Raw genomic sequence first — 114285 nt, 5'->3', positions numbered from 1 at the left:
TGATCCGGGTGCCCGGCATCATCATGCTGGTGCCCGGCAGCGCCAGCCTGCGTAGCCTGCTGACCCTGCTGCAGCAACAGGATGTGGGTGCCGGCCATGCCGCGATACTGGCGGTGCTCAATATCATCCTGGCCCTGGTTGCGGGTCTGCTGATCGGCAACCTGCTGTTGCCGTCTCGGCGGAATCTGTAAGGCGGGAATGGGCGAACTACTAAAGTTCGCCCCAGCGCTGGGGGGCGGGCTTTCTTTTGGTTCTTCGCCCAATCGAGGGGAAAGCGCCGGGTCTGTTGGATGACCGGGGCGCCGGGGGCGAAGGCCCTTGGATGCGAATGTCCCCCGGCACCGGCCAGGGCCGGCGCCTCCTCCTTGATTTCGCCGTCAAGGCCGGCAGGTCGCGTCGGGACAGCCAGACAGCGGCGAGAAACGGCGATCGAACGCAAGCGGCAGTGCCCACGTCTTCGCTGAACGAGCTCCCCCTCACCTGGGAGAAGGATCGTTTTCTGTGCCCCGGAAACAAAAACGCCGGCCTGGTGGCCGGCGTTCTGTCGTCCAGAAATCCCGATCACTTGATCAGGAAATCCTCCAGTTTGCGTCCCTCGCCGGTATAGGCGGCGAGCCAGCGCGGCTGCTTGCCACGCCCGGTCCAGGTGTTGGCGCCGTTGGCCGGGTCGCGATACTTCGGGGCGACCTTGCCGGCGGCCTTGCGGGTCTTGCGCGGGGTGGCGGCACGGCCAGTGGACTTGCCACCGAACAGCTCATCGATGGTGTAACCCTCGGCCTTGGCCAGCGCGGTGAGTTTCTTGCGCACCGCGGCGACCGGCTTGCGCTTGGCCAGCGTCGATTTGCGCTTCTTGGCCTTGCTGATCAGGTTTTCGAGTTCTTTCGTGGACAGGGCATTGATATCGATCGACATGCAGCCTCCGGAACAGGTTCGGAATACGTGAAAAAGGGGATGAATATACGGCCCATTCCATGGGAAACGCGCAGATCATAAAGGGCGTGTATTGATTCGTAAACCTGATGGCATCGTCATCCCGGCTATTTTCCGGGATGACGGGTCTGCATGCGCTTCAAGCCCCGAGTCGCGCCATCAAGGCCGCGTGGTCGAGATTCTCCGATTCCACCGCGTCGCGGGCGCGATATTCGAAGGTGCCGGCGGCCAGACCGCGTTCGGATACCACGACCCGGTGCGGGATGCCGATCAGTTCGATATCGGCAAACATCGCGCCAGGGCGCAGGCCGCGGTCGTCGAGGACGGTTTCGATGCCGGCGGCATTCAATTCGCGGTACAGGTTTTCCGCGGCCCCGGAAACGGCGGCGTCCTTCTTCGGATTGATCATGCATACCGCGACCCGCCACGGCGCCATCGTTTCGGGCCAGCGGATGCCGTTGTCGTCGAAGTTCTGCTCGATCGCGGCAGCGACGATGCGCGAGACGCCGACGCCGTAGCAGCCCATCGTCGGTACCGCGGCCTTGCCGTTCTCGTCGAGCACGGTGCACTTCATCGCCTCGGCGTAGCGGCGGCCGAGCTGGAACACATGGCCGACCTCGATGCCGCGGGCGATGCCGAGCGTGCCGTGGCCGTCCGGCGAGGGGTCGCCCTCGACCACGTTGCGGATGTCGGCGACCTCGGGCTCGGGCAGGTCGCGGCCCCAGTTGGCCCCGGCCAGGTGGTAGCCGGCCTCGTTGGCGCCGACCACGAAATCGGCCATCGTCGCGACGCTGCGGTCGGCGATGACCCGGATCGGCCTGCGCGGATTGACCGGGCCGAGGAAGCCCGGCTCGCTGCCGAGGTGGTCGGCGATCTCGGCCTCGGTCGCCAGCCGGTATTCGCCCAGACCGGGCAGCTTGGCCAGCTTGATCTCGTTGACGACGTGGTCGCCGCGGACCAGAGCCAGCACGAATTGCTCGTTGCCGTCGGCATCGGTGCCGATGATCGCGATCGACTTGACGGTGCGCTGCAGCGCGATGCCCATCAGCGCTGCGACCTCCTCGCAGGTCTTCTGGGTCGGAGTGTCGATCTTGCGCATGGCCTCGCCGGCGTCAGGGCGTTGCCCCGGCGACACCGCTTCGGCCAGCTCGACGTTGGCCGCGTAGTCCGAGCCGGAAGCGAACGCGATCGCGTCCTCGCCGGAATCGGCGAGCACGTGGAACTCGTGCGAGGCGCTGCCGCCGATCGCGCCGGTGTCGGCGAACACGGCGCGGTATTTCAGTCCGAGCCGCTCGAAGATCCGGCAATAGGCGTCGAACATGTTGCGGTACTCGCGGTCCAGGTCCTCGTCGGTGAGGTGGAACGAGTAGGCGTCCTTCATCAGGAATTCGCGCGCACGCATCACCCCGAAGCGCGGGCGGATCTCGTCGCGGAACTTGGTCTGGATGTTGTAGAAGTTGACCGGCAGCTGCTTGTAGCTCGACAGCTCGCTGCGGGCGAAATCGGTGATGACTTCCTCGGCGGTGGGGCCGTAGCAGTAGCCGGCCTCCTTTCGGTCCTTGATCTTGAGCAGCTGGCCGCCGAACTTCTCCCAGCGACCGGTCTCCTCCCACAGCTCCTGCGGCTGGATCGTCGGCATCAGCAGTTCGATCGCGCCAGCGGCATCCATCTCCTCGCGTACCACGCGCTCGACCTTGCGCAGCACGCGCAGGCCCAGCGGCGACCAGGTATAGAGGCCGGCGGCGAGCTTGCGGATCATGCCGGCCTTGAGCATCAGCCTGTGGCTGGCGAGCTCGGCTTCGGCGGGGGTTTCCTTGCTGGTGTGGAGGTGGAACTGCGACAGGCGCATCGGCGGGCTTTCTGGCGTGGGAAAGCGGCCATTCTGCCGTGCGCGGCGGCGTGGCGCGAGCCGTTGGTGGTGTTCAGCCGTCCGGATGCGGGTCGCAGGCCGAAGTGCCGCGCAACAGCAGCAGGCTGGTCATCCGGGCTGGGAGGAGGTCATACGTGGATATTCCGCATCGCCGAACCCGGATCCGCCGCGCTCCATCCGACCTGCGCGCTACGCATTAGTCGTCGGCCGCCGCCGCCGTGGTGCAGTGGACGCCGATCGCGGCCTCGGCCAGCTTCTTCTGTGCAGCGCGCTGGTCGGCATCCAGGGTGTCGTCGGGTTTGCCGTCGCCGTCGGTATCCACGCCCACCGGGGCGTCGCCGCTGAGCAGGGCCAGGTTGCCGCGGGCCTGGGTGCACTGCGCGTTCTCGGCCGGGGCGTCCTCCCCGGCGGTTTCCACCGCCATGCCTTGCGAGGTCTTGACGTTGCGGTTGCGGTAATCGTGGTCCGGCGGCGGCGAGTCGGAATAGTGGGTGACGCCGTTGGCATCCTTCCACTGGTACACCTGGGCGGCCGCAGGCAGGGCCACGAGCAGCATGGCTACCGCGGGCAGGGCCATCGCCAACAGGGCGCGGCCGGCAGGACGGGACGAGGTCGGACGGGTCATTGGATACTCCGCTCGCGGCAGGATCGCCTGGCAGGCCGTGATTGCAACACCGCTCCGACGGGCAGGCAAGCGATACACTCCCGCACATGTCAGAAACCCAAACTCCATCACGGCCACCCCCGCGCCCGCGCGGCCGCGGCATCTACCTGCTGCCCAACCTGTTCACCACCGGCGGCCTGTTTGCGGGCTTCTACGCGATCATCGCCGCCTCGCAGGGGCGTTTCGGCGCCGCTTGCGTGGCCGTGTTCGTGGCCGCGCTCCTCGACGGTATCGACGGCCGGGTCGCACGGCTGACCAATACCCAGAGCGAATTCGGCGTGCAGTACGACTCGCTGGCCGACCTGATCAGCTTCGGCCTGGCCCCGGCGATGGTGATGTACCACTGGGCGCTGGTGACGATGAAGTTCGACAGCGATACCGCCGGCAAGGTCGGCTGGATCGCGGCGTTCCTGTACGCGGCCTGCGCGGCGTTGCGGCTGGCACGGTTCAATTCGCAGGTCGGCGTGGTCGACAAGCGCTGGTTCATCGGCCTGGCCAGTCCGGCCGCGGCCGGACTGATGGCCAGCTTCGTCTGGACCGCGCACGAGGCCGGCTATAGCGGCGAGGAACTGCGTTACGTCGCCCTCGGCGTGACCGTGGCGGCGGCGCTGCTGATGGTCAGCGGGATCCGATATTTCAGCTTCAAGGGCGGTCCGCGCAACGATCGGGTGCCGTTTCTCGCGATCATGGTGGTGGTGGCGGTGCTGGTGGCGGTCGCGGTCGATCCGCCCAGCATGCTGCTGGTAGTGACCACGCTATATGCGCTGTCCGGGCCCGGGTACTGGGCCTGGCGCAGGCTGCGTCGCGGCAGCGACGACAGCGGCAGTGGAGGGCAGGGCGTGCAATGAGCGGCCTGTGGACGCCCGAACAGCGTGAATGGCTGCAGGCGCTTGGCCATCCGGCGTTGGCGCTTGCGGGGGTGGACGAGCCGGTGCCGCTGGCGGGTATTGCCCCGGTTGCCGGGGAGGCTCCGGAGTCGGACGCGGCTCAGGCCACGCCTTCGATGCCGGATCGGCCGCCACGGACGCCGCCCGCGGCTCCCGCTCCGGTCACCCCCGATGACGTGGAGCCCGGCCGTGCCCGGACAGCGGTGCCAGGACGGATGTCCGATCGCCTCTACCGCGCCCTGTTGCGCGCGACCGCCCGACGTACCCCGCACGAAGGCGAGGCGGTACTGGAATCACTGGCCATCGATCTGGATGCGCTGCGCGACGAACCGGCGCGCAAGCGCGCGCTGTGGGTGCGACTGCGGGCTGTCCGCAAGGTTGGGCGTCGATGAGCGCGCGGCGACAGGACGTGCGACCGACCGATGCCGTGCATCCCGCGGCCTCGTTGCGGCCGATGCGCGAGGCCGACCTCGACGAGGTCTACGAGATCGAACTGCGGGCCTATCCGCACCCGTGGACGCTCGGGATCTTCCGCGACTGCCTGCGCGCGGACTACCCGGCCTGGGTGCTCCACGAGGCTGGCCGGATCGTCGGTTATTTCCTGATGAGCCTGGCCGCCGGCGAGGCCCATGTGCTCAATATCTGCATCGATCCCGAGCGGCAGGGCCAAGGTTTTGGCCGGCGCCTGCTGCAGGCGCTGATGCACGTTGCCCGCGGCCGTGGCGTGGAGCGCATTTTCCTGGAAGTGCGGCCGTCCAATGCCGGCGCGATCCGGCTCTACGAGCGGGAGGGTTTCAACGAAATCGGCCGCCGTCCGCGCTACTACCCGGCCGACGACGGTCGCGAGGATGCGCTGGTGATGGCGATCGAGTTGCTGTCGCCAGAGTAGGCCGAGGTTCCCCGGCCTCGTCATCTCGAGCGCAGCGAGGGATCTGTTCTGAAAGTTGGCAAGGGACGTAGGCGGGCATCGCTTTGCAGGACACGCCGTGAACCCCCGCAGGCGGGTCCGGCCCTCGCGCGTAGCGCTCGGGCGTTCGGCAACGCACGAAGCAGTGCTTCGCAAACGCGTTGCCTAACCCATGGGGGCTCATCCGAAACGTCCATGTTTCGGAAGGTCCTGCAAAGCGATGCCCGCCTGCGTCTGGACAGTTGGCAGGAGAACAGATCCCTCGCTGCGCTCGGGATGACGATGATTGCGGGTCTCGTCAGCCCAGCTTCGCGCGTTGCGCGGTCAATCCCTCATGCTGGCGGGTCCAGTCGGCCAAGCGCTGGCGCTCTTGTTCGACCACCGCCGGCGGCACCTTGTCGCTGAACTTCGACAACTTGGTTTCGCTCTTGGCCTTCTCCGCGCCGACCCTGGCGATTTCCTTGTCCAGGCGGGCGCGCTCGGCGTCGAGGTCGACCAGGCCTTCCAGCGGCACCAGCAGGTGCAGCTCGCCGACCACCGCGGTTGCGGCGGCCGGGGCTTCGCTGCCCGCAGCCAGGGTGTCGATGCTTTCGAGGCGGACCAGGAAGCGCAACTGCGACGCAAAGCGGCTGACGCGAGGGTGGTCGGCCTCGCCACCACCGGCCAGCAGCAGGCGGACCTGTTTGGACGGCGCGACGTTGAGTTCGCTGCGCACGCGACGCAGCGCGGAAACCATCGCCTTGAGCCATTCGATGTCGGCTTCGGCGGAGCGGTAGTCAATGCCGCCGGCCTGTGGGTAGGCGCGGGTCATGATCGTGCCGCCCTCGATGCCGAGCCGCGGCGCAACCGCCTGCCACAGCTCTTCGGTCACGAACGGTACCAGCGGGTGCAGCAGGCTCAGCAGGCGTTCGAGCACGTACAGCAGTGTGTGGCGGGTGCTGTCGGCGGCGGCTGTGTCGTTGCCGTTGAGCGCCGGCTTGGCCAGTTCGACGAACCAGTCGCAGAACGCGTTCCATGCGAATTCGTACAACGCCTGGCCGAGCAGGTCGAAGCGGTAGTCGGCGAAGTGCTTCCCGGCCTCGGCGGCGGCATGGTCGAGACGGGCGAGGATCCACTTCTCGGCGTCGGTGCGTGGTTGCGGCGCGCCCTTGAAGCTTGCGCCCTCGGTGTTCATCAGCACGAAGCGGGTCGCGTTCCACAGCTTGTTGCAGAAGTTCTTGTAGCCCTCGGCGCGGCCGAGGTCGAACTTGATGTCGCGGCCCGGGCCGGCCAGCGCGGCGAGGGTGAAGCGCAGCGCGTCGGCGCCGAAGGCCGGGATACCGTCCGGGAATTCCTTGCGGGTGGCCTTCTCGATCTTCTCGGCCATCTTCGGCTGCATCAGGCCGGTGGTGCGCTTGGCGACCAGGGCGTCGGCGCTGATGCCGTCGATCAGGTCGAGCGGATCGAGCACGTTGCCCTTGGACTTGGACATCTTCTGGCCGTGCGCATCGCGGACCAGGCCGGTGATGTAGACGTCGCGGAACGGCACCTCGCCGGTGAAGTGGTCGGTCATCATGATCATCCGGGCGACCCAGAAGAAGATGATGTCGAAGCCGGTGACCAGCACGCTCGACGGCAGGTAGCGGTCGCAGCCGCGCGCGGCCATCGTGCCCTCGTCGGGCCAGCCCTGGGTGCTGAACGGCCACAGCGCCGAGGAGAACCAGGTTTCCAGCACGTCGCTGTCCTGCTTCAACACGACGTCGTCGCCGAGGCCGTGCTTCGCCCGCACTTCCGCCTCGTCGCGGCCGACGAAGATGTTGCCGGCCTCGTCGTACCAGGCCGGGATGCGATGCCCCCACCACAGCTGGCGGCTGATGCACCAGTCCTGGATGTTCTCCATCCAGTGGCGGTAGGTGTTGATCCAGTTCGGCGGGACGAACTTCACTTGCCCCGGCTTTCCATCGGCATGCTCAACGAGCTCCATGCCGCGCTTGGCGAGGCCGTCCATCTTCACGAACCACTGGTCGGTCAGGTACGGCTCGATCACGGTGCCGGAGCGGTCGCCGAAGGGCTGCATGATCGGCTTGTGGTCGACGACCGGGTTGCCTTCGGCATCGGTCACGGCCAGGCCTTCGGCGGTGATCGCCTCGACCACGCGTTCGCGGGCCGCGTAGCGGTCCAGGCCGCGCAGTTCCTCGGGCACCAGGTTGATCTCGGTCACGTCGCCGGCTTCGCGTTCGCCGCGTGCGATCTGGCCGGCAATGCGCGCGCTTTCCTCGTACGCCAGGCCATCGGTGCGCATGCGCGCGCCATCGTCCATCAGCGCATACATCGGGATGCCGTTGCGTGCGGCGACCGCGTAGTCGTTGAAGTCGTGCGCGCCGGTGATCTTCACCGCGCCGGAGCCGAAGTCGGGGTCCGGGTAGCTGTCGGTGATGATCGGGATCAGGCGGCGGTGTTCCTTCGGACCGACCGGGATCTCGCACAGCTTGCCGATGATCGGCGCATAGCGCGCGTCGGAGGGGTGCACCGCGACCGCGCCGTCGCCGAGCATGGTTTCCGGGCGGGTGGTCGCGATCGATATGTAGTCGCGCGTTTCGCGCAGGGTGACGTTGCCTTCGGCGTCGCGCTCGATGTACTCGTAGGTTTCGCCGCCGGCCAGCGGGTACTTGAAGTGCCACATGTGGCCCGGGACTTCGCGGTTCTCGACCTCCAGGTCGGAGATCGCGGTCTTCAGCACCGGGTCCCAGTTGACCAGGCGCTGGCCGCGGTAGATCAGCCCCTCTTCGTGCAGGCGGATGAAGGCCTCGACCACGGCCTTGGCCGGCATCTCGTCCATCGTGAACACGCTGCGGCTCCAGTCGCCCGACGCGCCGAGCCGGCGCATCTGCCGCTCGATGGTGTCGCCGGAGTGGGCCTTCCACTCCCAGACCTTCTCGATGAAGCCGTCGCGGCCGAGCGAGTCGCGGGTCTCGCCCTTGCCCTCGATCGCGAGGTTGCGGCTGACCACCATCTCGGTCGCGATGCCGGCATGGTCGCTGCCCATCTGCCACAGCACGTCGCGGCCCCGCATGCGCTGATAGCGCACCAGCGCATCCATCAGGGTGTGCTGGAACGCGTGTCCCATATGCAGGGTGCCGGTGACGTTCGGCGGCGGCAGCAGGATGCAATAGGGCTCGCCCTTGCCGGTCGGCGTGAACACGCCGCTGGCCTCCCACTGCTGATAGAGGCGCGATTCGAACTGGGTGGGGTCGTAACTGGGAGCGAGGGTGGTCATGGTTTCAAGGTTGTCTTCTTTGCCCCCTCTCCCGCGTGCGGGAGAGGGTTGGGGTGAGGGCGAAAGCGCCCCATCCGCCCTTCGGACACGTGGATTCGCCACATCCATGTGGCTCACCCTTCGGGCGCCTTCGGCGTCCAAACCGGCAGTCCCTGCCGGTTTGTCCCCCGCAAGCAGGGGAAGGGAGTCAAAAGTCACATGTCGTATTTGTTCACATCGATGCCGCGCGCCTGGTAGTGCTTCCAGCGCTCGCGCAGCGGGCCGCGCGCGTCCTGGTCGGCCGGGACCACTTCAAGCACCCGCTCGAAGTCGCCCTCGACCGCGCCGTCGCGCAGGTTGATCACGATCGGCCGCAACGGCACGTCGGCATCGGGCGCGGCGATCAGCACTTCGGCCTCGTCCTCGTCGGCATCCACGCCGACGATCTGGTGCGGGATGAACGCGTCCGGGTCGAACGCCCACAACAGATCGTCGAGCTGCTCGGCCTGCGCGGCGTCGCGCGCCAGCACCAGGGTCGGGGTGCCGGTCTCGTAGGCCTTGCGGGCCAGCTCGCAGACCAGCCGCAGCGGCTCCTCGCGGAACCGCGGCTTGGCGATCAGGTAGAAGTCGGCGCGCATGGGGCGGGGCAGGTCAACCGGCCTGGTCCAGCAGCCACTGGCTCAGCAGGCCGACCGGACGACCGGTGGCCATGCCCTTGCGGCCTTCGTCGGAAGCCGAGCCGGCGATGTCCAGGTGCGCCCAGCGCTGGCCTTCGGTGAACCGCGACAGGAAGCAGCCGGCGGTGATCGCGCCGGCCCAGCGGCCGCCGATGTTGTAGACGTCGGCATAGGTCGAGTCGAGCATCGGCTGGTATTCGTCCCACAGCGGCAGGCGCCAGGCGCGGTCGAAGACGTGCTCGCCGGCGGCCAGCAACTCATCTGCAAGGTCGTCGTGCTTGCTCATCAGGCCGCTTGCGTGCTTGCCCAGCGCGATCATGCAGGCGCCGGTGAGCGTGGCCACGTCGACCAGCGCGGCCGGTTCGAAGCGCTGCGTGTAGGTCAGCGCATCGCACAGGATCAGGCGGCCCTCGGCGTCGGTGTTGCCGACCTCGATGGTCTTGCCGGACATGCTGGTCAGCACATCGGAGGGGCGGTAGGCATCGGCGTCGACCATGTTTTCCACCGCCGGCACCACCACCACCAGGTTGACCGGCAGCGCCATGTTCACCGCGGACACGAAGGTGCCCAGCACGGTGGCGGCGCCGCACATGTCGAACTTCATCTCCTCGATGCCGCCCTGCACCTTGAGATTGACGCCGCCGGTGTCGAAGGTGATGCCCTTGCCGACCAGCACGTAGGGCTTGCTGTCCCCACCATTGTTGTATCTGAGCACGATCAGGCGCGGGGGGTTGGCCGAGCCGCGGCCCACGGCCAGCAGCGAGCCCATGCCGAGTTTCTCCATGTCGGCGCGCTCGAGCACCTCGCATTCGGTGTTGTCGTAGCGGTCGGCGAATTTCTGCGCCTGCTCGGCCAGGTAGCCCGGGTTGCAGATGTTCGGCGGCAGGTTGCCCAGTTCGCGGGCGAACTCGACGCCGGCCGCGGTGCCCTTGCCCAGCTCCAATGCCTTGTCGTCGTCGCCGCTGATCGACAGCCGCGCCAGGCCCTTGTGTTCGCGCGCCTTGTTGGCCGCGCCCAGGGTCGCGGTGTAGCGGTAGGCAGCATGGTCGGCGACGATCACGGCCTGGCGGATGTTCCAGGCCGCGTCGCGGCCGGCGACCGCCAGTTCGGTCAGGGTCAGCAGGGCGTGTTCGACCGGGCCGGTCTTGAGTGCGCGGATCGTGTCGGCGATCGCCTTGAGGTACTGCGGCACCCCGAACTTGGCCGCGTCGCCGAGGCCGACGACCAGCACCCGCGGCGCGGCCACGCCGTCGAGATCATGCAACAGGGCGGTCTTGCCGGTCTTGCCGCTGACGTCGCCGCGCTCTGCCAGGGCCTTGATCCGGCCGTTGCCGGCGGCGTCGATCGCGGCGCCAGCGGGCGACAGGGTCTGGTCGGCGAACATGCCGACCACGATGCAGTCGGCTGCTGATGCGGGGGCAGCGGCGGCGGGGGCGTCGCGGTTCAGGTCGAATTCGAGGGCCATGAAACAGATTCCCGGGAGTTATGCGATGAATGGTTCCGTACAATCGACGGTCTGGATGCCGGGGCGATGCGTTGCCCGGCGTGTGGCGGTGGCACGGACATGTGCGCCGGCCATTGACACAGAGAACCCCCGATTCTAAAGCAAGCCCGCCTGATGCCGAAGCTCGACCGATACCTGCTGGGTGAATTCGCCCAGGCTGTCCTGGCCACCCTGACGGTGCTGCTGATCGTCTGCGTGGGCGGCGCCCTGACCGACGTGCTTGGCGACATCGCCCGTGGCCGAGTGCCGGCGGGGCTGTTGCTGGCCCAGCTTGGCCTGGTGCTGTTGAACTGGTTGCCGGTGATCATGCCGTTGGCACTGATGCTGGGCTTGATGATGGCCATGGGGCGGCTCTACCGCGATGCCGAGATGCCGGTGATCGCCTCGATCGGGGTCGGCCCGCGACGCATGCTCAAGCCGCTGCTGTGGGTGATGGTGCCGCTGGTGGCCGTGGTCGCGGCCTGTTCGCTGTGGCTGGGGCCGTGGGCCGAGCGGCTGTCGCGGGAGCTGATCAACGAGGCCAACCGCAACACCCTCGTCGCCGGACTGGAGCCGGGGCGCTTCACCGAGCTGCCGGGCGGTGGCGGGGTCGCCTTCGTCGGTGAGATGACCGGCGACGGCAGGCGCTTCGACCGGGTCTTCGTCTACCGCCAGTCCGACGACCGCATCAACGTGACTACCTCCAACGAGGGCCTGCTCAAGGCAGGCGAGGATGGCGAGCGCTATCTGGTGCTGAACAACGGCTTCGAGGTCGAGGGCCCCCGCAATGGTGGCCAGGACTACCGGCTGATGCGCTACGCCAGCAATGAGGTGCGGATGCCGCCCGGCAAGGAGAAGTTCGACCTCGATGAGCCCAAGGCGCTGCCGACCGTTGCCCTGGTCGGCGACCCGCGGCCGGAGGCGGTGGCCCAGCTGCATCGCCGGCTGGCACCGCCGCTGCTGGCACTGGCCTTCGCCCTGATGGCGATTCCGCTGGCGCGCAGCATGCCGCGTCAGGCCCGCTACGGGCCGATGCTGATGGGCTTCCTCGGTTACCTGATCGGCGTCAACCTGATGCTGGTGGGGTCCGGCTGGCTGGCCAAGGGCACGATCCCGCCGGTGCTCGGCCTGTGGTGGCTGGTGCTGCCGCTGCTTGTGGTCGGGGTCTGGCTGTATTCCACCGACGGCCGCATGCGCCGGCCGAGGGTCCGCGCATGAAAATAGGTCCCCGGATCCACGACCTGTACGTGGCCCGCGTGGTGCTGGCTTCGGTGACGCTGAGCTGGGCGGTGCTGCTGGGGCTGGACGTGATGCTGGCTCTGGTCGGCGAGCTCGGTGACCTTGGCAAGGGCCGCTATGGCTTCGTCCAGGCACTGGCCCATGTCGGCCTGACCGTGCCGCGGCGGGCCCATTACCTGTTCCCGTACGCGGCGGTGATCGGCTCGCTGATGGGGCTGGGCCAGCTGTCGGCGACCTCGGAGCTGACCGCGCTGCGCGCGATCGGCCTGTCGCGGCGGCGGATCAGCATGGCGGTGGCCGGTGCGGTGGCGGTGCTGACCCTGCTGATGGTGATCAGCGGCGAGACTGCCGGGCCGAACGGACAGCGTCGCGCCGACGCGCTCAAGAGCTCGGCCAAGTCCGACAACATGATCGTCGCCCGCTATTCCGGCGTATGGGCGCGCGAGGGCGATACCATCCTCAACGCCGCCGGCGGCCAGGAACGTGCCGAGGGCGGCGACAGCTGGATCGAGTTGCACGACGTGTGGCTGTACGAGTTTGCCGATGACGGCCGGCTGCAGTCGATGGCGCAGGCCAAGGTCGCCGAGCACCGGCCGGGCGGCTGGTTGTTGCGCGACGTGACCCGGACCTTCTTCGACGCGCGCTCGGTCAGCGAGACCCATGTCGACGAGGAGCGCTGGGAGTCGCGCCTGGACGCCACCGCGCTGTCGGCTGGCACCGACCGGCCGCGCTACCTGTCCGCAAGCGACCTGCGCCAGGCGATCGACTACCGCGAGCGCAACGACCTCGATGCCGGCGACTTCAAGGAGCATTACTGGGGCCGCTGGTTCTACCCGTTCAACGTGCTGGCGCTGTGCCTGGCGGCGATCCCGTTCGCGTTCGGCATGCTGCGCAGTGGCGGTACCGGCAGGCGGCTGTTCATCGGCATCGTGTTCGGGCTCGGCTTCTACCTGCTGCAGGCGCAGTTCGTGCAGTTGGCCAAGGTGCTCAAGTTCGACTTCCGCATCGCCTACCTGCTGCCGACCCTGATCATGGTCGGGGTGTCGGTGTGGCTGTTCCGGCGGCGGTCGGGGTAGAAAGCAGTGGAGAGTGAAGAAGGAGTGAGAAAAGAGATGGAACCACCCATCGCTCCCACTCTTTTCTCACTCCTCTCCACTATTTCCTCGCTTTTGGTGTCCGTACCAGCCGTGTGCCGCTCGCGCGGTCGTGCCAGGTCAGGCGGTCGCGGTCGAGCCAGGCCCACCAGAAGCCCAGCCCCGCGGCCAGCAGCGACAGGCTGCCGACCGCATAGCGCAGCCATAGCGCGCGCATGTCGGGGCGGCTGCCGTCGGCCGCGACCACCCGCAGCCGCCACGGTCGCATGCCCAGGGTCTGCCCGCCGCGGCGCCAGCTGATGGTTGCGTACAGCCCGGCCACGCCCCAGCACGCCAGCCACAGCAGCCAGCCAAGCAGGGTGAACGGGGCGATGTACTCGCGTTCGCCGTGCCCGGCCAGCAGATAGCCGAGGTTGAACAGCAGCGACAGCAGCATCCAGATCGCCACCGTCGGCCACACGTCGTAGAACAGGGCGAGCAGGCGGCGACCGACCAGCGCGGCCGGTGTGGCGGGAGAGGGCGGAACAGATTCGGTCATCGCGTCAGGATAGCGTGGGGCGGGTTCTGCAAGGATCTTCGCCAAGCGACGGAGGTCTCTACGGGGGAAGCCGGTGGCCATGGGTTTGCGGGACCTTCCGAAACATGGACGTTTCGGATGAGCCTCCATGGATGTATTCACGGCGTGTCCCGCAAACCCATGGCCACCGGCTTCCGGAAACATGCCTGGCGCCCGAAGTTTGCAGCGCAAACTTTGGGAGCTTCATGGGCGCATGCGCCCATGTAAGCTGGTCCGCATGCCACGCAAATCCCCCGCCGACCGCCGCCAGTACGTGATGCAGATGCCACCGGTGCCGGAGCCCGACCAGCGTGGCATCGAGGCCTTCCTCGACGCGATCTGGGCCGAAAACGGCTTGGCGCAGGCGACCCTGGCCAGTTACCGGCGTGACCTGGAGGGGTTCGCCCGCTGGCGCAACCTGCGCGATGGCGGGCTGGAAAAAGCCGACCGCGAAACCCTGTTCCGCTACCTCGCCTGGCGCGCCGAGCAGGGCTACTCGCCGCGTAGCACGGCCCGCCTGCTGTCCTCGCTGCGGGCGTACTACGCCTGGTGCGTGCGCCAGGGCACGCGCGGCGACGACCCGACCGCGTTGCTGGAGCCCCCGAGACTGCCGCGTTCGCTGCCCAAGGCGATCACCGAGAGCCAGGTCGATGCCCTGCTGGCGGCGCCCGACACCGATAACCCGCTCGGCCTGCGCGACCGCGCGATGCTGGAGCTGATGTATGCCTGCGGCCTGCGCGTCAGCGAACTGGTCGACCTGCCGGCGACCGCGGTCAACCTGCGCCAGGGCGTGCTGCGGGTGACCGGCAAGGGAAGCAAGGAACGACTGGTGCCGTTGGGCGAGGAGGCCCGGCACTGGCTGGAACGCTATCTCGGCGAGGCTCGGCCGCAACTGGCCGGCAAGCGCGCGCTGCCGGCCCTGTTCCTCGACCCCAAGGGACAGGCGCCGAGCCGGCAACAATTCTGGCAGCTGGTCAAGCGCTACGCCGGGGTGGCCGGCATCGACCCGGCCCGGATCAGTCCCCATGGCCTGCGTCACAGCTTCGCCACCCACCTGCTCAACCACGGTGCCGATCTGCGTTCGCTGCAGATGCTGCTCGGCCACAGCTCGCTCTCGACCACCCAGATCTACACCCTGGTCGCGCGCGAGCAGCTCAAGCAGCTGCATGCGAAGCACCACCCCCGAGGGTGACGCCCGCTCCCTTGGTGCGCGCGCCAATGAAGCTCCCGAAGTTTGCGTTGCGGATCTCTCGCCCCGGGCCGTGCTTCCAACTCCCGCTAGCGCCTAAGGCGCCCTGTCCCAGCGCCAAGAAAGCTTGAACCGCTTGGGTGTTTCCGGCCGTGCCTGGGTAGCCCTGCGTCAAACCTGAACCACGTCGCCTGCTCCTGCCCGTACGACGTGCCACAATCCGTTCCCCCCTTAACCTATGTGCCCGGGACTCGCCCGGAACCAAGGACCCAGACTTGATGAAGCGCATCCTCATTGCCGTGCTCGGCGCCATCAGCCTTTCCGCCTGCGCCCAGTCGCCCCAGGACGACGCCCCGGCCGCCCGGTCCTCGCAGACCGCCCAGCCGCCGGCAGGCGTCCAGCCCGCCGAGGGCACGCCTGAAGAGCGCGCACTCGCGGCCGTACGCATTCTCAGCCCGAATCTGAACGCCGACCACATCGGTGCGGCGCCGCTGCCGGGCTTCCGCGAGGTCATCGTCGGCGGCCAGATCGTCTACGTCAGCGATGATGGCCGCTACATGTTCCTGCCCGGCCAGGGCGGTGCGCTGTTCGACGCGGTCGCCGAGCGCAACCTCAGCGAGGACAGTCTGTCGACGATGCGTCGCGACCTGCTCAAGACCATTCCGGCCGGCGAGCGCATCGTGTTCGCTCCGGCCAAGCCCGTGCACACCGTCACCGTCTTCACCGACGTCGAATGCGGCTACTGCCGCCGCATGCACGACGAGATCGCCGAGTACAACAAGCAAGGCATCGCGATCGAATACCTGGCGTTCCCGCGCATGGGAATCGGCAGCGAGGACTACCGGAAGATGGTCTCGGTCTGGTGCGCGTCGGATCGTCGCAAGGCGATGACCGACGCCAAGGCAGAGAGGCCGGTGCCGGACCGCGACTGCAAGACCACCGTGAACATGCAGTACAACGTCGGCCAGCGTGCCGGGCTGACCGGTACCCCGATGATCCTGACCGAGGACGGTATCCAGGTCGGTGGCTATGTGCCGCCGCAGGCCCTGCGCCAGACCCTCGACAAGCTGGCTGCGGACAAGGCTGGGCGGATGGAAACGGCGGCGCAGCAGGCCCAGCCTGCCGGTGATGCCTGAGCCCTGAGCCAGCGCCGCAGAAGGCGCCCGGGCTCGATCCATTCGGCCCGGACGCACCCCATCCGGTGCGGGGGTGGGGTGTTGGTTACGGGTGTGTTGGTTACAATCGGCGCCCCCGATGTCGCACGGTTCCCCGGACATGATCGTCCTCGAGGGCCCCCAGGCCCTGTCTGCGTTCCGACGTGAACGCCTCCAAGCCCGTCTCCAGGCCCTCCATCCCGAACTGCGCCTGATCGGCGCATGGCCGGTCTACTGGGTCCAGCCCGAGCCGGACGCGGTACCGGACATCGGCATCCTGTGCCGGATTCTGCAGGCCCGGCCGGAGTTCGAGCCGGCCGCCGACGGCACCACCGCCCGCTATGCGACCCCGCGTCTGGGCACGCTGTCGCCGTGGTCGAGCAAGGCCACCGAGCTGCTGCATGGCGCCGAATTGCCGGTGAAGCGGGTCGAGCGCGGCTTCCGCTACGACCTTGCCGGCTGGCCCGCCGATCCTGCGACGCAGGCCGCCGTGGCCAAGGTCCTGCACGATCCGATGACGCAATCGCTGCTCGAGTCCTGCGAGGCCGGCGAGGCGCTGTTCAACGCCCCCGCGCGCGGGGAGCTGGAGCGGATCGCGCTCGATGACCTCGACGACGCCAACGGCCGCCTCGGCCTGGCCCTGGCCGGGGACGAGATCGATTACCTGCGCGAGCGCTACGCCGAGCTCGATCGGCAGCCGGCCGACGTCGAGCTGATGATGTTCGCGCAGGCCAACTCCGAGCATTGCCGGCACAAGATATTCAACGCCAGCTGGACCATCGAGGGGCGTGAGCAGCCTCTGTCGCTGTTCCGGATGATCCGCAACACCCACGCGCAGACGCCGGAACACACGCTGTCGGCCTACAGCGACAACGCTGCAGTGGTTGCGGGCTACACGAGCCAACGTTTCCGCCCGGACCCGGCAACCGGTGCCTGGCGCAGCGAGGGCGTGGCCGATTCGGCGTTCTGCATCAAGGTCGAGACCCACAACCATCCGACCGCGATCGCCCCGTTCCCCGGCGCATCGACCGGCAATGGCGGCGAGATCCGAGACGAGGGCGCGACCGGCCGCGGCGGCAAGCCCAAGGCCGGCCTGAGCGGTTTCTCGGTCTCGCACCTGCGCATACCCGGCCTGCCGCAGCCGTGGGAGCGCGAGCGGCCATTGAACCCGCGCATGGCCTCGGCACTGGAGATCATGATCGAGGGGCCGATCGGTGGCGCCGCGTTCAACAACGAGTTCGGCCGCCCGAACCTGGCCGGCTATTTCCGCAGCTTCGAGCTCGACCAGGGCCAGGTCGACGGCACCGTGCTGACCCGCGCCTACGACAAACCGATCATGCTGGCCGGCGGCCTCGGTGCGATCGACCGGGTGCAGGTCGACAAGCATGGGCTCAAGCCCGGTCATGCCGTGATCGTGCTCGGCGGCCCGGCGATGCTGATCGGGCTGGGTGGGGGCGCCGCCAGTTCGGTCGCGTCCGGGACCAGTTCCGAGGAGCTTGATTTCGCCAGCGTGCAGCGCGACAACCCGGAGATGGAGCGCCGCTGCCAGGAGGTGATCGACCACTGTGTCGCGCTCGGCGACGCCAACCCGATCGCCAGCGTCCACGATGTCGGTGCCGGCGGCCTGTCCAACGCGATCCCCGAGTTGCTGCACGACTCCGGTGTCGGTGGCGTGATCGACCTCGACAAGGTGCCCAGCGACGATCCGTCGCTGTCGCCGATGCAACTGTGGTGCAACGAATCGCAGGAGCGCTACGTGATCGGCCTGCCGGCAGATCGCGTCGACGAGTTCGCCGCGATCTGCGAGCGCGAGCGCTGTCCGTTCGCGGTGGTCGGTCATGCGACCGCCGAGGAGCGACTGGTGGTGGGTCATGGCGCCACGGTCGGGAACGCGGGCGAACCCGGCCGCGACTGGTCGATCGACATCCCGATGGACGTGCTGTTCGGCAAGGCGCCGAAGATGCATCGCGATACCGCCAGGCCGGTCGACGCCCCGTGGCCGTCGCTGGACTGGAGCGAGCTGTCGCTGCATGACGCCGCACTGCGGGTGATGGCGCATCCGAGCGTGGCGTCGAAGAACTTCCTGGTCACCATCGGCGATCGCAGTGTCGGCGGCCTGACCGCACGCGACCAGATGGTCGGCCCATGGCAGCTGCCGGTGGCCGACTGCGCGATCACCCTGACCGGCTTCGACGGTTTCACCGGTGAGGCGATGTCGATCGGCGAGCGTACCCCGCTGGCCCTGCTCGATGCCCAGGCCGCCGCGCGGATGGCGGTCGGCGAGGCGATCACCAATCTGTGCGCAGCGCCGGTGGAATCGCTCAACCGCATCAAGCTTTCGGCCAACTGGATGGCGGCCGCCTCCCACGACGGCGAGGATGCGTTGCTATTCGACGCGGTCCGTGCGGTCGGCATGGAACTGTGCCCGGAACTGGAGCTGAGCATTCCGGTCGGCAAGGACTCGCTGTCGATGCAGGCGCAGTGGCAGGCCGGCGACGATGTACACAAATCAGTGTCGCCGGTTTCGCTGATCGTCAGTGCGTTCACTCCGGTGGTCGACGTGCGCCGGCAGTTGACTCCGTTGCTCGAGCGCGAGGAAGAGTCCGAGCTGTGGCTGATCGGCCTGGGCGCGGGCAAGCAACGCCTCGGTGCTTCGGTGCTGGCGCAGTGCCACCCCGACGCGGTGCTGGCCGGCGCCAGCGGCAGCGAGTTGCCGGCCTTCGCCGGACAGCCCTCGGAGGACGGCCGCCGAAATGTCGGCGTGCCCGATCTCGACGATCCGCAACGCCTGCGCGACTTCTTCGAACTGATCCGCGACGCCCGTGAGGCGAGCCTGCTCAAGGCCTACCACGACCGTTCCGACGGCGGCGCCTTTGTCACCCTGTGCGAGATGGCATTCGCTTCGCACCTCGGCCTCGACATCAACCTCGACGGCTGGGGCGACGACCCGTTCCGGACCCTGTTCAACGAGGAACTCGGTGCGGTCGTGCAGATATCCACCGAGGATCGCGCTGCCTTCGCCGACCTGGTGGCCCGCCACGGCCTGATCGACTGCGCGCAGCGCATCGCCCGCCCGACCACCGCAGCGGCAATCCGTGTGCACGAGGAGGGCAAGGTGCTCGCCCAATGGCGCTGGGACGAGCTGTTCGATGCCTGGTGGTCGACCACCCATGCGATGCAGAAACTGCGCGACAACCCCGAATGCGCCGACCAGGAGCGCGAAGTGTCGCGCCGGTTCGCGGCACCGGGCCTGCGCCCGAAGCTTGCGTTCGACCCGGTCGAGGACATCGCCGCGCCATTCATCGCGACCGGCAAGCGGCCGAAGGTGGCGATCCTGCGCGAGCAGGGCGTCAACGGCCAGGTCGAGATGGCGCGTGCGTTCGACAGGGCAGGCTTCGAGGCTTTCGATGTGCACATGAGCGACCTGATCGCCGGTCGTTTCGCGCTGTCCGATTTCGTCGGCCTCGCCGCCTGCGGCGGTTTCAGTTATGGCGACGTGCTCGGTGCCGGCCGCGGCTGGGCGACATCGGTTCTCGAACGCTCCGTCCTGCGCGACATGTTCGCCGCGTTCTTCGAGCGCGACGGTACTTTTGCCTTGGGTGTTTGCAACGGCTGCCAGATGTTGAGCCAACTCAAGCCGATCATCCCCGGTGCCGGGCACTGGCCCGAGTTCCTGCGCAACGCCAGCGAGCAGTATGAGGCGCGTCTGTCCCAGGTCGAGGTGGTCGAGTCGCCGTCAGTGCTGCTGCGCGGCATGGCCGGTTCGCGGCTGCCAGTGGTGGTCGCGCATGGCGAGGGCCGCGCGATGTTCTCCGACAGTCTCGATCCCGCTGCAGCGCGCGTTGCTCTGCGCTATGTCGACGGCGACGGCGAGATCGCCCGCATCTATCCGCTCAATCCGAACGGTTCCCCTGATGGCATCACCGGCCTGTCCAGCGACGATGGCCGGGTCACGATCATGATGCCGCATCCCGAACGCACCCTGCTCAGCGCCAACCTGAGCTGGGCGCCGAAGGACTGGGGCGACGACTCGCCGTGGCTGCGCATGTTCCGCAACGCGCGGGTGTTCGTGGGTTGAGGGGCGGGGCCGGCTGGCGGCCCCGCGGTTCTACCGTCAGTTGCTCAGGTTGCTGCCGTCGGCGGCATCGCAGTTCTGGAAGGCGGTACTAAAGCCGGCAACCGTATTGCCCGTGCAGAACGAACCGCTGCCGCCCGCTATTCCGACGCCGGTGGCAGATGGAGAAACGACCGCATGGTTGTCGCTGATTCTCGCTGCCTCGGCACCTGACGATATTCCCCGCGCCTGGCCGGTTGTCCCGGTCGGTACCAACCCGCGAACCCGGTTGCCACTGATGGTGATGCCTGTTCCGAACGACTGAATTCCGTAAACATCTTCGTTGTCTACGACAGCAAAAACCCCTGAGATGCTGTTGTTCAAAACGTCGGCACCGTCACTGTAGATCCCCCACGGGACGGTGTCCGGGTTCCCGCCGGTGTCAATTACCTGGTTGTTCTGGATCAGGCTGTTCTCACCAGCTACTTCAATCGCGGTTTGCAGATTATTGTCCAGACGGTTGTTCTCGATCAGGTGTCCGCTGGAGTTGGTACCGGATAGCAAGATGCCCCTGTAGAAGCCCCGGATACTGCAATTGCGCACAGTGATGTTTTGCCGTGTGAAGGCACGGATGCCATTGGTTGCCGAGCTCGGGCCAGCGGCCAATCCACCGATCTTGAAGTCGTTGCAATCGATGGTGACGTTGTTGGTGGTGATCTCGATCGCGTGGCCGCTGGCCATACCGGTGGACAGGTTCTTGCGCAGGCACCAGGTGCCTTGGGTGCCGATGGTGGCGGGCAACGAGTCGATGAAGCCGGTGCAGTTGTCGTAGCTTTCGGCCGCCTGGACTGGGTTGGCGGCCCACAGACTGGCCACCACCAGAGTGATGGTAACGAGGCGTTTCATGTAATTTCCCCTATAAGGTTGATTCCCCGCATGGATCATAGCGCACGGGGATTGAACCTACTCCATCCAAGGGCCTCGCTCGATGGCATCACCGGTTTTATCCAGCGACGATGGCCGGGTTACGATCATGATGCCGCACCCAGAACGCACCTTGCTCAGCGCCAACCTGAGCTGGGCACCGAAGGACTGGGGCGACGACTCGCCGTGGCTGCGCATGTTCCGCAACGCGCGGGTGTTCGTGGGGTGATCGCGAGCCGATTGGGGGCATGCATCGCTCCCACCCCGGTGGTTACGTTTTGGACAGGTTTATAGCGCGCTGCGGATTACGTTCCCGCCATCGTTCGCGCAGGACTGAATGCCGGTTGCGAAATTCAGGATGACATTGTCCTTGACGCTGTCGATACCGCTCTGATTGCACTGGATGCCGGCTCCGGCGGCTGCGCCGATCAGTTCGTTGCGAGCGATCACCGCGAAGCTGCCGGAAGATCGCCGAATGCCGTAGGTCTGGCCTGTGCCGTCGGCAACGAGATTGCGGATGCGGTTGCCGGAGATCGTGACTGGCAGGCCACCAGCATTGCTCTGGATGCCTACCGCCCATCCATTGTTCCCGGCCGCGGCGGCGACGCCGTCGATCACGTTGTTGAGGATGTCCGTCCCGCCGTCCTGGTCGAAGATGGCCCAGGCATTCGGGGAAACCGTGCTTCCGCCTGTATCGGTGAACTGGTTGTCACGAACGACTGACCCGCGGCCGCTGACCGCGGCTCCGATGAAGTTGTTGCCGTCGAAGCGGTTGCTTTCTACTCGATGGCCCCCGCTGTTGATGCCGAGCATGTATACCCCTATCCAAAAGCCGCGGATATTGCAGTTGCGGACCGTGACGTTGGAGCGGCCAGATGCGTAGATGCCGGTCGCCTCGCTGCCCAGGCCCGCCGCCAGCCCGCCGAGTTTGAAGTCGTTGCAGTCGATGGTGACGTTGTTGGTGGCCACGGTGATGGCGTTGCCGCTGGCCATGGCCGTACTCAGGTCCTTGCGCAGGCACCAGGTTCCCTGGGCATTGATCGTGGCCGGTAGTGAATCGATGAAGCCCTTGCAGCTGTCGTAGCTTTCGGCCGCTCGGGCATGGGGTGTTGTCAAAAGGGTGGCGAGCAGGAGGATGACGAAGGCAAAACGATGCATGGTGGTTCTCCGTTGGTGCCGGCAGTGGATCGAGATCGGGATCGGCGGGCCACTCCGGTAGTTCACTCCACCTTTACGCGAAAAGCGGGCAAGGTAGGCCAGCGCCGACGCCGGTGCGGTTCGGGCCATGGTTTTGTGCTTTGGATTGCTCCCAATCCACGTCACTGCTGACCGAGTGTCGACGGAATGGGTGGAGACTCCACTCAGATGGAAATGCGCATGCGAGGCCCGGAGGCACTTGTCGATTGGCAGGGATCGGCGATGAATGCGTGTATGCCGCGTTGCCGGAACTGCGGATTTCGGGACCCCCCGTCTGTCGGCAAGTGCGGTGGCTGGAGTACCGATATCGCCGACGCGTTTACTACGGCACCTCGATGGCCTCGCCCCACGTCGCCGGCGTGGCGGCACTGGTCCTGAGCGCTTCGCCGGAGCCGCTGGCCCCGGCCGATGTCAAGGCGATCCTCAAGGACAGCACGCGCGCATTCCCCGAGGCGGTGGACAAGCCGATCGGCGTGGGCGTTCTCGATGCCGACGCTGCTGTCACGCTGGTGATCGAAGGGCCGCCCGAACCTTGCGATCCGGAGGTGGAGCAGTGTGAACCCGATGCCATCGCCCTGGTCAACAAGGTGCCTTTGTCGGGTCAGAGCGGCGCGGCCGGCGGCGTGTACTACATCAAGCTCGTTGGCGAGCGCGCTTATGGCAACGTCATCGTGCGGGCCCGCCACAACTGACAGTCGCGATATCCGATGGATCATCCGAACCCCGGCCCAGGCCGGGGTTCACTTCCGATAGGGACCAGGAGGCAGGTTCCCTTACCCCGTCACACAAGGCATGCTGAAGCTGCACGGGATCTACCCTGGGCCACACACCGCACACAATGGAGAACACATGCTTTCGCCACTTCAAACCATCGATTTGCGCCGTCGCATCACGGAAGAAGGCAGGGTCGATCGGGGCTATGGTTTTGCCTTGGCGCATTCGGTAAACCCTCCCGTCGACTGGGGGGAAGTGGTCGTGTCGGAACCGTCCCTGCAGGTGGAATTCCAGACGCCCGAGTTCGTACTTGGCGACCCCGAGGATCCTTCCTGCCTTGCCGACGTCTTGGATCCCAAGGTGCTGAAGATTCCGACAAAGGCGGTCCGGGCTTTCCGCGGAGTTCGCATCGTGGGCTGGCGATCCATGTTCACGCGGGATGGGTTCTACTCTTCGGCAAGCGAGTTCCGTGACGCTGGAGGCAACCCGGATGCACTCGTCGACAGCCGTTGGGACGGGCTTGTCGTCCACGATGGTGTACTGACGTACGTGGCGGGGCACAAGGACAGGATCGAAATCAAAGGAAACACCCTGTTCCTTCCGGCGCTCGAGCCGGCCAACTACGGCTCGTTCGTGATCCGGGTCCTTCCGAAATTGCTGTACTTCGTCGAGCAGGGCATCCGAATCGATCAGATCGTGGTACCCCAGAGAATCCTGGCTACTGCCGAAGCAATGGCGATGACGGGTTTGGGTGCGCTGCCCGTCTATTCTGTGCCCGAGGCCAGTGCCCTGGAATTCGAGCGGCTCTACGTCATCGACGATTTCGAGCTGAAGGGATGCATGTGCTCGGGCACCATGTCCAGACTGCGCTCGCTGCCTGGGGTGCACTCCAATCTCAAACGAATTTACGTGTCCCGCCGATTGAATGCGCATCGTCCCCTGCGCCGACCTCTACTGAACGAAGCGAAAATCGAGCGGGAAGCAGAAAAGATGGGTTTCCAGGCCGTATTCCCAGAATCCCTATCCTTCCGCCAGCAGATCGGTCTTTTCGCCGGCGCTGATTTCATCGTGGGACCGTCGGGGTCTGGGATGCTCAATTCCCTGTTTTCAGCGCCGGGCGCCAAAGTTCTTGACATCGAGAGCTTTCACAGCACCGTGCGCCAGCACGCCCGGATTTACAGCAGTGGTGGGCACCGCTACGCATTTGCGTTTGGAAAGTTCGATCCCAGCGACAAGCGGGAGCCGCCTCACTTGCGGCGCTGGACCGCGTCCCCTGGCATGATCGTAGAGGGTATCGAGAAACTGCAAGCTGGCTGACGCCGTCGGATGGCGCGTGTAGATGAAGTGTCGTTCATCGGCACCTAAGTGATTGTTCCTGAACTGATGTGTCCGGCTGCGTCGGACCTGGAGGTATATGTTGATTGCTGAACCATCCACTCCGTCGGTGTTCCTTCTTCACGGGATGAAACGAAGCGGAAACCATGCGCTGGTTCGCTGGCTCCTCCCGCAGATCGATGGAACGTTCGTCAACAACGCCATTCCTATCGGCCCGATTCTGCGTGGAGTGGAGACCATGCCGGATCCGGCGCCGTTCATTGCATGGCAAGCCAGTAGGCCGGAGTTGCGGAAGGAAAAGCCGGGAGGCAAACTTTTGGTGGGTCTTGAAGACCTAGAGTTGTCCGTGTCCCCATGGCAGGTCGAGGGGGTCCGCATGCACCGGTTGCTGATCCTGCGCAGGCCGGAGCAGATGTTCAGTAGTCGGGTGCGCCATGCCTCTCGGGTGGAAATGGTGGCGTTCCCGAAGGACAACAACCATGTCATGCAGCGTGTTTCGACGGTCTGGAAGCAACATGCCCGCTGCTTCCTGGGGCTGGAGGACACCTACCCGGGAAGAGTGGCGATTTCCTTCGAGGCTTGGGTCACCTGCCGCGACTATCGCCACGCCATTTCCGAGGCGCTCGGCCTCGTTTTTGACGACAGCGCTTTTGGCAAGGTTGGCCTGCAAGGTGGAGGAAGCTCTTTCGATGGCATGGCGTACGAAGGGCGCGGCCACGAAATGAATGTGCTCGACAGGGTTTCGCAGCTCAAGGCTCCGGAGCGCGCAGTGCTGGACGAGATTTTCCTTGATACGGAACTACGGGAGCTGTCTGAGGCCGTACACCAAGCCGATCCATTCAAGCTGCTGACGACGACCTCGCCCCACGCGCTGGGAGATCGTCGGCCAAAGGATCTTCAGGACCCCGGCACTCCCCGTAGTCCGGCTCAATCTGCACCGTAGTGCCGATCTCCCATCGGAACTGGGTGCGGCAAAAGAAAGCGTTTTCGAGCTGAAGCACGCGTATTTCTCATGGCTTGTACCGCCCATGCATGGCGGCATGAAACCGGTAGAAACTGGCCGTGCGGCGGATCAAGATTGGGCGATGGCGTATCCCAGTGAGCGGACATAGGCGAGATTTGCGGGATGTAGATCGGACAGATCTCTGCCGGCATGTCGAGCGGGACCGGGGGGAAGTACGCTAGTCAGTTGCGGACGCATCTGTGCCAGGTCGCATCGCATGAATTCGCAAAGCTTCCGGGCCTCGCCCAGCGGATCGCGACACAACGCATCGTAATCCAGCCAATACATGCGTTGCGGATTGTCCGCCAGCAGGCGTTGCATGCGTTGGTGCAACTTGCACCAGTAGGCGAGTGAGCGGGCTGGTGTGACCGGACCATCCTCGCCCAATACATGTGGTCCCCACAGGCGTAGCTGGTTTTGATTCTGGCTATAAGCCATATCCACGCCGTTACGCACCACATGCACGTAACGCAGTTGCGGTAGGCGTTGCCAGAGGCGTTCGATCACGACGTGAGTGTTCGGCTCCTTCCAACCCAGTGTGTTGGCGACTGGCGGTTGCAAAGTTGATGCAAGGAGCGACTCGGCGCGTTTGCCAAGCCAATCGGCCAAGTGTTGTGGTCGATCGGCAACTGCAAGGGAGCGCACCAGCGCTTCGTCATCGGAATCGAGCTGTCGGCCTCGCTGCAGTGCAGTGATCAGGATCCGGGTCAGTTGGTCGAACTCATCGTCATCGACACGCAGGATCTCCTCGCGTTTGAACAACAGAGTGAACCAAAGCGTGTCGGACGACTCATTGATATCGTCGCCAAGGTGGAAGCCGGCGGCCTGTAGCAACTGCGCGACCAAACGGGTGCCGCTACCGCCGACGCCGCCAACGGCGGCGGGTGCCTGGGGCACGAGGGAAGGGCTCATCGGACCTCGAACTTCACGCTGCGCTCGGTCTTCCCGTTGATGGCCAGTTCGATCGAATGGGCGCCTTCGGACCAGCCATCGGGTTTGCTGAGGCTGATGACCGTTCGCCTGGGACCGGCTTCGCCGACGCGCATGCCATAGTCGGCGAGTACCGTTCCATCCGGGCTCATCCATTTCGCATAGAGGGTGTACTCGTAGGCGGTGCCGTTGGTTTCGACCTCGGCGTAGACGGTGTCGGTGGGCTTGAACGTGGTGGCGGGAGCGCCGAGGGTGTTGTTCTCGGTGTCGCCACTGCTGCTGAAGCGGACTCCGACCACGCTCGCGTCAACCGGTGTGGTGTCGCGCTGCGGCATGGATGCTTCCGGGGACTCTTCCGGACGCGGTCGGAGGCTTCCCTCTTCGTCGTGAGCTTGGGTAGTGCCGGTGCCGGGCTGGGGGGCGACTTCGGACTGGGCTGCTTCCGGTGCCTGGGGTGAGGAGCAGGCCGCGATGGCCAGGGCAAGAGCCGCGAGGCAGTAGGTGCGGATTTTCAAGACGTTCCCCTTCGTGACTGTCTTAATGGACAAGGCGCCAGAAACGTAGAGGTTCCCGGCAGGTTGTGGCAAGCATAGTCTTCCCACTGGTGCTACGCATTTGTGTGATCGGTTTGTCTTTCTAAAGGATGTCCTGATTGCGGAGGTAACCTGGTCCTGCACATGGGCAAGGGATGTCGGCCAGGCCCGTGCAGGTGCCTGACAGGCCGCGGCCTGATAGATTTGGCGTTCAAGGTTGCAAGAGTCGGCGAGCGGAAATCAGGCCATGAGTTCGGTAGCAAGCGAAAACACGACAGCCTCCCACTCCGCTGATGCTGCGGGCACGGTCGAACAGCTCATCCTCGACGCCCTGCTGGAAAAGGGCCGGCTGAAGGAGGCCGACCTTGGCCGGGCGCGCAAGCTGCAGGCCGAAACCGGTGGCAGCCTGCTCGGTCTGCTGGGCAGGCTCGGCCTGGTGTCCGAGCGCGACCACGCCGCCACGGTCGCCGAGGTGACCGGCCTGCCGCTGGTGCCGGTCCAGGATGCACCGGACCTGCCGCCGGAGGACGTCAACCTCAGCATCAAGTTCATGAAGCAGTTCCATGTCTGCCCGCTGGGTTCCAGTGAACGGGGCGTGGAGTTGCTGATGGCCGATCCGCAGGACGGTTACACGGTCGATGCGGTGCGGCTCGCGCTCGGCCGCCCGCTGCAATTGAGGATCGGCCTGCGTTCCGAGATCGAGGCGCTGATCGAACGCTGGCATGGCCAGGGCCGCAGTGCGATGGGCGCGATCGTCGAAACTGCCGAGGGCGAGGGCGGCGGCGACCTCGACGATGTCGAGCACCTGCGCGACCTGGCCTCCGAGGCGCCGGTGATCCGGCTGGTCAACCTGATCATCCAGCGCGCGGTCGAGCTGCGCGCCTCCGACATCCACATCGAGCCGTTCGAGAACCGGCTCAAGGTGCGCTATCGGGTCGACGGCGTGCTGATCGACGGCGAAAGTCCGCCTGTGAACCTGACTGCGGCGGTGATCAGCCGCATCAAGATCATGGCCAAGCTCAACATCGCCGAGCGTCGGCTGCCGCAGGACGGCCGGATCATGTTGCGGGTGCAGGGCAAGGAACTGGACCTGCGCGTGAGTACGGTGCCGACCGCACACGGCGAGAGCGTGGTGATGCGCCTGCTCGATCGGGAAACGGTGGTGTTCGACTTCAAGCGGCTGGGCTTCACCGACCACTTCCTGCCGCAGTTCCAGAAGGTGCTCGAGCAACCGCACGGGATCCTGCTGGTGACGGGCCCGACCGGTTCGGGCAAGACAACGACGCTCTACACGGCGCTGAGCAAGCTCAACACCCCCGACGTCAAGATCATCACCGTCGAGGATCCGGTCGAGTACCAGATCGAGGGCATCAACCAGATCCAGGCCAAGCCGCAGATCGGGCTCGACTTCGCCCACGCGCTGCGCAGCATCGTCCGCCAGGATCCGGACATCATCATGATCGGTGAGATGCGCGACCTGGAGACCGCGCGCATCGCGATCCAGTCCGCGCTGACCGGCCATCTGGTGCTGAGCACCCTGCATACCAACAACGCCGCCGGCGGCATCACCCGCCTGCTCGACATGGGGGTGGAGGACTACTTGCTGACCTCGACCATCAACGGCATCCTCGGTCAGCGCCTGGTGCGGCGGCTGGAGCCGACCCACGCCGAGAAGTACCGGGCCAGCGCCGAGGAGATCGACAAGTTCGGCCTGCGCCGCTATCAGCCCGAAGGCGAGATCTTCCTGTACCGGCCACGGTCGTCGGCGATCGCGCCGACCGGCTACGTGGGACGCACGACGATCATGGAGTTCCTGGTCATGAACGACGAACTGCGTCGCGCGGTGATGCGCCACGCCGGCATGGGCGAACTCGAACAGATCGCCCGCGAGGCCGGCATGCGCACCATGTACGAGGACGGCATCGCCAAGGCCCTGGCCGGCGAGACCACGATCGAGGAAGTGCTGCGGGTGACCGAAGACGCCTGAACCCGAGGTGGTAATGGCCTTCGGCGCAGTCCTCCCCGCGAAAACAGGAGTATCAGGGCCGTCATCCCCGCGAAGGCGGGGATCCATGGACGTTGAGGTTTCGAGGAGGAGGGAATGGACAGACAACCCTGTGTATACCTGCTCGCAAGCGACCGGAATGGAACTTTGTATGTTGGTGTAACAAGTGAGCTGATTTCACGTGTCTGGCAACACAAGGAGCACATCGTTGAAAGCTTTAGTGCCCGCTACGGTGTGACTCGACTGGTCTGGTACGAGTTGCATGACACGATGGAGTCCGCGATCCAGCGGGAGAAGCGGATCAAAAAGTGGAATCGAGCCTGGAAGATCCGGTTGATTGATGAAATGAACCCTTCATGGCGTGATCTTTGGCCTGATATTGTCGGGATGGCGCCGACAGCCAACGTCCTTGGATCCCCGCCTGCGCGGGGATGACGAGCAAAAGCACATGCCCCTGTTCCACTACAAAGCCCTCAACGCGCGAGGTGAGATGCTGGAAGGCCAGATGGAGGCCGCGTCCGGCAACGAGGTGGTGCTCCGGCTGCAGGAACAGGGCCATCTGCCGGTCGAAGCCAAGCCGGCCGGGGCCGGCGACGGGACGTCGCTGCTGAAGGGACTGTTCAAGCCCAGGACCTTCTCGGGCGAACGCCTGGTCCAGTTCACTCAGCAGCTGGCGACCCTGCTCGGTGCCGGACAGCCGCTGGACCGGGCGCTGACCATCCTGCTGGAGCTGCCCGAGGACGAAGCGGCGAAGCGCACGCTCACCGACGTCCGCGATGCGGTGCGTGGCGGCAGTTCGCTGTCGGCGGCGCTGGAGCGCCAGCACGGCACCTTCTCGCGGCTGTACATCAACATGGTCCGTGCCGGCGAGGCCGGCGGCAGCCTGCAGGAGACGCTGGCGCGGCTGGCCGACTACCTCGAGCGTAGCCGTGCGCTGCAGGGGCGGGTCATCAACGCGTTGATCTACCCGGCGATCCTGCTGGTGATGGTTGGTCTGAGCCTGCTGTTCCTGCTCGGCTACGTGGTGCCGCAGTTCGCCCAGATGTACGAGAGCCTGGATGCCGAACTGCCCCTGTTCACCCTGATCGTGCTCGGCATCGGCCAGTTCGTGCGCGACTGGTGGATCGTGCTGCTGGTGGTGCCGGGGCTGGCGCTGTGGTGGTTCGACCGCAAGCGACGTGACCCGGTGTTCCGCGAGAAGCTCGATGGCTGGCTGCTGCGCCGACGCTTCTTCGGCTCGCTGGTGGCGAAGATGGAGACCGCGCGGTTGGCGCGCACCCTCGGCACCCTGGTCCGCAACGGCGTGCCGTTGATGGCGGCGCTGGGCATCGGCCGCAACGTGATGGACAACCGGGTCCTGGCCGATGACGTCGACAAGGCCGCCGCCGAGGTCAAGAACGGTGTCGCGCTGTCGACCGCACTGTCGCGTGGCAAGCGCTTCCCGCGCCTGGCGCTGCAGATGATCCAGGTTGGCGAGGAGTCCGGTGCACTCGATACCATGCTGGTCAAGACCGCCGAGACCTTCGAGCAGCAGACCGCGCAGGCACTGGACCGGATGCTGGCGGCGTTGGTGCCGGTGGTGACGGTGGTGCTGGCCGCGGTGGTCGGCATCATCGTGCTGGCGGTGCTGACACCGCTGTACGACCTGACTTCGGCCATCGGGTGATTGGGCAGGGAACTGAACGCCTGCCCGCGCAGTCAGCCCATTCGACGCCCGTTTCGGGTAAACATTCCAGATTCCCTTCGAGAAGGACATTCGCCATGCGTCAACATCGCCCGATCCGCTCCCCCCGTGCGGGGTTTGCCGCCGCCCAGCGCGGCATGAGCCTGATCGAGATCATCATCGTCATCGTCCTGATCGGCGCGGTCCTGACCTTCGTCGGCAGCCGCGTGCTGGGCGGCGCCGACCGTGCCAAGGCCAACCTCGCCAAGTCGCAGGTGATGACCCTGGCGCAGAAGGTCGAGTCCTTCCAGATGGACACCGGCCGCCTGCCCACGGCGCTCGACGAGCTGGTCACCGCGCCCGGCGATGCGCCGGGCTGGCTGGGGCCCTATGCCAAGGCGCAGGAATTGAAGGACCCGTGGGGCCATGACGTCGTCTACCGTGCCCCGGGCGAGGCCGGTTCGTTCGATCTGGTGATCCTCGGCCGTGATGGCAAGGCGGGCGGCACCAGTGTCGACGCCGACGTCCGCTACGAGTAAGCGACTCCACGCCAGCGCATTGCGCAGGAACGCATCGGCCATGCCTGCCCGGACAGCCCGCCGCCGAATCCGCGGCGTCTCCCTGGTGGAGATGTTGATGGTGGTGGCGCTGTTTGCGGTTGCCAGTCTGCTGGCGGCCGCCGCCATGGGTGGCGGTTACCGCGGCATGCAGCTGCGCTCCAGCGCCAAGGAAGTGGCCTCGCAGTTGCGTTACACCCGCGCCCAGGCGCTGGCGACCGGGCAGCCGCAGCGATTCGTGATCGACCCGCAAGCGCATCGCTGGGAGGCGCCGAACGGCAAGAGCGGCACGATCCCGTCCGCGATCGGGATCCATTTCACCGGCGCCCGCGAGGCACAGCCAAGCGAAGGGCAGGGGGCGGTGCTGTTCTTTGCCGATGGTGCCGCCACCGGTGGGCGGGTGCAGCTGAGCATCGAGCGTGCGGCCTGGAACATCGATGTGGCCTGGCTGACCGGTGAGGTCCGGCTGCGACGCGCGGAGGTGGAGCGATGAAGCGGTTCATCGCCCGGCGCGGCTGCAATCCGGCCGGATCCCGCCGCAGCCAGCGCGGCTATACGTTGATCGAGGTCATCGTTTCCTTTGCGTTGCTGGCACTGGCGATGACCCTGCTGCTGGGCACGTTGTCCGGCGCGACACGACAGGTGCGCTGGTCCGGTGATGCCGGCCGTGCCGCCCTGCACGCGCAGTCGCTGCTCGACCAGGTCGGCGTGGGCGCGCCACTGGAGCCGGGGCAGGAGCGCGGTGAGTTCGAGGACGGCCGCTACCGCTGGACACTCGATATCGCGCCCTGGGAAGACCCCGAACCGCCACTTGATGTGCTGCAGCCGGTCGACGGCGATGCCAACCGTCTCCATGAGATCAGCCTTGCGGTGGAGTGGGGCGAAGGTCGTCCTGGCCAGCGCCTGCTGTTGCGCAGCCTGCGGCTGGTGCCGGTGGATCCGCTGGAGGGTGGATTGTGAGGCGGCGGACACACGGCTTCACCCTGATCGAAGTGCTGCTGGCCACCGTGCTGCTGGCCGCCGGACTGGCGCTGGCCTTCGCCACCCTCACCGCGGCCACCACCACTATCAATCGCGGCGAGGCGATGGCCCAGCGTGCCGAACGCGAGCGCGCCGTGCTCGGCTTCCTGCGCCAGCGGATGATGGCGGCGCGGACGATCGCCTTCGAGGTCGACCCCGCGACCACCTTGCCGATGCGCTTCGTTGGCGAGCCCGGCCGCATCCGTTTCGTCGCCGATCTGCCGGATTACCTCGGCTACGGCGGTCCCTACCTGCACGATTTCCGGATCGAAGAAGGCGAGGGCGGTGCCCGCATCGTGCTGGCCCTGACCGTGGTGCAGTCGGCGCAGACCTGGGAGGAGGCCGATCCCAGGCCGCCGGAACTGCTGGTCGACCGTCTCGGCGAAGCGCGCTTCCGCTACCGTGCGCTGACCGTCGAAGGCGAGCTGTCCGGCTGGGAGGATCGCTGGGAAGCCAGCGAACAACTGCCATTGCTGGTCGAGGTGACCCTGACCGATGCCGATGGCCGCCCGTGGCCACCGCTGGTGGTGGCCCTGCCGCAGGCCGGCAGCCTGGCCGGTGCCAACGTGGTGGGGAGGTTTTGATGGCAGGCAATGACCGTCGGCTCACGGTCGCCGGATGCCGGCTTGATACGGCCTGCCCACGACTGACGACCGCCGCACGACCGCGCGGCGCCGCCCTGCTGCTGGTGCTGTGGCTGATCACCCTGCTGACCGCATTGGTGGGTGCCTTCGCACTGACGGCCCGGGTCGAGGCCCTGCAGGGGCGCGTATTGGTCAGTGGCCTGGCCGCTGGCAACGCGGCCCGGGCCGGGCTCGAATACGCGTTGACCCGGATCGAACTGGACGACCCTCGCCGCCAGTGGCAACCCGACGGCCAGCCCCATGCCTGGCGATACGCCGGTGCCGAGATCGAAGTCACGATCATCGACGAGGGCGGCAAGGTCGATCTCAACCAGGCCGACATGACCCTGCTGGCCGGCCTGCTGCGGGTGCTGGGCAGCGAGCAGTTCGAGGCCGAGCAATTGGCCGGGGCGGTCCTCGACTGGCGCGATGCCGATTCGCTGACCCAGCCGACCGGAGGCGCCGAGGACGCCGACTATGCGGCTGCCGGCCGTCCGTACGGCGCCAAGGACGGCGAGTTCGAGAGCATCGCCGAGTTGCAGCAGGTGCTGGGCTTCACCTCGGAGATCTACGCCCGGATCGCACCGCATGTCACCGTGTACAGCGGCCGCCCGCGTCCGGACACTGCGTTTGCCTCGCAGGAGGTCCTGGATGCGATGGGGCTGGATGGCGAGCTTCTGGTGACGCAGCGCAGGCAACTCGATCCGGTCACCGGAGAGCCCATGCCGGGTGCAGTCGACAACTCCTGGCTCGTGGGCAGCCGGAGCGGCACGTATAGTATCGGCAGCCGCGCGCGGCTGGCCGACGGTCGTGAAGGAGTTGTGCGTGCAGTAGTCCGCACGGGAGGGGGCGCCATGCCTGGCATGGCCTATACCGTGTTGCGCTGGGAGGAGGGAGTTACACCGCGATGAGGAGCAGGCCACGATGAAGAGCAGGCCACGATGACAGGCTTGCGGGACCGCCTTGGATCGATGGGCGCCCGGCTGTGGCCGGGTGCCGGTCATTTCCTGGCCTGGTGGGGGCGCTCGCTGGCTGCCTGGCTGCCGTCCGGGCTGCGTCGCGCGCTGGGCGTCGGCCGCGGCCGGCTGATGCTGCAGGCCGAAGGCGGCGAGATCGCCCTGTCGCGCCAGCAGGAAGAGACCCTGACCGCACTCGGCCGGATTCCGGCGCTGGCCGATGCCGAGGCGCTGACGCCGATGGCAGCCGCCATGGCCGATCCGCTCGCCGGCCTGCTGTCGCCGCGCCTGGCCGAGTTGCCGCGCTGGTTGCTGTTGCCGGCCTCGGCCTGTTTGCGCCGTCGCCTGCTGCTGCCGGCCGCGGCTGCGGACCGGCTGCGCGACGTGGTCGGTTTCGAGGTCGACCGGCAGACCCCGTTCCCGATCGATGAAGTGGCCTACGACGCTCGCGTGCTCGGCCGTCGCGAGTCCGACGGGCAGCTCGACGTGGAGCTGGTGGTGGTGCCGCGCACCGCCCTGGCACCACAGCGGGCCGCACTCGGGGCGCTGGGCGGCGAACTGGCCGGGATCGAGGTGGCCGGTGCCGATGGTCTTCCGATTGGCGTCAACCTGCTGCCCCCGTCCGAGCGCCGCCGCCAGCGCGATCCGTGGCGGCCATGGAACTGGGGCCTGGCCGCACTGGCGCTGCTTGCCTGCGGTTTGATGCTCTGGCAGGTATTGCAGAATCGTCGCGCCACCGCCGATGCACTCGAGCAGCAGATCGCCGCCGAGGCCGCCGCCGGCCGCCAGGCCGCCGCCCAGCGCCAGCGCCTGGCCGGCCTGATCAGTGGCCAGGCCTTCCTCGACGCCAAGCGCACCGCCCGGCCACCGGCAGTGGTGGTCATCGACGAGTTGACCCGCCGCCTGCCCGACAACACCTATCTCGAAAAGCTTTCGCTGGAGGAGCGCCGCATGCTGCTGATCGGCTTGAGCCGCGAGGCGCCGGCCCTGGTCGGCCGCCTGCAGGGGGCCGGACCGTGGCGCTCGCCGGCACTGGCCGGCGCACTGCAGCCCGACCCCGCCAGCGGCCGCGACCGTTTCACCCTGACCGCCGAACTGGCTGCAATGCCTCCCCCGGGGGCAGCGCCGGCCGACGCACCTGCGGACAGCGGAACCGTCCCGGCACCGGAGACCGACGAATGACGGCGGGCAAGCGCGATCGCTGGCTGGCGCTGGGTCTGTTGCTGGGCGTACTGGCCCTGGCCTACGCGGTGCTGGTGCATCCGTGGTGGACGATCCCGATGCGCGATCTCGATGCCCGCATCGACACCTTGCAGCAGCGTGAGCTGCGCCTGCGTGCCCAACTGGAGCAGGCCGACGAGGTCAACCGCCAGCTGGCCGAACTGGGAGCGCGGCAGGCCGAGCGGCCGGGTTTCATGCCCGAGGCCAACGCAGAACTGGCGACTGCCGCCCTGGTCCAGCGTCTGGAAGCGGTCGTGTCCGAGGCCAGTCCCGGCAACCGCAGCTGCGGCATCGTCAACCGCTCGCCGCTGGAGCCCAGCAGCCGTGAGCCCTACACCCGGGTCACGGTGCAGGTGCGGCTCAAATGCGGCACCCCGGAAACAGCGGCGGTGCTGCATGCGCTGGAGAGCGGTTCGCCGCGGCTGTTCATCGGCAATCTCAACATCCTGGTCCAGCGCATGTACTTCGCCCCCGGTTCCGGCCGTGCCAGCAGCGACGGCGGCCTCGACGTGAGCTTCGACCTCTACGGCTACCTGCCCCCCAGCGGAGCGGAGGCTCGCGATGCGACTTGAGAGCGCCGGCCCGCGCACCTGGTTGCTGGCCACCGTCGCCGGCTGGGCCTTGCTGGCCCTGATCCTGGCCGTGGCCGGCATGGGTGGCCGGATCGAACCCCTGGCATCGGACGAGGAGACGCTCGAACCGTTGCCGTCGCTGCCACCGGCCACCGAGGGCATGGTCGAACCGCTGGCCAGCTACGGTGAAATCTCCCGACGACCCCTGTTCAGCGATGACCGCAAGCCCAAGCCGTTCTCGTTGCAGGGAGAAGAGAGCGAAGCCACCGATTCGGCCTTCGACTACGTGCTGACCAGCGTGCTGATCACGCCGGGCCTGCGGATGGCGATCCTGCAGCCGGCCGACGGCAGCGAGTCTGTCCGGGTCAAGCTCGATGAGGCGCCGAAATCGCACCCGGCCTGGCGGCTGGTCGAGCTGGATGTGCGCGCGGCGGTGTTCGAGGGGCCCGAAGGGCGTCGGACCATGGCCTTGCGCGTGTTCGACGGACATGGCGGACGGCCCCCGACGGAGGTGGCCGTGCGTCGCCCCGATGCTGCCGGTACCCGCACGGCTCCGGCGATGGCCGAGGGCGAGCCGGCCGGACCCGCGCCATCGGCCGTGGCTGACGCCAATGGCAAACAGGCCGAATCGCAGCCCGATCAGGCGACTCCGGCGACCACACCGGAATCGCAGATGGAAGCGATCCGCCAGCGCATCCAGGCCCGTCGTGCGGCCCTGCGCGAGCAGGCACAGAATCGCCAGAGTCCGCAACCCCCGCCGCAACCCCCTGCACCTCCATCAGACACGCCACCTTCGCCCAATCCGCCGGCAGAGAGCCAGTGACGAGAGCCAGTAAAGTGCATGCAATGAATCGACGCGACGAATCAACCGCACCGTCCCTGGCCGGCGCCCGGCCCTGGCTGTTGGCCGCCTCCATCGCGATGTTGCTCAATGCCTGCGCCAGTGCGCCAACCCCGCGGGTCAGCCGCGAGGCCGACCTCAGTCCGCGGGTGCAGACCACGTTGCCTCCTGCCGACAGCGTCGAGGCGTTGCCGGACGATGCCGGCCCGCGACCCCAGATCCGTCGAGGTACCGGCCAGGTCATCAACCAGAGTGCCGCCGCCGCACCGCCGCCCGGCCTGGGCGCCACTACCGGCGAGGCCACCTTCAACTTCGAGGGCGAATCGCTGCAGGCGGTGGTCAAGGCCATTCTCGGCGACATGCTCGGGCAGAACTACGTGATCGCGCCGGGCGTGCAGGGCACCGTGACCCTGGCCACGCCCAAGCCGGTCAGTCCTGCCAGCGCGCTGGGCCTGCTGGAAATGGTGCTGGGCTGGAACAATGCCCGCATGGTCTATGCCGACGGTCGTTACAACATCGTCCCGGCCGACCAGGCGCTGCCCGGCAACATCGCTCCGCGCACCGGCAGCCCGGCATCCGCGCGCGGCTTCGAGGTCCGCGCGGTGCCACTGAACTACATCTCCGCCGAGGAGATGAAGAAGCTGCTCGAACCTTACGCACGGCCCAATGCCATCGTCTCCACCGACCCGGCACGCAACGTGATCAGCATCGGCGGCACCCGCGCCGAGCTGGAGAACTACCTGCGCACCATCGAGATCTTCGACGTCGACTGGCTGTCGGGGATGTCGGTGGGTGTCTATCCGATCCAGTCCGGCAAGGCCAGCGACGTGGTCTCCGACCTGGAGAAGGTGTTCGGCGAGGAGAGTAAATCGCCGGTCGCCGGCATGTTCCGGTTCATGCCGCTGGATGGTGCCAACGCGGTGCTGGTGATCACCCCCCAGGCCCGCTACCTGGACGACATCCAGCAGTGGCTGGAACGCATCGACAGCGCTGGCGGCGACATGCAGCTGTTCAGTTACGACCTCAAGTACATCGATGCCGGCGACCTTGCCCAGCGGCTGGCCGAGGTGTTCGGCGGCAGTTCCTCGGCCGGCGCGCGCGGCGGCAACGCGAGCCTGATGCCGGGATTGGAGCAGATGGACCTGAAGGGCGGGGGCGGTGATGCGGGCAATACCGGCGGTCGCGGTGGCGCGAGCGGCGGCGAGCTCGGCAGCATGTCGCTGAACCAGCGCAGCGGCGGCGACGGCAGCGTGATGCTGGAGGTCGAAGGCGCGAAGGTCGGGGTGTCGGCGGTGGCCGAAACCAACTCGCTGCTCGTGCGCGGTTCGCCGGCGGCCTGGAAATCGATCCGCGACGTGATCGAGCGCCTTGACGTGATGCCGACCCAGGTCCATATCGAGGCACAGATTGCCCTGGTCACCCTGACCGGCGACCTGAGCTACGGCGTCAACTGGTTCTTCGAGACCGCGGTGACCGATGCCGGCCTGCCGAGCGCGGTGGGGCGCGATACCTGGAGCACGATCTCCGGCAGCGTCACCGGGCGCGCCAGCGACGGCAGCGGCGGCCTGGCCTGGACCTTCCTCGGCCGCAACGCCGCGGCGGTGATCAACGCGCTCGACCAGGTGACCGACGTGCAGATGCTGCAGTCGCCGTCGCTGTTCGTGCGCAACAACACCGAGGCCACCTTCAACGTCGGTGCGCGAATCCCGGTGCGGTCGGTGACGTTCAATCCGGGCACCGGCACCGACGGGACCATCGGCCAGGTGCAGTATCTCGACACCGGCACCATCCTCACGGTGCGCCCGCGGGTCACCGCGGACGACATGGTCTTCCTCGACATCGTCCAGGAGGTCAGCGCGCCGGGCGATGAGCCGGACGAGTTCGGCAACGTCCGCGTCGATACCCGCAAGCTCAAGACCGAAGCGGCGGTGCGCAGCGGCGAGACGGTGATGCTGGCCGGCCTGATCACCGACACCACCCGCCGCGGTTCGTCGGGGTTCCCGGGGTTGAGCCGGATCCCGGTGATCGGCGGCCTGTTCGGGCGCCAGAACACCAGCACCGGCCGCGAGGAAACCATCATCCTGCTGACCCCGAAGATCGTGCGCAATCCGCAGGAAGCGCGGAACCTGACCGATGAGTACGGCCGCCGCTTCCGCGCGATGGAGCCACTCCACCGGGCTCCGAAAAACTGAGGCGTGATGGCCCGGCCGCCGGCTGAACTGCCGATCGTCGTAATCCCGGTCGGCACTGACGATGCCGCGCTCGACGCCTGCCTCGGCGCATTGGAGGCGTCCACGCCGCCCGGGACCCGGGTCTGGTTGGCCGACGATGCGCGGGTAGGACCGCGCGGCTACGCGATCATCGAACGCTGGATCGCGGCAACCTCGCTGCAGGCCGACTACAGCCGGCGCGAGCGCGGCATCGGCGAAGTCGCCCATCTCGACCAGGCGTTGGCCGCCTGCGGGGACGCCGATGTCGTCGTGCTGGCGCCGGACGCGGTGCCGGCGCATGGCTGGCTGGACCGCCTTGCCGCCTGTCTGGGCGCCGATGGCGCCATCGCCACTGCCACACCCTGGTGCAATGCCGGCGAGGCCGCGGCATGGCCGCGGATCGGCGAGATCGCGCCGCTGCCCGATGACCTCCAGCCCCTCGCACGTGCCACCGCGGCGATGCCGGGGTTGTGTCCGGAATTGCCGGCCGGCGTTTCGCATGCGGTGCTGATCCGCGGCAGTGCGCGGCTCAGGGCCGGAGGGCTGGATGCCACCAGTTACGGCTCCTGGTATGCCGCCCTGATCGACCTGTCGCTGCGACTGGCCGGCCTGGGCTGGCGCAACGTGCTCTGCGACACCGCCTACGTCGCCCGTACGGTCGAAGGAGTGCCGTTCGAGGGCGACATGGAACGGTTGGCGGTACGCTGGCCGGACTGGCACCCGCGGCTGGCGAATTTCCTGATGCACGACCCGCTGCGCGAACCGCGCGCCCGCCTGGGTGCGCTGCTGGCCGGGATCGGTCGGCCCGATCCGCAACGCGACCTGTTCCGGGATCGCGACGAAACCGGCTCCGGGGCGCCGGGTACAGCTGCATCGAGCACAGCTGCATCGAGCACAGCTGCATCGAGCACAGCGGACGCCGCCGCTGACGAAGAGGACCGGCGATGAATCGCGGACACGGGGTGGACGGCATCGCCGCAGGCATCACCGCAATCGTGGTCAGCCACTGCAGCGCCGAAACCATCGACAACTGCCTGCAGCGCCTGCGCGCCAGTACCGGCGTGGCCGAGATCCGGGTGGTCGACAACGCTTCCGGCGACGACACCGTCGAGATCGTCCAGCGCCATGCTGCCAGCGACCTGCGGGTGCGCTTCATCGCCAATCCGGACAATCCCGGCTTCGCGGTGGCTTGCAACCAGGGGGCGGCCGACAGCGCGGCGCCGTGGCTGGCCTTCGTCAATCCCGATTGCCTGCTCGAGCCGGAGGCGCTGTCGCGGCTGCATGCGCTGGCCGGTGGTGGCGATTGCCTGCTGGGGGCCGACCTGGTCGGCGAGGACGGCCATCGTGATGCCGCTGCGCGACGGCGCGATCCCGATTTCGGCGCGATGCTGTCCGGCATGTTGCGTCCCGGTCGGGCGTCGGCCATGGCGGTGCCGCCGGACGATGCGCAGGAACTGCAGCCGGTCAACGCAGTGTCGGGCGCGCTGATGCTGATGCCGCGCGCGCTGTTCGAGCGGATTGGCGGCTTCGACGAAGGCTACCGCCTGCATGCCGAAGACCTCGACCTGTGCCGGCGCGCGCGCGAGGCCGGGGCACGGGTGGCGGTCGCCAACCGTGTGCGGGTGTTGCACGTTCGCGGGGTATCCAGCCGCCGGCGCCCGCTGTTCGTCGAATGGCACAAGCATCGTGGCTTGTGGCGCTACTTCCGCAAATTCGAGGCCGGGCGGCGCGGGGTCTTGATGCGCGGGTTCGTGTTCGCGGCGATATGGGCCCGTTTCCCGCTGGCGGCAGCTCGGGCGTGCATCCGTTCGCTCTGATCCGCCCGGTTGCCGGCGCGCTGCTCCCGATTACCGGTAGCGGTTGATCTCGTCGCGCAAGGTACGCGCCGCGGTCGCGGCCGCTTCGGCGTAGTCGTCGCCATCCGAGGCATGCAGCACCGCGCGCGAACTGCTGACGACCAGACCGGTGCCATCGGCGGTCTTCGCGTTCCTCACCACGGCCTCGACATCGCCGCCCTGTGCGCCGACGCCCGGCACCAGGAACGGCAGGTCGCCGACGATCGCGCGTACTTGCTTCAACTGCTCCGGCCAGGTCGCGCCGACCACCAGCGCGCAGTTGCCGTTCGCGTTCCAGTCGCGGGCGATCTTTTCGGCGACGTGTTGATACAGCGGGCGGGCATCGCGGCCGTTATCGGACACGACCAGGTCCTGGAGGTCGCTGGCACCCGGGTTCGAGGTGCGGCAAAGGATCACCACGCCCTTGTCGGCGTGGTCGAGGAAGGGCTGCACCGAGTCGCGGCCGAGGTAGGGGTTCACCGTCACCGCGTCGGCGGCGTAGCGGTCGAATGCCTCGCTGGCGTAGTGCTTCGCGGTGCTGCCGATGTCGCCACGCTTGGAATCGAGAATCACCGGGATGCCGGGGTGGGCGGCATGGATGTGCGCGACCAGGCGTGTCAGCGCGTCCTCGGCGCCAAGCGCGGCGAAGTGGGCGATCTGCGGCTTGAACGCGCAGACATACTCCGCGGTGGCATCGACGATGTCGCGGCAGAAGTTGAATGCCGCGTCCGGATCGTCGGCGAACTTCGCCGGGAACCTCGCCGGTTCCGGATCGAGGCCGACGCAGACCAGGGTGTTGGCCTGTTGCCAGCGGGTTTTCAGGGCGGTGACGAAATTCATGCGGATACCTCGACCCCTGACGCGTCATCCCCGCGAAGGCGGGGACCCATGGACTTCAGGATTTGGTTTTTTTACTTTGACATTGGCTTGCGGAGAGAAACCAACGTCCATGGATCCCCGCCTTCGCGGGGATGACGATCTGGCAAGGCCGTGGCCACGGCGCGGCCACGGGCCAGATCGTCACTTCAACGCCTTGAACCGCAACCGGTGCGGCTTGGCGCCTTCCTCGCCGAGGCGGCGCTTCTTGTCTTCCTCGTACTCGCGGTAGTTGCCCTGGAAGAACTCCACGTGGCTGTCGCCCTCGAAGGCGAGGATGTGGGTGGCGATGCGGTCCAGGAACCAGCGGTCATGCGAGATGACGAAGGTGTTGCCCGGGAACTCCAGCAGCGCGTCTTCCAGCGCACGCAGGGTCTCGATGTCGAGGTCGTTGGACGGCTCGTCGAGCAGCAGCACGTTGCCGCCCTGCAACAGGGTCTTGGCCATGTGCAGGCGGCCGCGCTCGCCGCCCGACAGGGTGCCGACCATCTTCTGCTGGTCCTGGCCCTTGAAGTTGAAGCGGCCGATGTAGGCGCGCGACTGGATCTCGATGCCGTTGATGTTGAGGATGTCGGCGCCGCCGGAGACCTCCTGGAACACGTTGTGGTTGCCTTCCAGCTTCTCGCGGCTCTGGTCGACGTAGGCCAGCTTCACGGTCGGACCGATGTTGATCTGGCCCGAGTCCGGCTTCTCCTGCCCGGTGATCATCTTGAACAGGGTCGACTTGCCGGCGCCGTTGGGACCGATGATGCCGACGATCGCGCCCGGCGGCACGATGATGCTCAGGTCGTCGATCAGCAGGCGGTCGCCGAACTTCTTGCTGACGTTCTTGAACTCGATCACCGAATTGCCGAGGCGCTCGCCCGGCGGAATGAAGATCTCGTTGGTCTCGTTGCGCTTCTGGTAATCGACCGACTGCAGCTCCTCCAGCCGGCCCAGGCGCGCCTTGCCCTTGGAGCGGCCGCCCTTGGCGTTCTGCCGCGACCACTCCAGCTCCTTCTGGATCGCCTTCTGGCGCGCCTTTTCCTGGTTCTCTTCCTGTTTCAGGCGCGCATCCTTCTGCACCAGCCATTCGGTGTAGTTGCCCTTCCACGGGATGCCGCGGCCGCGGTCGAGTTCCAGGATCCATTCGGCGGCGTTGTCGAGGAAGTAGCGGTCATGCGTCACCGCCACCACGGTGCCGGTGTAGCGGGCCAGGAACTGCTCCAGCCATTCGACCGACTCGGCATCCAGGTGGTTGGTCGGCTCGTCGAGCAGCAGCATGTCGGGCTTGGACAGCAGCAGGCGGCACAGCGCGACGCGGCGTTTCTCGCCGCCCGACAGCGGTCCGATCTTCGCGTCCCACGGCGGGATGCGCAGCGCGTCGGCGGCGACCTCCAGTTGCTGCTCCAGCAGGTGCGCGTCGTTGGAGGCGAGGATGGCCTCCAGGCGCTGCTGCTCGGCGGCCAGCTTGTCGAAGTCGGCGCCCTCCTCGGCATAGGCGTCGTAGACCCTGTCCAGCGCAGCCTGTGCCTGCAGCACCTCGCCGACGCCTTCCTCCACCGCCTCGCGGACGGTGTGCTCGGGGTTCAGTTCCGGCTCCTGCGCCAGGTAGCCGACCTTGATGCCCGGCTGCGGGCGCGCCTCGCCCTCGAAGTCGGTGTCCACGCCGGCCATGATCTTCAGTACCGTCGACTTGCCGGCGCCGTTGAGGCCCAGCAGGCCGATCTTGGCGCCCGGGAAGAAGGACAGCGAGATGTCCTTGATGATCTGGCGCTTCGGCGGCACGACCTTGCTGACGCCGTTCATGGTGTAGATGTATTGCGAGGACATTGCGGCTCCTGGACTCCTGCGCACCGCAGGCGGACGGCGGCCGTCTGCGAGGGCAGGGCCGCTGGGGTATGGATGGTTGACCGCGAATTATCCCGTATGGAACAGGCCGACGCCACCCGGAACAGCGCCGGGATTCAGGGAGATACCGATCCTTCCCGGGGGTTTCCGCAAGCCGTGGACGGCTTGCCTTCGGCCGAGCACAGGCGCCTGGCCCGGAAAGGCCGGCCCGGCCGCTTCTCAAGGAACGTGTTCTCGAGGAGCATGTTCTCAAGGAGCAGGTTCTCAAGGAGCATGGATGTTCGCGTAAACTCCGGGGCTTCCGCCCCCGCCATCCAGACACCCGGAGAGCCGATGTTTCCGCGCGACGCCCGAATCGAAGGTTTTGACCCCGAACTGGCCCAGGCCATCGCCGACGAGGCGCAGCGACAGGAAGATCACGTCGAGCTGATCGCCAGCGAGAACTACGCCAGCCCCCGCGTGATGGAGGCCCAGGGCAGCGTGCTGACCAACAAGTACGCCGAGGGCTACCCGGGCAAGCGCTACTACGGCGGCTGCGAGTATGTCGACGTCGCCGAACAATTGGCGATCCACCGGCTCAAGCAGCTGTTCGGCGGCGGCTCCACTGAAAACATGTACGCCAACGTGCAGCCGCATTCGGGCAGCCAGGCCAACCAGGCCGTGTACCTCGCGTTGCTGAATCCCGGCGACACCATCCTCGGCATGAGCCTGGCCCATGGCGGCCACCTGACCCACGGCGCCAAGGTCAACGTCTCCGGCAAGCTGTTCAACGCCATCCAGTACGGCGTCGACGACCAGGGCCTGATCGACTACGACGAGGTCGAGAAACTGGCGCTGGAGCACAAGCCGAAGATGGTCGTGGCCGGCTTCTCGGCCTACTCGCAGAAGATCGACTGGGCGCGTTTCCGAGCCATCGCCGACAAGGTCGGCGCCTATCTGTTCGTCGACATGGCCCACGTTGCAGGCCTGATCGCCGCCGGCGTCTACCCGAACCCGCTGCCGCATGCGCACGTGGTCACCTCGACCACCCACAAGACCCTGCGCGGGCCGCGCGGCGGCATCATCGTCGCCCAGGACCCGTCCGAGGAACTGGTCAAGAAGCTGCAGAGCATCGTCTTCCCGGGCATCCAGGGCGGCCCGCTGATGCACGTGATCGCGGCCAAGGCGGTCGCGTTCAAGGAGGCGCTGGAGCCGGCGTTCACCGCCTACCAGCAGCAGGTGGTCAAGAACGCGCAGGCGATGGCGAAGGTCGTCATCGAGCGCGGCTACAAGATCGTCTCCGGCGGCACCGAGAACCACCTGATGCTGATCGACATGATCGGCAAGGGCGTGACCGGCAAGGCTGCCGAGGCCGCGCTGGGCAAGGCCCACATCACCGTCAACAAGAACGCGGTGCCGAACGACCCGCAGAAGCCGTTCGTGACCTCGGGCCTGCGCATCGGCACCCCGGCGGTGACCACCCGCGGCTACCAGGAAGCCGACTGCATCGAGCTCGCGCACTGGATCTGCGACGTACTCGATGCACCGGAGGACGAAGGCGTGATTGCCGCGGTGCGCGAGAAAGTGACCGAGCAGTGCAGGCGGTTTCCAGTCTACGGTTGATGGAAGACGAAGACACGCGCCAGCGCCTGCTGTATGCCGCGCTGGCGCTGCTGGCTGGTTTGCCCGGGTTGCTGTTCGGTGGCGCAGTGGCCCTGCTTGGGGTGTACGCGGGGTTGGTTGAACCGGGCCGCGGCACCTTGCCGGTGCGAATCGTGCTGTCGGGCTGGGGTCTGGCCGGGTTGGCCGGTGCGCTGGCCTGGCTCTGGCTCAGTGCCGCTTTCCTGATGCAGGGCAAAAGCGGCCTGCGCGGTACGGCATCGGTCTGGTGGTGGCTCCTGCTGGCCGGGGTGCTGACCACGTTGCCGGTGGTTGCGTTGGCCTCGTGGTTGGCTCTGACCCAGGACGGTGAGGCGCTGTCGCTGCTGCTGCTGGGGCCGCCACTGCTGCTGCCGACCGCGCTGCTGTGGCACTGGCGTCGCGCCTGATTTTGCCGGCCTGCCCCTTCTCGGGTACCGTTGCGACGCGGCCGTGACTACGGCATGACGTTCTCCCCCAGCCAGGCACTCCATGCATTGTCCCTTCTGTCAGCACACCGACACCCGCGTGATCGACTCGCGCGTGTCCGACGACGGTGCGACGATCCGCCGTCGCCGCGTCTGTGAGGCTTGCGGGGAGCGTTTCTCGACGCTCGAGACCGTCGAGCTCAAGCTGCCGGCGATCATCAAGAGCGACGGCCGCCGCGAAGCCTTCGATGCCCGCAAGCTGCGTGCCGGCTTCGACCGCGCGCTGCAGAAGCGGCCGGTATCGGAGGAACAGATCGAAGCGGCGGTGCGCGCGGTCGTGCACCAGTTGCGGATGACCACCGAGCGCGAGTTGGCGTCGCTGCGCGTGGGCGAGTTCGTGATGGCCGAGCTGCGCAAGCTCGATCATGTCGCCTACGTGCGCTTCGCCTCGGTGTACCGCGCGTTCGAGGATGTGGCCGACTTCCGTGAGGAGCTCGACCGGCTCGAAAGCGACCATGCTGCGGAAGGTCAATTGCCGCTACTGGGGGAAAAAGTGGGGTCAGAGTCATTTTTTCCCCCGCGGACACAGCGCACCGGCGGCAGCAGGAAAAAATGACTCTGACCCCATTTTCCTTCTCCTCGCTCGATCACCTGTTCATGGCGCATGCCCTGCGCCTGGCCGGGCGCGCCGCATACACCACCAAGCCGAATCCGATGGTCGGCTGTGTGATCGCACACGGCGAGGAGGTCGTCGGCGAGGGTTGGCATCAACGCGCCGGCGAGCCGCACGCCGAGATCCACGCCCTGCAGGCGGCCGGTGAGCGCGCGCGCGGCGCCACCGCCTACGTGACTCTGGAGCCGTGCGCGCATACAGGCCGCACCGGCCCGTGTGCGGACGCGCTGGTCGCAGCCGGTGTGTCGCGGGTGGTGGCGGCGATGCGCGACCCGTTCCCGCAGGTGGCCGGGCAGGGCTTCGAGCGCCTGCGCGCAGCCGGCATCGCGGTCGAATGCGGGCTGGTGGAAACGCAGGCACGCCAGCTCAACCGCGGTTACCTGTCACGGATCGAGCGCGGCCGGCCGTGGGTGAGGGTCAAGCTCGCCACCAGCCTCGACGGCCGCACCGCGCTGGCCAATGGCGAGTCGAAGTGGATCAGTGGCGAGGCCTCGCGGCTGGACGTGCAGCACTGGCGCGCATGCAGTGGCGCGATCCTGACCGGTGCCGGCACCGTGCTGGCCGACGACCCGCAGTTGACCGTACGCCTGGGCGACGACACGCCGTTCGTGCCGCCGCTGCGGGTCGTCCTTGATCCGGGCCTGGCCACGGTCGGTCGTGGCCGTGTGCGCGAGGGCGATGCGCCGACCCTTTATATCCATGCCCCGGACGCGAAGCCCCCGCGGGGGCTGAGCGCACAGGTGGCTTCAGTGCCGGCGCCGGGCGGCCGTTTCGACCTGAACGCGGTGCTGCGCCTGCTGGCCGAGCGCCACCAGGTCAACGAAGTCCAGCTCGAGGCTGGCGCGACCCTCGCCGGCGCCTTTCTGCAAGCCGGCCTGGTGGACGAGCTGCTGCTGTACGTCGCCCCGATCGTGCTCGGCGCCCGGGCGCGGCCTCTGTTCGACGGTCTTGAGATCAACAGCATGGCCGAACGCCTGGACCTGTCGCTGGTCGAATCCCGACAGCTCGGCGCCGACACGAGGCTGCTGCTGAGGCCTTCAGCAGGTTGACCGGCATGGCATCGGAACGGTTCAAGGACCACTTCTCCGGTGTCGCCGACAGCTACGCTGCAGCCCGGCCCGAATACCCCGACGCGCTGTTCGATGCCCTGGCCGGGCTCATCCCGGCCGATGCCCGGGTGTGGGAGCCTGGGTGCGGCAGCGGCCAGGCCACCCGTGGACTCGCCGCCCGCTTCGCCCACGTCCACGCCACCGAACCCAGCGCCGAGCAGCTGGCGCGGCATTGGGCCTGGCCGGGCGGGGGATCGGTCAGTCTCGCGGTCGAGCCGGGTGAGCGCACCGCACTGCCCGATGCCAGCGTGCAGATGGTCGCCGTCGCGCAGGCGCTGCATTGGTTCGACCGGCCGCGTTTCTTCGCCGAATGCGAGCGGGTGCTAGCGGCGGGCGGGATGCTCGCGGCATGGGGTTATGCCGACTTTCTGCCGCCGGAGGGCATGATCGACGCGGTTGCCGCGTTCCGCCGCCAGATCGAACCTCACTGGCCGCCCGAGCGCGCCGATATCGATGCCCGCTACGCCGGTTTCGACTGGCCCTTTCCCATGGTCGCTTCGCCGCTGCCGGCATCGGAGTCGTGGCTGGAAGTCGAATGGTCGCTGGCCCGTTTCCTGCGCTATCTCGCCAGCCAGTCCGCCAGCGCCCGCTGCCTGGCGGAAACCGGCGACGATCCGGTTGCCCGTCACGCCCCGGCGCTGGCGGCCGCCTGGGGCGATCCCGACGAGGTCCGCCCGATCCAGTGGCCGCTGTTCCTGCATCTGCGACGCAAGCCGTAGCTTCGGCTTTCCGCCATGCCTCGCGGAAAATACTCTGCAGGAGCTGCGTAAGCCTTCTCCTAAGCGAGGGGAAGAGTTCGCCTTCAGCGAAGGCGTGGGCGCTGCCGCTTGTGTTCGATTGCCGGTTCTCGCCGCTACTTGGCTGTCCCGACGCGACCTGCCGGCCTTGACGGCGAATGTCCCCCGGCCGCCGCCCGTGGCGGCGGCCTCCTCCTTGATTTCGCCATCAAGGCCGGCAGGCCACGTCGGATCGCGCGGTCACGCTGGAACGCGAAGTAGTCCTCCCCGGCATTCCGCATCTGGAGCCACCGGTCATGTCCGAACGCCGGGGGTGAAGGCCCTTGGGTGCGAAATCAAGGAGGAGGCGCCGGCCCTGGCCGGTGCCGGGGGACATTCGCATCCAAGGGCCTTCGCCCCCGGCGCCCCGGTCATCCAGTGGACCCGGCGCTCTCTCCCCCTGATCGGGAGAAGAACCACCTTTATGAGAAGGCCTCATCGCGCCTTACGCCGCTTCGGCCGGTGGAACGCTGCATCCCCGGCGCGGCCATGGCCCGGGTGCTAGAATCCCCGCGCCGGCAGGTCCGCTGGGCTTGGCTGGTAATACCAACGACGTCTTCAGGGCGGGGTGGAATTCCCCACCGGCGGTAGGCGCGGCATTCGATTCGGATGCCGTGCGAGCCCGCGAGCGCTTCCCGGCATGTTCGATGCAAGCCGGGAAGGTCAGCAGATCCGGTCGAATGCCGGAGCCGACGGTCCAGCCTGTTTTCGACGAACCGGTTCCGGTTCGCCGGAACGGCCCACAGTCCGGATGAAAGAAGACGGCATCGCCCGACGCAGCGGTGATCCGCCTGCGCGTGCCTGCCTCATGCCTTGGGGCGTTTTTCGCTCAATTCCGCGGGAAACGTATCCATGATCGGTGATTCTTGTTCGCAGTTCCTTCCGCAAATGCCCGTGCATCCATGTGCGGGGACTGATGCGGGAGCCTCTTTTCGTCCGGGTATCCGGCATGTCCGAGCGATGGAGGCGCACTGATGTTCACCGGCATCATTGAAGGTGTCGGCCGGCTGGCGTCGGCCGAGCCCATCGGCGGCGACATGCGCCTGGCCATCGAGGCGGGCAGCCTGCCTTTCGAGCAGGTCCGGCTCGGCGAGAGCATCGCCGTCAACGGCGTGTGCCTGACCGTGGTCGCATTCGACACGCACGGCTTCGCCGCGGACGCCTCCAACGAAACCCTCGCCCTGACCACACTCGGCAACCTCGAGCCGGGCACGCCGGTCAATCTGGAGCGCGCGATGCGCCCGACCGACCGCCTCGGCGGCCACCTGGTCAGCGGTCACGTCGACGGCCTCGGCCAGGTGCTGTCGATCGACGCGGATGCACGCGCCCAGCGTTGGCGCTTCGCCGCGCCGCCCGACCTGCTGCGCTACATCGCGAAGAAGGGCTCGATCTGCGTGGATGGCGTCAGCCTGACCGTCAACGAAGTCGACGGTGATGGCTTCGAGGTCGCGTTGGTACCGCACACCGTCGCCAACACCGCCTTCGCCCATACCCGCGTCGGCAGCGCGGTGAACCTCGAGATCGACCAGGTCGCACGTTACGTCGAGCGCTTGTTGGGAGCGGGCCTGCTGCCCGGACGCGACAATTAACCCGACGTCATCCCGGCGAAAGCCGGAATCCATTTCGACTTTTTTCCAGAAGCACTGTTTTTCAGATGCTGGATCCCGGTTTTCGCCGGGATGACGAGAAGTACACCGGAGCCCAACATGCCTTTCGCCCCCATCCCCGAGCTGCTGGAAGAAATCCGCAACGGCCGCATGGTCGTGATCGTCGACGACGAGGACCGCGAGAACGAAGGCGACCTGATCATGGCCGCCGAGCTGGTCAAGCCGTCGGACATCAACTTCATGGTCACCCACGCGCGCGGCCTGGTCTGCCTGTCGCTGACCCGCGAGCGCTGCGCCCAGCTCGGCTTGCCGCCGATGGTGCGCGACAACACCTCGCAGCACCACACCAACTTCACCGTCAGCATCGAGGCGGCCGAGGGCGTGACCACCGGCATCAGCGCCTACGACCGCGCCCACACCGTCCGCACCGCAGTGCGCCCGGATGCGAAGCCGGCCGACCTGCACCAGCCCGGCCACATCTTCCCGTTGCAGGCACAGCCGGGCGGCGTGCTCAACCGCGCCGGACATACCGAGGCCGCGGCCGACCTGGCGATGCTGGCCGGGCTGGAGCCGGCCGGGGTGCTGGTCGAGATCCTCAACCCCGACGGCAGCATGGCGCGGCGCCCGCAACTGGAGCAGTTCGCTGCCGAGCATGGCTTGAAGATCGGTTCGATCGAGGACCTGATCCGCCATCGGCTCGACACCGAGCACACCGTCGAGCGGGTCGACGCACGCCCGATCGAGACCGAGCACGGCGAGTTCCAGCTGGTGACCTACCGTGACCGGCTCAGTCACGTCCTGCATTTCGCCCTGCTGCGCGGCGCACCCGATGCCGTCACCCCGACTCTCGTCCGCGTGCACGTGCACAACCCGTTGGCCGATACGCTGCACTGGCGGCGTCCGGACTTTGGCCCCGCGGTGAGCGACGTGCTGGCGCGGATATCCGCCGAAGGCCGTGGCGCGCTGGTGGTGCTCGGAGGCGATCAGCCGTCGCCCGATGCCCTGCTGCGACGGATCCAGGTCGGGATGCCTGCCGAAAGCGGGCACCACGAAGAGCCGGTCGCCGGTGGTCGCGGCCAGGCTCTCAGCGAATGGCGACGCAACGGCGCAGGCGGCCAGATCCTCGCTGACCTCGGCCTCGGCAAGCTGCGCGTGCTCGGCACTCCGCGCAAGCAGATCGGCCTGGCCGGGTTCGGGCTGGAGGTGGTCGAGTACGTGTCTGGGGATGGTTGCTAGACCCGCTCCCCTCCGAAGCCGCTAAACTGCCCCTCACGCAACACAACTCGAAGCCACCACCCCATGCCCCATATCGAAGGCGATCTGCGCAGCCCCCCGGGCGCGCGCTACGCGATCATCGCCAGCCGCTGGAACCCGCGCATCACCGATACCCTGGTTGCCGGGGCCCGCAAGACATTCACCGGGAACGGCGTTGTCGAAACCGCGATCGACGTGATCCGGGTGCCCGGTGCCTGGGAAATCCCGGTCACCGCCGCCCGCCTGGCCGAGGCCGGTGACCATGCCGCGATCGTCGCCCTGGGTTGCGTGGTGCGTGGCGACACCCGCCATTACGAACAGGTCGCCGATGGCGTTTCCGACGCGCTGATGCGGGTCTCGCTGGACTTTGGCGTGCCGGTCGCCAACGGGGTGCTGGCGGTCGACCGCTTCGAGGACGCCGAGGCCCGCGCCGGTGGCAACCTCGGCAACAAGGGCGAGGAGGCCGCGCTGGTCGCGATCGAGATGGCGCACCTGCTGTCGCAGCTGCCGGAACCCGACGACCTCGACACGTTCATGGATACACTCGTGGAAGGCGACCTGCTGGAGGGGCGTCCGTGAACCGCCGCCGCCCGGACGGGGTCGATCCCATCGCCCGTACCCGTGCCCGTCGCCGCGCGCTGCAGGCGGTCTATGCCTGGCAGATGTCAGGCGCGCCAGTGCGCGAGGTGCTGGCCCAGTTCGCCCATGAACAGGCCCGCGAACACGCCGACCTGGCCTATTTCGAGGATCTGGTGATCGGTGTGGACAAGCACCGCCAGGAACTCGACGAAGCGCTCACCCCGTTCCTCGACCGCACGGTCGAGGAGGTGGATGCGATCGAGCGCGCCGGCCTGCGCATCGCTGCCTACGAGCTGCGCCATCGCCTCGACGTGCCGTATCGCGTGGTCATCAACGAGGCCATCGAGAGCGTCAAGAAGTTTGGCACCGAGCACGGCCACACCTACGTCAATGGTGTGCTCGACCACGCCGCCGCCGAATGGCGTGCCGCCGAGTTCGGTGCTGCGCGTCGCGATTGATGCTGTTCCTCCCGTTTACGGGAGAGGGCAGGGGTGAAGAGACGCGTTTGCGGGCCATTGCTCGTGTGTCGATGAATGTCCGCCGGCTGTACCGGTGGGCCGGAGAGAGGGCAGGCGTTTGGCCGAGTTCGAACTCATCACCCGGATAAGACAGCGCGCCGCGACCCGCGACGACGTGATCCTCGGCATCGGCGACGACGCCGCGCTGCTGCAACCGCCGACCGGGCACCAGCTCGTGGTCGCAATGGACACCCTCAACGCCGGTGTCCACTTCCCGCGTGCTACCGCCGCGGCCGACATCGGCTGGAAAGCGCTGGCGGTCAACCTGTCCGACCTTGCCGCGATGGGCGCCGAACCGGCCTGGTGCACGCTGTCGCTGTCTCTGCCCGAAAGCGATGAAGACTGGCTCGACGGTTTCCTTGACGGCTTCCTCGAACTGGCTGCGCAGCACCGCGTCGCCCTGGTTGGCGGTGACACCACCCGCGGCCCATTGTCGGTCTGCGTGACCGTACATGGCTTCGTGGAGCCCGGTCGTGCGCTGAGGCGCGATGCCGCGCGGGTGGGCGACACGGTCTGGGTCAGCGGCACCCTCGGCGATGCTGCCGCTGCGCTGGCGCTGCTTGAATCCGGAGCAATCCCCGCTGTCGATACGCTGCGCCAGCGCCTCGATCGCCCAACCCCGCGCATCGCACTGGGTCGAGCGTTGTCCGGTCTTGCCCACGCCTGCATCGACGTATCCGATGGCCTGTTGGCCGACCTCGACCACGTCTGCGAGGCCAGCGGCGTCGGCATGCGGATCGCTCTGGACCGGCTGCCGGCTTCGGATGCGCTCGGCACTGCCTGCGATGACGACGCCCGTGCGAGCTTCCAGGCTAGCGGCGGCGATGACTACGAACTCGCGTTTACCGCTCCGACGGCCACAGACGGTGAGATCCTCGCCGCGGCCGCCAACGCCGGCGTTCCGGTATCCCGGGTCGGGGAGGTTGTGGTCGGCGAACGGGTCCGCGCATTTGCTGCCGACGGATGCGAATGGCAGCCGCGGCACCGCGGCCATATCCATTTCGACGGCTGAAGCCGCCGCCCTGCTCCGCACCTCGCGCGGAAGCGTTCGGGGGGCGGGACCGGCATGGGACGTACCCGGCTGGACGTAGTTTGAACGCGGCGTTCAGCCAATCACGGTGCCCTAATACCTGCAGTGGAAGCATCGGCGCATGGACGATAAAGCGCCCGCGACATCGTCGTTCTTCGGCTTGGACGAGCGGCTGGTCCTGCAGCGGCCCAGTGCCGACTGGGACCTGGTCCTGGACGAGGGGCCGGTGGTCGCGACCGCGATCCATGACGGCCATCTGATGCGTCCGTCATTGATCCCGCATCTGGCGATCGACGAGGACCAGCGCCGTCGCGAGGAGGATCCCATGACCGGTGTCCTGGTCTCTGTAGGCGATGTGCGGCTGTGCGTGCGCGCATCGCGCTTCCAGGTTGATCTGAACCGGCCCCGTGAGCGGGCGCTCTCGACCAACCCGGAGGACACCTGGGGGATACGGGTGTGGAAAGGGCCGTTGCCGGAGCAGGAGCTTGCGCTTTCGCTCGCCCTGCACGACCGTTTCTACGCCATGGTGACGGAGCTGGTCGAGCACCTGATCGCCCGTTGGGGCTGTGTCCTGGTCCTGGACATCCACAGTTACAACCATCGCCGCGCCGGTGCCGACGCCCAGCCCGCGATGGCCGGCGGAAATCCCGACATCGACGTGGGTGCGACCACGCTGGACCGCAGCCGCTGGGGCGCTGTCGTCGAGTACATGATCGAAGTGCTCGGCGAGCACCCCGCGGGCGGGCGCCGCCTGGATGTGCGCGAGAACGTGCGTTATCCCGATGGGGGCCATTTCCCGGAATGGCTGTACGCGACCTACGGCGATCGCGTGTGCGCCATCACCCTGGAGTACAAGAAGATCTACATGGACGAGTGGGAGGGACATGCCGACATCGAAGTCATCGAGGATCTCCGCAAGGGGCTCCAGGCCGCCGTGGATGGGGTCCGTCCGGAGTTCACCGCATGTCGCTGAGCGCCGCCCGGCACATCGGATCCGACGTGTGCGGGCTGCCGCCCGTGGCGGCCGGGATCGATGGTGAGCTGGCCGAACTGGATCGGCAGCTGGACTGGCTGCTGGCGCTCTCGCCGGTCGATAACGACGGACTCTGGGAAAGCTTCAGGAGCAGCGGCTACACCCGCGTCGAGCCTCTGCGGTACATCGATCTCGAGATCGACCTGGACGACGCCCGCCAACGTCTCCTCGACCTGCCCATCGACCGCATCGAGTCGCCGCTGCTCGAGGGGCTCCTGTCGGAGAAGCAGCGCGAGCTCGAGCGCCAGGTCGAACTGGTGCGATTACGTGGCACCGACGGCTTCGTGACCGCCAGCCTGGACCTGTTCGGCGGGGTGGATGCCACCTTGCTGGAACTAGCCTGCGACATCCTGCGGGAGGTGCCGCATGGCCGTGCACTGGTAGCGGATGCCGGCATCGACGAAGTCCTTGAGGCGGTCGAGGCCGAGCTGGACTGGTACCGGCAGCGCGCACCCGATTTCCATGCCGACATCGTCGTCGACACCGACATCGGCTCGATGATGATGGTGTCGCACGGGACCTTCTACGTCGACGGTGACATACGCCTGCCGCACGCGCGCATCCAGCCGCTGGTCCAGCATGAGATCGGCACCCATGTGGTGACGCGCTACAACGGCTCGAAGCAGCCGCTGCGCCAGCTGGAAGTCGGGTTGGCTCACTACGACGCGCTGCAGGAAGGGCTGGGGGTGCTGGCCGAGTACCTGGCCGGCTATCTGTCGGGCGACCGCCTGCGGGTGCTGGCCGCGCGTGTGGTCGCCGTCGACATGGCGATCCATGGCGACGGCATCGCGCAGATCTTCGCGTGCCTGCACGAAACGCATGGCCTGCCCACCGACGACGCTTTCGACATCGCGGTGCGTGCCCTGCGCGGCGGCGGATTGACCAAGGATGCGGTGTACCTGAGCGGGCTGTGCGACCTCATCGCCCACCTGCACGCGGGCAATCCCCTGGTCCCCCTGCTGATGGGCAAGTTCGCGCTGTCGCATCGGGTCGTGCTCGACCAGCTGGTCGAACACGGATGGGCGGTGCCGCCCGCGCTCCTGCCCCGTTACTTCGACCATCCCGAGTTCGAGGCGCGGCTGGCGCATTGCCGGGAAACGGGCATCATCGATTTCTACCACCTGGAGCCGCGGTCATGAAGGGTTCGTCCCGCCGGGAGCCGCGCGCTGCGCGCGCCATCAAGCTGGGCTTCGTCATCAACGACATCGCGACGGAGAAGGACAACTACACGACCATCAGGCTGGCCCGGCGCGCGGTCGAGCGTGGGCATTCGGTTGCCCTCATCGGCCTGGGCGGCTTCATCTATGACAGCGACGGTACGGTGCACGCCCATGCGCACGTGCCGAGGCGCACCGATTACCGGGACGACGCTGATTTCCTCGCCGACGTGCAGGCGGCCGACGCGGAGGTTGCGCGGATCTCGGTCGAGGCACTCGACGTGCTGATGCTGCGCAGCGATCCGGCGGACGAAGTCAACGAGCGTCCATGGGCACCCAACAGCGGCTTGCTGTTCGCGCAACTGGCGGCGCTCAGGCACGTGATCGTGCTCAACGACCCGACCCACCTGACCGATGCCTCCAACAAGACCTATTTCCAGCACTTTCCGGAGGTGGTCCGGCCAGTCACCTGCATCACGCTCGATGCCGAGGAGATCAAGGCCTTCATCGCGGCGCATGACGGCCATGGCGTGATCAAGCCGCTGCAGGGCTCCGGTGGCCAGAGCGTATTCGTCGTCACCCCTGACAGCGATGCGAACCTCAACCAGATGATCGACGCCGTCGTCCGCGACGGCTACGCGATCGTCCAGGAGTACCTGCCGGAAGCGCGAAACGGCGACCTCAGGCTGCTCACGCTCAATGGACGGCCGCTGCAGGTCGACGGGAAGTACGCGTGCTTCCGTCGCTACAACGACTCGGGGGACGCCCGCAGCAATGTCACAGCGGGAGGCAAGGTCGAACTGGCCGAACCGGATGCCGACGCCCTGCGCCTTGCCGGTATCGTCGCTCCCAAGCTGATCCGTGATGGCATGTACCTGGCCGGGCTGGACATCGTCGGCGACAAGATGATGGAGATCAACGTCGACACTCCCGGCGGAATCAACATGGCCGAGGAACTTACCGGTGTCGACTTCAGCGGCTACGTGATCGCCGACCTGGAACGAAAGGTCGGCCTGCGCGATCACTACAACCGGACCCTGGGCAACAACGAGTTGGCGACAATGTAGTCAGGGACGGGCGAGCGTGTCGCGGACCCGTTCGCGCAGCGTCGGCAGGACATCGTCCTCGAACCATGGGTTGGCCTTGAACCAGGCCACGTTGCGCGGACTGGGGTGTGGCAGCGGCAGCAGCCCGTCGCCGAGGTGCCTGCGCCAGTCCTTCACCGTGCCGGTCAGCGTCGCCGCGCGACGATCACCCAGGAAGTAGGCCTGCGCATACTGGCCGATCAGCAAGGTCAGTCCGATGCCGGACAGCAGCGGCAGCAGTTCCGGATGCCAGGTCGTGCTGCATTCCGGGCGCGGCGGCGCATCGCCGCCGCCCTTCTTTCCCGGATAGCAGAATCCCATCGGCACGATCGCGATGCGCGATTCGTCGTAGAAGGTATCGGCATCGACCTGCAGCCACTCGCGCAGTCGCCTGCCGCTGGCGTCGTCCCACGGGATGCCGCTGGCATGCACGCGGGCGCCGGGGGCCTGGCCGACGATCAGCAACCGTGCGCTTGAGCTCGCACGCAGTACCGGGCGCGGACCGAGCGGGAGCTGTGCCTCGCAGATCGTACAGGCACGGATATCCTTCAGCAGCCTGTCCAGCTTCCGGCTCATGGTGGCAGCAGCTTGCCGGGGTTGAGGATGCCGTCGGGATCGAACTGCGCCTTGATCGCGCGCATCAGTGCCAATGTCGCCGGGTCGATGGCCCGGGGCATGAAGTCGCGCTTGGCCAGGCCGATGCCATGCTCGCCCGACAGGGTGCCGCCGAGCCGGATCGCCAATTCGAACACCTGTGCCATTGCCGCCTGCGCACGTTCGAGCTGGCTGGTGTCGGCCGGGTCGAACATCAGGTTGACATGCAGGTTGCCGTTGCCGGCATGGCCGAAGCAGACGATCGGCAGGCCGGATTCGGCGGACAGTGCCTGCACACCATCGACCAGGTCGGGGATGCGCGACACCGGCACCACCACGTCTTCGTTGATCTTGCCCGGTGCCAGCGTGCGCAGTGCCGGCGACAGCGCCTTGCGCGCGGCCCACAGGCGCTCGCGCGCGGCATCGTCGGCGGCTTCGTCGAGCGAGACCAGGCCATCGCCGCCGGCCGCACGCATCAGCGCTTCGACGGCATGGGGCAGGGTCTGTGCGTCGCCGTCCGCCTCGATCATCAGCAGCGCGCCGGCCTCGGGCGGCAGGTCGGCGCCGCCGACGTCGCGCGCCAGCCGCACCGCGTGGTGGTCCATGAACTCCAGCATCGACGGCGTCATCGGCTGTGCCATCAATCGGGCGACCGCCTGCGCGGCGGCGGCGACGTCGCGGTAGAGCGCGCGGATCGCGCGCCGCTCGACCGGAGCCGGGACCAGTCGCAGCGTTGCCTCCACGATCAGCGCCAGCGTTCCCTCGCTGCCGACCAGCAGGCGTTGCAGGTCGTAGCCGGTCGAGCCCTTGGTCGTCGCGCTGCCACAGCGGATCAGCTCGCCGGCACCGGTGACCGCGGTCAATGCGAGCACGTTGTCCCGGCTGGCGCCGTACTTCACCGCGCGTGGACCGCCCGCGTTGCAGGCGAAGTTGCCGCCGACCGTGCTGTAGCCGGCGCTGGTCGGGTCCGGTGGCCAGAACAGCCCGTGCGGCACGAGCGCAGCCTGCAGGTCGCCGTTGAGCACGCCCGGCTCGACCACCGCGCAGCGGTCGCCGGGGCGTATGTCGAGGATCCGGTCCATGTGCTCGAACGACACCACCACGCCGCCGGCGACAGGTACCGCGGCACCGGTGGTGTTGGTGCCGCGTCCACGCGCGACGATCGGTACGCGATGGCGGCGGCAGGCACGCACCAGTGCCTGCACCTGTGCGGTGGTCCGTGGCAGCGCGACCGCGTCGGGCATCGCCTCGCGGCGCGAGTTGTCGTAGCCGTAGGTGAACCGCTCGCCCGGGTCGGTCAGCCAGCCGTCTCCGAGCAGGGCGGCGAGTTCGCGATCCAGCGCGGCGGGCAGACCGGTCATTCCGGCATTATCGCGCGGCAACCAGGTAAAGGGTCGTCCGGGATGGCTTCAACAATCATCCGCGCGGAACGCGTCCTTCAACCAGTTCAATCGTGGCGAAGCCGGATCACCGTCAGCCTCGACCACATCGAAGCGGCAGGGCAGATCCGCATAGCGTGAATGACGCATCAGGAACACCTGGGCGGCACGAACCAGCTTGCGCCGCTTGTGCCAGTCGACCGAGGCGGCACCGCCACCGAAGGCCGAGCTGCGGCGGTAACGCACCTCGACGAAGACCAGCGTGTCGCCATCGCGCATGACCAGATCGATCTCGCCCACGCGGCTGTTCGCGTTGGCCGCGACTTCGCTCAGACCGGCGGCACGCAGATGGCCGCGCGCCGCCGCTTCGATCGCGGCGCCACGCGCGCGTCGATCCAGGTCGGTGTCAGCGGCGGTCACCGCCGCCCGGCAGCGGCATCACCACGCCGCTGATGAAGCTGGCCCAGGCTGGCGTGCGCTGCACGTTGCCGAAGCCGTCCACGCGCAAGGTGCCGGTGGCGCCCTGGATCGAGCCATCGACGTTCTTCACCAACCGCTCCATGTAGGCCGACAGCAGCCAGGCGTCATAGCCGAACGCGAACAATCGCGCCGCCGCCCCCCTTGCGGTGGGCAGCAGAGTGGCCGCGTAGCTGGCCGAGGGCAGGCCGGTGATGCTGCCTGAGGTCCAGGCCTCGGTCGGGAAGGCGATGCCGTCGAGCGCGCGGTCCTTTTCGGGGTCGCCGGTGCCGGAGGTGATCTGCGAGGTCGCCACCCGCGGCACGCCGCCCAGCCCGGCCAGGGCCAGTTTCGGAGTCAGCTCGCGCGCGCTGCTGCCACGCACGGCCAGGAATACAGCGTCCACACCGCCCTCGCGGGCGGCGAACGGACCGAGGTCGGCCACGCCTTCGCCGACCACGTCGGTGACGGTGGCGCCGCGTTCGGTCAGCCGGGTGCGGAACGCGTCGACCGCACGGCGCTGGCTGTCGTCGCTGCCGCTCACTACCAGCACGCGCTGGACGCTGCGGGCCAGCAGGTACTCGGCGGCGGCAATGCCTTCGTCTTCCGGCGCCAGTGCGAAGCTCGCATTCCCGGGCGGCGGCGCCTGGGTACCACTGTTGAGCGCCAGCAGCGAGACCGGCATCGAATTGCGCGCGAACAGCGCATCGACGGCGTTGCGTTCGAGCGGGCCGACCACGAAGTCGTTGCCCTCGGTCACCGCGCGGTCGTAGGCCGACAGGGTGCCGGCGGTGGTGCCGGCGGTGTCGTAGAAGTTGACCTCGGGGCGGCGACGGCGCTCGCCGTAGTAGCCGGCCATGAAACCGTCGCGAACCGGCGAGGCCGCGACCGCCATCTGGCCGCTCAACGGCAGCAGGATCGCCAGTTTCACCGGCGGACGGTAGCCGTCGGACTCGGCCGGCGGACGATTGTTGGCGTCGAAGGTCCAGGCAGTGTGGTCGAACGGACGCGGCAGCGGCAGCCCGCGTTCGAGCAGGGCCTGGCCCATGTAGTTGTAGAGCGGATCGCCCGGCGGCAGCGACGCGGCCTCGCGGGCGAGGCTGTCGTCGTCGAGCTGGGCGAGCAGCTGGTGGATGCGGCGCTCGTTGTCGATCCGGGCCTGGCCGGTCAGGACCGTGCCGCTGCGGGCCAGCTCACTGGCCTCGACCATCTGCGGGCTGCCGACCACGGTCGGCTGGGTGCTGGTGCGCGTGCCGATGCCTGCGCAACCGCCCAGCAGCAGCACGGCCAGGGCCGGGGCCGCCAGCAGGCGCCATGTACGGGAAGGGAGGGCACTTATCGGGGGTCGAGAGCTCATCGGCAGAAATCCATTGCGACGCGGTGTCATTTCGGGAAGCGGGTACGATTCTAACCACGCCTTGCCTGAATCCACGCGTCGGATACTCAATGTCTGCAACCCTGTACATCGTCGCCACCCCGATCGGCCACCTCGGCGACATGAGTCCGCGCGCGCTCGACACCCTGCGCGGGGCGGCGGCGGTGTGCGCCGAGGACACCCGGCATACCCGCCAGTTGCTGGCCCATTTCGGCATCGAGCGCCCGCTGCTGGCGCTGCATCAGCACAACGAGGATGCGCAGGTCGCGCAGTTGGTCCAGCGTCTGCTGGCGGGCGAGTCGCTGGCACTGGTGTCCGATGCCGGCACCCCGCTGGTCAGCGATCCGGGCTTCCGGCTGGTCCGCGCCGCGCGCGCGGCCGGCATCCCGGTGTCGCCGGTGCCGGGCGCCTGCGCGGCCATCGCGGCCTTGAGTGTGGCCGGGCTGGCCTCGGACCGGTTCGCCTTTGAAGGCTTCCTGCCGGCCAAGGCTGGCGCCCGTCGCGAGCGCCTGGCCCGGCTCGCTTCCGAGCCGCGCACGCTGATCTTCTACGAGTCCGCGCACCGGATCGAGGAGTCGCTGGCCGACATGGTCACCGCATTCGGTACCGATCGCCCGGCGGTGCTGGCGCGCGAACTGACCAAGCTGTTCGAGACCGTGCTCGACGGCAGTCTGGGTGAATTGCGCGAGCGCGTTGCCGCCGATCCCAACCAGCGCAAGGGCGAGTTCGTGCTGATCGTCGAGGGGGCCGGCGACGATGCCGACGCCAAGATCATCGAAGGCCGCCGCCTGTACGCCAAGCTGGCCGAACACCTGCCGCCCTCGACCGCGGCCAAACTCGCCGCTGAACTCAGCGGTGCGCCCAGGAAGGCTTTGTACGGCGGGTGAGCGCGACTGCTGACGGTTATGCGTGGGGGCGCGACCGGGGGATTGGGGGCAAAAGCCCGAGCCTGAGGTTTGCGCAGCAAACTTTGGGAGTTTCATCGGCGTGTGCGCCGATGAAACTGGCAGAACCGGTACAATGTTCGCGGCGGAGTCGGCCAGGCAGTCGCGTCACCCCTTGTTCGCAGGGTGGTGCCGAGGAAAGTCCGGGCTCCACAGGGCACGGTGCCAGGTAACGCCTGGGCGGCGCGAGCCGACGGAAAGTGCAACAGAGAGCAGACCGCCGAACGGCGTCGCAAGACGTGCGTGGCAAGGGTGAAACGGTGCGGTAAGAGCGCACCGCGAGTCTGGCAACAGACCGGCACGGCAAACCCCACCGGGAGCAAGACCAAATAGGGAGACAATGCCGCGGCCCGCGGTGTCTCCGGGTAGGTTGCTTGAGCGTATCGGCGACGATGCGCCTAGAGGAATGACTGTCCACGACAGAACCCGGCTTACAGGCCGGCTCCGCCCTTATCCCCCATGCTCCAGCGCACAAAGTGCGCTGGAGCATGGGGGATAAGGGCTACGCCGTTCGCGCTCCGCGCGAAACCGGCGGATGCTTTGCATCCACCGGCCCGGCGCCATGCTTCCAATCCCCCGCTCACGCCTGCGGCGTTCGCCGCCCCCTTACCAAGGGGTGCAACTTCATTGGCGCATGCGCCAATGAAGCTCCCAAAGTTTGCTACGCAAACCTTGGGCCCCGGGCTTTTGCCTCCAATCCCCCGCTCACGCCTGCGGCGTTCGCCGCCCCCTTACCAAGGGGGCTGTCTTCTGCTTCGTCACGCCACTTTCGTCAGGTTGCCGGAACCTACCTGCGTCGCGGCGAGCCCGGTGGCTGGTACAGGCTGAGCGTGTTGCGGTCCGGGTCGACGAAGTCGAGGGTCAGGCCGCCGTCGGGGGCTTCGCTGACCGGAACCACGATCTCCACGCCGCGCTCGGCCAGGCGGTCGGCGTAGTCGTCGATGCCGCCTTCAAGTTCGAATACCACCACCGGCGAGTCGCCGGCCTTCGCTTCGGCGACGATGAACACCAGTGACACGGTGGCGGTGTCGCAGGTGGCGAACGGACCGTCGTGGCCGTCGATGGTCTGCACCGGCAGGCCGAGGGTGCGGCCGTAGAACTCGATCGTGCGGGTGAGGTCGGCGACGAGGAAGACAATGGTGGTGATCCGGCAACGAGCCAGCATTTCCGTGTTCGACATTTCGGGTCTCCTTTGTGTGTGCCCGGCTATTTGTTGCCGTGACTGCCGGAAGTGTGAGCGCCATCGAGGGGGCGGAGATCGCGGACCACCAGCAGGTGGCCGTCATGGTCGTGGGTTCCGAGGCCGGCGCCGGCCCGCATCGCCGCCTTGAGTGCGCGTCGCAGCAGGCCGAATTCGAGCTCGACGCTGCGCGCCGGGTCGCGCAGGTAGGCCAGTGCGACCTGTTCGGCGCGGGTGGCCGGGGGCAGGCTGCGCAGGCCGCGGCGGATCGAGCTCAGGCGCTGCCTGAATGCCGTCGCTGTCAAGCCCAGCAACCAGCGGATTTCGTCGGCGGACAGGCCGTGCACGGCCAGTACCGCGACCCGGCGCGCGGCGGGCGGCAGGCCGGCGAGGGTGGAGCGCAGGGTGGCTGTTGTGGCGGCAGTGGCGAGGGCGTCCTGGGTGGCAGTGCCGGTGCCCGGGTCGGCTTGCAGTTCGCGCCGCCGCCGTCGGCCGGCGCCGCGGGCCTGCATCGCGGCCAGTTTGCGCAGTACCCCTTGCAGCCAGGGCATGTCCGAGCGCCCGGCTTCGAGTGCGGCCACGAGCGTGTCCTGGACCAGGTCTTCGGCCTCGGCGGCGGTTGGGGTCAGCCGGCGCGCGCGGGTATGCAGTTGCCGATAGGTGGCGGGGTCCATGGCTCAACTGTAGATGCTGCTGCGGGGTGATGGCAGTGCTGTCCAGGCATCGACTATCGACTGGCCCGGAACGATAAGGGCGGGAAATCGGCGCGGTTTGCTGCGATGCACCAGTTATTCCGATCAACGAGCCTGAACGGTTCTTCACGCCGACCGGTAAAGCGCCCAGTCTCAAAAAATGAGACTAAACAACACTTAGTGGATAAGTCTTGAACAAGTCTCTGAAGTCTCGCTTAAGCCATTGATGCGCTTAGTGAAATCTGCCCATGAAAGTTGTTGACAACCCTGTGGGGGCTGCCTAATGTGGACTTCTGAGGGAAAACCGGGTTTTTTGTGGTTTTCCGTGGCCGGATTCGCCTGGGTTGGGCGTTTCCAAACGAGAGGCAGACCCGCCCGCAGAGGCGGGCTTCCAGCAGGTGACCCATGTTCCAGGGCGAGACCGCCATCACGATCGACGACAAGGGCCGGCTGGCGGTGCCCACCGCCTACCGCGACCAGGTCGCGTCCGCGTGCGGCAATCGGCTGGTGATCACCTACAACCCGTTCGAATCCGGCTCCCTGTACCTGTACCCCCATGCGACCTGGGAACGCGTGCGCGATCAGGTCAATGCCCTGCCCAAGGTCAAGAAGGTCAACCGCAACCTGCAGCTCAAGCTGGTTGGCGCGGCCACGTTCGTCGAGCTCGACGGCAACGGCCGAATCACTGTGCCGGCCAGTCATCGCGCCGCGGTCGGCATCGAGCGCAAGGCAGTGCTGCTGGGCATGGGCGACAAGTTCGAACTGTGGAGCGAGCAGGCGCATCACGCGCAGATCCAGCAGACGGTGTCTGACGAGGATCTGAGCGACGAACTGCTCGACTTGCAGCTATGACAGGGGGTGGCATGGAGCGCGCAGTAGCGCCATCCGGCCACCTCCCCGTGATGTACGCACAGGTGCTGGAGGGCCTGCGCGTGATCGGGGATGGAACCTACCTGGACGGCACGTTCGGGCGCGGCGGTCATGCGCGCGGGGTGCTGGCGAAACTCGGCCCCGGAGGCCGGTTGCTGCTGATGGACAAGGATCCCGAAGCGATTGCCGTGGCCGAACGCGAGTTCGGGGCGGACCCGCGCGTGTCGATCTTCCGCGGCAGCTTCGCCGCACTGGGCGGCTGGGACGCGACTTCGGCCGGCCTCGACGGCGTGCTGCTCGATCTCGGCGTGTCCTCGCCACAGCTCGACGTGGCCGAGCGCGGCTTCAGTTTCGGCAAGGACGGCCCACTCGACATGCGCATGGACCCGGATACCGGCGAGAGCGCGGCCGAATGGCTGGCCCGTGCCGACGAGCGCGAGATCGCCGATGTGCTGTGGACCTACGGCGAGGAGCGGATGAGCCGCCGGATCGCGCGTGCGATCGTCGCCGGGCGCGGGGAGAATCCGCTGACCCGCACCGCCCAGCTGGCCGAGTTGATCGCCAGGGCGATGCCGCGTGGCGACGCGAAGATTCATCCGGCCACCCGCAGCTTCCAGGCGATCCGCATCCACATCAATCGCGAGCTGGCCGACCTTGAGGCCGGGCTCGACGGCGCGCTGGCCCGGCTCAGGCCCGGCGGGCGGCTGGCGGTGATCAGCTTCCACTCGCTGGAGGACCGCATCGTCAAGCGCTTCATCGCCCGTCACGCCAAGGCGCCGCCGGCCAACCGGCGGATGCCGGTCGAAGTCGCGTTCACGCCGACGCTGCGTGCGATCGGTTCGGCGATCAAGGCCGATGACGAGGAAATCGCGTCCAATCCGCGTGCCCGCAGCGCCGTGCTGCGCGTGGCCGAGAAACTCGGTTCAGGGGATGGAGAGCAGGGCGCGGCGGCCGCCGGGTCGCGAGGCCCCGTTGCCGGCTCTCCGTCCCCGGTCTCGAAAGGAGGCCGGGCATGACCGCGCGTCTGGTCCTCGCGGTGCTGATCGTGGCGAACCTGGCGACCGCGCTGGCGGTGATCTACGCACGCCACCAGCACCGCCAGCTGTTCGTGCAGCTGACCCGGCTGGAAAAGGCGCGCGACGAGCTCGATATCGAATTCGGCCGCCTGCAGCTGGAGCAGGCGACCTGGGCCGAGAGCAACCGCATCGACCAGGTTGCCCGTGACCGGCTCGGCATGAAGTTTCCGGAAGGAAGCGAAATCGTGGTGGTGCGTCCGTGAGCCCGCGCCGCCGCCCCGGTTCGAACCTTCGCGACATGCGCGACTCTCTGGTCGAGCGTGCAGGCGACCTGTTGCGCGGTCGGCAGGGGCCGGGCAAGCCGCGCAGCCGCGCCCGCTACAACCCGCGCAACCGGTTGCTGCTGGTCGGTGGGGTGCTCGGGCTGTGCTCGATCGCCCTGGTCGCGCGCGCGTTCACCCTGCAGGTGGTCAACAGCGACTTCTACATCCGCCAGGGCGATGAGCGGATCCTGCGTGAGATCGCGATCCCGACCTCGCGCGGCATGATCACCGATCGCAACGGCGAGCCGCTGGCGGTGTCGACTCCGGTCGAGTCGATCTGGGGCAATCCGAAGGAATTGCTCGAAGTGCCCGACCGCGTCCCAGAGTTGGCCGCGCTGCTCGACGTGCCGGCCGACGAGCTGACCCGCAAGCTCAGCCAGCGCGCCACGCGCGAATTCATGTACCTGCGCCGCCGGATCAATCCCGACCAGGCGCGCGAGATCCTGTCGCACAACATCCCGGGGGTGTACTCGCAGCGCGAGTTCCGCCGCTTCTACCCGCAGGGCGAGGCGCTGGCACATGTGCTCGGCTTCACCAATGTCGACGATCGCGGCCAGGAAGGGTTGGAACTGGCCTTCGACGAATGGCTCAGCGGCCAGCCGGGCAGCAAGCGGGTGATCCGCGACAGCCGCGGCCGTATCGTCGAGAACGTCGAGCTGATCGAGGCCGCGCAGCCGGGCCACGAGCTGGTGCTGACCCTCGACCGCCGGATCCAGTACCTGACCTTCCGCGAGCTGCGCGCGACCCTGCAGCGCACCGGCGCCAGCAGCGGCTCGGCGGTGGTGCTGGACGTGGCCACCGGCGAGATCCTGGCGATGGCCAACCTGCCCACCTACAACCCCAACGCGCTCGGCAACCAGCCGACCGATGCGCGTCGCAACCGTGCGGTCACCGACGTGATCGAGCCTGGTTCGACGATGAAACCGCTGACCGTGGCCGCGGCGCTGGAGGCCGGCGTGATCACGCCGAAGACCGTGATCGACACCAGCCCGGGCTGGATGCCGAACGGCCGTTTCCGCACCAGCGATTTTCGTAACTACGGCGTACTCGACACCACCGGGGTGATCACCAAGAGCTCGAACGTCGGCGTGTCCAAGATCGTCCATCGAATGGGCGACCGGCCGTTCTACGACTTCCTGAGTCGCATGGGCTACGGCCGCAGCACCAGGAGCGGCTTCCCCGGCGAATCCTCGGGCGTGCTGCCGGAGCCGGCGCACTGGAGTGGCACTCACAAGCAGACCATGTCCTACGGCTATGCCCTGTCGGCGACGCCGCTGCAGATCGCGGTTGCCTACGCGACGCTGGCCAATGGCGGCAAGCGGGTCACACCGACCTTCGTCAAGGGCCAACACGGCAAGCCCGAGCAGGTGCTCGACCCGCGCATCGCGCGCGAGGTGCTGCAGATGATGCAGACCGTGACCGAGCCCGGCGGCACCGCCACCCAGGCCGCGATCCTCGGCTACCACGTGGCCGGCAAGACCGGTACCGCACGCAAGTTCAACAGCAGTGGCGGCTATTCGCGGCGCTACATCTCGTTCTTCGCCGGCGTGGTGCCGGTCGACAACCCGCGCTTCTCTATGGTGGTGGTGATCGACGATCCGGACCCGGGCAAGGGCTATTACGGTGGCTTTGTGTCGGCGCCGATGTTCAAGACCGTGATGGACGGTGCGCTGCGGCTGATGGATGTGCCGCCCGACGACATCGAAACCTGGCTCGCCGTGCAGGCGGCCGAGGAGTCCAAGCAGCGCAAGTCCGAAGGCGGTGCGGTGGCCGCGGCCGGACGGGGAGGTGCCCGATGACGGCCGCTCCGAAACGTTCAATGCGCCTTGCCGAACTGTTGCCTGATGTCGCCGGCATCCCGCTGGGTCTGCGCGTCAGCGGACTGGTGATGGACAGCCGCGAACTCGAGCCGGGCGACGCCTTCGTCGCCATCGGTGGCTTTGGCACCCACGGCCTGAAGTTCGTCGACGAGGTGCGCGCGAAGGGCGCCGCCGCGATCCTGTTCGAACCGCCAGCGCCTGGCGACGTCGTGCCCGACGACATCCGGGCGCCCGCCGATGCGATCCCGGTCCCAGGCCTGCGTGCGCGATTGGGTGCGATGGGCGACCAGTTCCATGATCGCCCCAGCGCGGCCATGACCGTGGTCGGCGTGACCGGCACCAATGGCAAGACCTCGACCGTGCAGCTGCTGGCGCAGGCCTGGTCGCTGCTCGGTACGACCGCGGCCACCATCGGCACCCTTGGCGCGGGTCTGTATGGCGAGGCGGTCGCGACCGGCTTCACCACGCCGCTGGTGCTGCGCCTGCATCGGTTGATTGCCGAACTGCATGAAGCCGGTGCCGAGGCGCTGGCGATGGAGGTCAGCTCGCACGCGCTCGACCAGGGCCGTGCCGATGGCGTCCATTTCGACGTTGGCGTGTTCACCAACCTCACCCGGGACCATCTCGACTACCACGGTGACATGCAGAGCTATGGCGCGGCCAAGGCCCGGCTGTTCGCCTGGCCGGGATTGAAGGCGGCGGTGGTCAATGTCGACGACGCGTTCGGCCGTGAACTGGCCGCCACGCTGCACGACGGCCCACGCTGCATCACCTGCAGTTCGCGCGGCGATGGCGGCGCGGCGGTGCAGGCTCGCAAGCTGCGCCTGGATGGGCGCGGCATCCTGTTCGAACTGGACATCGAAGGTGAATCGCACCCGGTGATGTCGCCCCTGATCGGCCGTTTCAACGTCGACAACCTGCTGGCGGTGGCCGGCACGCTGCATGCGCTGGACGAGCCGCCGTCGCAGATCGCCCGCATTCTGTCGCAGTTGCAGCCGATCCATGGCCGCATGAACCGCCTCGGCGGCGATGGCGTGCATCCGCTGGTGGTCATCGACTACGCGCACACGCCCGACGCGCTGGAGCAGGCGCTGGGGTCGGTGCGCGCGCATGCGGCGGCGAAAGTGGTGTGCGTGTTCGGCTGCGGCGGTGAGCGCGACCGCGGCAAACGCCCGCAGATGGCGGCGATCGCCGAGCGCCTGGCCGACAGCGTGATCGTCACCGACGACAACCCGCGCGGCGAGGACGGCGATGCGATCGTGGCCGACATCATGGCCGGTTTCAACGCGCCGGAACGGGTTGTGGTGGCACGCGACCGCCGTGCCGCGATCGTGCGTGCGGTCGGCGAGGCCGGCCCCGACGACATCGTGCTGATCGCCGGCAAGGGTCACGAGCCGTATCAGGAGATCGACGGCATCCGCCACCCGTTCGACGACACAGCGGCCGCGCGCGCGGTGCTGGAGGTGGGCGAATGAGGCCGCTGCAGCTGTCCGAAGTCGCGCGCATGACCGGCGGCCGCCTGGTCGACAGGCATGCCGGTGAAGACCGCACGATCGATGCCGTCGCCACCGACACCCGCGCGTTGCCCGCCGGCAAGGCGGCGCTGTTCGTCGCGATCAGGGGCGAGCGCTTCGATGGCCACGATCACGTTGCCACCGCGGCTGCGGCCGGTGATCGTGGAGCGGGCATGGCCGCGGCGCTGGTCTCGCGCGAACTCGACTGCGCGCTGCCGCAGATTGTCGTCGCCGATACCGAGCGTGCCCTGGCCGACCTGGCCGCGGCGATGCAGAAGCAGCGCTCCGGCAAGGTCATCGCGATCACCGGCAGCAACGGCAAGACCAGCGTCAAGGCGCTGCTGGCCACGATCCTGCAACGGGTTGCGATCACCTGGGCCACGCCCGGCAATCGCAACAACGAGATCGGCATGCCGCTGGCCGTGCTCGATGCGCCGGAGGACGCGGTCTTCGCGATCTACGAGATGGGTGCCGGCAAGCCCGGTGACATCGCCTACCTGACCCGCATCGCACCGCCCGACGTGTCGGTGGTCAACAACATCGCTCCCGCGCACATGGAACGGATGGGCAGCCTGCTTGCCATCGCCGATACCAAGGCCGCGATCTACGATGCGTTGCCAGCCGACGGCGTCGCGGTGATCAATGCCGATGATGCGTTCGGCCCGTTCTTCGCCGAGCGAGCCCACGGCAGCCGGATCATCCGCTTTGGCCTGGAACACAGCGCCGACGTGACCGCGCGCGACATCCACCTGCATGCGGAAGGTTCGCGTTTCGTTCTGGTTGCGCCGGAAGGCGAGGCCAAGGTCGAGTTGTCGATGCCCGGCCGCCACAACGTCGCCAATGCATTGGCGGCGGCTTCACTGGCGCTGGGGGCCGGCATCGGTTTGGACGCCATCGTCGGCGGGCTGGGCGATGCGCGCCCGGTGCCGGGGCGACTGGTCACGCACCGGTTGACGAACGGCGCGCTGGTCGTTGACGACAGTTACAACGCCAACCCGGGCTCCGCCGCAACCGCGATCGACACGCTGGCGTCGATGGGGGGCGAGGGCTGGCTGGTGCTCGGCGACATGCGCGAGATCGGCGCCGACGCCAAGGCCATGCATGCCGAGGTCGGACGCCGTGCCCGCGCTGCCGGCATCCGTCGCCTGTTCGCCATCGGGCCGCTCAGTGCCGAGGCAGCAAACGCCTTTGGCGAGGGTGCGGAGGTATTCGAAAGCCACGACGCCATGGCCGCCGCACTGCGCGCCGGGCTCGCCGACGGTGTGCGTGTGTTGATCAAGGGGTCGCGCGGCAGCGCGATGGACAAAGTCGTGAATGCCTTGCTTGCGCAGGGGCGAAACACTGTGGAGGAAAGCACGCATGCTGCTTGAACTCGCCCGCTGGCTGCAGGGACTGGAGAACTTCTTCGGCCTGTTCGGCTACCTGACCTTCCGCGGCATTCTCGCCGCGCTGACCTCGCTTGCGCTGTCGCTGTGGTGGGGGCCGACAGTGATCCGCCGGCTGGCCCAGCTCAAGGGCGGCCAGCCGATCCGCAAGGACGGCCCGGAGTCGCATTTCTCCAAGGCCGGCACGCCGACCATGGGCGGTGCGCTGATCCTGATCACCGTGCTCGCCTCGGTGTTGCTGTGGGGCGATCTGCGCAACAAATATGTGTGGCTGGTGCTGGCGGTGATGGTCGCATTCGGCTGGATCGGCTGGTGGGACGACTGGATCAAGATCGTCAAGCGCGACCCCAACGGCATGAAGTCGCGCTGGAAGTACCTGCTGCAGTCGCTGTTCGGGCTCGGCGCCGGCCTGTTCCTGTTCCTGTACGCGGACGTGCCCGCAGCCACCACGTTCTACGTGCCGTTCTTCAAGTCGATCGCGCTGCCGCTGGCCGGGATCGGCTTCGTCGCGATCGCCTACTTCTGGATCGTCGGCTTCTCCAACGCGGTCAACCTGACCGACGGCCTCGACGGCCTGGCGATCATGCCGACAGTGCTGGTTGCATGCGCGCTGGGCGTGTTCGCCTACGCCTCCGGCCATGCCGAGTTCTCGCAGTACCTGCAGATCCCGCGGGTGCCGGGCGCCGGCGAACTGGTGATCATCTGCGCCGCGATCGCAGGCGCCGGGCTCGGCTTCCTGTGGTTCAACACCTACCCGGCGATGGTGTTCATGGGCGATATCGGCGCGCTCGCGCTGGGCGCGGTGCTCGGCGCCATCGCGGTGATCGTGCGCCAGGAACTGGTGCTGGTGGTGATGGGCGGCATCTTCGTGATCGAGACGCTGTCGGTGATGATCCAGGTCGCCTCGTTCAAGCTGACCGGCAAACGCGTGTTCCGGATGGCGCCGATCCACCACCACTTCGAGCTGAAGGGGTGGCCGGAGCCGCGCGTGATCGTCCGCTTCTGGATCATCTCGGTGATCCTGGTCCTGATCGGCCTGGCGACGTTGAAGGTGCGCTGATGGACGACCACGCCACCCGCGCCGCTGCCGCCCGCACTGGGGCCACCCGCACAAGCGGCGGCCAGGCCACACGCATCGACGATATCCGCGGTCGTTTCGACCGGTGGATCGCCGGTACCGTGCTTGCGCTGGCCGCGCTCGGCGTGGTGATGGTCGCTTCCAGCTCGATCTACCAGGACAGCAATCCCTACCACTACTTCGGTCGCCACCTGGTGTTCCTTGCCGGTGGCGCGGTGCTGATGGCGCTGGCGATGCGCACCGAGCTCAAAACGGTGGAGCGCTACAACCACCTGCTGCTGCTGGGCTGCTTCGTGCTGCTGGTTCTGGTGTTCGTGCCCGGGCTCGGGGTCAGCGTCAAGGGCGCGAACCGCTGGATCAACCTGGGCGTGTCCGGTTTCCAGGTGGTGGAGGCGGTCAAGGTCTGCTTCATCATCTGGCTGGCCAGTTACCTGGTCCGGTTCCGCGACGAGGTCAACGCGACCTGGCCGGCGATGCTCAAGCCGCTGGGCGTGGCGGCGGCCCTGGTCGTGCTGCTGCTGTTGCAGCCGGACTTCGGCTCGTCCTCGCTGCTGCTGGCGATCACTGCCGGCATGCTGGTGCTGGGCGGCGTCAACATGCCGCGCATGTTCGGGCCGGTGCTGGTCGCGTTGCCGCTGCTGGCCTTCGTCGCCGTGCTCGAGCCGTACCGCATGCGCCGCCTGACCTCGTTCATGGACCCGTGGGCAGATCCGTTCGGCAGCGGTTACCAGCTGACCAATGCGTTGATGGCGGCCGGCCGCGGCGAATGGTTCGGGGTTGGCCTGGGCGGTTCGATCCAGAAGCTCTACTACCTGCCCGAGGCGCATACGGATTTCATTCTCGCGGTGATCGCCGAGGAGCTGGGCTTCGTCGGTGTCTGCATGGTGATCGGGCTGTTTTCCCTGCTGGTCGGACGCGCGTTGTGGATCGGTCTGAAGTGCGTCGAGATGCGCCGTCATTTCGCCGGCTATCTGGCCTTCGGCATTGCACTGTGGATCGCGCTGCAGAGTTTCGTCTCGATCGGCGTCAACCTCGGCCTGCTTCCCACCAAGGGCCTGACTCTGCCGCTGGTTTCCTCCGGCGGGTCCAGTGTGCTGATGACCTGTCTGGGCATGGGTCTGCTGCTGCGGATCTCGTACGAACTCGAGCGCGCGCAGCGCCAGGTCGCGCGTTTGCGGGGCGATGAGGTAGCTGTCGCAGCGAGTGGCCCTGCGCCAGCGACCGCGGCGCCATTGCCGGTCGCCGCCATGCGTGCCGGCGAAGGTATCTCGCGCGGCACCAACCGCCTGCGCCAGCGGGTCGAACCCACATTGGGGAGGGCCGGATGACGGCATCGGCCGCCAGCATGAATGCTCCGGCCCCGGTGATGATCCTCGCCGGCGGTACCGGCGGGCACATCTTCCCGGGCTTGGCCGTGGCCCGTGCGCTACGTGCGCGCGGCGTACCGGTGCGCTGGATGGGCGCCGAAGGGGCGATGGAAACCCGGCTGGTGCCGCAGCACGACATCGCCATCGACACCATCCCGGTGCGCGCGATCCGCGGCAAGGGACTGACCACCAAGTTCGCCGCGCCATGGCGGCTGCTCAAGACGGTGCGTGCGGCGCGTGCCCTGCTGTTGCGGACGCGACCGCGTGCGGTGATCAGCTTCGGCGGTTTCGCCGCAGGCCCGGGTGGGCTGGCCGCGCGCCTGCTTGGCATTCCGCTCATCGTGCATGAGCAGAACCGCGCCCCCGGCCTGACCAACCGCGTACTGGTACGGCTGGCCGACCGCGTGATGACCGGATTCCCCGATACCTTCCCCGGACGCAACGAGCAGGTTGTAGGCAATCCCGTGCGCGAGGAGATCGCCGCGATGCCGCCACCCGGGGTCCGCTACGAAGACCGTACCGGCCCACTGCGCCTGCTGGTGCTGGGGGGCAGCCAGGGTGCGCGCGCGCTCAACGAGGCGGTGCCAAGGGCGCTGGCAATGCTGCGCCACGACGTGTCCTTCGAGGTCCGTCACCAATGCGGCGAGAAGCTGCGTACCGAGGCCGAGCAGGCTTATGCCGATGCGCAGGTGCCGGCCTCGGTCGAGCCATTCATCGCCGACATGGCCGCAGCCTACGCCTGGGCCGATGTGGTGGTCTGCCGCGCCGGTGCGTTGACCCTGGCCGAGCTGTGCGCGGCTGGCGTCGCCTGCATCCTGGTGCCGTTCCCGCAGGCGGTCGACGACCACCAGACACGCAATGCCGAGTACCTGCAAGCGCGTGGCGCCGCCCAGGTGCTGCCGCAGGGCGAGACATTGCACCAGCGTATCGCCGCCACCCTCGAAATTCTCGATCAGCGCGCCGACCTGCTGCGCATGGCCGTGTGCGCGCGCGACCTGGCACGACCGGCCGCGGCTGCGGATGTCGCCGACACAGTGCTCGATCTCACGACTCAGAAGGAGCAGGCCGCATGAGCGCGACCATCCGCCGCCACCGCCTGCAGCACGACGGTGACCTTGCCAAGGCGTTCCCGCGGGTGCACTTCGTCGGCATCGGAGGCACCGGCATGAGCGGCATCGCCGAAGTGATGTGCACACTCGGCTACCAGGTGTCCGGCTCGGACACGGCCGACAGCGCGGTCACCCGCCGGCTGGCCTCGCTCGGCATTGCCGTGCACCGCCAGCATGTCGCCTCCAACGTGCTTGGCGCCGATTGCGTTGTGGTGTCCAGCGCGATCAGGTCCGACAACGCCGAACTGATGGAAGCGCGCGCGCAGCGCATTCCGGTGGTGCCGCGTGCGGAAATGCTGGCCGAGCTGATGCGCTTCAAGCGCGGTATAGCGGTCGCCGGCACCCACGGCAAGACCACGACCACCTCGCTGGCCGCCAGCGTGCTGGCCGAGGGCGGCATCGATCCGACCTTCGTGATCGGTGGTCAGCTGCTCGCCGCAGGGGCCAACGCTCGCCTCGGCAAGGGCGACTGGCTGGTCGCCGAGGCCGACGAGAGCGATGGCAGTTTCCTGCGCCTGAACCCACAGATCGCCGTGGTCACCAACATCGACGCCGACCACCTGGAGAACTACGGCGGCGAGTTCGCCCAGGTGCAGGCCGCGTTCGAGGAATTCATGCACAGGCTGCCGTTCTATGGCCTGGCCGTGCTCTGCATCGATGACCCGGAAGTCGCCGAGCTGGCGAAGAAGACTCCGCGTCACGTGATGACCTACGGCACCCACGAGGAGGCCGACGTGCGCGCCGAGGACGTGCGCCAGCAGGGCCCGAACATGCATTTCACCCTGTGCCTGCCGGATGCGACCCGCACCGAGGTCGAACTGGCGCTGCCCGGCCACCACAACGTGCTCAACGCGCTGGCCGCGGCCGCGGTCGGCTGGCAGCTGGGCGTGCAGGGCGATGCGATCGCACGCGCGCTCAAGCAGTTCGCCGGCATCGGCCGACGCTTCAACCTGCTCGCCGAGCTGGAGACGGGGAAGGGTGCACGGGTGCAACTGGTCGATGACTACGGCCACCATCCGAAGGAGCTGGAAGCGGTATTCGCCGCGGCCCGTGGCGGCTGGCCGGAACGGCGGCTGGTGGTCGCGTTCCAGCCGCATCGCTACACCCGCACCCGCGATCACTTCGACGAGTTCGCCGCCGTGCTGTCTTCGGTGGACGCGCTGGTGCTGACCGAGGTGTACCCGGCTGGCGAGGCTCCGATCGTCGGTGCCGATGCCAAGTCGCTGGCGCGCGCGATCCGTGCGCGCGGCCGCATCGATCCGGTGGTCGTGGCCGGGGCCGGCGACCTCGCCGCGCTGCTGCCCGACGTGCTGCAGGACGGCGACCTGCTGCTGGTGATGGGGGCGGGCGATATCGGTCATGCGGCCCAGCAGCTGGCGACGGAAGGTTTCGTGGGAGGTGGCGAATGACGCAGCAGTTGCCGTCGCCACGCTTCAGCGACCCGGCCGTGTTCGGCCGCGTCGCCGTACTGATGGGCGGCACCAGCGCCGAGCGCGAGGTCTCGCTCGACTCCGGGCGCAACGTGCTCGATGCACTGCTCTCGCGCGGTGTCGACGCGTTCGCCGTCGACGGCATCCCGGCCCTGGTCGACGCAGTGCGCGACGGCCACGTCGAACGCGCCAGGCGTGTGGACAGAGTGTTCAACATCCTGCACGGCGGCGATGGCGAGAACGGCGTGCTGCAGGGCCTGTGCGAGGCGCTCGGCGTGCCGTACACCGGCCCCGGGGTGCTCGGTTCGGCATTGACGCTGGACAAGATCCGCACCAAACAGGTGTGGCAGGCGGCCGGTCTGCCGACCGCGCGTTTCGCGCGAGTGCCCGCCGGAGGCGACCTGTCCGCGGCGGTGCGCGAACTGGGCCTGCCGGTGTTCGTCAAACCGTCCAGCGAGGGCTCCAGCGTTGGCGTGTTCCGGATCGTGGAAGAAGGTGACCTGGAGCCAGCGCTGGAGTTCGCGCGCGCATACCCGGGCGAACTGCTGGCCGAGCAGATGCTGACCGGCGGCGAGTTCACCGTCGGCATCCTCGGCGACGTGGCCCTGCCGTCGATCAGGATCGTGCCGGCCGGCGAGTGGTACGACTACCACGCCAAGTACATCGCCGAGGACACCCAGTACCTCTGCCCCGGCCTGGACGGCGACCAGGAGGCGGAGATCCGCGCGCTGGCGCTGGACGGATTCCGTGCCGCCGGCTGCACCGGTTGGGGCCGGGTGGACGTCATGCGCCATGCCGACGGTGGCTTGATGCTGATGGAGGTCAACACCGCCCCGGGCATGACCAGCCATTCGCTGGTGCCCAAGGCCGCCGAGCAGCTCGGTGTCGACTACGCCTCACTGTGCTGGCGGGTACTGGAACAGACCCTCGCCGGTGGCATGGGAGGTGCGCAGGCATGAGCGCGCTGCTGCGCCTGATCGGCTGGACCCTCGCGGTGGCACTGGTGGTGCTGCCGGTGGTCGCCGTGCTCAAGGGCTGGGTCGGCCAGGATCAATGGCCGCTGACCCGGTTGCGGGCGACCGGCGAGTTCGAGCGCGTCGATCCGGCCGCGCTGCAGCGGGCGCTGATGCCATATGCGAAACAGGGCTTCTTTGCGGTGAAGCTGGACGACGCACGGGCCGCGGTCGCGGCGCTGCCGTGGGTCGAGCACGCCGAGGTGCGCAAGCGTTGGCCCGACGTGCTGGAGGTGACCGTGGTCGAGCACCGCCCGTTCGCGCGCTGGGGCGAAGAACGCGTGCTGTCCGAACAGGGCCGGCTGTTCCCGTCCGAAGGCATCGAAGTGCCGGACACCCTGCCGTGGCTGGACGGGCCGGACACCCGCGTGTCCGACGTGGTCCGCTTCTACAACGAGAGTCGCAGCCTGTTCGCGCCGCTCGGCATCGCCGTGCGCCAGGTCGAACTCGATGCGCGCGGCAGCTGGAGCCTGGGCCTGGGCAACGGCGCCGTAGTGATGGTCGGCCGCAGCCAGCCCGGCGAGCGGCTGCAGCGCTTCATCCGGGTCATCCCGCAACTGGTGGCGCAGAACGGGCAGCTGCCCGTGCGCGCCGACCTCCGCTACACCAATGGCTTTTCGCTGACCTGGGCGAGTGGCGACGAGTCGGCGGACACCGACGACGCGTCCGCTGCGACCGGCGCGCGTCCGGCCCTGAATGACCGAACCGGACTGGCCGGAACCGACGCGGCAACGCGATGGACGGCATCGACTCGTCATGAGCGGACCGAACAAATTCTGCAGCAGGTAAATATATGAACCGCAAAGGCGACAAGTCGCTCATCGTCGGTCTCGACATCGGCACCTCCAAGGTGGTGGCGCTGGTGGGCGAGTACAGTCCCGACAACGGCACGGCCGGACATCCGATCGAGGTGATCGGCATCGGCTCGCATGAATCGCGCGGCCTGCGCAAGGGCGTGGTGGTCGACATCGAATCCACCGTGCAGTCGATCCAGCGCGCGATCGAGGAGGCCGAGCTGATGGCCGGTTGCGAGATCCGCTCTGTCTACGCCTCCATCTCCGGCAGCCACGTGCAATGCCGCAACTCGCAAGGCATCGCCCCGATCCGCGACGGCGAGGTCAGCCACGGCGATCTCGACCGCGTGCTGGAGGCGGCCAAGGCGGTCGCGATCCCGGCCGACCAGAAGATCCTGCACGCGATCCCGCGCGACTACGTGCTCGACGATTCGCAGGAAGGCATCCGCAATCCGGTCGGCATGACCGGCGTGAGGCTGGAGGTGCACGCCCACCTGGTGGTCTGTGCCCAGTCGGCGGCGGCCAACGTCAGCAAGTGCGTGCAGCGCTGCGGGCTGCAGGTCGACGACCTGATCCTGGGCGTGCTCGCTTCCAGCCAGGCGGTGCTGACCAGCGACGAACGCGAGCTGGGCGTGGTGCTGGTCGACATCGGCGCCGGCACCACCGATATCGCGGTGTTCGTGCAAGGCGCGATCGCGCATAGCGCGAGTCTGCCGATCGCCGGCGACAAGGTCACCGAGGACATCGCCCACATGCTGCGCACGCCGACCCCCGAGGCGGAGCAGATCAAGGTCCGCTACGCCTGCGCGCTGGCGCAGATGGCGACCGCGGAAGAAAGCATCCAGGTGCCCAGCGTCGGCGACCGTCCGCCGCGGCGCATGCCGCGCCACTCGCTGGCGCAAGCGGTGCAGGCCCGCTACGAAGAGCTGTTCGAGATGGTCCAGGCCGAGCTGCGCCGCAGCGGCTTCGAGCAGCACGTGCGTGCCGGCATGGTCCTGACCGGTGGCGCCTCGAAGATGGAAGGCGTGGTCGAACTGGCCGAGGAAATGCTGCAGATGCCGGTCCGCGTCGGCATCCCGCAGCACGTCACCGGTCTCGGCGAAGTGGTCGGCAATCCGGTCCATGCGACCGGCGTCGGCCTGCTGCTGATGGGCAGCCAGATCGAGCACCCGCGCCGGCCGGTCATCTCCACCGGTCGCGCCGGCAGCTTCTTCAACAAGTTGAAGAACTGGTATCGCGGCGAATTCTAGTTTCAGGGGCGGTCACGGCGAGGGCGCCGGGCCCGGCAGGAAGGCAGAAGGCAGTTGGCAACACCGTTTCATTCTCCAACCACAACAAGCACTCCCCACCGCAAGCACAACAACAACTAGCACTGCATCAACAGAGGACGAGGACAATGGCACACTTCGAACTGGTCGAGAGCATGGCGCCCAACGCCATCATCAAGGTCATCGGCGTCGGCGGCGGCGGCGGCAACGCGGTCGCCCACATGGTCAGCAGCAACGTCGATGGCGTGGAATTCATCACCGCCAACACCGATTCGCAGGCGATCAAGAACTGCGGGGCCAAGCTGCAGCTGCAGCTCGGCAGCAACGTCACCAAGGGCCTGGGCGCCGGCGCCAACCCCGAGGTCGGCCGTCAGGCCGCGCTCGAGGACCGCGAGCGACTGATGGACGCGATGGAAGGCGCCGACATGGTGTTCATCACCGCCGGCATGGGCGGCGGCACCGGCACCGGCGCAGCCCCGGTCGTCGCGCAACTGGCCAAGGAGATGGGCATCCTGACCGTCGCCGTGGTCACCAAGCCGTTCCCGTTCGAGGGCCGTCGCCGCATGCAGGTCGCACTCAAGGGCATCGAGGAGCTCAGCCACCACTGCGACTCGCTGATCACCATTCCCAACGAGAAGCTGATCACGGTGCTCGGCCGCAACGCGACCATGATCCAGGCCTTCCGGGCCGCCAACGACGTCCTGCTCGGCGCGGTGCAGGGCATCGCCGACCTGATCGTGCGCCCGGGCCTGATCAACGTCGACTTCGCCGACGTGCGCACCGTCATGTCCGAGATGGGCCTGGCGATGATGGGTACCGGTTCCGCCCGCGGCGACGACCGCGCCCAGGCCGCGGCCGAGTCGGCGATCCAGAACCCGCTGCTGGACGACGTCAACCTGTCGGGTGCCAACGGCATCCTGGTCAACATCACCGCCGGTCCGGACTTCACCATGGCCGAGTTCGACGAGGTCGGCCGCACGGTCGAGCAGTTCGCCTCCGAGGATGCGACCGTGGTCATCGGCACCGTGCTCGACCCGGACATGCAGGACGAGGTCAAGGTCACCGTGGTTGCCACCGGCCTCAACCGAGCCTCGGCCAAGCAGACCCGTCCGGGCGAGCAGCGCGCGCCGATCCAACTGGTCCGCAACGGCACCACCGGCCAGCCCGAGTTCAGCGCGATGGACGATGCCCCGGTTGTGCCGAGCTTCGGTGGCAGCCTGCGCCGCGGTGGCGGAATGGCCGAACCGGCCGCCCCGGCCCCGGCCGCATCGTCGGCACCGGACGTGGCCGATTTCGGCAACGACAGCAGCTACCTGGATATTCCGGCGTTCCTGCGCCGCCAGGCTGACTGACAAGGCGGTACTGCCGCCTACCTCCCCGGCCGGACTCGTCCCCGGCCGGGCGGGATATTCGTCCCGGACACCTGCCCGGGATCTTTGGGCCGGTCTGCGATTGCGGACCGGCCAGTTTCATTCCCCTGAATGACAGAACATGGCACGCGCAACGAATGTGACTGCCTTTTCGTTCAGGTTCAGCCACCTGCATGGTATTCTCCATCCGTTTTGAAGCGTCCCGATCCCGTACAGGGCGGGGCGGCTGTACCGGCCCGGTCGAGGAAAGGCCCGGCTCCGGTCCGCGCAAGCCATGCAGGTCGCATGCGCCGCGCGACAGCCGGCACCCCTCGATCCGGCAACATGACAAGGCAGAGGCCCCCCGAACATGCTGCGCCAGCGCACTCTCAAGAACGTGATCCGCGCCACCGGCGTGGGCCTCCACAGCGGTGAAAAAGTCTTCCTCACCCTGCGCCCGGCGGTGGTCGATGCGGGCATCGTTTTCCGCCGCGTCGACCTCGACCCGGTGGTCGAGATCCCGGCCAACGGCGAGCTCGTCACCGAAACCATGCTCTGTACCGGCCTGAGCTGCGGCGACGCCAAGGTCATGACCGTCGAGCACCTGATGTCCGCACTGGCGGGCCTGGGCGTGGACAACGTCATCATCGACCTGTCGGCACCGGAAGTGCCGATCATGGACGGCTCGGCCGGCCCATTCGTTTTCCTGCTGCAGTCGGCGGGCATCGCCGAACAGGAAGCGCCCAAGCGTTTCATCCGCATCAAGCGCCCGGTCGAAGTCCGCGATGGCGACAAGATCGCCCGCTTCACCCCGCACGACGGCTTCCGCATCGGCTTCACGGTCGAATTCGACCACCCGGCCATCCCGACCTCGCAGTCGCGGGCCGAGGTCGAATTCTCCACCGCCTCCTACGTCAAGGAGGTCAGCCGTGCCCGCACCTTCGGCTTCATGCGCGACCTGGAATTCATGCGCGAACGCAACCTCGGCCTCGGCGGCTCGATGGACAACGCCATCGTGCTCGACGAATTCCGGGTGCTGAACGAGGACGGCCTGCGCTACGCCGACGAGTTCGTCCGCCACAAGATCCTCGACGCGGTCGGCGACCTGTACCTGGCCGGCCACCCGATCATCGGCGCCTACGAGGGCTTCAAGTCCGGCCACGCACTCAACAACAAGCTGATCCGCGCCCTGCTGGCCGACCGCGAAGCCTGGGAAGAGATCAGCTACACCGATGAGCAGCAGCCGGTGCCGGTGATCTACGGCACCCCGGCGAGCGCCTGACAGCACCCCTCGACCGTGCTCTCGTCACAGACGTGAACGCTGGGTCACGACTTAACTAAAAATTAACAATTATTTTCTTATTTGTTTCTTTTTAGTTAACAAACGCCGCTCTCCACGCCAGTAGGATGCCCCGTCCTCCGGTTTTCTGTGGGTGTTTTCCCCAGTCAACCGGTCCCGGAATCGTCTGGTTCGTCTGTCTTCCTGTCCGGATCGGCAGCTTCCAGCGATGCCAGGGCCGACTGCAGCGCCTTGCGGGCGTGTGCGGACAGCGGGACAGGCCGAAGTGGCGCCGGTTCGGGTGGCGCAAGGGGAGTTTTCGACGCCCTGGCCACCACTTCGGTCGCAGCAAGCCCGATGGAGCGGGCCACGTCGATCAGTTCCGGCGCGGACATCCGTAGCCTGGATTGCCAAACCGGTGCGTCGACGACAAAAACCAGTTTGCCGTTGTTGATGTTCGCCAGCCGCACATGCGGGGCGAGCTCTTCCGGCAGATGGGGACGTAGGCGACGGTCGACCTCGTCGAGCCACATGGCGCGGCGAACAGGGTTGCCAGCCGGTTCCGCGAGCAGCGCATCGAGCGCTTCGAGCGGTTTCGACGGGCGTTGGGGTGACCTGGCTTTGGACTCAGACATCGGAAACATGACCTTCGAAAACATCATTCAAGCATCGCGACGGGTTGCCGCGCACCTGCTCCAGCATGGGGTGTACTTTGGTACCCGACGACCACTCCTGCTGGGTTCGGTGGTATTGGCGACCGGCCTGGCCGGCGGCCTCGGGGCCGGGATCGTGATGAACGCCTCGCTGCGAGCGCAAGTCACCGAACAGCAGGCCATGATCGAGCTTAATCGACGCGAGGCCCAGCGCGAGGTGAATGCGCTTGCCGCCCGCCTCGGCGAACTGCAGGCCGAGGCCAACCGCCTCAACGCCCTCGGCGAGCGCCTGACCCGCATCGGCCAGCTCGAAGACGGCGAATTCGACTTCGACAAGCCGGTGGGTATCGGCGGTGTCGGCCCGGTCGAGGACATTGCCCGGCCCGAGCTGGACGAAGGCCTGGAGCAGCTCGGCCAGCAGTTCAGCGTGGCCGGCGAGCAGCTGTCGGTGCTCGAGTCGCTGCTGTTCAACCGCCAGTTGGACCTCAACGCGGTGCCTTCGCGTACGCCGGTGGGGCGCAGCAGCTACATCACCTCCCATTTCGGTTACCGGGCCGACCCGTTCAGCGGCGGCCGGGCCTTGCACAAGGGGGTCGACTTCTCGGCCAGGACCGGTGACCCGGTATACGCCGTCGCCGATGGCGTGATCAGCTTTTCCGGTGCGCGCTCGGGCTATGGCAAGGTGGTCGAGGTCGACCACGGCAATGGCTACGTGACCCGCTATGCGCACAATTCGAAGCTGACCCGCAAGGCCGGCGAGCTGGTCCGCGCCGGGCAGGAAGTCGCCAAGGCCGGCTCGACCGGGCGTTCGACCGGCGCGCACGTGCATTTCGAGGTCTGGGAGAACGGCAAGGTCGTCAACCCGCGCAACTTCCTGAGCCAGCAGTCGCCGCTGAAGGGCTGACGCATCAGGTTGCATGGAAACGGGGCGGAAACGCTCCGTTTTTTTGTTTGAGCTGCTTGTGGCGGGTAAGCGAAGCGCACCCGGGGAGCACAGGCCGCCCGTCGCCGCAGATCATCCAGGGTGCGCTTCGCTTACCCGGGCTACGGAGTACGCGGCTCGTTCCGGCCCTCCGCCATAGGCTTCGGGCGCTCGATCAGCTACAAGGCAATGCCTTGTAAGCAGCCGATCTCGCCCCCAGCTACAATCGCAGTGCCAGAAGGGGCGCGCGGCGCCCCTTTTATTTTTGGGGGCCTGGCGCTTGCGCCGGCCCGTTCATGAACCCAACCGGTCCCATCCATGCTCAACAGCTTGCTTACCAGTGTCTTCGGCAGCCGTAACGAACGCCTGCTGCGCCAACTGCAACGCTCCGTCGACAAGATCAACGTGCTTGAGCCGGAGATGGAAAAACTTTCCGACGCCGAGCTGCAGGCCAGGACACCGGAGTTCCAGCAGCGCATTCGTGACGGTGAATCCCTCGACAAGGTCCTGCCCGAGGCCTTCGCGGTCTGCCGCGAGGCCTCGCGCCGCGTGCTGGGCATGCGCCACTACGACGTGCAGTTGATCGGCGGCATGGTCCTGCATCTGGGCAAGATCGCCGAAATGCGCACCGGTGAGGGCAAGACCCTGGTCGCGACCTTGCCGGTCTACCTCAACGCCCTGGAAGGCAAGGGCGTGCATGTGGTCACCGTCAACGACTACCTGGCCCGCCGCGACTCGGCGTGGATGGGCAAGCTCTACAACTGGCTGGGCCTGTCGGTCGGGGTGGTCTACCCGGGCATGAACCACGGCGACAAGCAGGCCGCCTACGCCGCCGACATCACCTACGGCACCAACAACGAGTTCGGCTTCGACTACCTGCGCGACAACATGGCGCTGTCGAAGGCCGACCGCAACCAGCGTCCGCTGAACTTCGCCATCGTCGACGAGGTCGATTCGATCCTGATCGACGAGGCGCGCACGCCGCTGATCATTTCCGGCCCGGCCGACGAGTCGCCGGAGCTGTACATCAAGGTCAACCGGATCGTTCCCAACATGAGCCGGCAGGAGGTCGAGGACGGCCTCGGCGATTTCTGGGTCGATGAGAAGCAGAAGCAGGTCCACATGTCCGAGGCCGGCCAGGAGCACGCAGAGGAGCTGTTGCGCAAGGCCGGCATCCTCGGCGAGGAGGAGGGCCTGTACGATCCGCACAACATCCACGTCGTCCACCATCTCAACGCCGCCATGCGCGCGCATGCCATCTACCAGCGCGACGTCGATTACATCGTCCGCGATGGCGAGGTGGTGATCGTCGACGAGTTCACCGGCCGCACCCTGCCGGGCCGGCGCTGGTCGGACGGCCTGCACCAGGCGGTCGAGGCGAAGGAGGGCGTGCCGGTCCAGCGCGAGAACCAGACCCTGGCCAGCATCACCTTCCAGAATCTGTTCCGCATGTACAACAAGCTGGCCGGCATGACCGGTACCGCGGACACCGAGGCCTTCGAGTTCAACAGCATCTACGGGCTGGAAGTGGTGGTGATCCCGACCAACCAGCCGGTGCAGCGCACGGACCACCCCGACGCGGTGTTCCTCAACCGCAACGGCAAGTACCGCGCGGTGGTCAACGAGCTCAAGGAGGCCAACGCCAAGGGCCAGCCGGTGCTGGTCGGCACCACCTCGATCGAGGTCTCCGAGCTGCTGTCCAACCAGCTGCGCGAGGCCGGCATCCACCACGAGGTGCTCAACGCCAAGCAGCACGAGCGCGAAGCCCACATCATTGCCCAGGCCGGCCGCCCGGGCGCGATCACCATCGCCACCAACATGGCCGGTCGCGGTACCGATATCGTGCTCGGCGGCTCGCTGGAGGCGGAACTCGAAGCGCTGGGCGAGGATATCGACGAGGCCACCCGCGAGCGGATCAAGGCCGAATGGCAGCAACGCCACGACGCGGTCAAGGCCGCCGGCGGCCTGCACATCATCGGCACCGAGCGCCACGAGAGCCGTCGCATCGACAACCAGCTGCGTGGCCGTGCCGGCCGTCAGGGCGATCCGGGCTCTTCACGCTTCTACCTGTCGCTGGAAGACAACCTGATGCGCATCTTCGCCGCCGACTGGGTGCAGAAGGTGATGGCGCGGATGGGCCTGCAGGAAGACGACATCATCGAGAGCGCGCTGGTCAGCAAGCAGATCGCCAACGCGCAGCGCAAGGTCGAGGCCCACAACTTCGACATCCGCAAGAACCTGCTCGACTTCGACGACGTCAACAACGATCAGCGCAAGGTCATCTACGGCCAGCGCGACGAGTTGCTCGAAGCCGAGAGCGTGAAGGAGAACATCGACGGCATTCGCTACGACGTGGTCGCTGCGATCGTCGCGCGCTTCGTGCCGCGGGACTCGATCGACGAGCAGTGGGATCTGGCGGGGCTGGACGCGGCTCTGGAGCAGGAATTGGGTCTGCGCGTTGACGTGACCGGACTGGTCGCGGGCAGCAAGGAGATCGACGCCCAGGGCATCGAGGAGCACGTGGTCAAGGCCGTCGACCAGCACTTCGCCGATCGCGAGGTCCAGCTCGGCACCGAAACCATGCGCCAGCTCGAGAAGCACATCATGCTCAACGTGCTCGACCAGAGCTGGAAGGAGCATCTGGCGCGCATGGACTACCTGCGCCAGGGCATCCACCTGCGTGGTTACGCGCAGAAGCAGCCCAAGCAGGAGTACAAGCGCGAAGCCTTCCAGCTGTTCAGCGAGATGCTGGAGAAGGTCAAGCGCGAGGTCATTACCCTGCTGGCGCGGGTCCGTATCCGTACCGAGGAAGAAATCGCGATGCTGGAAGCGCAGGAGCGCGCCGCCGCCGAAGCCAAGGCCCGGCAGATGCAGTTCCAGCATGCCGATGTCGGCGGTTACGGCGCCGACGAGGAAGCCGCCGCCGTGGCCGCGCCGGGGCAGGGCTTCCAGCAGGCCGCCCGTGCCATGCCCAAGGTTGGCCGCAACGATCCGTGTCCTTGCGGCAGCGGCAAGAAGTACAAGCACTGCCATGGGCAGTTGGGTTGAGCCGGCGTTAACCATCCGTAGCCCGGGCGAGGCGAAGTCGCACCCGGGGTTACGAACGGTCGACGCACGTTTCCCGGGTGCGGCCCACGCCTCTGAAGGCACGGGCTTTACCCGGGCTACGGGTGAGTCGTGCTGATGGCGGACTCCGAGTCCCGCATGCGAACCGTCGATGTAGTCGCAGCCGTCATCCGCGACGCTCGTGGCCGGGTCCTGCTGACCCGGCGCACCGAGGGCAAGGACTTCGCCGGCCGCTGGGAATTTCCCGGTGGCAAGCGCAAGCGCGGCGAGTCGCCCGAGGACGCCCTGGTCCGTGAACTGCGCGAGGAACTCGGCATCGAGGCCGAGCCCGGCCCGCACCTGATCACCGTCCCCCAGCTGTACCCGGACAAGCATCTGTACCTGGACGTGCGCGCGGTCGTCGACTGGCACGGCAGCCCGCGCGGCCGCGAGCAGCAGGCCATGGCCTGGGTGACGATGGAAAAGCTCGCCCGCTACACGATGCCGCCGGCGGACCTGCCGGTGGTGGCGGCGCTGCAACAGCCTGCCCACTACCTGGTGACCCCGACTCCTGGCGAGGACGACGCGTCGTGGCTGGAGGCCCTCGATGCGGCGCTGGCCGGTGGCGTCCAGCGGGTACAACTGCGCGCGCCCGGTCTCGACCCGGCGCGCTGGCAGCGATTGGCCACGGCCGCAGCGAAACGGTGTCGCAAGGCCGGGGCCGAAGTGCTGGTCAATGGCGGCGTGGAGCTGGCCAGGACGCTGGCAAGCGGCATCCATCTAACTGCGGCGCAGCTGCTGGCCAACAAGCGCCGACCATTGCCGGCGGGGCAACGGGTCGGCGCGTCCTGCCATACCCTCGAAGAACTGCGCCATGCCCAGGCGATCGGCTGCGACTTTGCCGTCCTCGGCCCGGTCAAACCCACGGCCAGCCATCCGGGCGTCGACGGCATCGGCTGGGACCGCTTCGCCAGCCTGCGGAAGCACGTCTCACTGCCGCTCTACGCCATCGGCGGCCTCGGCCCCGACGACCTTGCCGAAGCCCGTCGCCACGGTGCACAGGGGATCGCTGCGATCACGGCCTTGTGGCCTGCCCTCACCCCAACCCCTCTCCCGTAAACGGGAGAGGGCTATTTGACGCCGCTGCGTTAAGCCCTCATCCGATTACGAGAGGGGTTGGGGTGAGGGCCAGAGCCGGCCAATGTCCGGTAGCGCCGATCCAGCGCCGCGACATGCGCTTCCAATGCTTCGATCGGGCCGTCGTTGACGATCACATCGTCGGCCATCGCCAGCCGTTCGCGGCGGTCGGCCTGGGCCGCGATCATGCGGTCGGCGAGGGCAGCGTCGGCGCCGTCGCGGGCCATCAGCCGTTCGCGCTGCACCTCGACCGGCACGTCGACCACCAGGATCCGGTCCAGCCACGGATACGCCTCGCGGCCGCCGCCTTCGGCCAGCAGGGGAATCGCGGCGATCGCATAGGGCCCGGTGGCGGCCCGGCACTCGTCCATCAGCTGTCGGCGTACGCGGGGGTGGATGATCGCCTCCAGCCGACGCCGGGCGTCGGCATCGGCGAACACCCGCTTGCGCATCACCGCCCGGTCCAGGCTGCCATCCGCTGCCAGCACATCCGGGCCGAACGCCGCCGTGACTTCGGCAAGACCCTCCGACCCCGCCGCCACCGCCGCGCGCGCGGCGACATCGGCATCGACCACCACCACGCCCAGCGTCTCGAAACGCGCGCTCACCGCGCTCTTGCCAGAAGCCACGCCGCCGGTGATGGCGATGATGAAGCTGCTCATGGCTGGATTATGACTCAAGCCTCATGCCAGGCCCGAAATCCGCAGATACCAGTCGATCATCCCCTCGCCCCAGAAGAACACGATCCAGCCGGCGATCGCCAGATAAGGGCCAAACGGGATCGGGGTGGCGCGGTCGCGGCCTTTGGCGAACAGCCAGATCGAGCCGACGATGGCGCCGATCAGCGACGACAGCATGATCGTCGGCAGCACGCCGCTCAGGCCCACCCAGGCGCCGATCGCGGCCAGCAGCTTGAAATCGCCATGGCCCATGCCTTCCTTGCCGGTGAGTTGCTTGAACACCCACCACACCGACCACAGGCTAAGGTAGCCGGCGATCGCGCCGAGTAGGGCCGGCTTGGCCGGCATGTAGAGGTTGTCGGCTGCGGCGATCAACCCCAGCCACATCAGCGGCAGGGTGAGCTGGTCGGGCAGCAACTGGGTGCGGAAGTCGATGCCCGACGATGCGATCAGGAAGCACGAGAACAACGCCGCGCCGAAGCCCTGCCAGCCGAAACCGAACTGCCACACGCTGACCAGCGCCAGCAACATGGTCAGCATCTCCACCAGCGGATACTGCGGCGAGATCGGTGCCTTGCAGTTCCGGCATTTGCCGCGCAGGGCCAGCCAACTGAACACCGGGATGTTCTCGTACCAGCTCAGTTGGTGCTTGCAGTGCGGACAGTGCGAGCGCTCCACCACGATGCCGGGCGGTGGCGGGTCGTAGCCGTCGGGCTCGTCCAGCATCTCGCGCGCGTCGCGCTGCCACTCCCACTCCAGCCGCTTGGGCAGGCGCAGGATCACCACGTTGAGGAAGCTGCCCACCAGCAGCCCGAGGCCCGCCACCAGCGGATAGCCGATGGCGGGGTTCTGGTCTAGGAATGCCATTGCGGAAGCTTAGACGATCGTGGCGGCGAGTTTGAAGATCGGCAGGTACATCGCCACCACCATGCCGCCGACGAGCACGCCGAGGATCACGATGATCAGCGGTTCCAGCAGGCTCGACAGCGCATCGACCGCGTTGTTGACTTCCTGCTCGTAGAACTCGGCGACCTTGAACAGCATGGTGTCGAGCGCGCCGGCCTCCTCGCCGATGGCGGTCATCTGCACCACCATGTGCGGGAACAGGTTGACCTGCTTCATGGCCATGTTGACCGAAAAGCCGACCGCCACGTCGTCGCGGATGCGGTACACGGCCTTTTCGTAGACCGTATTGCCGGTGGCGCCGGCCACGCTGTCCAGCGCCTCCACCAGCGGTACGCCGGCCTTGAAGGTCACGCCCAGCGTACGCGCAAAGCGCGCGATCGCCGAGTTATGCAGAATCTCGCCGAGCACCGGAATCTTCAGCAGCATGCGATCGACAAAGTGCTGGAAGACCGGCGATCGCTTGAACACCATGATGAGCGCGACCGCCGCGCCCGTTCCGATCAGCAGGATCAGCCACCACCAGGCCACCATGAAGTTGCTGAGGCCGATGACCAGTTGGGTGAAGGCGGGCAGGTCGGCGCCGAAGCCCTGGAATACTTCCTCGAAGGTAGGGATGACGAAGACCAGCAGGATCGCGCTGACCAATAGGGCCACCGCAAGCACCGCGGCCGGGTAGAACATGGCCTTCTTGATCTTGCCCTTGAGCGCTTCCAGGTTCTCCTTGTAGGTGGCGACCGTATCGAGCACGGTCTCCAGCACGCCGGCCGACTCGCCGGCTCGGACCAGGTTCCGGTACAGTTCGTCGAACTGCACCGGGTGCTTGCTGATCGCCTCGCTGAGCGAGGAGCCGCTTTCCACGTCGGAGCGGATGGTGTTGACCATCTTCTGCATGCGCGGATTCTTGTTGCCGTTGCCGATGATTTCCAGCGCGCCGACGATCGGCACGCCGGCCTTCATCATGGTCGCGATCTGGCGGCTGAAAATGGCGATGTCGAGCGGGCTGACGCGTCTGCCGGCGGCACCGAACAACGGCTTGGGCTTGGGCTTGACCACCTTGGGGGTGATGCCCTGGCGGCGCAGCTCGGCGCGGATCATGTTCGCGTTCTTGGCGGGCTGCTCGCCCTTCATCACGACGCCGCGCTTGTCGGTGCCCTCCCAGACGAACATGGCCATGGGCTCGGCCCGGCGCACGGTAGTGGTCGCGGGCTTCGCGGCGGATCGGGTGACGGACATGAGTGGCCCCCAGTAAATGTAAAACCAAATGTAAAACAGTCGAATCGACGCGCCGGTCAGGACGCGTCATCCCCAGATGCGACCGCGGCGTGCTCCCCGCCCGCGATTGCCGGCAGCCGGGTCAAGGCCCAGCATGCCACGGCCAAGCATATCCTGCCCCTGTGCGTCAGGACAGCCACGGCGGTCACACCCTCAGTGCAGGCGCGCAGTACCCGTAGCCCGGGTAAGCGCAGCGCACCCGGGAAGACTTGCCGGCACCCTCCCCGGGTGCGGCCTGCGGCCTTACCCGGGCTACATGCTGCGCAGGAGAGACGTGGTGGCCGCTAATCCTTCGTCACCCGATTGATCTCGGCCAGACTGGTCACCCCGTTCTTGACCTTCAGCAGTGCCGACTGGCGCAGGTCGCGGACACCGGCCTTCTGCGCCGCCTCGGCGATCTGCATCGCGTTGCCGCCGGCCAGCACGATGGCCTGGATCTCGTCGCTCATCGGCATGACCTGGTAGATGCCGGTGCGGCCCTTGTAGCCCTCGGTGCAGTCCGGGCAGCCAACCGCCTCGTACAGGGTCAGGCCGGCGTCGATCTCTTCCTGGGTGAAGCCCTCGGCCAGCAGTGCATGCGCGGGCAGCTCCACCTTGCGCTTGCAGCTGTGCAGGCGCCGGGCCAGGCGCTGGGCGATGACCAGGGTCACCGAACTGGTGATGTTGAACGGCGCCACGCCCATGTTCATCAGCCGGGCGATGGTCTGCGGCGCGTCGTTGGTGTGCAGGGTCGACAGCACCATGTGGCCGGTCTGCGCGGCCTTGATGCCGATCTCGGCCGTCTCCAGGTCGCGGATTTCGCCGACCATGATCACGTCCGGGTCCTGGCGCAGGAAACTGCGCAGCGCGGCGGCGAAGGTCATCCCGCGCTTGGTGTTCATCTGCACCTGGTTGATGCCCGGCACGCGGATCTCGACCGGGTCTTCGACGGTGGATATGTTGCGGGTGTCGTCGTTGAGGATGTTCAGCGCGGTGTACAGCGACACCGTCTTGCCTGAGCCGGTCGGGCCGGTCACCAGCACCATGCCGTAGGGCTTGGCGATGGCGCCCAGGTACAGCTGCTTCTGGTCGCTCTCGTAACCGAGCATGTCGATGCCGAGCTTGGCCGCGCCGCCATCGAGGATACGCAGCACGATCTTCTCGCCAAAAAGGGTGGGCAGGGTGCTGACTCGGAAGTCGATCTGCTTGGTCTTGCTCAGGTTGAGCTTGATTCGCCCGTCCTGCGGCACCCGCTTCTCGGCGATGTCGAGCTGCGCCATTACCTTCAGGCGCGCGCCGATGCGGGCCTGCAGCTTGACCGGGACCTTGGCGATCTGCTTGAGCAGGCCGTCGATGCGCAGGCGCACCCGGTATTCGGTCTCGTAGGGTTCGAAGTGGATGTCCGAGGCACCGCGGCGGATCGCGTCCACCAGCACCTTGTTGACGAACTTGACCACCGGAGTGTCGTCACCCTTGGCGTCGACGCCGGAGTCGCCGCCGGCCTCGGCGTCGACATTGCCGACCTCCAGGTTCTCCAGCCCTTCATCGCCGGCGGCGCTTTCGAGCACGTCGGCGCTGTCCAGCCAGCGGTCCAGGTTGCGCCGGATCGACTCGTCGTCGACCAGCACAGCGTCCACCACCAGGTTGGTCTGGAACTTGATCTCGTCCAGCGCATGGATGTTGGTCGGGTCGGCGATGCCGATGAACAGGCGGTTGCCGCGCTTGTACAGCGGCAGCACGTTGTGCTTGCGAGCCAGCTCTTCGCTGATCAGCCGGATCGCCGACTGCGTCGGGTCGAGCGCGCCAGGGTCGAACAACGGCATGCCGAACTCGACCGAGTTGGCCGCCGCCAGCGCCGGTTGCGACACCAGCCGCTTCTCGGCCAGGTACAGCGCCAGCGGTTTCTTTTCCGTGGTGGCCGCTTCCATCGCCTCGCGGGCGGCATGCTCGTCGAGCGCGCCGTCCATGACCAGGCGCCGGGCAATGCCGGTGATGCCGACCAGGTTGGTGGTCGCGACGGTGTTCATCCTGTCCCCTGATATTTCCCGAGCCGACTCTACCGCAAAGCATACCCGCGCCGAACGGACGTGGTACACGAAATCCCCGGCCGGCCCGCGTCATCAAGCCGTCGGGCTATGGCGATTGTCTCTGCCAGTCGGATGGGAGCAGGTCGCGGGCGCACCTGTGCTGGGAAGGCGGAGAACGGCCTGTCACTGCGGCAAGTGAGGTGGCCGCGTTTGGCTGGGTTGAAGTGGGTGTAGGCAGTGTGCACTTTCAGGTCGCGTTGGTCGCGGGAAGGATGCTTCCGATGCCGCGGTTACCATGCGTTGGCCTGGCCGCACTGGCACCGCGGTTGCCCGCCGTGCCGGGCGTCACTGCAGCGTACAGTTGCCGGTGTCCATATCGCACAAGGTTTGCCGTGAGCCCGGTAGCTGCGGGGTGCCGGTGATGTCGGTGCCGATGGCGCTGGCATCGTCGGCGGCGCTGCAGGCCTGGAGCGGGGCTGGGTCGGGGGTGCTGCCATTGTGCAGGGTGGCAAGGGAGAAGTTGGCGTAGCTCTTCATCTCGGCCTGACAGGCGCCCTCTGCCGAGCGAACACGATATTCGTTGTAGGCCGGTAGCGCGATAGCGGCTAGAATGGCGATGATCGCGACCACGATCATCAGTTCGATTAGTGTGAAGCCGCGCGCGATGCGGATCATGGCAGCAGTCCCCTGTGTGTGCCTTCTAGTGGCAGCAAGAGCCGTGCCAGCGAGTCCCCTAGTTCAGCGCTGCATGCGGGTTCCGTGACGTATGTCGCATTAGTGTCCGCGGCGTGCTGGAGAACTCGACGGCTGGGTGACCGGCTTCTGCATTATGGGCCGGTGCTTGCAGGCAAACCCATCCGGACGGTACATCGCCGTGTTCGCGAAAACGGTGGCCGGCGGGGCGGAACACCCCTGACTCCGGCTGGCGGCTGTTCTTGCGGAATTCATATCTCGGACTTTGGTGAAGAACCCAAAAAGAAGGCCCCTCGCTGAGGGGCCTTCCAGGGTGCTTGCGAATACGCGATCAGACTGAGGGGACCATCGTGCAGGTAGCTGTTTGAAGGTCACAATCGGTAGTCGACACGCCCGGGGAGTTCGGGGTGAAACTCACCGTGCCGCCCGCCTGAACCGCCGCCTCATCAATGACGTCGGTAAATGCCTGACAGGCGCCAGTGCCGTCAGGAGCTGTCGGTTGGTTCATTGACGACTGGGCAGCGGCTACCGCCGAGTTCATGTAGGCCTTGGCCTCGGACTGGCAGGCGCCTTCAGCCGAGCGGATGCGGTAATCGTTATACGCCGGCAGCGCGATGGCGGCCAGGATTGCGATGATCGCGACGACGATCATCAGTTCGATGAGGGTAAAGCCTTGCTGCTTCTTCATTTGTGTTTCCCCTAGGGTTGTTGAACTTCACGTGCCTGCCGGCCCGGATCCCCGGTCCATCGGCTTGCCGTGCGTGCTGCACGTGCAGGGGAATACACGCACAACCCGTGCCAACGGCATTCAGATGGCTGGACGGGGGCTAAATCCCGTCACCATCACCCATTTTTTGTGATAAAAGTCAAGCTTGCAGTGACCTGAATGGGCAGTCCGTCGGATGAAAGTGACGCGCAACGTCAGTTTCGGGGCGTAGGGTAAGGGTCTCAGGCCGCCGTCAGTTCCAGCTTGCCGACACGCTGCAGGTCAACTTGCTTGCGGGCGACCCACAGGTCATGGACAGGGCGCAATGCTCACGCGCGGCTTGGCGCGGGGATGCCGGAGGTGCCCTCTCGGCCGGGCCGCTTGTCCGGTGGCGCGGGCGGCTGCCATCCAACGCATGTCCACGGCCGAGAAACTGCGGGCCATGGAAGAGTTGTGGGAGTCGTTGAGTAGCGAGGAGGGAGGCGCTTTGGCGTCGCCTGAATGGCACGAGGACGCGCTGCGTGAAACGGAAGCGCGACATGCGGCGGGTGGGGAGCATCCGTTGGATTGGGTTGCTGCAAAGCGGGAGTTGCGCAAGCCGCGCCGATGAGACTGGAGATACTGCCGGCCGCCATGGGTGATCTTGGCCTGGGGGCAGCCTGCTATCGATCCACCGGGGGCCACTGGCGGGCTGTGTGGGTCAGGGCAAGGATCCAGACGGTGGCTTCACCCGGGTCGACCTCGTACACGAGGCGATAGTGCTCGTGCGGGACCAGTTCTCGGGTGCCCGGAACCATGCCGGGGTGTCCGAGCAGGGGGAAGTCGGCGAGCCTGGCAGTGGCATCCTCGAAAAGCTGGTCCATCCGCGATGCGGCATGAGGGTTGTCGGTCGCGATGTGATCCATCACATCCGAACGATCCAGTTCTGCGTCGGGCGTCCAGCGGACCCTCACGAGCGAGCAGTCAACCTGGCGCGTCTGGCGGCAAATTCAGCCTCGACTTCATCGTTGTCACGGCCAAGCCCGGCACGCATCTGCTCCCGGGCTTTCTCGACCTTGCGGCGCAGGAACTCGTCGTATTCCCGGGCCTCGCGCTGCCGCTGGACGAACTCGCGCATCAACTCCCGTACGACCTGCGATGCCGGGCGGTGTGCCGCTGCGGCTTCGGCCATGAACTGGTCGCGCAGCTCGGGCTCCAGTTTCATCGTGAACACGGCTTCTTTGGACATGATGCCCTCGCGGACTCGTGGGTAGGTACTTTGTATATACCTTTTATTTACCCGGGTCCAGTTGGCGAGCGCTTCGGGCAGCCATGCATTCAGTCGATCCCGAGTTTCTTGAGCTTGTAGCGCAGCGCCCGGAAGGTGATGCCCAGGGCCTGCGCGGTGCGGGTCTTGTTGTAGCGGTTTTCCTGCAGGGCGTGCTGGATGGCGGCACGCTCGATCTCCTCGATGTATGAGGGCAGGGCGCTGGTGGCGGTGTCGCGCGGGTCGAGGGTGCGCGGATCGAGCGGACTGTTGTGGGGGTCGGTCTCGACGCGGGGCAGGTGCAGGTCGCCGGCGGTCAGCATTTCGTCGTCGGCGAGGGCCAGGGCGCGTTCGAGGATGTTCTCCAGTTCGCGCACGTTGCCGGGGAACGGGTACTTGCGCAGGGCGTCGACGGCGCTGTCGTCGAGCCGCGGCACCACGCGGCCCTGGGCTTCGGCGAGGCGGCCGAGGATGCGGGCCGACAGGCCGGGCAGGTCTTCGAGGCGCTCGCGCAGCGGTGGCACGCGCAGTTCGATGACGTTGATGCGGTAGTAGAGATCCTGGCGGAACCGGCCTTCGGCGACCAGTTTCGACAGGTCCTTGTGGGTGGCCGAGAGGATGCGCACGTCGACCGGGTTCTCGCTGTTGGCGCCGACCGCGCGGACGGATTTCTCCTGGATCGCGCGCAGCAGCTTGACCTGCATCGGCAGCGGCAGTTCGGCGACCTCGTCGAGGAACAGGGTGCCGCCCTCGGCGGTCTGGAACAGGCCCGGCTTGTCGGCGTGGGCACCGGTGAAGCTGCCCTTCTTGTGGCCGAAGAACTCGCTTTCCATCAGCTCGGACGGGATCGCGCCGCAGTTGACCGGCACGAACGGGCCGGCCGAACGGGCACCCTCGGCGTGGATGGTGCGGGCGACCAGTTCCTTGCCGACGCCGGATTCACCGGCGATGTAGACCGGGGCCTGGCTGCGCGAGACCTTGGCGATGGTCTGCCGCAGCGTGGTCATGGCCGGGGAATCGCCATACAGGCGCGAGGCGACGGCATCGACATCGGCCTTGCGTGCGGCCTGCAGGTCGAGCGCGTGGCGGACCAGGTCGCGCAGCACGTTGAGATCGACGGGCTTGGCGACGAAGTCGAACGCGCCGGCCTTGAGCGCCTCGACCGCGGCCTCGACGTTGCCGAAGGCGGTGATCATGGCGACCGGGGTTTCCGGGTATTTCTGGCTGATGTCGCTGATCAACTCGATGCCGGAACCGTCCGGCAGGCGCATGTCGGTCAGGCACAGGTCGTAGCGGTTGCGCTGCAACTGGGCACGGGCATCGCCGACGCTGGACGCGGTGTCGCAACGCAGCCCCATCCGGCCCAGTGTCATCACCAGGAGTTCGCGGATGTCGCGTTCGTCGTCGACGATGAGTGCGCTGCGTGTCTCGGTCATTACTTTCCTCTCCCCCCAGCGGACCACGATAGCCGATGGGCGGGGGGGCGGCCAAGGCCGGAAGTCCCGGTAACCACCTCGTCCTTGCCCTGTCCGCCATGCGGAAAAGGGGAAGGCTGGCGCCGATCAGGCGCCCGCTGTGGCGGAGCGTGTGCGGCGCCCGGGCACGGGTTGTTCCTGCATGCCGGGGGTGAAGCGGATGCGGAAGCAGCTGCCGACGCCCGGCGTGGGCACGTATTCGAGCGTGGCCTGGTTGGCGCGGCACAGCTCGCGGGCGATGTACAGGCCCAGCCCGGTGCCGTGCGCGGAGGTGGTGAAGAACGGGCGGAACAGTTGCAGGGCGACGCGCTCGGGGACGCCGGGGCCGCGGTCGATCACGTCGATGCGGTGCGCGCCCTTGTCGTCGTTGTGGACGTGGACGGTGACCCGGGCCGGTTCGCCGGGCTTGCGGCCGTACAGCAGGGCGTTGTGGACCAGCACGGTGAGCACCTGGTGCAGCTGGCGCGGGTCGGCCATCGCGGTCGTCCGTGCCTGGCTGGAGGTGGCGAGCAGGGTGTCGTTCTCGATCGGGTGGCCGGCCAGGTATTCGTCGACGAACTGGCGGGTCAGGCCGGCCAGTTCGACGTGTTCGGGCTTGGCCGGTTCGCGCCGGGCCAGGCCGAGCACGTTGTCGACGATGCCGTTCATGCGCGTGCCCTGCTGGTGAATGATCTCCAGCAGGCGGCGGTCGGCAGGGCGGATGTCGTCGGATTCCTCCAGCAGCTGTACGGCGTAGTTGATCGCCGCCAGCGGGTTGCGGATCTCGTGGGCGAGGCTGGCCGAAAAGCGCCCGAGGGTGGCCAGGGTGATCGATTCGGCCCGCTGCGAGAGCAGCGAGGTGTCGTCGAGGAAGATCAGGGTCTGGTCGCTGCCGGCCAGCAGGCGGGCGAAGCGGGGCACCACTTCGGGCTGGTCGGGGCCGGGCTGGAACGGGGTCTCGTCGGCCTTGGCGCCGATGCCGCCGTTGCGCCAGACGGTCAGCCGGCGGGCCAGTTCCGGCATCAGGATGTCGAGCGAGACGACCTCGTCGTCGCGGCGGCTGCCCAGCAGGGCGGTGGCGGCCTCGTTGGCCAGCACGATTTCGTTGTCGCCGTTGACCACCAGCACGCCGGTGCGCAGGCGGCGGATGATCAGCTCGTTGACTTCGACCAGGTGGGCGGTCTCGGCGCCGCGGCGTTCGGCCAATGCCTGGCTGGCCCGCATCTGCCGGCCAAGCACGCTGGTCAGGGTGGCCATGGCCATGTAGCCGACCGCGAACATCAGCGGCTCGACCAGTGCACGCCCGTCCGGGTCTTCGACGCCCGATGTCCAGACGTATTCGCCGATCAGGCCGGCCACGGCCACCAGCGCCATGCCGATGCCCAGCCGGGTCGGCAGCAGCAGGGCGGCGGCACCGACGTTGAAGATCAGCATCAGTGCGATGCCGGTGGCGGCGACCGGGATGGTGTGGATGGCGAGGATGCCGAAGCTCAGGTCGGCGCCGATGCCGATCAGGGCATTGAGCCGCAGGTCGCCCGTGCGACCGAAGGCGAACAGCAGCACCGCGACGAACACATAGGAAATGGCCAGCGCCTGTGCGAACAGCTCGTGGCGGGGTTCGGGCAGGAACCCGGAGAACGGGCCATACAGCACCAGCAGCAGCATCGCCGCCTCGAGCAGGCGGTAGAGGGTGAAGAAGTGCAGCTCGCGGCGGAGGGCCTTGTCGGCGTCGGCGACTTGCAGGGTGGCGATTCTGAGCGGCAAGAGCGGCATCCCCGGGGCGTGGCTGGTGACGAGTATGGCATCCGTGTCAGGCACGCGGAAAAGCGGCCCTCACCCCAACCCCTCTCCCGCAGGCGGGAGAGGGGCTCTAGTAGCACGAGTCGTCCGATCAAAGCCCCTCTCCCGCCTGCGGGAGAGGGGTTGGGGTGAGGGCCGCCCTCCCGCGACTTTGCCCGCCGCCGCCCGATCGGCGACAATGGCGGGCCCTTTCGCGCCCATTCCAGCCCGGCTGGAGTGCCGCCGCGTGGGTTTCTGTTCAACTCCCCTCGGTGACGCATGAACTTTCACGAATACCAGGCAAAGCAGCTGTTTGCCGACTACGGCATCGCGGTGCCGGCCGGGCGCGTGGCCCGTACTCCTGACGAGGCCGTCGCGGCGGCCAAGGAAATCCCGGGCGACCTGTGGGTCGTCAAGGCCCAGATCCACGCTGGCGGCCGCGGCAAGGCCGGCGGCGTCAAGCTGGCCAAGACCTACGACGAGGTCAAGCAGTACGCCAAGGCCATGCTCGGCACGAAGATGGAGACCTATCAGTCGGCCGGCGTGGCTCTGCCGATCGACTCGGTACTGATTTCCGAAGGCACCGACATCGACAAGGAGCTGTACCTGTCGGTGCTGGTCGACCGCGGCACCCAGTCGATCACCTTCATTGCTTCCAGTGAGGGCGGCGTGGAGATCGAGAAGGTCGCCGAGGAGAACCCCGATGCGATCAAGACCCTCAACGTGAACTACGTCGAGGGCCTGCAGCCGTACCAGTGCCGTGACCTCGGCTTCGCCCTGGGCCTGACGGCCAAGCAGGTCGGCCAGCTGACGAAGATCATGATGGGCCTGTACAAGCTGTTCAACGAGAAGGACCTGGCCCTGGTCGAGCTGAACCCGCTGGCGATCCTCACCAATGGCGACCTCGCCGTGCTCGACGGCAAGGTCAACAGCGACGACAACGCGACCTTCCGCCACAAGGACCTGGCCGCGATGCGCGACATCCGCCAGGAGGACGAGACCGAGGTGCTGGCCAGCCAGCATGACCTCAACTACGTCACCATGGACGGCAACATCGGCTGCATGGTCAACGGCGCCGGCCTGGCGATGGCGACCATGGACGTGATCAAGCTGGAAGGTGGCGAGCCGGCCAACTTCCTCGACGTCGGCGGCGGCGCCACCAAGGAGCGTGTGACCGAGGCGTTCAAGCTGATCCTGTCGAGCGACAAGGTGAAAGCGATCTTCGTCAACATCTTCGGCGGCATCGTCCGCTGCGACATGATCGCCGAGGGCATCATCGCGGCGGTCAAGGAAGTCGACGTCAAGGTGCCGGTGATCGTGCGCCTGGAAGGCACCAACGTCGAGGCCGGCAAGGACCTGCTGAAGAACTCCGGCCTGGCCATCACCGCCGCCGACGACATCAACGACGGCGCCAAGAAGGCCGTCGCCGCCGTCGCCGCTTGAGGTCGCACGGGGCGTCTGTCCGGCCCTTCACAGCCCCCTTGAGTCAAGGGGGCTGCCCTGCGCGAAGCGCAGGGTGGGGGATCTGGAAGCATGTCCCGGCGGACATCGGCAAGCCGATGTCCGAAGCATCCGAAGCCAGTCAACTACAAGAATTCAGGGACTATCAGAATGTCCGTTCTCATCAATAGCAACACCAAGGTCATCGTGCAGGGCTTCACCGGCTCGCAAGGCACCTTCCACGCCCAGCAGATGCTCGACTACGGCACCAAGGTCGTCGGCGGCGTCACCCCGGGCAAGGGCGGCAGTGAGCATCTCGGCCTGCCGGTCTTCAACACCGTTTCCGATGCCGTCAAGACGACCGGCGCCGACGCCTCGGTCATCTACGTGCCGCCGCCGTTCGCGGCCGACGCGATCCTCGAGGCCGCCGCGGCAGGGATCAAGGTCATTGTCTGCATCACCGAGGGCATCCCGGTGCTCGACATGCTGCGCGTCAAGAACGTGCTCAAGGGCCACCCCGACACCGTGCTGGTCGGCCCGAACTGCCCCGGCGTGATCACTCCGGGCGAGTGCAAGATCGGCATCATGCCGGGCCACATCCACCAGCCGGGCAAGATCGGCATCGTGTCGCGTTCCGGCACCCTGACCTATGAAGCGGTCAAGCAGACCACCGACGTCGGCCTCGGCCAGTCGACCTGCATCGGCATCGGTGGCGACCCGATCAACGGCACCAACTTCATCGACGCGCTGAAGTGGTTCCAGGACGATCCGCAGACCGAGGGCATCATCATGGTCGGCGAGATCGGCGGCAGCGCCGAGGAAGAGGCGGCCGAGTACATCGCCCAGCACGTGACCAAGCCGGTGGTCGGCTTCATCGCCGGTGCCAGCGCCCCGAAGGGCAAGCGCATGGGCCACGCCGGCGCGATCGCGTCGGGCGGCTCGGGCACGGCCGAGGGCAAGTTCGCGGCGATGGAGAAGGCCGGTGTGACCACGGTCAAGTCGCCGGGCGACCTCGGCGCGGCGATCGCGGCACGGCTGGCGAAGTAAGCCGTCGTTCGAATCGAGTCGCGGAAAGGCCACCTTCGGGTGGCCTTTCTGTTTGGGGTTCTCGCGAAAGGACGGCCCTCACCCCAACCCCTCTCCCGCAAGCGGGAGAGGGGCTTAAAGCCTCGACATCATCGTCCATAGCCCCTCTCCCGTTTACGGGAGAGGGGTTGGGGTGAGGGCCGCCCTGTAGGAAGTTTCCTATGGCCCCCGCACCCGCACTGCTCCATCCTGTCAGTCCACTCCCAACCAGGAGCGCAAGGATGCGCCAAGGCCAGAAACGTGACTTCGCCCGCCGGCTGCGCCGGTCCATGACCGATGCAGAACATCGCCTCTGGTATCACCTCCGCAACCGGGCGCTGATGGGCTGGAAGTTTCGCCGCCAGTATCCCGTCGGCCCCTACATCGCCGACTTCGCCTGTTTGGAGGCGTGGGTGCTGGTGGAACTGGACGGCGGCCAACACGCCGACGATGCGCAAGACGCCATCCGCGACGGTTTTCTGCAGGCGAAGGGCTACCGCGTGCTCAGATTCTGGAACAATGACGCCTTGGAACGGACCGAGGTGGTGCTGGAGGTGATCCATGCGGCGCTGGTGTCCGGTGGCCCTCACCCCAACCCCTCTCCCGCACGCGGGAGAGGGGCTTGAAGCGAAGCAATAGCCGATGAGCAAGACCCTACGCATCGCCATGGCCCAGTTCGACTTCCCCGTCGGGGCGGTCAGGCAGAACGCCGAGCGCATCCTCGCGATGATCCAGGAGGCCCGCGACGACTATTCGGCCGACGTGGTGCTGTTCCCGGAGCTGGCGCTGAGCGGTTATCCGCCCGAGGATCTGCTGATGCGGCCGGGCTTTCTCGCCGATTGCCACGACACACTGGAAGAGATCGCCAGTCAGGTGCAGGGCATCACCGCTGTGGTCGGCTGGCCGCAGGCGGCCGGCAGTGTGGTCTACAACGCCGCCAGCGTGCTGCGCGACGGCCGCGTCACCCATACCTACCGCAAGCGCGAGCTGCCCAATTACGCGGTGTTCGACGAACGCCGTTACTTCAGCGTCGATCCGGACAGCGAGGCCTGCGTGTTCGAGGTCGACGGCCTGCGCATCGGGCTGGTGATCTGCGAGGACCTGTGGTTTGCCGAACCCATGGCGGAGGCCGTCGATGCCGGTGCCGAGCTGATGCTGGTGCCGAACGCCTCGCCGTTCGAGCGCGACAAGCATGCCGACCGCGACGCGCTGATCGGTCGCCGCATCCGCGAGAGCCGCGCGCACGGGCCAGGCGTCGGCCTGGCCTACCTCAACGTGGTGGGCGGGCAGGATGCGTTGATGTTCGACGGCGCTTCGGTGGTGGCCGATGCCGATGGCAGCGTGCATCCTGCCGCGGCGGCGTTCACCGATCAGTGGCTGGTGGTCGACTTCAACCGCGAGACGCGCAGTTTCATGCCGGTGCAGTGGATGGACGACGGCGACGAGAGCCGCGATGCGCTGGCCTGGCGCGCGGTGGTGCGCGGAACACAGGACTACTGCCGCAAGAACGGCTTCGGGAAGGTATGGCTGGGGCTGTCGGGCGGCATCGATTCATCGGTGGTGCTGGCGATCGCGGTGGATGCGCTGGGTGCGGAGAACGTCACCGCGGTGCGGATGCCGTCGCGCTACACCGCCGACCTGTCCAACGATCTGGCGGCGATACAGTGCGCATCGCTCGGGGTGGAGTTGCTGACCCTGCCGATCGAGAAGCCCTTCCAGGGTTTCCTCGACGCACTTGAAGAAACTTTTGCGGGTCAACCGGTCGATGTCACCGAGGAGAACCTGCAGTCGCGTACCCGCGGTGCGTTGTTGATGGCGCTGAGCAACAAGTTCGGCGGTCTGCTGCTGACCACCGGCAACAAGAGCGAGTACGCGGTCGGCTACGCGACCATCTATGGCGACATGTGCGGCGGCTACGCGCCGATCAAGGACCTGTACAAGACCGAGGTCTATGCGCTCTCGCGCTGGCGCAATACCGTGGGCGGCAGCGCGCCGAACGGCGGGATGGTGATCCCGCAGGAAGTGATCGAGCGCCCGCCGTCGGCTGAACTTCGCGCGGACCAGAAGGACCAGGACTCGTTGCCGCCCTACGACGTGCTCGATGCGATCCTGCTGCGCCATGTCGACCAGGAACAGTCGCGCGACGACATCGTCTCGGCCGGCTACGACGCGGCCACGGTCGACAAGGTGCTGCGACTGGTCCGGATCAGCGAGTGGAAGCGCCACCAGTCCGCGCCCGGGCCGAAGGTGTCGCGGCGTGCATTCAGCCGCGAGCGGCGCTATCCGATCACCAACGGTTACGGCACCTGAACCGTGCCGAGGCGGTAGCCCGGGTAAGGCGAAGCCGCACCCGGGGCCGTTGGGCACTCCCGGGTGCGTCAGGCTTACCCGGGCTACGACCCGGAAACGTATCCGCTTTTTGATTCGATGAAACAAAAACGCCGCCTGGTGGGCGGCGTTCTGCATGGAGCCGGTTCGGCCTACATGTTGTCCAGCGCGGACTTCTCGCCGGCGAACGGGTTGAGCTTGCGCAGGTTGCCCGGGTAGTCGGGCCAACTGCGATGAGTAAGGTACGGATGGTCCGGCGACTGCTGCTGCAGGGTGCTGCGGGCACTGGCAGCCAGTTCATCGTTGCCCATGCCTTCGTAGGCCACGGCCAGGGTGGCGATGGCGTCGTTGTGGTAGCGGCTGCCGGGATAGTTCTCGAGCAGGAGGCGAGCGCGGTTGGCGGCGGCCACGTAGGCGGTGCGGCGCAGGTAGTACAGGGCGACGTCGAGCTCGTGGCGGGCGAAGGTATCGCGCAGTTCGTTCATCTTCTCCCGTGCGTCCGCGGCATAGCGGCTGTTGGGATAGCGATCCAGCACGATCTGGAAGTCGTTGTAGGCCTGGCGCGGGGTGGCCAGATCGCGGCGGCTTGCGTCCAGGCGCCAGACCCGCTGCAGGAACACCGCATCGCGGCTGGAGTTCACCAGCCCGCGCAGGTAGTACATGTAGGCGGCGTTGCGGTGGGTCGGGTAAGTGCGCAGGAAGCGGTCGATGCTGCTGACAGCATCGTCATGCTTGCCGGACTTGTACTGGGCGTAGGCGGTTTCGATCAGGGCCTGTTCCGTGTACGGACCGTACGGGTACTGCGCGACCAGGCGCTTGAAGGTGACCTCGGCCGAGGCCCAGTTGCCGTTGCGCATCGACTTGCTGGCCTTCTCGTACAGCGCTTCGGCCGGCTGGCCCTCGTCGGCATCCTTGTTCTTGAAGCGGGAGCAACCGGTGGCCACGAAGACCGCCATCAGCAACAGGATGGCCAGGCGGGGCAGCGGACGGGCGAGGGTGGTGCTTGGGGTCATGGGAAGCCTTGCGGGCGCCGGGGGCACGAACTGTCGATAATAGCAGCCCGGACTTCCGTGGCCTGAATGATGAACGACTCCCCCTAGCCCTGACCGCCACCGTGCCCGACAGTGCCGCCGGCCGGCGTTTCGACGCCGTCATCGCCGAACTGTTCCCGGACTACTCCCGCTCCCGGCTGGCGGCCTGGATCAAGTCCGGCGACGCCCGCCTCGACGGCCGCGAGGTGCGTCCGCGCGACTCCGTCCGTGGCGGCGAGACCGTGACCCTGCGCGTGATCGAGGAGGTCCAGACCCATTCGACGCCCGAAGACATCCCGCTGGACGTGTTGTTCGAGGACGAGCACGTCATCGTCATCGACAAGCCGCCGGGACTGGTCGTCCACCCCGGCGCCGGCAATCCGACCGGGACCCTGGTCAATGCCCTGCTGCACCGCGACCCGGGGCTGGACAAGCTGCCGCGCGCGGGCATCGTTCACCGGCTGGACAAGGACACCTCGGGGTGATGGTGGTGGCGCGGACCCTGATCGCGCACACCGCGCTGGTCGAGCAGTTGTCGGCGCGCCAAGTCCACCGGCAATACCTCGCGGTGGTGGTCGGAGCGATGGTCGCCGGCGCCACCGTCGACGCGCCGATCGACCGCCACCCGCGCGACCGCATCCGCATGGCGGTGCGCGACGACGGCCGCGAGGCGGTGACCCACTACCGCCTGCGCGAGCGATTTCGCGCCCACACCCTGGTCGAGTGCCGGCTGGAAACCGGCCGCACCCACCAGATCCGCGTACACATGGCGCATATCAAATACCCGATCGTCGGCGACCCCATGTACGGCGGCCCGTTACGGCTGCCGAAGGGCGCGACGCCCGCGCTGGTCGAGGGGTTGCGCGGTTTCAAACGCCAGGCCTTGCATGCGGAGACGCTGGAGTTCGTGCATCCGGTCATCGGCGAGCCGGTGCGCTGCAGCGCACCGATGCCGGCCGACATGCAGGCGCTGGTGAAGGTCCTGCAGGACGACAGCCGTATCGCCGCGGAGGCGGGGCGCTGAGGTGACTGGCGCGAAGCCGTGGCTTGAAGCCGACTGGCCGACACCGCCCGGCGTGCGGGCGTTCACCACGCTGCGGCATGGTGCCGGGGTTTCCGAGCCGCCGTTTGACAGTTTCAACCTCGGACCACGCTGCGGTGACGTGCCGGAACGGGCGCTGGCGAACCGGGCGGCGTTGGTGGAACTGGCTGGGCTGCCGTCGGAACCGCGGTGGTTGCGGCAGGTGCATGGGGTGGAGGTAGTGCGGTTTGAGGCCGGCCCTCACCCCAACCCCTCTCCCGTGAACGGGAGAGGGGCTCAAGAACCGGATGCGAAGCTTTTGCTCCCTCTCCCGCTTGCGGGAGAGGGTTGGGGTGAGGGCGCTCCTGAACCCGAAGCCGACGCCTCGGTCACCTCCACCCCCGGCACCGTCCTCGCCATCCAGACCGCCGACTGCCTGCCGGTGCTGTTCTGCGCCGACGACGGCCGCGAGGTCGGCGGCGCCCATGCCGGCTGGCGCGGGCTGGCGGCCGGTGTACTGGAAGCGACCGTTGCGGCGATGCGCACGCCGTCGGAACGATTGATGGCCTGGCTCGGCCCGGCGGCCGGGCCCACCGCCTACGAGATCGGTACCGAGGTGCGCGACGCCTTCGTCTCCCATGATCCGGCCGCGGCCGGAGCCTTCGTCCCGACCCGCGACCGGCACTGGCATGTCGATCTGTACGCCCTCGCGCGGATGCGCCTGCAGGCCGCCGGATTGTCTTCCGCCAAGATCCACGGCGGGGGACTGTGCACGATCTCCGATGCGGACCGTTTCTTCTCCCATCGCCGCGATGCCCGCACCGGCCGCATGGGCTCCCTGATCTGGATCACCCCAGGATGAGGGGAACGCTGGAAGCCGTATCCGGTAGTCATCCCCGCAAAGGCGGGGATCCAGAGACATTCAGGCCGTCGACAACAACGTCCACGGATCTTCGATCCCCAGCCCTCGCGCGTGGCGCTCGGGCCTTTGTCCGGGTGCGAGTCAGTGGCTCGCAGGCAACCCGTCCTCACCCTCGCCTTCGCGGGAATGACGAACAAGAACAATGAACAAGCCCACCTCATCTTCGCTGCGCTGGTTCGTCCCCGGCGACCTCAACGGCTTCTTCGGCCTGGTCGTCGACAATCTGTCGATCCTCGGTTTCATCGCCGCCGCGCTGGTGGGGATCTTCGGCTTCCCGGCCGAGGTGGTGTTCACGCGGATGTTCCCGGGCACCGCGCTCGGCGTGTTGGTCGGCAACCTGATCTATACCGCGATGGCGCGACGGCTGGCGCTGCGCAGCGGGCGCGACGACGTCACCGCGATGCCGCTGGGCCTCGACGCGCCGACCAGCATCGGCATGGCGCTGCTGGTGCTCGGACCGGCGTTCGCCCAGTTCAGGGCCGGCGGCATGGACGAACAGGCCGCGGCAATGGCGACCTGGCAGCTCGGCATGGCCTCGCTGATGGTGATGGGCGCGCTGAAGCTGGTGCTGTCCTTCGCAGGTGATGCGATTACCCGGATCGTCCCGCGCGCGGCGCTGCTGGGTTCGATCGGCGGCGCCGCGCTGGTCCTGCTCGGCTTCCTGCCGCTGATCGAGACCCTGCGCTCACCGGTGGTCGGGCTGGCCACGTTCGGCCTGCTGCTCTACGTGCTGGTCGCGAAAGGAAGGCTGCCGGTACGCATCCCGGGCGTGCTGCTGGCCTTCATCGTCGGCACCACGCTGTATTACGGGCTCGGCCTGGCCGGACTCGGGGCGCCGGGCTTCAAGGTGCCGGAAGCCGTCGCATTCGGCATCACCCCGCCGTGGCCGACGCTGGCTTTCATCGACGGCCTGCCGCACACCGTGCCGTACCTGTCGCTGCTGCTGCCGTTCGGCCTGCTGATGGTGGTCGGTGGCATCAACGTGGCCGAGAGCGCGCGCGCCGCCGGCGACGACTACCGTACCCGCGACGTGCTGCTGGCCGAGGCGGTGTCGACCCTGGTCGCCGGGCTGTGCGGCGGCGTCGCCCAGACCACGCCCTACATCGGTCAGCCGGCCTACAAGCACATGGGCGCGCGCATGGGCTACACGCTGCTGACGGGGCTGTTCGTCGGCATCGGCGGCATGCTCGGGATCGTGTCCGGGCTGGTGCAGTGGCTGCCGCTGGCGGTGCTGGCGCCGATCATCGTCTACGTCGGCCTCGACATCACCGTGCAGGCGTTCCAGAGCACGCGCCGCGAGCATGCGATCGCGGTGGCGCTGGCGTTCCTGCCTTCGGTGGCCTACCTGCTGGTGATCAAGCTCGGCAACCCGGCGTGGATCGCACCGCAGCGGTTCGGCGAACTGTATTCGAGCGTCGAAGGTCACGGCCTGCCCGATCTGGCGACGATCGTGGTGCTCGGCAACGGTTTCATCATCACCGCGATGCTGTGGGCGTCGGCGCTGGTGGCGATGATCGAGCAGCGGATGCGGCTGGCGTCGCTGTGGCTGCTGGTCGCGGCGGTATTGACCCTGTTCGGGGTGGTCCATTCGGTGCATCCGCAGGGTGGGGTGTACCTGCCGTGGGCGCTGGACGGGCTGGCACGGACGATCGCCTGGCAGTTCGCTGCCGGATACGCGGTGTTGGCGGGCATGCTGGCCCTGCTGTCATTGCAGAAGGCAGAAACGCGAGCCTGATCGCTTCCCGGCGTGAAACTGATCGCTATCCTCCGCGCAGGGGGAAATCCGAATGCATCCGACCGTATTCCAGCAGGTGCTGCGTGCACCGTTTTTCAACATGCCTGAATCACTGCGCGCCCTGCATGGCATCCGTGGCCGTGAGACCTGGGCCGGCCGGGCGACGATCGAGCGCGGACGCAATCCGCTGGCGTGGCTGTGCGCGGTCGTGACCAGGTTGCCGCCGTCGATGCGCGACGCGCCGACCCGGGTCGAGTTCATCGCCGACGAGAAGCGCGAGATCTGGCGCCGCGACTTCAACGGCCGGAAGATGGTCTCGAAGCTGTACTGCCGTGATGGCCTGTTGTGCGAGCGGCTGGGGCTGGTGCAGTTTCGCTTCGTCCTGCATACGTGGGAGAGCGTGGTCTATTGGAATGTCGAGAAGGTGCGGTTGCTCGGCCTGCTGCCGTTGCCGGCCCGGTTGTTCTCCGGCGTGCAGTGCCGCGAACGCGAGCATGAGGGCCGCTACGAGTTCCATGTCGAGGCCCGGCTGCCGCTGGCGGGCCTGCTGATCCGCTATGAGGGTTGGCTCGAGCCGGCATGAGGCGGCGTCGTCGGAGCGCAATCGAGTCTCAGGCGGCGCGCAGGGCCTTGAGGTAGCTGCGCCGCCACGCGGCGATGTCGTGGCGCTGCAGGTGCGACATCATGCCCTGCCAGCGTTCGCGGCGTTCGGCCAGCGGCATGTCCATCGCCTGTGCGATCGCGTCGGCCACGCCGTCCAGGTCGTAGGGGTTGACGATCAGCGCGCCCTCCAGTTCGCGCGCCGCGCCGGCGAACGTCGACAGCACCAGTACCCCGGGGTCATCCGGATCCTGCGCGGCGACGAACTCCTTGGCCACCAGGTTCATGCCGTCGCGCAGGGGGGTCACCAGCCCGACCCGTGCCAGCCGATAGAAACCGGTCAACGACGCATGCGGGTAGTTGCGATTGACATAGCGCATCGGTGTCCAGTCCGGGTCGGCATGGGCGCCGTTGATGTGTCCGGCCAGGCGTTCGAGTTCGTTGCGCAACACCCGGTACTCGGCCACGTCGCCGCGCGAGACGGGCGCGATCTGCAGGTAGGTCATCCGCCCCAGCTGGCCCGGGTGGCGTTCGAGGTAGCGCTCGAAGGCGCGGAAACGCTCGGGCAATCCTTTCGAATAGTCCAGTCGATCGACGCCGATTGCCAGTGACCGCCCCGACAGGCTGTCGGCCAGCCTCTTGACGCTGGCCTTGCCCACCGACTGGGAGGCCAGGTGGGCAATGTGTCCGGTATCGATGCTGATCGGGAAGGCGCCGGCATGCAGCAGACGGCCGCCACCGGTTTCCAGCACGCCGCTCTCGATCACCCGTCCACGCCCGAACAGCCGCACGTAATCCTGGAAGCGCTCCAGGTCGCGCCCGGTCTGGAAGCCGACCAGGTCGTGCGCCGACAGTCCTTCGAACAGCCGCCCGTGCTGCGGCAGTGCCGCCAGCAGGTCGGAGGACGGCATCGGCACATGCAGGAAGAAGCCGAGCTTGCAGCGCACCCCGTGCTCGCGCAGCAGCACGGCCAGCGGGATCAGGTGGTAGTCGTGGATCCAGACCAGGTCGTTGTCGCGCAGCAGCGGCGCCAGTTTCTCGGCGAACAGCGCGTTGACCCGGCGGTAGCCGGCGTAGGTCTCGCGGTTGTAGTCGGCCAGGTCGACCCGGAAATGCAGCAGCGGCCACAGGGTTCGGTTGGCGAAGCCGTTGTAGTAGTGGTCGTGGTCCTGCTGCGACAGGTCCAGGGTGACGTAGCGGATGTCGCCTTCGGTCTGCTCGCGTACGTTGCCCGACCGGTCCGGGTCGATCCTGCCGCTCCAGCCGAACCACATGCCGCCGGTTTCCTCCAGCGCGGCATGCAGTGCGACCGCGAGCCCGCCCGCACGGGATTCGCCGGGCAACGCCACGCGGTTGGAGACGATGACCAGGCGGCTCATCGTGTGGCTCCCGATCGCCGAGGCGATGCTTCACCCCTGCATGCATGGCGGAGGATGCCACGCATCACGCCGCATCCTGCCAGGGCCGGCTCAGGCGCATCGCGGCCATGATCAGGCCCACGTGCGAATAGGTCTGCGGGAAGTTGCCCCAGGCCTCGCCACCGTCGAAGGCGAGGTCTTCCGACAGCAGCCCGAGCGGGTTGCGTCGCGCCAGGATGCGCTCGAACATCGCGCGGGCCTCGTCGGCGCGGCCGATCGCGGCCAGCGCATCGATGTACCAGAACGAACAGATCGTGAAGCTGGTTTCCGGCATGCCGAAATCATCCGGCGCGTTGTAGCGGAACAGGCCGTCGTCGCGGCGCAACTCGTTGCCGATCGCCTCGACCGTGCCCACGAAGCGCGGATCGCCCGGGGCGACGAAACCGAGTTCGGCCAGCAGCAACAGGGATGCGTCGAGACGGTCGCCACCGAACGTGTCGACGAAACAGCCGCGTGCGCTGTCGTAGGCCCGGTCGAGGATGCGTGCATGCATCGTGTCGGCGCAGGCGCGCCAGTGCCCGGCCCGTGCATCCAGGCTCAGGTGCGATGCGATCCTGGCCAGGCGGTCGCAGGCGGCCCAGCACATCACGCTGGAATAGGTATGGACACCGGTGCGTCCGCGATACTCCCAGAGGCCGGCATCGGGCTGGTCGTAGAGCTTCAGGGCGTGCTCGCCCAGCGGTTCGAGCTGTTCGAACTCGGCGATGCCGGCCGGCGTGGTCAGGCGCTGGTCGAAGAACAGTTGCGTCGAGGCCAGCACCACGCTGCCGTAGACGTCGTGCTGCTGTTGCAGCCATGCGAGATTGCCGCGCCGCACCGGGCCCATGTCGCGATAGCCGGCCAGCGCGGGCATCTCCTGTTCGGCCAGTTGCGCCTCGAAGCCGATTCCGTACACCGGTTGCAGCGTGCCGTCGGCGCTGGCGAGGTTGGAGATGTAGCGCAGATAGCCCTGCATGCTGCGCGTGGCGCCCAGCCGGTTGAGTGCGCGCACCACGAACGCCGCATCGCGCAGCCAGCAGTAGCGGTAGTCCCAGGTGCGCGCGGTGTGCGGCGCCTCCGGGATCGACGAGGTAACCGCGGCGACGATCGCACCGGTTTCCTCGCACTGGCACAGCTTGAGGGTGATCGCGCTGCGGATCACCGCCTCCTGCCATTCCAGCGGGATCGACAGGTAGCGCACCCACTCGCGCCAGTAGTCGATGGTCTGCTCCTCGGCATGGCGTACGAAGGACGCCACCGGCTCGATCAGCGTTTCGTCGGGGCCGAGCACCAGGTTCAACTCGCTGTCGAGCCGGAACGGCAGGCCGTCGCGCACCAGCCGCACCGGCGCATCGCTGGTCAGGCGCAGGGTGAAACCCGGTACCAGGTAGCGGATGTGGTTGCTGCCCCAGGTGATCTCGGGTGCGTGCTCGCCATAATCGGCGAGCGGTCGCAGGCGGATGCGGATGCGCGGACTGCCGGCCAGGCGCCGTACCCGCCGCACCAGCATCACCGGTCGGTAGAAACGCCCGTACTGTCGCCAGCGCGGGGCCAGGTCGGTGATCTCGATCGCGTTCCCATGATGATCCACCAGCACGGTGCGCAGCACCGCGGTGTTGGTCAGGTAGTGCTGTCGGGCGGTCGCGAAGTCCTCCAGCTCGATTGCGAAGTCGCCGCCTTCATGGCGGGTCGGCGAGAGCAGTGCGCAGAATACGGGGTCGCCATCGAAGGATGGTATGCACCCCCAGACGATGCGGCCGTATGCATCGACCAGGGCCGCGACGCTGCCGTTGCCGATCAGGCCGAGATCTAGCGAAGCCGGCTTCATGCCATCGTCCTTCATGCGCGCGCTCCCTTCTGCCGCAGGCCGGGCAGTCTGGCCGCGCCGTCGGTCAACCATGCCCGTACCGCGCTGGCATCGGGCAGGCGATGACGGGCTTCGCTCGGCTGGCGGTCGCCGACCAGCACGGCGATGCCGCCGCGTTCGCGCACCGCGGCGAAACCGTGTTCGTCGGTATGGTCGTCGCCGACGAATACCGGGCGCCGGCCAAGGAACGGCGATGCATCGAGCATGGCGAGGATCGCCGAGCCCTTGTCGGCGCCCTCCGGACGCAGTTCCAGCACCTGGTCGCCCGATTGCAGGCGATAGCCGGACAGTTCACCCAGGGCCGCTTCGGCCAGGGCCCGCAATCCGGCCGCCGCCGCGGGATTGCCACGCCAGTGCAGGGCCAGGGCGGCGCCCTTGTCCTCCACCACTGCGCCGGGATACCGCATGGACAGCGCCCCGGCCCGTTCGCGCAGGGCATCCAGCGCCGGCGGTGGCGACGGCAGCGCGCACGGGGTGCCGCCGCGTCGTTCCAGTCCGTGCAGGCCTGCCGCCGGCAACCGCAGCGGTGCGAACAGGGCGTCCAGGAACGCCAGCCGGCGCCCGCTGACCAGGGCCAGTGCGCCGCCGAGCCCGGCGTGCAGGGATTCCAGTGTCTCGATGAGCCCGGGCGGCACACGCACACCGTCGGGGTGGGGGCGAAATCCAGCAGGCTGCCATCGACATCGAGGAACAGCGCCCAGTCGGGTGAGATCGCGGGCGGCAGCGGCAGGTGGGCGGCTGGGCGAATCATGCACGCGATTGTGACCACCCCCATGTAAGCATCCGGTGGACGCCATCTGTCGATGCCATTTGTCGGCGCCATGTCCCGTCGAGGTGTCGACGGCACGCTTGAATCCACGGTGCCGGCCCGCATTTCCAGATCATTGCGGCAGGCGCCGCCACGATTCCGGAGAATTCCCATGCGGATGGACAAGCTGACATCGCGCTTCCAGCAGGCGATCGCCGACGCGCAGTCGCTGGCGGTCGGGCGCGACCACAACGTGATCGAGTCGGTGCACCTGCTGGCCGCGCTGATCGACCAGCAGGGCGGTGGCACCCGGCCGCTGCTGGCCCAGGCCGGCGTCAACGTGCCGCTGCTGCGCGAGCGGCTCGGCGAGGCGCTCGACAAGCTGCCGAAGGTGAGCGGGCAGGAGGGCAACGTTTCCGCCAGCAACGACCTGGCGCGCCTGCTCAACGTCACCGACAAGCTGGCGCAGCAGCGCGGCGACGCCTTCATTGCCTCCGAACTGTTTTTGCTCGCCGCGCTCGAGGGAAGCAGCGAGGCCGGCAAGCTGCTCAAGGCCGCCGGCGCGGACAAGGGCAGGCTGGAGGCGGCGATCGACAAGGCCCGCGGCGGCGAGAGCGTGCAGTCTGAGAATGCGGAGGAGCAGCGCCAGGCACTGGAGAAGTACTGCATCGACCTGACCGCGCGCGCGGAGTCCGGCAAGCTCGACCCGGTGGTCGGCCGCGACGAGGAGATCCGCCGCACCGTGCAGGTGCTGCAGCGCCGTACCAAGAACAATCCGGTGCTGATCGGCGAACCGGGTGTGGGCAAGACCGCGATCGTCGAGGGCCTGGCCCAGCGCATCATCAATGGCGAAGTGCCCGAGGGCCTGCGCGGCAAGCGCGTGCTCTCGCTCGACATGGGCGCACTGATCGCCGGCGCCAAGTTCCGTGGCGAGTTCGAGGAACGGCTCAAGGCCGTGCTCAACGACCTGGCCAAGAACGAAGGCCAGGTGATCCTGTTCATCGACGAATTGCACACGATGGTGGGCGCCGGCAAGGCCGAGGGCTCGATGGACGCTGGCAACATGCTCAAGCCTGCACTGGCCCGCGGTGAACTGCATTGCATCGGCGCGACCACGCTCGACGAATACCGCAAGTACGTCGAGAAGGACGCTGCGCTGGAGCGTCGCTTCCAGAAGGTGTTCGTCGGCGAACCGAGCGTGGAGGACACGATCGCGATCCTGCGCGGATTGAAGGAGAAGTACGCGGTCCACCACGGCGTCGAGATCACCGACCCGGCGATCGTCGCCGCGGCCACGCTGAGCAACCGCTACATCGCCGATCGCCAGCTGCCGGACAAGGCGATCGATCTGATGGACGAGGCCGCGTCGCGCATCCGCATGGAGATCGATTCCAAGCCGGAGGAGCTCGACCGCAAGGAGCGTCGGCTGATCCAGCTCAAGATCCAGCGCGAGGCGTTGAAGAAGGAGAAGGACGACGCGTCGAAGCAGCGCCTGGCCGACCTCGAAGCCGAGATCGCCACGCTGGAGCGCGAGTTCAACGACCTGGAGGAAATCTGGAAGGCGGAGAAGGCGACCCTGCAGGGCGCGACGAAGATCAAGGAGCAGATCGAGGCCGCCAAGCTGGAACTGGAGGCCGCGCAGCGCAAGCAGGACTTCGGCCGCATGAGCGAGATCCAGTACGGCACGTTGCCGGAACTGGAGAAGCAGCTGCAGGTGGCGCAGGAAGCCGAGCAGCAGGGCTTCACCCTGTTGCAGGACAAGGTCACCGCCGAGGAGATCGCCGAGGTGGTCGCGCGCTGGACCGGCATCCCGGTCAGCAAGATGCTCGAAGGCGAGCGCGAGAAGCTGCTGCAGATGGAGGGCCACCTGCATACGCGTGTGGTCGGCCAGGAGGAAGCGATCAAGGTCGTGTCCGACGCGGTGCGCCGTTCGCGCGCCGGCCTGTCCGATCCGAACCGGCCGAGCGGTTCGTTCCTGTTCCTCGGCCCGACCGGCGTCGGCAAGACCGAGCTGTGCAAGGCACTGGCCGAGTTCCTGTTCGATTCGCCCGACGCGATGGTCCGCATCGACATGAGCGAGTTCATGGAGAAGCACGCGGTGTCGCGGCTGGTCGGCGCGCCCCCGGGCTATGTCGGCTACGAGGAGGGCGGTTACCTGACCGAGGCGGTGCGGCGGCGTCCGTACAGCGTGATCCTGCTCGACGAGGTCGAGAAGGCGCACCCGGACGTGTTCAACATCCTGCTGCAGGTGCTCGACGACGGCCGCCTCACCGATGGCCAGGGCCGCACGGTCGACTTCCGCAACACGGTCATCGTGATGACCTCGAACCTCGGCAGCCAGATGATCCAGGAGCTGTCGGACACCGATTCGCCGGAAGGCTACACGCAGATGAAGGCGGCGGTGATGGGCGTGGTGCAGAACCACTTCCGCCCCGAGTTCATCAACCGGCTGGATGACATCGTGGTGTTCCACCCGCTCGACAAGGCGCAGATCCGCGAAATCGCGAAGATCCAGCTGGCCGGGCTCGACAAGCGGCTGGCCGAGCGCGGCCTGAAGCTGGAATTGAGCGACAACGCGCTGGTGTTGCTCGGCAACGTGGGCTTCGATCCGGTGTACGGCGCGCGGCCGCTCAAGCGCGCGATCCAGCAGCAGTTGGAGAACCCGCTGGCGCAACGCATCCTGGCCGGCGAGTTCACCGCCGGCGACACCATCGCCGCCGATGCCGAGGGTGGCGTGCTGGTGTTCCGCAAGGGCGCCTGAAAAGCGCCCTCACCCCAACCCGCGCCCCGGCCCTCGCGCATAGCGCATAGCGCTCGGGCGTTCATCGGCACGCGAGCCAGTGGCTCGCAAACGTGCCTCTTCACCCCGTGTGCGGGAGAGGGGCGAATTCATGGGCTTGTGCTCCTTAGCTCCCGTGGTAACGAGGGCGACATGCCCACATGTCATGACGTCGCGCCGCTCAGGGCTGCGGCAAACTGCTAGACTCCGTCCCGCCTGAGGTGACTGCCGCTCCCGTCCGGGACGGTGGTTGAAACGGGAATCCGGTGCGCCGGGTCGCGGGCCACGACATGTGGCATCGCGATCGGCAATTCCGGAGCTGCCCCCGCAACGGTAGGCGAGACAAGGTCCGCACGCAGCCACTGTGCCTGATGCATGGGAAGGCGCGGACCGGGAGCCCACGGCGATCCGCCGGTTCCGCTCGCAAGCCCGGAGACCGGCCCCAGGCATGACCCGACATGCGGTGGGCGATGTCACGGGCTGCACGCACCGCGTGCCGTCTTGCACCCTCCTTCCGCCTGTTCGTTTCCATGCCATCCGCGCGGGCAGGCGCGGTGAAGGAGTTTCCGTGCATCGCCATGCAGTCGTGTTTCGTCGTGCCACGCTGGCATCGACGCTTTCCCTGATTCTTTTCCCATCCATCCCGGCGTTCGCCACCGGTGCCGCGGTCGACCTCGACCAGGTCGTGGTCACCGCTACCCGTACCGCCAGGACCCAGGACCAGACCCTGGCCGCGGTGACCGTGATCGACCGTGCCGAGATCGAGCGCCTGCAGGCGCCGTCCGTGCCGGACCTGCTGCGCGGCCGTGCCGGCATCTCGCTGGCCAACAACGGTGGCCCGGGCAAGTCGACCTCGCTGTTCCTGCGCGGCACCGAGTCCGACCACGTGCTGGTGCTGGTCGACGGCATCAAGCTCGGCTCCGCCACCAACGGCAGCGCGGCGCTGCAGGACATCCCGGTCGAACAGG

97 protein-coding genes, 1 other RNA gene, 7 pseudogenes and 2 riboswitches (2 of these 107 only partly in view) are annotated in these 114285 nt (G+C 67.4%); of the genes and pseudogenes, 71 read left to right on the top strand and 34 right to left on the bottom strand.

All coding sequences use genetic code 11. The features are described from left to right. Positions 1-191, top strand: partial view of a threonine/serine exporter family protein gene (locus tag FKV23_RS13655; protein ID WP_141624345.1) — the 3' portion only. 1075 nt of this gene lie to the left of the window's left edge; the window shows 191 of its 1266 coding nt (coding positions 1076-1266); its start codon lies beyond the left edge, outside the window; the stop codon is at positions 189-191. 376 nt (positions 192-567) lie between these two features. On the opposite strand, the pseudogene FKV23_RS13650 reads toward FKV23_RS13655, so the two are convergent. From FKV23_RS13650 to FKV23_RS13640, 3 genes and pseudogenes are all read right to left on the bottom strand, one after another. Continuing rightward, positions 568-912, bottom strand: a pseudogene (locus FKV23_RS13650) (H-NS histone family protein); the annotation flags it as partial. Between the two features lie 157 nt (positions 913-1069). Next, positions 1070-2779, bottom strand: a complete 1710-nt coding sequence (locus tag FKV23_RS13645; protein ID WP_141624343.1) for a proline--tRNA ligase — start codon at positions 2777-2779, stop codon at positions 1070-1072. Between the two features lie 217 nt (positions 2780-2996). After that, a complete protein-coding gene (locus FKV23_RS13640; RefSeq protein WP_244244011.1) occupies positions 2997-3425 on the bottom strand; it encodes a DUF4124 domain-containing protein in 429 nt (142 codons plus the stop codon). 86 nt (positions 3426-3511) lie between these two features. Between FKV23_RS13640 and pssA the strand changes: the two genes are divergently transcribed. Genes pssA through rimI form a run of 3 tightly spaced genes read left to right on the top strand, consistent with a single transcriptional unit; the run spans position 3512 to position 5240 of the window. Then, the gene (gene pssA / locus FKV23_RS13635) at positions 3512-4312 is read left to right on the top strand and encodes a CDP-diacylglycerol--serine O-phosphatidyltransferase (protein WP_141624342.1); all 801 of its coding nucleotides are present in this window, start codon (positions 3512-3514) and stop codon (positions 4310-4312) included. Further along, the gene (locus FKV23_RS13630; protein WP_141624341.1) at positions 4309-4743 is read left to right on the top strand and encodes a hypothetical protein; all 435 of its coding nucleotides are present in this window, start codon (positions 4309-4311) and stop codon (positions 4741-4743) included. The genes pssA and FKV23_RS13630 overlap by 4 nt, the downstream gene beginning before the upstream one ends. After that, the gene (rimI, locus tag FKV23_RS13625) at positions 4740-5240 is read left to right on the top strand and encodes a ribosomal protein S18-alanine N-acetyltransferase (protein ID WP_141624340.1); all 501 of its coding nucleotides are present in this window, start codon (positions 4740-4742) and stop codon (positions 5238-5240) included. Before FKV23_RS13630 ends, rimI begins: the two co-directional genes overlap by 4 nt. 316 nt (positions 5241-5556) lie before the next feature. On the opposite strand, the gene FKV23_RS13620 is transcribed toward rimI, so the two are convergent. The 3 genes from FKV23_RS13620 to FKV23_RS13610 all read right to left on the bottom strand — a co-directional run bounded on the left by FKV23_RS13620 (position 5557) and on the right by FKV23_RS13610 (position 10635). Beyond that, positions 5557-8514 (bottom strand): valine--tRNA ligase, encoded by a 2958-nt coding sequence (locus FKV23_RS13620; protein WP_141624339.1) that lies wholly within the window; start codon positions 8512-8514, stop codon positions 5557-5559. A gap of 194 nt (positions 8515-8708) precedes the next feature. After that, positions 8709-9131 carry a DNA polymerase III subunit chi gene (locus tag FKV23_RS13615; RefSeq protein ID WP_141624338.1) on the bottom strand — a complete coding sequence of 141 codons (423 nt, stop codon included), beginning with the start codon at positions 9129-9131 and terminating at the stop codon, positions 8709-8711. 13 nt (positions 9132-9144) lie between these two features. Beyond that, positions 9145-10635, bottom strand: a complete 1491-nt coding sequence (locus tag FKV23_RS13610; RefSeq protein WP_141624337.1) for a leucyl aminopeptidase — start codon at positions 10633-10635, stop codon at positions 9145-9147. 153 nt (positions 10636-10788) lie between these two features. Here FKV23_RS13610 and lptF point away from each other — a divergent pair, with 153 nt between their 5' ends. Next, positions 10789-11871, top strand: a complete 1083-nt coding sequence (gene lptF / locus FKV23_RS13605) for an LPS export ABC transporter permease LptF (protein ID WP_141624336.1) — start codon at positions 10789-10791, stop codon at positions 11869-11871. Continuing rightward, positions 11868-12968, top strand: coding sequence for an LPS export ABC transporter permease LptG (gene lptG / locus FKV23_RS13600; RefSeq protein WP_141624335.1), 1101 nt, complete (start codon positions 11868-11870; stop codon positions 12966-12968). Before lptF ends, lptG begins: the two co-directional genes overlap by 4 nt. Before the next feature lie 79 nt (positions 12969-13047). On the opposite strand, the gene FKV23_RS13595 is transcribed toward lptG, so the two are convergent. Then, positions 13048-13524, bottom strand: coding sequence for an RDD family protein (locus FKV23_RS13595; protein WP_141624334.1), 477 nt, complete (start codon positions 13522-13524; stop codon positions 13048-13050). Between the two features lie 256 nt (positions 13525-13780). On the opposite strand from FKV23_RS13595, the gene xerD reads away from it, so the two are divergent. The 3 genes from xerD to purL all read left to right on the top strand — a co-directional run bounded on the left by xerD (position 13781) and on the right by purL (position 19963). Then, the gene (gene xerD, locus FKV23_RS13590; RefSeq protein ID WP_141624333.1) at positions 13781-14734 is read left to right on the top strand and encodes a site-specific tyrosine recombinase XerD; all 954 of its coding nucleotides are present in this window, start codon (positions 13781-13783) and stop codon (positions 14732-14734) included. 275 nt (positions 14735-15009) lie between these two features. Beyond that, a complete protein-coding gene (locus FKV23_RS13585; RefSeq protein ID WP_167285251.1) occupies positions 15010-15867 on the top strand; it encodes a DsbC family protein in 858 nt (285 codons plus the stop codon). Positions 15868-15985: 118 nt separating this feature from the next. Beyond that, positions 15986-19963, top strand: coding sequence for a phosphoribosylformylglycinamidine synthase (gene purL / locus FKV23_RS13580; RefSeq protein ID WP_341867562.1), 3978 nt, complete (start codon positions 15986-15988; stop codon positions 19961-19963). Positions 19964-19999: 36 nt separating this feature from the next. Here the strand turns inward: purL and FKV23_RS13575 are convergent, their stop codons facing one another. Further along, positions 20000-20845, bottom strand: a complete 846-nt coding sequence (locus FKV23_RS13575) for a right-handed parallel beta-helix repeat-containing protein (RefSeq protein ID WP_167285248.1) — start codon at positions 20843-20845, stop codon at positions 20000-20002. A gap of 60 nt (positions 20846-20905) precedes the next feature. Here FKV23_RS13575 and FKV23_RS17855 point away from each other — a divergent pair. Beyond that, positions 20906-21092 (top strand): annotated as a pseudogene (locus tag FKV23_RS17855) (phosphoribosylformylglycinamidine synthase subunit PurQ); the annotation flags it as partial. 59 nt (positions 21093-21151) lie between these two features. On the opposite strand, the gene FKV23_RS13565 reads toward FKV23_RS17855, so the two are convergent. Then, positions 21152-22150, bottom strand: a complete 999-nt coding sequence (locus tag FKV23_RS13565) for a right-handed parallel beta-helix repeat-containing protein (protein ID WP_141624330.1) — start codon at positions 22148-22150, stop codon at positions 21152-21154. Positions 22151-22386: 236 nt separating this feature from the next. On the opposite strand from FKV23_RS13565, the pseudogene FKV23_RS17850 reads away from it, so the two are divergent. The 3 genes and pseudogenes from FKV23_RS17850 to FKV23_RS13550 all read left to right on the top strand — a co-directional run. Further along, positions 22387-22683, top strand: a pseudogene (locus FKV23_RS17850) (S8 family serine peptidase); the annotation flags it as partial. A 226-nt stretch (positions 22684-22909) separates the two neighbouring features. After that, positions 22910-24091 (top strand): glycosyltransferase family 61 protein, encoded by a 1182-nt coding sequence (locus tag FKV23_RS13555; RefSeq protein ID WP_167285246.1) that lies wholly within the window; start codon positions 22910-22912, stop codon positions 24089-24091. A gap of 97 nt (positions 24092-24188) precedes the next feature. Continuing rightward, complete coding sequence (locus tag FKV23_RS13550; RefSeq protein WP_141624327.1) at positions 24189-25052, top strand: hypothetical protein; 864 nt, start codon at positions 24189-24191, stop codon at positions 25050-25052. 129 nt (positions 25053-25181) lie between these two features. On the opposite strand, the gene FKV23_RS13545 is transcribed toward FKV23_RS13550, so the two are convergent. Beyond that, positions 25182-26024, bottom strand: a complete 843-nt coding sequence (locus FKV23_RS13545) for a sulfotransferase (protein WP_167285243.1) — start codon at positions 26022-26024, stop codon at positions 25182-25184. Next, positions 26021-26377: a hypothetical protein gene (locus FKV23_RS17270; RefSeq protein WP_167285241.1), complete on the bottom strand. Its 357-nt coding sequence runs from the start codon at positions 26375-26377 to the stop codon at positions 26021-26023. The genes FKV23_RS13545 and FKV23_RS17270 overlap by 4 nt, the downstream gene beginning before the upstream one ends. 445 nt (positions 26378-26822) lie before the next feature. Between FKV23_RS17270 and gspE the strand changes: the two genes are divergently transcribed. From gspE to FKV23_RS13475, 14 genes are all read left to right on the top strand, one after another. Then, a complete protein-coding gene (gene gspE, locus FKV23_RS13540; protein WP_141624325.1) occupies positions 26823-28562 on the top strand; it encodes a type II secretion system ATPase GspE in 1740 nt (579 codons plus the stop codon). A gap of 114 nt (positions 28563-28676) precedes the next feature. Then, entirely contained in the window at positions 28677-29015 is a 339-nt protein-coding gene (locus FKV23_RS13535) for a GIY-YIG nuclease family protein (protein ID WP_141624324.1), read from the top strand. A 13-nt stretch (positions 29016-29028) separates the two neighbouring features. Then, positions 29029-30246: a type II secretion system protein XpsF gene (gene xpsF / locus FKV23_RS13530; protein ID WP_141624323.1), complete on the top strand. Its 1218-nt coding sequence runs from the start codon at positions 29029-29031 to the stop codon at positions 30244-30246. Positions 30247-30341: 95 nt separating this feature from the next. After that, positions 30342-30782, top strand: a complete 441-nt coding sequence (gene gspG / locus FKV23_RS13525) for a type II secretion system major pseudopilin GspG (protein ID WP_244244009.1) — start codon at positions 30342-30344, stop codon at positions 30780-30782. A 40-nt stretch (positions 30783-30822) separates the two neighbouring features. Beyond that, complete coding sequence (xpsH, locus tag FKV23_RS13520; protein WP_141624322.1) at positions 30823-31293, top strand: type II secretion system protein XpsH; 471 nt, start codon at positions 30823-30825, stop codon at positions 31291-31293. Further along, positions 31290-31760, top strand: coding sequence for a type II secretion system protein XpsI (xpsI, locus tag FKV23_RS13515; protein WP_141624321.1), 471 nt, complete (start codon positions 31290-31292; stop codon positions 31758-31760). Before xpsH ends, xpsI begins: the two co-directional genes overlap by 4 nt. Then, positions 31754-32404 (top strand): prepilin-type N-terminal cleavage/methylation domain-containing protein, encoded by a 651-nt coding sequence (locus tag FKV23_RS13510; RefSeq protein ID WP_141625205.1) that lies wholly within the window; start codon positions 31754-31756, stop codon positions 32402-32404. Before xpsI ends, FKV23_RS13510 begins: the two co-directional genes overlap by 7 nt. Continuing rightward, positions 32404-33354, top strand: coding sequence for a type II secretion system minor pseudopilin (locus tag FKV23_RS13505; protein WP_141624320.1), 951 nt, complete (start codon positions 32404-32406; stop codon positions 33352-33354). Before FKV23_RS13510 ends, FKV23_RS13505 begins: the two co-directional genes overlap by 1 nt. Positions 33355-33384: 30 nt before the next feature. Beyond that, a complete protein-coding gene (locus FKV23_RS13500) occupies positions 33385-34581 on the top strand; it encodes a PilN domain-containing protein (RefSeq protein WP_141624319.1) in 1197 nt (398 codons plus the stop codon). Continuing rightward, positions 34578-35192 (top strand): type II secretion system protein GspM, encoded by a 615-nt coding sequence (gene gspM / locus FKV23_RS13495; protein ID WP_141624318.1) that lies wholly within the window; start codon positions 34578-34580, stop codon positions 35190-35192. The genes FKV23_RS13500 and gspM overlap by 4 nt, the downstream gene beginning before the upstream one ends. Continuing rightward, positions 35182-36015 carry a general secretion pathway protein GspN gene (locus FKV23_RS13490; protein ID WP_141624317.1) on the top strand — a complete coding sequence of 278 codons (834 nt, stop codon included), beginning with the start codon at positions 35182-35184 and terminating at the stop codon, positions 36013-36015. Before gspM ends, FKV23_RS13490 begins: the two co-directional genes overlap by 11 nt. 23 nt (positions 36016-36038) lie before the next feature. Then, positions 36039-38225, top strand: coding sequence for a type II secretion system secretin GspD (gspD, locus tag FKV23_RS13485; RefSeq protein WP_141624316.1), 2187 nt, complete (start codon positions 36039-36041; stop codon positions 38223-38225). A gap of 6 nt (positions 38226-38231) precedes the next feature. Beyond that, positions 38232-39191: a glycosyltransferase family 2 protein gene (locus tag FKV23_RS13480; RefSeq protein WP_141624315.1), complete on the top strand. Its 960-nt coding sequence runs from the start codon at positions 38232-38234 to the stop codon at positions 39189-39191. Next, positions 39188-40060, top strand: coding sequence for a glycosyltransferase family 2 protein (locus tag FKV23_RS13475; protein ID WP_141624314.1), 873 nt, complete (start codon positions 39188-39190; stop codon positions 40058-40060). The genes FKV23_RS13480 and FKV23_RS13475 overlap by 4 nt, the downstream gene beginning before the upstream one ends. 30 nt (positions 40061-40090) lie before the next feature. Here FKV23_RS13475 and pyrF read toward each other — a convergent pair whose 3' ends face one another. Beyond that, on the bottom strand, positions 40091-40918 hold the full coding sequence (pyrF, locus tag FKV23_RS13470; protein WP_141624313.1) for an orotidine-5'-phosphate decarboxylase: 828 nt from the start codon (positions 40916-40918) through the stop codon (positions 40091-40093). A 180-nt stretch (positions 40919-41098) separates the two neighbouring features. Beyond that, positions 41099-42766 (bottom strand): energy-dependent translational throttle protein EttA, encoded by a 1668-nt coding sequence (gene ettA / locus FKV23_RS13465; protein WP_141624312.1) that lies wholly within the window; start codon positions 42764-42766, stop codon positions 41099-41101. Between the two features lie 351 nt (positions 42767-43117). On the opposite strand from ettA, the gene glyA reads away from it, so the two are divergent. The 13 genes from glyA (at position 43118) to FKV23_RS13400 (ending at position 55632) form a co-directional block, all read left to right on the top strand. Further along, complete coding sequence (gene glyA / locus FKV23_RS13460) at positions 43118-44386, top strand: serine hydroxymethyltransferase (RefSeq protein ID WP_141624311.1); 1269 nt, start codon at positions 43118-43120, stop codon at positions 44384-44386. Next, positions 44386-44811, top strand: a complete 426-nt coding sequence (locus tag FKV23_RS13455) for a hypothetical protein (protein WP_141624310.1) — start codon at positions 44386-44388, stop codon at positions 44809-44811. Before glyA ends, FKV23_RS13455 begins: the two co-directional genes overlap by 1 nt. Positions 44812-44893: 82 nt before the next feature. Beyond that, positions 44894-45445, top strand: a complete 552-nt coding sequence (gene nrdR, locus FKV23_RS13450) for a transcriptional regulator NrdR (RefSeq protein WP_141624309.1) — start codon at positions 44894-44896, stop codon at positions 45443-45445. After that, a complete protein-coding gene (ribD, locus tag FKV23_RS13445) occupies positions 45442-46551 on the top strand; it encodes a bifunctional diaminohydroxyphosphoribosylaminopyrimidine deaminase/5-amino-6-(5-phosphoribosylamino)uracil reductase RibD (protein WP_141624308.1) in 1110 nt (369 codons plus the stop codon). The genes nrdR and ribD overlap by 4 nt, the downstream gene beginning before the upstream one ends. A gap of 5 nt (positions 46552-46556) precedes the next feature. Continuing rightward, on the top strand, positions 46557-47330 hold the full coding sequence (locus FKV23_RS13440; RefSeq protein ID WP_141624307.1) for a class I SAM-dependent methyltransferase: 774 nt from the start codon (positions 46557-46559) through the stop codon (positions 47328-47330). A gap of 607 nt (positions 47331-47937) precedes the next feature. Continuing rightward, positions 47938-48154: riboswitch (FMN riboswitch) on the top strand. A 207-nt stretch (positions 48155-48361) separates the two neighbouring features. Beyond that, positions 48362-48976 (top strand): riboflavin synthase, encoded by a 615-nt coding sequence (locus tag FKV23_RS13435; protein ID WP_141624306.1) that lies wholly within the window; start codon positions 48362-48364, stop codon positions 48974-48976. 117 nt (positions 48977-49093) lie between these two features. Then, positions 49094-50230 carry a 3,4-dihydroxy-2-butanone-4-phosphate synthase gene (gene ribB, locus FKV23_RS13430; RefSeq protein WP_141624305.1) on the top strand — a complete coding sequence of 379 codons (1137 nt, stop codon included), beginning with the start codon at positions 49094-49096 and terminating at the stop codon, positions 50228-50230. 63 nt (positions 50231-50293) lie between these two features. Further along, positions 50294-50827 carry a 6,7-dimethyl-8-ribityllumazine synthase gene (gene ribH / locus FKV23_RS13425; protein WP_141624304.1) on the top strand — a complete coding sequence of 178 codons (534 nt, stop codon included), beginning with the start codon at positions 50294-50296 and terminating at the stop codon, positions 50825-50827. Further along, positions 50824-51285: a transcription antitermination factor NusB gene (nusB, locus tag FKV23_RS13420; RefSeq protein WP_141624303.1), complete on the top strand. Its 462-nt coding sequence runs from the start codon at positions 50824-50826 to the stop codon at positions 51283-51285. The genes ribH and nusB overlap by 4 nt, the downstream gene beginning before the upstream one ends. 118 nt (positions 51286-51403) lie before the next feature. Continuing rightward, positions 51404-52357 (top strand): thiamine-phosphate kinase, encoded by a 954-nt coding sequence (gene thiL / locus FKV23_RS13415; protein ID WP_141624302.1) that lies wholly within the window; start codon positions 51404-51406, stop codon positions 52355-52357. A gap of 139 nt (positions 52358-52496) precedes the next feature. Next, positions 52497-53348 (top strand): N-formylglutamate amidohydrolase, encoded by an 852-nt coding sequence (locus tag FKV23_RS13410; RefSeq protein WP_141624301.1) that lies wholly within the window; start codon positions 52497-52499, stop codon positions 53346-53348. Further along, entirely contained in the window at positions 53339-54547 is a 1209-nt protein-coding gene (locus FKV23_RS13405) for a flavohemoglobin expression-modulating QEGLA motif protein (RefSeq protein WP_167285239.1), read from the top strand. The genes FKV23_RS13410 and FKV23_RS13405 overlap by 10 nt, the downstream gene beginning before the upstream one ends. Further along, positions 54544-55632, top strand: coding sequence for an ATP-grasp domain-containing protein (locus tag FKV23_RS13400; protein WP_208543170.1), 1089 nt, complete (start codon positions 54544-54546; stop codon positions 55630-55632). Before FKV23_RS13405 ends, FKV23_RS13400 begins: the two co-directional genes overlap by 4 nt. Here FKV23_RS13400 and FKV23_RS13395 read toward each other — a convergent pair whose 3' ends face one another. From FKV23_RS13395 to FKV23_RS13380, 4 genes are read right to left on the bottom strand one after another with little or no spacing between them, the layout of a single operon-like run. Beyond that, positions 55633-56226, bottom strand: coding sequence for a uracil-DNA glycosylase family protein (locus FKV23_RS13395; protein WP_141624299.1), 594 nt, complete (start codon positions 56224-56226; stop codon positions 55633-55635). Then, positions 56223-57605: an FAD-binding oxidoreductase gene (locus tag FKV23_RS13390; protein ID WP_141624298.1), complete on the bottom strand. Its 1383-nt coding sequence runs from the start codon at positions 57603-57605 to the stop codon at positions 56223-56225. The genes FKV23_RS13395 and FKV23_RS13390 overlap by 4 nt, the downstream gene beginning before the upstream one ends. Before the next feature lie 48 nt (positions 57606-57653). Next, positions 57654-58022 carry a YraN family protein gene (locus FKV23_RS13385; protein WP_141625203.1) on the bottom strand — a complete coding sequence of 123 codons (369 nt, stop codon included), beginning with the start codon at positions 58020-58022 and terminating at the stop codon, positions 57654-57656. 7 nt (positions 58023-58029) lie between these two features. Beyond that, complete coding sequence (locus FKV23_RS13380) at positions 58030-59436, bottom strand: penicillin-binding protein activator (protein ID WP_244244008.1); 1407 nt, start codon at positions 59434-59436, stop codon at positions 58030-58032. Positions 59437-59525: 89 nt separating this feature from the next. On the opposite strand from FKV23_RS13380, the gene rsmI reads away from it, so the two are divergent. Both rsmI and rnpB read left to right on the top strand, forming a co-directional pair. Further along, positions 59526-60341 (top strand): 16S rRNA (cytidine(1402)-2'-O)-methyltransferase, encoded by an 816-nt coding sequence (gene rsmI, locus FKV23_RS13375; RefSeq protein WP_141624296.1) that lies wholly within the window; start codon positions 59526-59528, stop codon positions 60339-60341. 144 nt (positions 60342-60485) lie between these two features. Beyond that, positions 60486-60848, top strand: an RNA gene (gene rnpB / locus FKV23_RS13370) — RNase P RNA component class A. Positions 60849-61185: 337 nt separating this feature from the next. Here the strand turns inward: rnpB and FKV23_RS13365 are convergent. Together FKV23_RS13365 and FKV23_RS13360 are read right to left on the bottom strand one after the other, a co-directional pair. Further along, positions 61186-61578 (bottom strand): VOC family protein, encoded by a 393-nt coding sequence (locus tag FKV23_RS13365; protein WP_208543169.1) that lies wholly within the window; start codon positions 61576-61578, stop codon positions 61186-61188. A 26-nt stretch (positions 61579-61604) separates the two neighbouring features. After that, the gene (locus FKV23_RS13360) at positions 61605-62252 is read right to left on the bottom strand and encodes an RNA polymerase sigma factor (RefSeq protein WP_141624295.1); all 648 of its coding nucleotides are present in this window, start codon (positions 62250-62252) and stop codon (positions 61605-61607) included. A 423-nt stretch (positions 62253-62675) separates the two neighbouring features. Between FKV23_RS13360 and mraZ the strand changes: the two genes are divergently transcribed. From mraZ to lpxC, 15 genes are all read left to right on the top strand, one after another. Beyond that, on the top strand, positions 62676-63122 hold the full coding sequence (gene mraZ, locus FKV23_RS13355; RefSeq protein ID WP_141624294.1) for a division/cell wall cluster transcriptional repressor MraZ: 447 nt from the start codon (positions 62676-62678) through the stop codon (positions 63120-63122). 11 nt (positions 63123-63133) lie between these two features. Then, a complete protein-coding gene (gene rsmH, locus FKV23_RS13350; RefSeq protein WP_141624293.1) occupies positions 63134-64156 on the top strand; it encodes a 16S rRNA (cytosine(1402)-N(4))-methyltransferase RsmH in 1023 nt (340 codons plus the stop codon). Then, positions 64153-64419 (top strand): cell division protein FtsL, encoded by a 267-nt coding sequence (gene ftsL, locus FKV23_RS13345; protein ID WP_141624292.1) that lies wholly within the window; start codon positions 64153-64155, stop codon positions 64417-64419. The genes rsmH and ftsL overlap by 4 nt, the downstream gene beginning before the upstream one ends. Before the next feature lie 35 nt (positions 64420-64454). Beyond that, the gene (locus FKV23_RS13340; RefSeq protein WP_141624291.1) at positions 64455-66278 is read left to right on the top strand and encodes a peptidoglycan D,D-transpeptidase FtsI family protein; all 1824 of its coding nucleotides are present in this window, start codon (positions 64455-64457) and stop codon (positions 66276-66278) included. A gap of 20 nt (positions 66279-66298) precedes the next feature. Further along, positions 66299-67774 carry a UDP-N-acetylmuramoyl-L-alanyl-D-glutamate--2,6-diaminopimelate ligase gene (locus tag FKV23_RS13335; RefSeq protein WP_141624290.1) on the top strand — a complete coding sequence of 492 codons (1476 nt, stop codon included), beginning with the start codon at positions 66299-66301 and terminating at the stop codon, positions 67772-67774. After that, positions 67771-69183, top strand: coding sequence for a UDP-N-acetylmuramoyl-tripeptide--D-alanyl-D-alanine ligase (locus FKV23_RS13330; RefSeq protein WP_141624289.1), 1413 nt, complete (start codon positions 67771-67773; stop codon positions 69181-69183). Before FKV23_RS13335 ends, FKV23_RS13330 begins: the two co-directional genes overlap by 4 nt. Continuing rightward, positions 69173-70258 carry a phospho-N-acetylmuramoyl-pentapeptide-transferase gene (gene mraY, locus FKV23_RS13325; protein WP_141624288.1) on the top strand — a complete coding sequence of 362 codons (1086 nt, stop codon included), beginning with the start codon at positions 69173-69175 and terminating at the stop codon, positions 70256-70258. The genes FKV23_RS13330 and mraY overlap by 11 nt, the downstream gene beginning before the upstream one ends. After that, the gene (gene ftsW / locus FKV23_RS13320; RefSeq protein ID WP_141624287.1) at positions 70258-71604 is read left to right on the top strand and encodes a putative lipid II flippase FtsW; all 1347 of its coding nucleotides are present in this window, start codon (positions 70258-70260) and stop codon (positions 71602-71604) included. Before mraY ends, ftsW begins: the two co-directional genes overlap by 1 nt. Then, positions 71601-72716, top strand: coding sequence for an undecaprenyldiphospho-muramoylpentapeptide beta-N-acetylglucosaminyltransferase (murG, locus tag FKV23_RS13315; protein ID WP_141624286.1), 1116 nt, complete (start codon positions 71601-71603; stop codon positions 72714-72716). The genes ftsW and murG overlap by 4 nt, the downstream gene beginning before the upstream one ends. Beyond that, entirely contained in the window at positions 72713-74161 is a 1449-nt protein-coding gene (murC, locus tag FKV23_RS13310) for a UDP-N-acetylmuramate--L-alanine ligase (protein WP_141624285.1), read from the top strand. The genes murG and murC overlap by 4 nt, the downstream gene beginning before the upstream one ends. Then, complete coding sequence (locus FKV23_RS13305; RefSeq protein ID WP_141624284.1) at positions 74158-75141, top strand: D-alanine--D-alanine ligase; 984 nt, start codon at positions 74158-74160, stop codon at positions 75139-75141. The genes murC and FKV23_RS13305 overlap by 4 nt, the downstream gene beginning before the upstream one ends. After that, positions 75138-75992 carry a cell division protein FtsQ/DivIB gene (locus FKV23_RS13300; protein WP_141624283.1) on the top strand — a complete coding sequence of 285 codons (855 nt, stop codon included), beginning with the start codon at positions 75138-75140 and terminating at the stop codon, positions 75990-75992. The genes FKV23_RS13305 and FKV23_RS13300 overlap by 4 nt, the downstream gene beginning before the upstream one ends. Continuing rightward, the gene (gene ftsA / locus FKV23_RS13295; protein WP_141624282.1) at positions 75989-77239 is read left to right on the top strand and encodes a cell division protein FtsA; all 1251 of its coding nucleotides are present in this window, start codon (positions 75989-75991) and stop codon (positions 77237-77239) included. Before FKV23_RS13300 ends, ftsA begins: the two co-directional genes overlap by 4 nt. Positions 77240-77385: 146 nt before the next feature. Next, positions 77386-78609: a cell division protein FtsZ gene (gene ftsZ, locus FKV23_RS13290; RefSeq protein ID WP_141624281.1), complete on the top strand. Its 1224-nt coding sequence runs from the start codon at positions 77386-77388 to the stop codon at positions 78607-78609. Positions 78610-78976: 367 nt separating this feature from the next. Continuing rightward, positions 78977-79888: a UDP-3-O-acyl-N-acetylglucosamine deacetylase gene (gene lpxC / locus FKV23_RS13285; protein WP_141624280.1), complete on the top strand. Its 912-nt coding sequence runs from the start codon at positions 78977-78979 to the stop codon at positions 79886-79888. Positions 79889-80052: 164 nt separating this feature from the next. Here lpxC and FKV23_RS13280 read toward each other — a convergent pair whose 3' ends face one another. After that, entirely contained in the window at positions 80053-80547 is a 495-nt protein-coding gene (locus tag FKV23_RS13280) for a DUF721 domain-containing protein (protein WP_141624279.1), read from the bottom strand. Here FKV23_RS13280 and FKV23_RS13275 point away from each other — a divergent pair. From FKV23_RS13275 to FKV23_RS13265, 3 genes are all read left to right on the top strand, one after another. Beyond that, positions 80528-81442 carry a M23 family metallopeptidase gene (locus tag FKV23_RS13275; protein WP_141624278.1) on the top strand — a complete coding sequence of 305 codons (915 nt, stop codon included), beginning with the start codon at positions 80528-80530 and terminating at the stop codon, positions 81440-81442. The genes FKV23_RS13280 and FKV23_RS13275 overlap by 20 nt on opposite strands. Before the next feature lie 336 nt (positions 81443-81778). After that, positions 81779-84508, top strand: a complete 2730-nt coding sequence (gene secA / locus FKV23_RS13270; protein ID WP_141624277.1) for a preprotein translocase subunit SecA — start codon at positions 81779-81781, stop codon at positions 84506-84508. Between the two features lie 135 nt (positions 84509-84643). Beyond that, entirely contained in the window at positions 84644-85624 is a 981-nt protein-coding gene (locus FKV23_RS13265; RefSeq protein WP_141624276.1) for a Nudix family hydrolase, read from the top strand. Positions 85625-85653: 29 nt separating this feature from the next. Here FKV23_RS13265 and coaE read toward each other — a convergent pair whose 3' ends face one another. The 6 genes and pseudogenes from coaE to FKV23_RS17385 all read right to left on the bottom strand — a co-directional run. Beyond that, positions 85654-86304 carry a dephospho-CoA kinase gene (coaE, locus tag FKV23_RS13260; RefSeq protein WP_141624275.1) on the bottom strand — a complete coding sequence of 217 codons (651 nt, stop codon included), beginning with the start codon at positions 86302-86304 and terminating at the stop codon, positions 85654-85656. Positions 86305-86325: 21 nt separating this feature from the next. Continuing rightward, positions 86326-87189 carry a prepilin peptidase gene (locus tag FKV23_RS13255; RefSeq protein ID WP_141624274.1) on the bottom strand — a complete coding sequence of 288 codons (864 nt, stop codon included), beginning with the start codon at positions 87187-87189 and terminating at the stop codon, positions 86326-86328. 9 nt (positions 87190-87198) lie between these two features. Then, positions 87199-88401: a type II secretion system F family protein gene (locus tag FKV23_RS13250; RefSeq protein ID WP_407067681.1), complete on the bottom strand. Its 1203-nt coding sequence runs from the start codon at positions 88399-88401 to the stop codon at positions 87199-87201. Positions 88402-88784: 383 nt separating this feature from the next. Further along, complete coding sequence (gene pilB / locus FKV23_RS13245; RefSeq protein ID WP_141624272.1) at positions 88785-90506, bottom strand: type IV-A pilus assembly ATPase PilB; 1722 nt, start codon at positions 90504-90506, stop codon at positions 88785-88787. A 573-nt stretch (positions 90507-91079) separates the two neighbouring features. Continuing rightward, positions 91080-91181, bottom strand: a pseudogene (locus FKV23_RS17845) (prepilin-type N-terminal cleavage/methylation domain-containing protein); the annotation flags it as partial. A gap of 606 nt (positions 91182-91787) precedes the next feature. Further along, positions 91788-91887, bottom strand: a pseudogene (locus FKV23_RS17385) (prepilin-type N-terminal cleavage/methylation domain-containing protein); the annotation flags it as partial. A gap of 343 nt (positions 91888-92230) precedes the next feature. Here FKV23_RS17385 and FKV23_RS17840 point away from each other — a divergent pair. Then, positions 92231-92515: an addiction module protein gene (locus FKV23_RS17840; RefSeq protein ID WP_407067626.1), complete on the top strand. Its 285-nt coding sequence runs from the start codon at positions 92231-92233 to the stop codon at positions 92513-92515. Between the two features lie 52 nt (positions 92516-92567). On the opposite strand, the gene FKV23_RS13225 is transcribed toward FKV23_RS17840, so the two are convergent. From FKV23_RS13225 to FKV23_RS13210, 4 genes are all read right to left on the bottom strand, one after another. Beyond that, a complete protein-coding gene (locus FKV23_RS13225; protein ID WP_141624268.1) occupies positions 92568-92858 on the bottom strand; it encodes a type II toxin-antitoxin system RelE/ParE family toxin in 291 nt (96 codons plus the stop codon). Continuing rightward, positions 92855-93109: an antitoxin of toxin-antitoxin stability system gene (locus tag FKV23_RS13220; RefSeq protein WP_208543295.1), complete on the bottom strand. Its 255-nt coding sequence runs from the start codon at positions 93107-93109 to the stop codon at positions 92855-92857. The genes FKV23_RS13225 and FKV23_RS13220 overlap by 4 nt, the downstream gene beginning before the upstream one ends. A 113-nt stretch (positions 93110-93222) precedes the next feature. Further along, positions 93223-94587, bottom strand: coding sequence for a sigma-54-dependent transcriptional regulator (locus tag FKV23_RS13215; RefSeq protein ID WP_141624266.1), 1365 nt, complete (start codon positions 94585-94587; stop codon positions 93223-93225). 126 nt (positions 94588-94713) lie between these two features. Continuing rightward, the gene (locus FKV23_RS13210; RefSeq protein WP_244244006.1) at positions 94714-96369 is read right to left on the bottom strand and encodes a sensor histidine kinase; all 1656 of its coding nucleotides are present in this window, start codon (positions 96367-96369) and stop codon (positions 94714-94716) included. A 294-nt stretch (positions 96370-96663) separates the two neighbouring features. On the opposite strand from FKV23_RS13210, the gene sucC reads away from it, so the two are divergent. The 4 genes from sucC to FKV23_RS13185 all read left to right on the top strand — a co-directional run bounded on the left by sucC (position 96664) and on the right by FKV23_RS13185 (position 101199). Further along, a complete protein-coding gene (gene sucC, locus FKV23_RS13200) occupies positions 96664-97827 on the top strand; it encodes an ADP-forming succinate--CoA ligase subunit beta (RefSeq protein WP_141624263.1) in 1164 nt (387 codons plus the stop codon). A gap of 168 nt (positions 97828-97995) precedes the next feature. Further along, positions 97996-98871 (top strand): succinate--CoA ligase subunit alpha, encoded by an 876-nt coding sequence (gene sucD, locus FKV23_RS13195; protein WP_141624262.1) that lies wholly within the window; start codon positions 97996-97998, stop codon positions 98869-98871. A 260-nt stretch (positions 98872-99131) separates the two neighbouring features. Next, the gene (locus FKV23_RS13190) at positions 99132-99515 is read left to right on the top strand and encodes an endonuclease domain-containing protein (protein ID WP_141624261.1); all 384 of its coding nucleotides are present in this window, start codon (positions 99132-99134) and stop codon (positions 99513-99515) included. A 16-nt stretch (positions 99516-99531) separates the two neighbouring features. Continuing rightward, the gene (locus FKV23_RS13185; protein ID WP_141624260.1) at positions 99532-101199 is read left to right on the top strand and encodes an NAD+ synthase; all 1668 of its coding nucleotides are present in this window, start codon (positions 99532-99534) and stop codon (positions 101197-101199) included. 170 nt (positions 101200-101369) lie between these two features. Here FKV23_RS13185 and FKV23_RS13180 read toward each other — a convergent pair whose 3' ends face one another. Next, entirely contained in the window at positions 101370-102230 is an 861-nt protein-coding gene (locus tag FKV23_RS13180; RefSeq protein WP_141624259.1) for an outer membrane protein assembly factor BamD, read from the bottom strand. 62 nt (positions 102231-102292) lie between these two features. On the opposite strand from FKV23_RS13180, the pseudogene rluD reads away from it, so the two are divergent. From rluD to FKV23_RS13160, 4 genes and pseudogenes are all read left to right on the top strand, one after another. Beyond that, a pseudogene (gene rluD / locus FKV23_RS13175) lies at positions 102293-103272 on the top strand (23S rRNA pseudouridine(1911/1915/1917) synthase RluD). Position 103273: 1 nt separating this feature from the next. Then, a complete protein-coding gene (gene pgeF, locus FKV23_RS13170) occupies positions 103274-104131 on the top strand; it encodes a peptidoglycan editing factor PgeF (protein WP_141624258.1) in 858 nt (285 codons plus the stop codon). Positions 104132-104333: 202 nt separating this feature from the next. Further along, positions 104334-105926 carry a SulP family inorganic anion transporter gene (locus FKV23_RS13165; protein ID WP_141624257.1) on the top strand — a complete coding sequence of 531 codons (1593 nt, stop codon included), beginning with the start codon at positions 104334-104336 and terminating at the stop codon, positions 105924-105926. Positions 105927-105978: 52 nt separating this feature from the next. Continuing rightward, the gene (locus FKV23_RS13160; protein WP_141624256.1) at positions 105979-106509 is read left to right on the top strand and encodes a DUF4166 domain-containing protein; all 531 of its coding nucleotides are present in this window, start codon (positions 105979-105981) and stop codon (positions 106507-106509) included. Positions 106510-106537: 28 nt separating this feature from the next. Here FKV23_RS13160 and otsA read toward each other — a convergent pair whose 3' ends face one another. The 3 genes and pseudogenes from otsA to otsB all read right to left on the bottom strand — a co-directional run bounded on the left by otsA (position 106538) and on the right by otsB (position 110541). Then, positions 106538-107905: an alpha,alpha-trehalose-phosphate synthase (UDP-forming) gene (gene otsA / locus FKV23_RS13155; RefSeq protein ID WP_141624255.1), complete on the bottom strand. Its 1368-nt coding sequence runs from the start codon at positions 107903-107905 to the stop codon at positions 106538-106540. A gap of 64 nt (positions 107906-107969) precedes the next feature. After that, positions 107970-109751, bottom strand: coding sequence for a glycoside hydrolase family 15 protein (locus tag FKV23_RS13150; RefSeq protein WP_141625201.1), 1782 nt, complete (start codon positions 109749-109751; stop codon positions 107970-107972). An 11-nt stretch (positions 109752-109762) separates the two neighbouring features. After that, positions 109763-110541 (bottom strand): annotated as a pseudogene (gene otsB, locus FKV23_RS13145) (trehalose-phosphatase). A 169-nt stretch (positions 110542-110710) separates the two neighbouring features. Between otsB and clpB the strand changes: the two are divergent. Both clpB and btuB read left to right on the top strand, forming a co-directional pair. Continuing rightward, positions 110711-113299 (top strand): ATP-dependent chaperone ClpB, encoded by a 2589-nt coding sequence (gene clpB / locus FKV23_RS13140; protein WP_141624254.1) that lies wholly within the window; start codon positions 110711-110713, stop codon positions 113297-113299. 220 nt (positions 113300-113519) lie between these two features. Beyond that, positions 113520-113776, top strand: a riboswitch (cobalamin riboswitch). Between the two features lie 109 nt (positions 113777-113885). Beyond that, positions 113886-114285 carry the 5' portion of a TonB-dependent vitamin B12 receptor gene (gene btuB / locus FKV23_RS13135; RefSeq protein ID WP_244244005.1) on the top strand. Its footprint extends 1454 nt past the window's final position, so only the first 400 of its 1854 coding nucleotides appear in the window; its start codon is at positions 113886-113888; its stop codon lies beyond the right edge, outside the window.

Origin of the sequence: Lysobacter alkalisoli (assembly GCF_006547045.1) — a bacterium.
In the GTDB taxonomy this organism is placed as follows: Bacteria; Pseudomonadota; Gammaproteobacteria; order Xanthomonadales; family Xanthomonadaceae; genus Marilutibacter; species Marilutibacter alkalisoli.
Note: the sequence above shows the minus strand (reverse complement) of the source record. Positions and strands in the feature narration are given on the sequence as shown.

Excerpts from the sequence above, each read along its gene's own strand:
- FKV23_RS13645 (WP_141624343.1), bottom strand. The coding sequence starts at position 2,779 with ATGCGCCTGTCGCAGTTCCACCTCCACACCAGCAAGGAAACCCCCGCC.
- FKV23_RS13640 (WP_244244011.1), bottom strand. The coding sequence starts at position 3,425 with ATGACCCGTCCGACCTCGTCCCGTCCTGCCGGCCGCGCCCTGTTGGCG.
- pssA (WP_141624342.1), top strand. The coding sequence starts at position 3,512 with ATGTCAGAAACCCAAACTCCATCACGGCCACCCCCGCGCCCGCGCGGC.
- FKV23_RS13630 (WP_141624341.1), top strand. The coding sequence starts at position 4,309 with ATGAGCGGCCTGTGGACGCCCGAACAGCGTGAATGGCTGCAGGCGCTT.
- rimI (WP_141624340.1), top strand. The coding sequence starts at position 4,740 with ATGAGCGCGCGGCGACAGGACGTGCGACCGACCGATGCCGTGCATCCC.
- FKV23_RS13620 (WP_141624339.1), bottom strand. The coding sequence starts at position 8,514 with ATGACCACCCTCGCTCCCAGTTACGACCCCACCCAGTTCGAATCGCGC.
- FKV23_RS13615 (WP_141624338.1), bottom strand. The coding sequence starts at position 9,131 with ATGCGCGCCGACTTCTACCTGATCGCCAAGCCGCGGTTCCGCGAGGAG.
- FKV23_RS13610 (WP_141624337.1), bottom strand. The coding sequence starts at position 10,635 with ATGGCCCTCGAATTCGACCTGAACCGCGACGCCCCCGCCGCCGCTGCC.
- lptF (WP_141624336.1), top strand. The coding sequence starts at position 10,789 with ATGCCGAAGCTCGACCGATACCTGCTGGGTGAATTCGCCCAGGCTGTC.
- lptG (WP_141624335.1), top strand. The coding sequence starts at position 11,868 with ATGAAAATAGGTCCCCGGATCCACGACCTGTACGTGGCCCGCGTGGTG.
- FKV23_RS13595 (WP_141624334.1), bottom strand. The coding sequence starts at position 13,524 with ATGACCGAATCTGTTCCGCCCTCTCCCGCCACACCGGCCGCGCTGGTC.
- xerD (WP_141624333.1), top strand. The coding sequence starts at position 13,781 with ATGCCACGCAAATCCCCCGCCGACCGCCGCCAGTACGTGATGCAGATG.
- FKV23_RS13585 (WP_167285251.1), top strand. The coding sequence starts at position 15,010 with ATGAAGCGCATCCTCATTGCCGTGCTCGGCGCCATCAGCCTTTCCGCC.
- purL (WP_341867562.1), top strand. The coding sequence starts at position 15,986 with ATGTCGCACGGTTCCCCGGACATGATCGTCCTCGAGGGCCCCCAGGCC.
- FKV23_RS13575 (WP_167285248.1), bottom strand. The coding sequence starts at position 20,845 with ATGAAACGCCTCGTTACCATCACTCTGGTGGTGGCCAGTCTGTGGGCC.
- FKV23_RS13565 (WP_141624330.1), bottom strand. The coding sequence starts at position 22,150 with ATGGCCCGAACCGCACCGGCGTCGGCGCTGGCCTACCTTGCCCGCTTT.
- FKV23_RS13555 (WP_167285246.1), top strand. The coding sequence starts at position 22,910 with ATGCTTTCGCCACTTCAAACCATCGATTTGCGCCGTCGCATCACGGAA.
- FKV23_RS13550 (WP_141624327.1), top strand. The coding sequence starts at position 24,189 with ATGTTGATTGCTGAACCATCCACTCCGTCGGTGTTCCTTCTTCACGGG.
- FKV23_RS13545 (WP_167285243.1), bottom strand. The coding sequence starts at position 26,024 with ATGAGCCCTTCCCTCGTGCCCCAGGCACCCGCCGCCGTTGGCGGCGTC.
- FKV23_RS17270 (WP_167285241.1), bottom strand. The coding sequence starts at position 26,377 with ATGCCGCAGCGCGACACCACACCGGTTGACGCGAGCGTGGTCGGAGTC.
- gspE (WP_141624325.1), top strand. The coding sequence starts at position 26,823 with ATGAGTTCGGTAGCAAGCGAAAACACGACAGCCTCCCACTCCGCTGAT.
- FKV23_RS13535 (WP_141624324.1), top strand. The coding sequence starts at position 28,677 with ATGGACAGACAACCCTGTGTATACCTGCTCGCAAGCGACCGGAATGGA.
- xpsF (WP_141624323.1), top strand. The coding sequence starts at position 29,029 with ATGCCCCTGTTCCACTACAAAGCCCTCAACGCGCGAGGTGAGATGCTG.
- gspG (WP_244244009.1), top strand. The coding sequence starts at position 30,342 with ATGCGTCAACATCGCCCGATCCGCTCCCCCCGTGCGGGGTTTGCCGCC.
- xpsH (WP_141624322.1), top strand. The coding sequence starts at position 30,823 with ATGCCTGCCCGGACAGCCCGCCGCCGAATCCGCGGCGTCTCCCTGGTG.
- xpsI (WP_141624321.1), top strand. The coding sequence starts at position 31,290 with ATGAAGCGGTTCATCGCCCGGCGCGGCTGCAATCCGGCCGGATCCCGC.
- FKV23_RS13505 (WP_141624320.1), top strand. The coding sequence starts at position 32,404 with ATGGCAGGCAATGACCGTCGGCTCACGGTCGCCGGATGCCGGCTTGAT.
- FKV23_RS13500 (WP_141624319.1), top strand. The coding sequence starts at position 33,385 with ATGACAGGCTTGCGGGACCGCCTTGGATCGATGGGCGCCCGGCTGTGG.
- gspM (WP_141624318.1), top strand. The coding sequence starts at position 34,578 with ATGACGGCGGGCAAGCGCGATCGCTGGCTGGCGCTGGGTCTGTTGCTG.
- FKV23_RS13490 (WP_141624317.1), top strand. The coding sequence starts at position 35,182 with ATGCGACTTGAGAGCGCCGGCCCGCGCACCTGGTTGCTGGCCACCGTC.
- gspD (WP_141624316.1), top strand. The coding sequence starts at position 36,039 with ATGAATCGACGCGACGAATCAACCGCACCGTCCCTGGCCGGCGCCCGG.
- FKV23_RS13480 (WP_141624315.1), top strand. The coding sequence starts at position 38,232 with ATGGCCCGGCCGCCGGCTGAACTGCCGATCGTCGTAATCCCGGTCGGC.
- FKV23_RS13475 (WP_141624314.1), top strand. The coding sequence starts at position 39,188 with ATGAATCGCGGACACGGGGTGGACGGCATCGCCGCAGGCATCACCGCA.
- pyrF (WP_141624313.1), bottom strand. The coding sequence starts at position 40,918 with ATGAATTTCGTCACCGCCCTGAAAACCCGCTGGCAACAGGCCAACACC.
- ettA (WP_141624312.1), bottom strand. The coding sequence starts at position 42,766 with ATGTCCTCGCAATACATCTACACCATGAACGGCGTCAGCAAGGTCGTG.
- glyA (WP_141624311.1), top strand. The coding sequence starts at position 43,118 with ATGTTTCCGCGCGACGCCCGAATCGAAGGTTTTGACCCCGAACTGGCC.
- FKV23_RS13455 (WP_141624310.1), top strand. The coding sequence starts at position 44,386 with ATGGAAGACGAAGACACGCGCCAGCGCCTGCTGTATGCCGCGCTGGCG.
- nrdR (WP_141624309.1), top strand. The coding sequence starts at position 44,894 with ATGCATTGTCCCTTCTGTCAGCACACCGACACCCGCGTGATCGACTCG.
- ribD (WP_141624308.1), top strand. The coding sequence starts at position 45,442 with ATGACTCTGACCCCATTTTCCTTCTCCTCGCTCGATCACCTGTTCATG.
- FKV23_RS13440 (WP_141624307.1), top strand. The coding sequence starts at position 46,557 with ATGGCATCGGAACGGTTCAAGGACCACTTCTCCGGTGTCGCCGACAGC.
- FKV23_RS13435 (WP_141624306.1), top strand. The coding sequence starts at position 48,362 with ATGTTCACCGGCATCATTGAAGGTGTCGGCCGGCTGGCGTCGGCCGAG.
- ribB (WP_141624305.1), top strand. The coding sequence starts at position 49,094 with ATGCCTTTCGCCCCCATCCCCGAGCTGCTGGAAGAAATCCGCAACGGC.
- ribH (WP_141624304.1), top strand. The coding sequence starts at position 50,294 with ATGCCCCATATCGAAGGCGATCTGCGCAGCCCCCCGGGCGCGCGCTAC.
- FKV23_RS13410 (WP_141624301.1), top strand. The coding sequence starts at position 52,497 with ATGGACGATAAAGCGCCCGCGACATCGTCGTTCTTCGGCTTGGACGAG.
- FKV23_RS13405 (WP_167285239.1), top strand. The coding sequence starts at position 53,339 with ATGTCGCTGAGCGCCGCCCGGCACATCGGATCCGACGTGTGCGGGCTG.
- FKV23_RS13400 (WP_208543170.1), top strand. The coding sequence starts at position 54,544 with ATGAAGGGTTCGTCCCGCCGGGAGCCGCGCGCTGCGCGCGCCATCAAG.
- FKV23_RS13395 (WP_141624299.1), bottom strand. The coding sequence starts at position 56,226 with ATGAGCCGGAAGCTGGACAGGCTGCTGAAGGATATCCGTGCCTGTACG.
- FKV23_RS13390 (WP_141624298.1), bottom strand. The coding sequence starts at position 57,605 with ATGACCGGTCTGCCCGCCGCGCTGGATCGCGAACTCGCCGCCCTGCTC.
- FKV23_RS13380 (WP_244244008.1), bottom strand. The coding sequence starts at position 59,436 with ATGAGCTCTCGACCCCCGATAAGTGCCCTCCCTTCCCGTACATGGCGC.
- rsmI (WP_141624296.1), top strand. The coding sequence starts at position 59,526 with ATGTCTGCAACCCTGTACATCGTCGCCACCCCGATCGGCCACCTCGGC.
- FKV23_RS13365 (WP_208543169.1), bottom strand. The coding sequence starts at position 61,578 with ATGTCGAACACGGAAATGCTGGCTCGTTGCCGGATCACCACCATTGTC.
- FKV23_RS13360 (WP_141624295.1), bottom strand. The coding sequence starts at position 62,252 with ATGGACCCCGCCACCTATCGGCAACTGCATACCCGCGCGCGCCGGCTG.
- mraZ (WP_141624294.1), top strand. The coding sequence starts at position 62,676 with ATGTTCCAGGGCGAGACCGCCATCACGATCGACGACAAGGGCCGGCTG.
- rsmH (WP_141624293.1), top strand. The coding sequence starts at position 63,134 with ATGGAGCGCGCAGTAGCGCCATCCGGCCACCTCCCCGTGATGTACGCA.
- ftsL (WP_141624292.1), top strand. The coding sequence starts at position 64,153 with ATGACCGCGCGTCTGGTCCTCGCGGTGCTGATCGTGGCGAACCTGGCG.
- FKV23_RS13340 (WP_141624291.1), top strand. The coding sequence starts at position 64,455 with ATGCGCGACTCTCTGGTCGAGCGTGCAGGCGACCTGTTGCGCGGTCGG.
- FKV23_RS13335 (WP_141624290.1), top strand. The coding sequence starts at position 66,299 with ATGCGCCTTGCCGAACTGTTGCCTGATGTCGCCGGCATCCCGCTGGGT.
- FKV23_RS13330 (WP_141624289.1), top strand. The coding sequence starts at position 67,771 with ATGAGGCCGCTGCAGCTGTCCGAAGTCGCGCGCATGACCGGCGGCCGC.
- mraY (WP_141624288.1), top strand. The coding sequence starts at position 69,173 with ATGCTGCTTGAACTCGCCCGCTGGCTGCAGGGACTGGAGAACTTCTTC.
- ftsW (WP_141624287.1), top strand. The coding sequence starts at position 70,258 with ATGGACGACCACGCCACCCGCGCCGCTGCCGCCCGCACTGGGGCCACC.
- murG (WP_141624286.1), top strand. The coding sequence starts at position 71,601 with ATGACGGCATCGGCCGCCAGCATGAATGCTCCGGCCCCGGTGATGATC.
- murC (WP_141624285.1), top strand. The coding sequence starts at position 72,713 with ATGAGCGCGACCATCCGCCGCCACCGCCTGCAGCACGACGGTGACCTT.
- FKV23_RS13305 (WP_141624284.1), top strand. The coding sequence starts at position 74,158 with ATGACGCAGCAGTTGCCGTCGCCACGCTTCAGCGACCCGGCCGTGTTC.
- FKV23_RS13300 (WP_141624283.1), top strand. The coding sequence starts at position 75,138 with ATGAGCGCGCTGCTGCGCCTGATCGGCTGGACCCTCGCGGTGGCACTG.
- ftsA (WP_141624282.1), top strand. The coding sequence starts at position 75,989 with ATGAACCGCAAAGGCGACAAGTCGCTCATCGTCGGTCTCGACATCGGC.
- ftsZ (WP_141624281.1), top strand. The coding sequence starts at position 77,386 with ATGGCACACTTCGAACTGGTCGAGAGCATGGCGCCCAACGCCATCATC.
- lpxC (WP_141624280.1), top strand. The coding sequence starts at position 78,977 with ATGCTGCGCCAGCGCACTCTCAAGAACGTGATCCGCGCCACCGGCGTG.
- FKV23_RS13275 (WP_141624278.1), top strand. The coding sequence starts at position 80,528 with ATGACCTTCGAAAACATCATTCAAGCATCGCGACGGGTTGCCGCGCAC.
- FKV23_RS13280 (WP_141624279.1), bottom strand. The coding sequence starts at position 80,547 with ATGATGTTTTCGAAGGTCATGTTTCCGATGTCTGAGTCCAAAGCCAGG.
- secA (WP_141624277.1), top strand. The coding sequence starts at position 81,779 with ATGCTCAACAGCTTGCTTACCAGTGTCTTCGGCAGCCGTAACGAACGC.
- FKV23_RS13265 (WP_141624276.1), top strand. The coding sequence starts at position 84,644 with ATGGCGGACTCCGAGTCCCGCATGCGAACCGTCGATGTAGTCGCAGCC.
- coaE (WP_141624275.1), bottom strand. The coding sequence starts at position 86,304 with ATGAGCAGCTTCATCATCGCCATCACCGGCGGCGTGGCTTCTGGCAAG.
- FKV23_RS13255 (WP_141624274.1), bottom strand. The coding sequence starts at position 87,189 with ATGGCATTCCTAGACCAGAACCCCGCCATCGGCTATCCGCTGGTGGCG.
- FKV23_RS13250 (WP_407067681.1), bottom strand. The coding sequence starts at position 88,401 with ATGGCCATGTTCGTCTGGGAGGGCACCGACAAGCGCGGCGTCGTGATG.
- pilB (WP_141624272.1), bottom strand. The coding sequence starts at position 90,506 with ATGAACACCGTCGCGACCACCAACCTGGTCGGCATCACCGGCATTGCC.
- FKV23_RS17840 (WP_407067626.1), top strand. The coding sequence starts at position 92,231 with ATGCTCACGCGCGGCTTGGCGCGGGGATGCCGGAGGTGCCCTCTCGGC.
- FKV23_RS13220 (WP_208543295.1), bottom strand. The coding sequence starts at position 93,109 with ATGAAACTGGAGCCCGAGCTGCGCGACCAGTTCATGGCCGAAGCCGCA.
- FKV23_RS13215 (WP_141624266.1), bottom strand. The coding sequence starts at position 94,587 with ATGACCGAGACACGCAGCGCACTCATCGTCGACGACGAACGCGACATC.
- sucC (WP_141624263.1), top strand. The coding sequence starts at position 96,664 with ATGAACTTTCACGAATACCAGGCAAAGCAGCTGTTTGCCGACTACGGC.
- sucD (WP_141624262.1), top strand. The coding sequence starts at position 97,996 with ATGTCCGTTCTCATCAATAGCAACACCAAGGTCATCGTGCAGGGCTTC.
- FKV23_RS13190 (WP_141624261.1), top strand. The coding sequence starts at position 99,132 with ATGCGCCAAGGCCAGAAACGTGACTTCGCCCGCCGGCTGCGCCGGTCC.
- FKV23_RS13185 (WP_141624260.1), top strand. The coding sequence starts at position 99,532 with ATGAGCAAGACCCTACGCATCGCCATGGCCCAGTTCGACTTCCCCGTC.
- FKV23_RS13180 (WP_141624259.1), bottom strand. The coding sequence starts at position 102,230 with ATGACCCCAAGCACCACCCTCGCCCGTCCGCTGCCCCGCCTGGCCATC.
- FKV23_RS13165 (WP_141624257.1), top strand. The coding sequence starts at position 104,334 with ATGAACAAGCCCACCTCATCTTCGCTGCGCTGGTTCGTCCCCGGCGAC.
- FKV23_RS13160 (WP_141624256.1), top strand. The coding sequence starts at position 105,979 with ATGCATCCGACCGTATTCCAGCAGGTGCTGCGTGCACCGTTTTTCAAC.
- otsA (WP_141624255.1), bottom strand. The coding sequence starts at position 107,905 with ATGAGCCGCCTGGTCATCGTCTCCAACCGCGTGGCGTTGCCCGGCGAA.
- FKV23_RS13150 (WP_141625201.1), bottom strand. The coding sequence starts at position 109,751 with ATGAAGCCGGCTTCGCTAGATCTCGGCCTGATCGGCAACGGCAGCGTC.
- clpB (WP_141624254.1), top strand. The coding sequence starts at position 110,711 with ATGCGGATGGACAAGCTGACATCGCGCTTCCAGCAGGCGATCGCCGAC.